The following is a 109308-nucleotide window of genomic DNA, read 5'->3' on the forward strand; positions in this document are numbered from 1 at the left end:
AGCAGCCTGCCGCAGGTGCAGCTGATCGGAACCTATCATTATCGGGTGGAAGGGTGCGACGGGCCTAATTACCGCAGCTGGCTGGTGGTGCGCGCGGGCGACTCCGGCGAACGGCTGGCGGATTTTCGCGGCCGGACGGCGGCGTATAACAGCACCGATTCCCAGTCCGGCTACAACGGCTTGCGCGCGCTGATCGCGCCGCTGGCGCAGGACGGGAAATTCTTCGGTGCGGCTATCGCCTCCGGGGCGCATTACCAGTCGCTGAAACTGATCCGCAGCGGGCAGGCGGATATCGCCGCCATCGATTCCATCAGCATGGAACTGCTGCGCCGCGCGCAGCCGCAGGCGCTGGAGGGGCTGAAAATCATCGGCCGCACGGCGGCGGTGCCGGGTTTGCCGCTGATCACCGCAGCCGGCACGCCGCCGGAACAGGTGGACATCCTGCGCGCCGGCGCCCGAGCGATGCTGGATGAGGCGGTCAGCGACCGCCTGCTGATCGGCGATTTCAGCCTGGTGCCGCGCTCGGCCTACCAGATTATCACCGTGCTGGAGCAGCAGGCAGCCGCACAGGGCGTAACGGCGCTCTAGCCGCCGTTACAGCAGGCCGCCGCCGTCGATGTCGATCACGCTGCCGGTGACGAAACCGTTCTCCATCGCCAGCAGGTAACCCGCTGCGACGTCGGCCGCCTGGCCGATCCGGCCGACCGGTAGACTGACGCTCACGCGCTCGAACAGCGCCTGACGCTGCGCGGCGCCCATGCCGTCGTAGGCTTCGGTAGCGGTGATGCCGGGGCTGACCACGTTCACCCGCCGCGGCGCCAGTTCCTTCGCCAGCTGTTTACCGACCGCTTCCAGCGCGGCATTGATGCCGGTTTTGATCAACTGACCGCCGAGGTATTTGCGCGACAGCTGGCCGGAGGTCAGGGTGATGGAGCCCTGCGGCGCCAGCGTCGGCAGCGCGGCCTGCACCGCGCGCAAGCTGCCCCAGAATTTGACGTTGAAGTCGGCCTGCGCCTGCTCAAAAGCAGTCTCCGCCAGCGGTTTCGCCTGCACCAGCGGCCCGGCGGTGATCACCAGATGGTCGAAAGCGCCGACGGCGGCAAACAGCGCATGCAGCGACGCTTCATCGGTCAGATCGGCCTGCATCAGATGCAGCGCGTCGTTTTTCTCCCCGGAGTGGGGAAGGCGGCGCGAAGCCAGCACCACTTCAGCGCCGCGCGCCGCCGCTGCGTAGGCCACCGCGGCGCCAATGCCGCTGGTGCCGCCCAGGATCACCAGCTTTTGTCGTTTCAGGGGGGAGTCAGGAATTGTCATGTTAAGGCCTCTTTTTAGGTAAGTTTCAACGGGATCTATCTTTCCTGATTGAAAATCACCTAACAATCGGCCTTGCTGACAAACTCTTATTAATATTTTTTAAAGATCATGCGGCGCTAAAGCGGGCGTTTAGCTTCTGATCCACGATGATTTCGAAATCGGTAAACAGCGCTCGGGGTTTCACTGAACGCCCCTGTTTTTCCAGTGCCACCAGGCCGTGCCCGCTCAGCGTTTTCAGCGTGGTGGACAGATTGCTGACCTGGCGCCCCGACAGTTCGGCCAACTGGCTGATGGTCTCGGGGCGGGCAGTGTCGATCAGACGCAGCAGGGCAATATTCTCGTTGCTGAGCACCTGGGCCAGCGCAATCATTGACGTAAACCACACTTTGGGCTCACGTTCCTGTGGCTGGTATTCCCCTTTTGCGATCGCCAGTGTGCGCTTGCGAATCAGTTCTTCAGGCATCACGCCAATCAGTGCTTTCATCATCAACCTCGGTTTTCTCTCTTGCGTATGACTTCGTCTATCCGGGTAAAAAAATCTTCCACCAACTGATAGGCGGAATGAAACTCGTAGGGTGAGCCTTTGTCCGTCGGGGAGTCATGTTGGTGATCGTAAACGACGCGGCCCGAAAATTTACCTTTGCGGGGTGTTTTAATGGCATGCGCGTTATCTATGCCAAAAACCCGGGTATTGTGGTTATCATGCAAGGTCAAATTGTAACGGATGCCGTGAGGGATAAAGGCCGTTTGGGTCACCGTCCAAGCCTCGATTTTCCACCAATAGCCATCCTCACGATTGACCCGCGTGCCATGCAGGCTAAGGATGTAGTCCAGTCCGTTGTGTTCATCCATTGATCAAAGCTCCATTTATTATGATCTAATCATAACAATTGGGCGTTTTATCGTCAATCCGATACGCCGTGAATCCGGCTCTCTAAGAAGGGAAATACATGACCTCATTTGTCGATCTCGAGGTGTTTGTCCGCACGGTGGACGGCGGCAGTTTTTCCGCCGCGGCGCGCGCGCTGGACATGACGCCGGCGGCGGCCAGCATTGCGGTGAAAAGGCTGGAGCAGCAGTTGGGCGCGCGGCTGCTGGTGCGCTCCACCCGCAGCCTGAGGTTAACGGAGGAGGGGGCTCGCTATCTCGACAGCGCGCGCCTGGCACTGGGCGCGTTAGCCGAAGGAGAGCAGGCGATCCGCGAGAAGCATCAGGGGCTGTCCGGGGTGCTGCAGATTTCCGCGCCGTCGGATTTTGGCCGCAATTTGCTGCTCTGCTGGCTGGATGAGTTCCGCCTGCAGCATCCGCATATTCAGCTGCAGCTTCTGATCAACGATCGGCAGGCCGACCTGTTCCGCGAACCGGTAGACGTGGCGTTGCGCTTCGGGCCGCTGGCCGACTCTTCGCTGGTGGCGCTGCCGATCTTGCCGCAGCATCGGCGGTTGATCTGCGCCAGCCCGGATTACCTGCGGCGTCACGGCGCGCCGCAAACGCCGGCCGATCTGGTTCGGCACAGCATTCTGGTGTATCAGCCCAGCGGCAAACGGCAGGTGGAATGGCGGCTGTGGCGCGGTGAGGAGGGGGTCGAAGTGCCGCTGAACGGCAGCTATTTTACCGATGACGGCGAGGTAGCGCGGCGCTGGGCGCTGGCCGGGCACGGCGTGGTGCGCAAGTCGGCGATCGACGTGGCGGCCGACATTCACGCCGGGCGGCTGGTGCAACTGTTGCCGGAATGGCGCAGCGACGCGGTGCCGATCAATCTGGTCTGCCCGCATCGTTCGCAGGTGTCGGAGCGCGTCAGGCAGCTGCAGCGCTTTTTACAGCAGCGCTGCCGGCGCTGGATGGACGATCACTTGGCCTGAAGGGTTTCGGTTTGCGCCGGCGTAGCGGCGGCATCCCCGGCAGGCGCGCTTTCTTCGTGCGGGGTGGTGGAACGGGTGTAGATGTTCAGCCCGGCGAGGAATACGCCGCCCAGAGAACCGAAGGCGCACAGGGCGATGACGATGACGAACGCTTTTTTCAGCATAGGAATAATTTCGCAGGTTGCTTGGAACAGCGGGAATTATAGCCCCTTCGCCGGGTGAAACAAGAATCGTTTTTAACGGCGGCCCGCAGACCGCCCTTTGTGATCATCGCCGTTCGCAGTCGATGGCCTGTACGTTGGCCGGGCGGGCGAACAGGTATTTTCCCAGCGTCACCAGCACCACCGCCGCAACGATGATCACCAGCGCCAGCCACTCGCGCGGCGCCAGCGATTCACCGGCAAAACTGATGCCGAGCAGCACCGCCACCACCGGGTTGACGTAGGCATAGCTGGTGGCGACCGCCGGGCGCACGTTCTTCAACAAGAACATATAGGCGCTGATCGCCAGCATCGAACCGAAGACGATCAGATAGCCCAGCGCCAGAAAGCCGCCGGTGCTCGGCATCTGAACGAGGCGCTCGCCGCTCAGCTGGCTGGCTGCCAATAACACCACGCCGGCGACCAGCATCTCCGCCGCGCCGGCCATCGGCCCGGCCGGCAGCGAGATGCGCGATCCCAACACCGATCCGAAGGCCCAGCTGGCCGACGCCAGCAAAATCAGCAGCGCGCCGGTCGGATTGCCCACCAGGTTGTTGCCGGTATTAAGCAGCACGATGCCCACCAACCCGAGCGCGATGCCGGCCCATTCCAGCTTGGTGTTGCGCATGCCCCACAGCAGGCTGAAGCAGAGGGTAAACAGCGGCACCGTCGCCACCATCACCGCCGCGATGCCGGACGGCACGTGTTGGTGTTCCGCCACCGTCACCAGGCCGTTGCCCACCGCCAGCAGCAGAATGCCGATGGCGCCGGCGGCCAGCCACTGCTTCGGCGTCGGCAGCGCGTGGCCGCGCCAGGCCAGGAAACTGAACAGCACGATGCCGGCTAGCAGAAAGCGAATCCCGGCCATCATCAGCGGCGGCCACTGTTCGACGCCCAGACGAATGACGAAATAGGTGGAACCCCAAACGATATATAACGTGAACAACGCCCCGATCAACGGCAGGACGCTACGGCTTTGTTGGCTAAGCATAGGATTGTATTTTGCGGGAATGATTATTATTAGAATGCTCAGTAAACCCGATCGGGCAACCGATAAGCAATGGCCTGCGGCATTATTTTTCCGGCGGCCGAAAGCCGTTCAATGGCCTTGCTGTTTCCACTGCAGCCAACTGACGGCCGGCAGATAAATCGACCAGCCGATGGCCAGCAGCAGCAGCATGAACTCCGGCGGCACGCCGGGCAGCAGGGCGTCCAGTTTCCAAGACACGGCGTAGGCGAAGGGGCCGAGGGCGGCGCCCAATACCGCCAGCGGCCAGGGCGCCGCTCTGACCACGTCCAATAGCCAATACCACCAGCAGCCGAAGCCGATCCACAGCGCGATGGTCCAGAGCGGCAGGCCGTGTTGCCCGCTGTAATGCAGCACGCCGCTGTAGCTCCACAGACCATCCATGCCGATGCCGCCCAAGGCGGCCAGGGCGGCGCCCTTGCGGCGGGCGGCGGGGGTAAAGATCAGCGCCAGCGCCGCACCGGCCAGCAGTATGCCGTTGAGCCGATCGCGAGTCAGCAGCGCCAGCAGCCAGCAGACGCCCAGCCCCAGCGTCGCCAGCCAGAATCCGGCATGCGGCTTCTTCATCGTTCAACTCCCGTGGGGTTACTCTGCCGCCGTGCGCAGCGCGCCGACGGAGGTGTCAGAACGGGCGCGGGGCCCGTTGTTTGCCTGAATATTCGATAATTCAACCTTAGAAGGGAAGGTGCGGGGTGCACAAGCAGAATAATCTGTACCGGTTGAAAACGCGGGCAAAAACCGGTGTTACAAGAGAGAAATCCGGTAGGCGCAGCGGCGAGAGCCGGCCAGAATGTGTTCGGCGCGCTCCACCTGCGCCTGCAGCACTTCGGTGAAGATGCTCAGCTCAGCGCGGCAGAAGCCCTGGCAGACGGTGGCGGCGGCGCAGATCGGGCAGTGGTTTTCCACCAGCAGATAGGCGCCGTCTTCCTCCTGACGCCATTCGGCCATATACCCTTCGCGGCAGCGGATCTCGGTGAGGCGCGCCACGCGTTCGCGCAGATCGGTGGCGCCGATCATCGCCTGCTTGTAGTTGATGCGGTTTTCCTGCTCACGGGTCTCGATCAGCAGGTCGATCGCCTGTTCACCCAGCTTGTCGCGCACGGTGCGCAGCAGCTGCACCGTCAGATCCGCATGGGTGTCCGGAAAGCGTGCGTTACCGGCGGCAGTCAAATGCCACAGCTGCACCGGGCGGCCCACGCCGCGCGTTTCCGCGATCGCTTCGACCAGCCCCTCTTTCGCCAGCTTGACGAACTGCTGGCGGGCTGCTTCACCGGTGGTGCCGAGCACTTTTCCTGCGTCTGAGGCTTGCTGCGGGCCGCGGGTCTTCAATAGCGTCAGCAAGCGGTCACTGACCGATTGTGCGGTGCTGCCGCCATTTTCCAAGTTTATTCTTGACATATTTCTCCGCCTCGCCCTAACTTATTCCAAGATAACTCTTGTTAAATTTAACGCAATCTCATGACCAACTCAATGCCATTCCTCTGAAAACAGGACAACAACCGTGATAACCCATGATGATAGCCGCTGGAGCGACCTTTTCTCCGGCAAAAATGCGGCCAGTGCGATCGCGCTCTCGCTTGGCGTGGCGCTGCATGCCATCAATATTCTGGTCGCCACCACCATTCTGCCCTCGGTGGTGCAGGATATCGGCGGTCTGGATCTCTATGCCTGGAACACCACGCTGTTCGTGGTGGCGTCGATCCTCGGCTCCGCGCTGTCGGCCCGCTTGCTCAGCGGCTACGGCGCGCGCAACGCCTATCTGGTCGCTTCGCTGTTTTTCATCGCCGGAGCGGGGCTGTGCGCGCTGGCGCCGAGCATGCCGGTGATGTTGATCGGCCGCACGGTGCAGGGGTTCGGCGGCGGGCTGATCTTTGCGCTCTCCTACGCGATGATCAATCTGGTGTTCGAGCAGCGATTGTGGCCGCGCGCCATGGCGCTTATCTCGGCGATGTGGGGCATCGCCACGCTGGTTGGCCCGGCGGTAGGCGGCATTTTCGCCGAGTTGCACGCCTGGCGTTGGGCCTTCGGCATTCTGCTGCCGATCATGGCGCTGTACGCCGCGTTTACCTTCCTGATCCTGCCCAAGGGCCAGGCGCAGCAGGCAGCCGCGCCGCTGCCGACCGCGCAGCTGCTGTTGCTGACCGTGGCGGTGCTGGTGGTGTCCGCCGGCAGCCTGGCGCACAGCGTCTGGATCAACCTGGCGGGCATCGCGCTTTCGCTGGCGCTGATGGCCTGGCTGATGAAGCGCGAGGCGCGCTCGCTCGCGCGCCTGTTGCCGCACGGTGCGCTGCGGCGCGGCTCATCGTTGGCGGCGCTCTATATTACGGTGTCGTTGCTGGTAATCGGCATGACCAGCGAAATCTTCGTGCCCTATTTCCTGCAGTTGCTGCACGGCCAGTCGCCGCTGATCTCCGGCTATATCGCCGCGACCATGGCCGCCGGCTGGACGCTGTCCGAAATCCTCAGCTCCGGCTGGCGCGGGGCGGGCATTCGCCGGGCGATCGTCAGCGGGCCGCTGTTCGTGCTGGTGGGCCTGCTGGCGCTGGCGATCCTGATGCCGACGCCCTCCGGCGGTCACTGGCAGGCGCTGACCCCGATCGTCATCGCGTTATCGCTGGTGGGATTCGGCATCGGCTTCGGCTGGCCGCATCTGCTGACGCGCATTTTGCAGGTGGCGCCTGAAGCGGACAAAGACATCGCCGGCGCCTCGATCACCACGGTGCAGTTGTTCGCCACCGCATTCGGCGCGGCGCTGGCGGGGATGATCGCCAACCTGGCGGGGCTGAACGATCCGGGCGGCGCGGCGGGCGCGGCATCGGCGGCGCGTTGGCTGTTCCTGGCGTTCGCGCTGGCGCCGCTGCTGGCGGTATTCAGCGCCTGGCGCTGCGCCGCGATCGCGCCGCTGGCCGCCGAGACGGGCAATTTTGTACCCAACCCGTCCTCGCGCGAGTGCTAGAACGCTTCTCCTCATTCGGCGATGTTTGCGGTGATCCTGGCGTTATTCCTGCGCGACATTGTTAAAATTCGCTTGCTATATCTCTAATTTGAGATTATTTCTCTTATATGGGATTTTCAAGCGGAGTGTGAACGATGGATAACGGTCTGGACAATGCCGACCTGAGGTTGGCGCAGCGGCTGGCGGATTTGCGCCAGCAACGGGCGTGGTCGCTGGAGGAGCTGGCGCAGCGCACTGGCCTCAGCCGGGCGACGCTCTCGCGGGTGGAGCGCGCCGAGACCAGCCCGACGGCGTCGTTGCTGAACCGGCTGTGCGCCGCCTATGGGTTGACCATGTCGCGCCTGCTGAGCGAGATCGAAGACGAGCCGCCGGAGCTGTTGCGGCCGCAGCAGCAACCGGTGTGGGTCGATCGCGCCAGCGGTTTTCACCGTCGCTCTGTTTCTCCCCCCGCTGCGTTGTATAAGGCTGAATTTATCGAAGCCCGGCTTGATGCCGGCGCGCAGATCGATTACGACCTGCCGTCGATTCCGGCGCTGGAGCACCATCTCTGGCTGCTGTCCGGACAGCTGGAGTTGACGCTGGAAGGGCGTGTTTTCCGGTTATCATCCGGCGACTGCCTGCGCTACCGCCTGTTCGGCGCCTCCCGTTTCCATGTCCCCGGCGATGAGCCGGCCCATTACACCCTCGTTATTTGCAGGCCATAGCCATGATTGAATTGCAACAGTGGGACGCCGGCGCGGCGCAAAGCGCCATTGCCGAATTGGCCGAAATGCTGCACGCCAGCGTGGCGCACGGCGCCAGCATCGGTTTTGTCATGCCTTTCACGCTGACGCAGGCGCAGGCGTTTTGGCAGGGGTTGCTGCCGGCCATCGCGCGGGGAGAGCGTGCGATGCTGGTGGCGCTCGCGAACGGCCGGCCGGTCGGCACCGTGCAGCTGTTACTGGCGATGCCGGACAACGGCCGTCACCGGGCGGAAGTGGTCAAGCTGATGGTGCACCCGCAGGCGCGGCGGCAGGGCGTCGCCCGGCTGTTGATGCAGGAAGTGCAGGCGCTGGCGGCGCGTCATCACCGCAGCCTGTTGGTGCTGGATACCCTGAGCGGCAGCGCGGCGCAGGGGCTGTACCGTCAATTGGGGTTCGAGGCGGCGGGCGACATCCCGCAATACGCCCGCGCCAGCGACGGCGGGGCGTTGGAGGCCACCTGCTATATGTACAAACTGCTGTGAGGGTTAGCGCCCGCGCCAGGCTTTGATCGCCTGCTGGCGCACCTGCAGCTTTTGCTGCGGCGTCAGCTTGTTGTAGTCGCGAGCCAGGCCGCTTTCCCAGTCGCCGTACATCGGGTTGGGCAGCACGATGAATTCGGTGCCGAACTTGGCCTGGTTCTTGCTGACGAACGCCCGGCGCTGCGCATTGTCCTGGTGGTAAGTCGCGGCGCCGAAGTCGTTCAGGTTGTCGCCCGCGTACACCACGATGTCATAGCCGGCTTGTTTGATGGCGTCGAAGCGCGCCTGTTTATTGGCGGTGTCGGTGCTGAGCAGCACGGTTTTTGCCGACAGGCCGGTGAAACCGAGCTTCTGCATGTTGGCCACCGTGGCGGCGTAGTCGCTCTGTTTACGGTTCGACACGTAGAACATGGTCCCCTGATGGGCGTTAACATAGCGGGCGAACGCCACTGCGCCCGGCACCGCGGCGGCCTGTTCGGCCTGCGTCCATTTGGCCCAAGTCGCGCCGTCGTACGGTCGGCCCTGCTGCGCCTGCCAGCCGGAGTAGGCGCTGTTATCCAGCATGGTTTCATCCAGATCGACCACCACCGCCTTTTTACGGCCTGGCGCGGCCCTGGCCTGATCGAAGGCGCGCTGCGCGCTGTTGAACGCCTGATGCGCCAGCGCCTGGTATTCGCCGGACTGTTGGAACCAGTTGAGCGCCAGCACCGATTGATCCGCCAACCGCTGCTGGGCCTGCGCGTCGGCGTGCGGCGGCTGTGCGCAACCGGTCAAGGCCAGCAGCGCGACGCCCATCGCCGCGCCGAGGGTGAGTGTGCGTACCTGTTTTCCTGCCATTGTTATCTCTCTTTTTTATTGTGGACTGTCCAGCAGCATATCCATCTCGAACTGACGCAGGGGATCCTGCCGCCAGCCAAGATGCGTAAAGAAGGGGGCGGCCACCTCGGGCACAAAAACGTTGGCGGTCAGCGGCAAAGGGGCGAACTGCGCTTGCAGAGCGGCCAGCAAGGCGCGGGCATGCCCCTGGCCGCGATGCTGCGGCGGCACGTAGATCAGGCGCAGCCAGCAGTGCTCGGTACCGGGCATCACCACGGCGTAGGCTTGGCGTTCGAGGGTATAAGCGCGCGGTTTGCCCGGCAGTTTGAACAACGACTCGGGGGCGATCAGCCAGGGCAGGTCGGTGGCGCCTTCCGCCGTCAGGCGATGGCTGACGGTCAGCGGATCGACCGCCTGCAGCACCGCCTTGCCTGGCGGCACGGCCGCCGGCGCCTGATGGCCGGTCAGGGTGCGCACGATGCGCAGCCCGGCGCGGTGGTACAGCGCCAGCGCGGCTTCGTTGCCTTCGATCACTTCCAGCGACAGCCGATGATCGCCGCGCTGACGGGCATCCGCTACTACCCGCTGCATCAGCGCCTTACCCAGCCCCTGACCGCGCATCTCGGGGCGTACGGAAAAGGCCGCGATCCGGCTGTGCCGGCCGCGGCGGGCGATCAGCGCCACCGCCACCGGTTCATTGCGATGGGTGACGATCAGGCTGTCGTTCAGGCTGAGATCTTCGGCGCCGAAGCGGGCGGCGAAGGTCGGCCCGTCGAGGACGAAACGCACGATGTAGTTTTCAAAACAGTGGTTGAGGATGTTCGCCAGTTCGTCGCTGCTGTAGCGCACGGCGTTGTGATAGTTAAACCGACCGTCGTTATGCATGGCTGATTCCGCTCGGGGGAAAGCTATACATGTAGACCCGTTTGTTTGGCAAGGCAAGCGGGGGCATTCGCCGGCGGGGAAAATAAAAACAAAAAAGCCGGACGCAGCCGCCCGGCGAAATAAAACTCTGGGTATCAAGTGACGCTAAAGTTTGCAGTGGTGGTTATTCATTCATCACATCAGAACTGATAGGTCAGGGCGACGGCAATCACGTTGTCGTCTTTCAGACCCAGCTTATTATTGCTGTCGAGCTGGTTGATTTTATAATCCACATAGGTCGACATGTTCTTGTTGAAATAGTAGTACGCGCCGACGTCGATATATTTCACCAGGTCGGTATCGCCGATGCCTTCAATATCTTTACCCTTCTGCTGAACGTAGCCCAGCGATGGACGCAGACCGAAGTCGAATTGATATTGCGCAACCAGTTCCAGGCCTTCGGCTTTATTGGCGAAGCCGCTGACGGAAGTGGAGCGGTTATTGATGGTGGCGGTACCGGAAATTGGCGCGATGTTGCGGCTTTCCGAGTAGGTCGCGGCCAGGTAGACATCGTTATTGTCATACTTCAGACCGGCGGCCCAGATATCGGCCTTGTCGCCTTTACCGAAGGTGCCCGCTTTCTGACTGGCGGTGCGGTTGGAAGAGGCATAGGCGGCGCCCACGCTCAGGCCGTCGATGATTTCATAGCTGGAGGAAAGGCCCCAGCCGTCGCCGTTCGCCTTGCTGGCGGAGCGGCCGTCGTTTTCGTTCTTGCCCTGATACTGGACGGCGAATTTCAGGCCGTCGACCAGACCGAAGAAGTTGTTATTGCGGTAGGTGGCGACGCCGTTGGTGCGGCCGTTCATGAAGTTGTCGGTTTTGACGTATGCGTCGTCGCCGAATTCAGGCAGCATATCCGTCCAGGCGCCGACGTCGTAAATAATGCCGTAGTTGCGACCGTAGTCGAAAGAACCGAGGTCTTTATATTTCAGACCGGCGAAGCCCAGACGCGTTTTAGTGTCTTTGGTGCCGTCGGATTCAGAATGGTTAGCGGCGATCTGATATTCCCACTGGCCGTAACCGGTCAGCATATCGTTAATCTGAGTCGCGCCTTTAAAGCCGATACGGACGTAGGTTTTATCGCCATCGTTGCCGGCATCATCGGAGAAATAATGCAGGGCTTTCACACGACCGTAAAAATCGAGCTTGTTGCCGTCTTTATTGTAGATTTCTGCTGCCTGTGCCGCTTGCGCAAGTAAAAGTGCCGGAATAATAACGGCCAGAAGATTACGTTTCATGGGTTACCCTGCTTTATTCGATTAAAAGACGCTATCATCAGTTGCATTGCTGCTTTACTGTGCCGTCCGGTTGTTGGCGGCGGAGAATTTTTACCGTAGTAATGTGATCTATTTATGACAAAAAATTCATTTTCATGTCGAACGATTAAAAAAGTCGCGCAAAGGGTGAATTTTTTCTGCAACCGACGGTCTGCGGCTGGTCTACAGTTACCGATAGCCTGATCGGTTTCCGGAGGAATCATGCACGATACTTATACATTGTTCGGTACGCAGGGGTGTGGCTCGACCATCGTGGCCGCCGCGTTGGTGCTGACCGCGTTCCCCTGGGGCTACGAGGAAGTGGATTACACCCAGGAGGGCCCGGAGCGGGATCGCCTGTTGGCGTTGAACCCGCTCGGCCAGGTCCCCACTCTGGTGCTGCCTGATGACGAAGTGATGACGGAGAGCGCGGCGATTATCCTGCTGCTGCACGATCGCGCGCCGCACGCCGAATTGGCGCCGCCCGGCGGCTCGCCGCTGTTGCCGCGCTTTTTGCGCTGGCTGTTGTTCATCAACGCGGAGATTTATCCCACTTTCACCTACGCCGACCATCCGCAGCGCTGGCAGCCGAAAACGGAAGGGGCGGAACAGCTGAAAAACGCAGTGATGAGCTATCGCGAGCGTTTATTGCGGCAGTTGAACGCCGCCGCCGGACCGTGGTTTCTCGGCAAGAGCTTCAGCGCGCTGGATCTGTACGTGGCGGTGATGTGCAACTGGCGGCCGGGGCGCGCGTGGTTCCGGCAACACTGCCCGCGGCTTTACGCCATCGCCGAACGGGTGGAGCAGCGGCCGGAGCTGAATGCGCTGCTGAGCGCCCATTTCGACGGCGTTGCGCCGCTGGAATCGTGACATCTCCCCGCCGCCGGCGGGGAACCCTCCCGTTTTTCTGAACCGAGACTGCTGAAAATCCCGATTTTCACTCGCCTCGTCGGCGGGTAGCGTAAGGCTATCCGCAACTGACAGGAGAGTGTGATGCAATCAGAATCCCGGGCCGGACAACAGGCGTTCGGCGATATCGCCCCCAAGCTGGCGCAGCTCAGCGACAGCGTCTTGTTTGACGATGTCTGGCAGCGGCCAGAGCTGAGCCCGCGCGAGCGCAGCTTGATCACCGTCGCCGCGCTGGTGGCGCTTAACCGCCTGGAGCAACTGCCGTTTCATCTGCAGCTGGCGCAGCGCAACGGCGTCGATCGCCCGCAATTGGCGGAGCTCATCACCCACCTGGCGTTTTACGCCGGCTGGCCCGCGGCGGCGTCGGCCGTGGCGCGCTTGCGCGAGCTGGAACCGGAGGCGCCCCATGCCGTTTAGCCGCATCGCCCTGCACCAGGGCAAATCTGCCGACTACCTGCAAACCTTGTCCGACAGCCTGCATCAGGCGCTGGTGGAGGCCTTCGAGGTGCCGCCGGCGGACAGGTTTCAGGCGATCGATCAATACCGCCCCGGTGAGCTTATCTACGATCGCGATTATCTCGGCGGGCCGCGCAGCGCGGATTTCGTGCTGTTTTACATCACCGCCGGGCGGCCGCGCGACAGCGACACCAAGCGGCGTTTTTACCGGCGGTTGGCGACGCTGCTGGCGGAGAACCTGCGGCTGAACCCCGAGGATGTGATGGTGGTGATCGCCACCACCCAGTTGGACGAGTGGTCATTCGGCGGTGGTCGCGCCTCGATGATCGATCCGCAGGCGTAACTCGGGCTGACGTCGCCGGCGGTCTGTGGGACAATAGCGCCATCATTTCGTTTAGATAAGAGTTGAATGGCGCTCTCCTCCGCAGTTAAAGATCAGATTGGCCAGTGGTACAAAGCCCTGCAGCAGCAAATACCGGATTTCATTTCCCGCGCGCCCCAGCGTCAGATGATCGCCGAGGTGGCGAAGACGCTGGCCGGCGACTACCCGCGCCATCTGGCGATCGAGGCGCCGACCGGCGTCGGCAAAACGCTGTCTTACCTGATACCGGGCATCGCCGTCGGGCGGGCGGAGAGCAAACCGCTGGTGGTCAGCACCGCCAACGTGGCGCTGCAGGATCAGATCTACAGCAAGGATTTGCCGCTGCTGAAGAAGATTATTCCCGATCTGAAATTTACCGGCGCCTTTGGCCGCGGGCGTTACGTCTGCCCGCGCAATCTGGCGGCGATGAGCACCGACGTTAGCCAACAGGGCGATCTGACGCTGTTTCTCGACGACGAGCTGGCGCCGTCCAGCGGTGAAGAGCAGGCGCTGTGTCAGAAGCTGACCAAGGCGCTGGCCCGCTTTGAGTGGGACGGGCTGCGCGATCACTATCAGCAGAGCATCGACGATCCGCTGTGGGCCAAGCTGAGCACCGACAAGGCCAACTGCCTGGGGCGCAACTGTCACTACATTCGCGAATGCCCGTTCTATATCGCCCGCAAAGAGATCGAGAGCGCCGACGTGGTGGTGGCCAACCACGCGCTGGTGATGGCGGCGCTGGAGACGGAATCGGTGCTGCCGAACCCGAAAGAGCTGCTGCTGGTGCTGGACGAAGGCCACCATTTGCCGGAGGTGGCGCGCGACGCGCTGGAGATCGACGGGGAAATCACCGCGCTGTCGACCAACCTGCAGCTGGACATGATCGTGCGCCAGGTCGAACAGTGCATGACGCAGTACCGGCCGAAGAATCCGCCGGGGCTGGCCAACAGCGAACGGCTGAAAAACCATTGCGAGGAGCTGCGCGAGCTGGTGCAGATCTTCGAGCATCAGGTCAGCGCCTATCTGCCCGGCGACAGCGTGGCGGCCGAGCACCGTTTTGAAATGGGCGAGCTGCCCGCGGAGATGGTGGAGAGCTGCGCGCGGCTGTTCAAACTGACCGATGCGCTGCGCGGGCTGGCGGAGTTCGTGCTTAACGATCTTACCGAACAGACCGGCAAGCACGACATCATGCGTCTGCACCGCTCGATCATTCAGATGAGCCGCACGCTGGGCTATCTGGAGGCGATGAGCAAGCTGTGGCGGCTGGCGGCGCTCGACAAGTCGTCCAACGCGCCGATCTCCAAATGGGTCACGCGCGAACTGCGCGATAACGTCACCCATCTGTATTTGCACTGCGTCGGCATTCGCGTCAGCGATCAGCTGGAAAAGCTGCTGTGGCGCAAGGTGCCGCACGTAGTGGTCACCTCGGCCACGCTGCGTTCACTGAACAGCTTCGCGCGTTTGCAAGAGATGAGCGGGTTGAGCGAGAAGGCCGGCGATCGCTTCGAAACGCTCTCATCGCCGTTCAATCACGTCGAACAGGGCAAGATTGTCATTCCGCAGATGCGCTATGAACCGGCGCTCGCCAATGAGGCGGAGCACCTTGAGGAAATGGCGCGGTTTTTCCGCGCCGAGCAGGCGAGCGGCAAGCACAAAGGCATGCTGATCCTGTTCAGCAGCCACCGGGCGATGCAGACTTTCCTCAGCTACGTGACCGATCTGCGGCTGATGCTGCTGGTGCAGGGCGACCAGCCGCGCTACCGGCTGGTGGAAGAACACCGCAAGCGGGTGGAGAAGGGCGTCGCCAGCGTGCTGGTGGGGCTGCAATCGTTCGCCGAAGGGCTGGATCTGAAAGGCGAACTGCTGACCCAGGTGCATATTCACAAAATCGCGTTCCCGCCGATCGACAGCCCGGTGATCATCACCGAAGGCGAGTGGCTGAAATCGCTGAAGCGTTATCCGTTCGAAGTGCAGAGCCTGCCGAGCGCCTCGTTCAACCTGATCCAGCAGGTCGGCCGCCTGATCCGCAGCAACCAATGTTACGGCGAGATCGTGATCTACGATCGCCGGCTGTTGACCAAAAACTACGGTTCGCGGCTGTTGGCGTCGTTGCCGGTGTTCCCGATTGAGCAGCGCGCGGTGCCGGAGGCCGACAAGGCGCATCTGGCGGCGCTGAAATCCGCCGCCGACGCGGCTAAAAAGGAGAAGAAGCGCGGCAACCCGTTCGCCCGCAAACGGCGGCGTTGATCAGAGCAGCGGCGGCAGGCGGCGCTTGACCGGCGTGGTTTTCACGATCGAGGTGTTGCTCTGCGCGTGTTCGGCCAGCCGATCGAGGGTGTGGTCGAGCTGTTCCATCGAGTGCGCCACCAGCCGCACGATAAAGCAGTCTTCGCCGGTCACCTTATCGCATTCGACCACTTCGGGGATCGCCTGAATCAGCTGTTCGACCTTCTTCAGCATGCCCGGCAGCGGCTTGATGCGCACCAGCGACTGAAAGGCGTAACCCACCGCCTGTAGATTGACGTTCAGGGTATAGCCCTGGATCACGCCGCTTTCCTCCAGCCGCCGCAATCTTTCCGACGTGCTCGGCGACGACAGGCCCACCTGCGCGCTCAGCGTCTTCAACGATGCGCGCGCATCTTCCGCCAGAATGGTCAGGATTTGGCGATCGATATCATCCATAACGCCTCCGTTAGGTGTTTCCTTGATTGTAGCTGCGAGAAAAAGGCAGTTAAGCACATCTGCCTTTTTTATGCTATGGAAAGCCGCCCTGCGAAGCCGCAAGCTATGTCTCTGGGCAAGCTTTGAGGAACGCAGAATGAATGCAGAGATAAAACGCGGCTCGCTGGAGATGGCGGCGGCGATGCTGATTTCCGGCTCCATCGGCTGGTTTGTGCTGATGTCCGGCCAGCCGGTGGTCAACGTGGTGTTTTGGCGCTGCGCGGTGGGGGCGCTGGTGCTGCTGGCGGTGTGCGGCGCGCTGGGCCAGCTGCGCCGCGATGCGCTGACGCGCGCCACGCTGCTGCTGGCGATCGCCGGCGGCGTCGCGCTGGTGATCAACTGGCTGCTGCTGTTCGCCGCCTATTCCTATGCCTCTATTTCCATCGCCACCGCGGTGTACAACACCCAGCCGTTTATGCTGGTGGGGCTGGGAGCGCTGTTTCTGGGGGAACGGCTGACCGCCCGCAAGCTGCTGTGGCTGGGCTTGGCGTTCGGCGGCATGATGCTGGTGGTGCTGGCGCAGCCGCGGCAGGCGGGGGAGCAGAGCCATTATCTGGCGGGCATCGCGCTGGCGCTCGGCGCGGCGTTTTTCTACGCCCTGATGGCGCTGGCGGCCAAGCGGCTGAAGGGCACGCCGCCGCATCTTATTGCGCTGATTCAGGTGACGGTAGGGGCGGTGATGCTGCTGCCGCTGGTGGATTTTCATGCGTCGGCCAGCGTTGGCCAGTGGGGGATGCTGGCGACGCTCGGCGTGTTGCATACCGGCCTGATGTACGTGCTGATGTACGGCGCGTTGCAGAAGCTGCCGACCCACCTGATCGGCTCGCTGTCGTTCATCTACCCGATCGCCGCCATGCTGGTGGATCGCCTGGCGTTTGGCCACCGGCTGTCGGCATGGCAACTGCTGGGGACGGCGATCATCCTGCTGGCGGCGGCGGGTATGAACCTGCTGGGCGATCGGCGAGCGCGACTGCTGCCGGCCTCGGATGGCCGGCGCGCCGGCTGATGCTCAGTGCGGTTTTTTCAGCCGGCGCCATAAAGTGGTGCGGCTGATCCCGAGCAACCGGGCGGCGGCGGCGTGGTCGCCTCCGCACCGCGCCAGGGCTTCGTGGGCGGAGACGGGCGCCGCCGGCGTCTCGGGCGGCGAGACCGCCGCCAGCTCCGGCAGCAGCCACTGCAGGGTCTCGCCGCTCGGCGCGACGCCGGTGCTCAGCATCAGCGCCACCCGCTCCATCATGTTGCGCAGCTCGCGCAGGTTGCCGGGCCAGGCGTAATGACCCAGCGCGGCGTAACACCCGGCCAGGGCGGCGCGCAGCGGCTCCGTCAGCGGCACGTCGAGCGCCGCCAGCGACTGTTTCAGAAAGTGTTCCGCCAGCATCGCGATATCGTCGCCGCGCGCCCGCAGTGGCAGCAGCTGCAGCCGCAGGGCGCTCAGGCGGTAAAACAGATCGGCGCGAAAATCGCCCTGTTGAATCGCCTGCTCCAGGCGGGTGTGGGTGGCGCTGATGACGCGAAAGTCGACCTTTACCGGCTGTTGCCCGCCGACCCGAGTGATGGTTTTTTCTTCCAGCGCCCGCAGCAGCCGGGTTTGCAGGTGCAGCGGCATTTCGCCGATCTCATCCAGAAACAGGGTGCCGCCGTTGGCGGTTTCCAGCAGCCCGCGTCGGCCGCCGCGCCGTGAACCGGTGAAGGCGCCTTCCTCATAGCCGAACAGCTCCGCCTCCAGCAGCGATTCGGCGATGGCGCCGCAGTTGATGGCGACGAACGGCGGTGTCGTGCCCCTGGAGGGCGCGCCGCGCCGGGAAAAGTATTCGCGGTGGATCGCCTGCGCCGCCAGCTCTTTGCCGGTGCCGGTTTCGCCTTCGATCAACACCGCCGCCGGCGAGCGGGCGTACAGCATGATGGTGCGCCGGGTCTGTTCCATCTGCGGGGAATCGCCCTGTAAATCGCTCAGCCCATAGCGCGGCTGCAGGGTATCGCGAGCGGCGTAATCGCCGCCGCGCTTGGCGCCGCCCAGCATCAGGCGCGTTACGTCCAGCGCATCGCTGAAGGCGGCGCGCAGGGTGGCGGCGGAATAGAGAAAAATGGCGGTGAGCCCGGCCTCTTCCGCCAGATCGCTGATGAGGCCGGCGCCGACCACCGCCTGAATGCCGGCAGCTTTCAGCTCGGCGATCTGGCCGCGCGCGTCCTCTTCGGTGACGTAACTGCGCTGCTCCAGCGGCAGATCGAAGGTTTGCTGGAACTCCATCAGCGCGGGCAGGGGCGTTTTATAGGTGATGACGCCGATCCGATCGGCGGTTCTGCGCGCCTGGCTCAGCGCCTGCAGCAGGTCGAAGCCGCCGGGCTTGACCAAAATGACCGGCACCGACAAGCGGCTTTTCAGGTAAGCGCCGTTGGAGCCGGCGGCGATGATGGCGTCGCAAGGCTCGGTAGCCAGGCGAGCGCGGATATGCTGCACCGCCTCCTCGAAGCCGAGACGGATCGGGGTGATGGTCGCCAGGTGGTCGAACTCGAGGCTGATATCCCGGAACAGATCGAACAGGCGGGTGATGGAGACGGTCCAGATCACCGGTTTGTCCGGCGTGCGGGACGGCGTGATGTGATCGCTCATGGTGGGTTACCGCATGAAAGTGGCTGCATTAGGTGTAGCCTTGTTTCAGTCATGTTTCAAATATGCCGAGTGAAACCGCGATTGAAACGTTAACTGAAACGTTTTTTTATCCCTTAGCCTGGCGATTGGCGCAGCAGTTTTTGTAACGTATTTATTTTTATCGCTTTTAATTTTTTCCTCACCAAAGTGCAACCTGGCCCGCCCCTTGCTCTGTCTGTTTCATCTAGCTAATCGGAGAGAACGACATGACGCTGCGCTCACCCGGGCTCGCCTTTCGTCAGGCCCTGAGTAAAGAAAAACCCCTGCAAATCGCCGGCGCGATCAACGCCAACCATGCCCTGCTGGCCCAGCGTGCGGGGTTCCAGGCCATCTATCTTTCCGGCGGCGGCGTGGCGGCCGGTTCGCTGGGGCTGCCGGACCTGGGTATTTCGACGCTGGACGATGTGTTGACCGATATTCGCCGCATCACCGATGTCTGCCCACTGCCGCTGCTGGTGGATGTCGACAGCGGTTTCGGCGCATCGGCGTTCAACGTCGCCCGCACGGTGCGCTCGGTGAGCAAGGCCGGGGCGGCGGCGCTGCATATCGAAGATCAGGTCGGCGCCAAGCGCTGCGGCCATCGGCCCAATAAGGCCATCGTCTCCACCGAAGAGATGGTGGATCGCATCAAGGCGGCGGTAGATGCGCGCAGCGATCCGGACTTCGTGATCATGGCGCGCACCGATGCGCTGGCGGTGGAGGGGCTGGAGGCGGCCATCGAGCGCGCTCAGGCTTACGTGGCGGCCGGGGCCGACATGCTGTTCCCGGAAGCGATTACCGAGCTGGGCATGTACCGCCGCTTCGCCGAAGCGACGCAGGTGCCGATACTCGCCAACATCACCGAATTCGGCGCGACGCCGCTGTTCACTACCGAGGAGCTGCGCAGCGCCCGGGTGGATATGGCGCTGTATCCGCTGTCGGCCTTCCGAGCGATGAATCGGGCGGCGGAGCGGGTGTACCGCGCCCTGCGCGAAGAGGGCACGCAGAAAAACGTCATCGACACCATGCAGACCCGCAACGAGCTGTATGAAAGCATCAACTACTATTTGTTCGAAGAGAAACTCGACGCTCTGTTCGCTCGCCAACGCGACGAATAGGCGCCATTCACGCAGAAGCCAAATGAGGACAGTATGAGCCAAGCGATCCCCCCGCAAAGCCCGACTGGCGTTAAGCCGAAAAAATCCGTGGCGTTATCCGGCGTGCCCGCCGGGAATACCGCGCTGTGTTCCGTAGGGCGCAGCGGCAACGATCTGCACTACCGCGGTTACGACATTCTCGACCTCGCGCGCCACTGCGAGTTTGAAGAGGTCGCCCATCTGCTGATCCACGGCAAGTTGCCCAACCGCGACGAACTTCATGCCTACAAGCAGCGGCTCAAAGCGCTGCGCGGCCTGCCCGCCAGCGTGCGCACGGTGCTGGAGGCGCTGCCGGCGGCGTCTCACCCGATGGACGTGATGCGCACCGGCGTTTCGGCCCTCGGCTGCACGCTGCCGGAAAAAGAGCAGCACGGCGCGGCCGGCGCGCGCGACATCGCCGACCGGCTGCTGGCGTCGTTGGGATCGATGCTGCTCTACTGGTATCACTACAGCCACAACGGCGAGCGCATTCAGCCGGAGACCGACGACGATTCCATCGGCGGCCACTTCCTGCACCTGCTGCACGGCGCAGCGCCTTCCGCCAGCTGGGAGCAGGCGATGCACGCGTCATTGATCCTGTACGCCGAGCATGAATTCAACGCCTCGACCTTCGCCGGCCGGGTGATCGCCGGCACCGGATCCGATGTCTATTCGGCGATCGTCGGCGCCATTGGCGCGCTGCGCGGGCCGAAGCACGGCGGCGCCAACGAGGTGTCGCTGGAGATCCAGCAACGCTATGAAACGCCGGACGAAGCGGAAGCCGACATTCGCCGCCGCATCGACAACAAAGAGGTGGTGATCGGCTTCGGGCACCCGGTGTATACCGTCTCCGATCCGCGCCATCAGGTGATCAAAGAGATCGCGCTGCGCCTGTCGCAGGAAGCGGGCGCGATGAAGCTGTATGACATCGCCGACCGGCTGGAAAGCGTAATGCGCGACACCAAAAACATGTTCCCCAACCTCGACTGGTTCTCGGCGGTGTCTTACCACCAGCTGGGGGTGCCCACCGAAATGTTCACGCCGCTGTTCGTCATGGCGCGCGTCAGCGGCTGGTCGGCGCACATCATCGAGCAACGGCAGGACAACAAAATCATTCGCCCGTCCGCCAACTATACCGGGCCGGAAGCGCGAGCCTTCGTACCGCTGGATCAGCGCTGAGCGCCGGTCGTTATCGTGTCGTTTTCACTCTGGAGCCTTTGGGAATCATGATGCTTGAGTCTGCCAATACCCGCCGTCCGCCGTTCGATCGCGAAATGGTCGATATCGTCGATTATGTGATGAAAGAGGCCGTCGATACCCCGGCGGCGTACCGCACCGCCCATTATTGCCTGCTCGATACCCTCGGCTGCGGGCTGGAGGCGCTGAGCTACCCGGCCTGCAAGAAACTGATGGGGCCGGTGGTGCCGGGCGCCGAGGTGCTGAACGGCAGCCGGGTGCCCGGCACCCGTTTCCAACTGGATCCGGTGCAGGCGGCGTTCAATATCGGCGCCATGATCCGCTGGCTCGACTTTAACGACACCTGGCTGGCGGCGGAGTGGGGCCACCCGTCGGACAACCTGGGCGGGATCCTGGCGGTGGCCGATTGGCTCTCTCGCCAGGCGGTGGCGGCGGGCAAAGCGCCGCTGACCATGCGGCAGGTGCTGATCGCCATGATCAAGGCGCATGAGATCCAGGGCTGCCTGGCGCTGGAAAACGCCTTCAACCGGGTAGGGTTGGATCACGTGCTGCTGGTGAAGGTGGCGTCCACCGCGGTGGTGGCGCAGCTGCTCGGCCTGAGCCGCGAGGCGATCCTGAACGCGGTGTCGCTGGCGTGGGTGGACGGGCAGTCGCTGCGCACCTACCGCCACGCGCCGAACGCCGGCACCCGCAAATCCTGGGCGGCGGGGGATGCGACCGCCCGCGCGGTGCGGCTGGCGCTGATGGCCGCCACCGGTGAGATGGGCTATCCCTCGGCGCTCACGGCGCCGACCTGGGGATTCTACGACGTCTCGTTCAACGGCAAACCTTTCCGCTTCCAGCGGCCATACGGCGCGTATGTGATGGAGAACGTGCTGTTCAAAATTTCGTTCCCGGCGGAGTTCCATGCCCAGACCGCCGTGGAGGCGGCCATGGCGCTGCACCGCCAGATGCAGGCCGCCGGCAAAACCGCCGCCGACATCGCCAGGGTGAGCATCCGCACCCACGAGGCCTGCCTGCGCATTATCGACAAGCAGGGGCCGCTGGATAACCCGGCGGATCGCGATCACTGCATTCAGTATATGGTGGCGATCCCGCTGCTGTTCGGCCGGCTGACGGCGGCGGATTACGAGGACCGGGTGGCCGAAGATCCGCGCATCGACGCATTGCGTAGCAAGATACATTGCCATGAAGATCCCGCCTTCACGCGCGATTATCACGATCCGGAAAAACGCTCGATCGCCAATGCACTGACGGTGGAGTTCGCCGACGGCAGCCGTCTGGATGAGGTGGCGGTGGAGTATCCTATCGGCCATGCGCGGCGGCGCGAAGAGGGCATCCCGCTGCTGATCGAGAAGTTTAAAACCAACCTGGCGCGCCAGTTCCCGGCCCTGCAGCAGCAGCGCATTCTTGAGGTGTCGCTGGACCGGCAGCGGCTGGCGCAGATGCCGGTCAACGAGTATCTCGATTTGTGGGTGATCTGAGGTGAGCGGCGCTGACAAGCCACGTCGGCGTCGCTATGATGGACGCTCCATCCCCGTCCGTCTTCTTATCAGGTGATTCATGATTGATGCTGCAACGCTGTTGTTGTTTTCCGGTGCCTGCGTGGCGCTGGCGCTGACCCCCGGCCCGGATATGCTGCTGATCGCTTCGCGCAGCGTCAGCCAGGGGCCGCGGGCCGGTTTCGCTTCGCTGGCGGGCATTCAACTCGGCACTTACTGCCATGCGCTGGCGGCGGCGCTGGGGTTGTCGCAACTGTTCGTCGCGGTGCCGCTGGCTTACGACGCGGTGAGAATGTTGGGCGCAGCTTATCTGCTCTATCTGGCGTGGAAAACGTTGCGATCCGGCAGCAGTCTGCAGGCTTCCGCCGGGTTGCAGGCGGTGCCGACGGCGCGCATTTTCCGACAGGGGCTGCTGACCAACATCCTCAACCCGAAGATGGCGCTGTTCGTGCTGGCGCTGTTCCCGCAGTTTATCGATCCGCGCGCCGGCTCGGTGGTGGTGCAGATGCTGGCGCTGGCGACGGTGCTGAATCTGGTCGGCTTGCTGATTAACGGCGGGGTGATCCTGGCGGTCAGCGGCATGAAAAGCCGTTTCGCCGGCCGCCGCTTCAGCGCCCGCTGGCCGAACTACCTGCTGAGCGGCGTGTTCGCCGGGCTGGCCTGCAAACTCATTTTCGACAGCCGTCGTTAATCCTCGCGCAGCAGCGCTTCAAACGCCGCGCTGGCCGGTTCGTCCGGCAGCGCGCTGTACATCACCAGCCGCAGATGGTTCTCTTCGTCGACGATGAAAGAGGCATGGTCAAAGGTGACCGGGCCGATCTCCGGGACGACGAAGCTGCGCCGCCCCTGACAGCGTCCGTGAATGTCATGCTGCCGCCAGAGCCGGCGGAACGGCGGCGACACCCGCTCCAGCGCCTGCACCCGTTGGCGCATCACCTCATCCTCCGGCGCGCGGGCATAGTCGCGGCGGAAGCTGGCCAGGATTTGCGGCGCCTGCGCCTGCCACTCCAGCAGGCGCTCATTGAGCTGCGGATCGGCAAACAGCATCCACAACATGTTGCGCTCTTGCGCCGGGCGATCGCCGATGGCGAACAGCCGCTGCGCCGCCGGATTCCAGGCGATGATGTCCCAACTCAGGTTCATGACGTAGGCCGGCCGCAGCGCCAAATCGTCCAGCAGACGCCGCACCAACGGCGAAACCTGGCACCACTGATGCCCAACCGGCACCGGCGGGCGCTGATGCGCCAATAAGAACAGGTGGTAGCGGCCGGCGGCGTCGAGCTGCAGCACCCGCGCCAGATTTTCCAAAAACGTCACCGACGCATTGATTTCCCTGCCTTGCTCCAGCCAGGTGTACCATGTGAGGCCGACGCCGGCCAGCGCCGCCACCTCCTCGCGCCGCAATCCCGGCGTGCGGCGGCGGCTGCCGCTCGGCAAGCCGACCGCCTCTGGCGACAGTTGTTCTCGCTTTTGCCGCAGAAAATCCCCCAGTTCGTGGCGGGTGCGTTCGAGGGTGCGTGGGGGCATGTCGGCCGTCCTGTTGCTGTCAGTAATAGTATAAATGGCTATATAGTAACAGTTTAAACCTTGTTCCATACTGCGGCCATCATAATCTCTGGAGGTGGTATGGAACATTCATTATCTCGTGAGCGGCGAGGGCTGCCCGGCCTGCCGGTGCTGCTGTTGGGCGGTTTTGTCACGGTGTTCGATCTGTTCGTGGTCAACGTGGCGGCGCCGGTGATCCAGCGGCAGTTCGCTGCCGATTTCGCCGGGATAGGTTTGATCGTCGCCGGTTATGAGCTGGCGTTTGGGGTGCTGTTGATCGCCGGTGGGCGCCTGGGCGATCGCTTCGGGCGTCGGCGCTTGTTCAGCCTCGGCATGCTGGGATTCACGTTGAGCTCTCTGCTGTGCGGGCTGGCGGGATCGCTCGGCCTGCTGATCGCCGCGCGTATTCTGCAGGGGGCGACGGCGGCGCTGTTGTTCCCGCAAATTTACGCCTTGATGCGGGTGCTGTACGAGCCGCAACAGCGACGGCGCGCCTTCGCCTGGCTGGGCATGACGTTGGGATTGGCGGCGATCTTCGGCCAGATCCTCGGCGGATTTATCATCGAGGCCAACCTGTTCGGCAGCGGCTGGCGCATGATCTTTTTGATCAATTTGCCGATCGGCGCACTGGCGCTGTGGGCGGTGCGGTGCATTCCCGAATCGCGGGTGGCGCAGGCGCAGCGGCTGGACGGCGTTGGCCTGTGGCTGGCGGCGACCGGCCTGTCGCTGTTGCTGCTGCCGCTGCTGGAGGGGCCGGCGCGCGGCTGGCCGTGGTGGATAGCGCCGATGTTGGCGTTGGCGATGCTGACGCTGTGGGGCTTCCTGCGTTGGGAGCGGCGTCTGGCGCAGCGCGGTGACGATGCGGTGCTCGATCCGGCGCTGTTCCGCCAGGCGGGTTTCGCGCCGGGTATGGCGGTGGTGCTGGCGATTTATGCCACCGCTTCCTCGTTTTTCTTGTGTTTCGCGCTGCTGCTGCAGGCGGGGGCGGGGCTGACGCCTTTTCAGGCGGGCAGCCTGTTCGCCCCGGCCAGCGCGGCCTTTATGTTGGCGTCGATGCTGGCGCCCCGGCTGGCGCAGCGGTGGGGCAACGGCGTGCTGAGCGTGGGCGTGGCGATTTACGCCGCCGGGTTGGCGCTATTGATGGCGCAGGCGCTGTGGGGTGAGGCGCTGGCGCATCCGCTGCGGTTGCTGCCGGGGTTGGTGGTGCTGGGGTTCGGTCAGGCGCTGAGCATGACGCCGCTGCTGAATCTGGTGCTGGGTTTGGCGCAGGAGCGGCAGGCGGGGATGGCGGCGGGTCTGGTCGCCACCGTGCAGCAGGTGGGAGGCGCGTTGGGCATCGTGGTCAGCGGCGTCGGTTTTGTGCCGCTGTTGGCGAGCGGCGGCGCGGCGGAGCGCTATGCCCAAGCCTTTGCCGGCGCCATGGTATTTAATCTGTTGGCGATGGGCGTGGCCCTGCTGTTGTTAAACCGGATCACTCGAAATAGCCAGAAAGCGGATCTTAAGTAGGCCGCCGGCGGGTGCTTTACTGTTGTCATCATGAGAGAGCGATAAGGAGCCGCACTGATGTTTCAACCCGCCGCATTTCGCGAAGACGATCTGGATGCCCAACTGGCGTTGATCCGCGCCCACCCGCTGGGGCTGTTGGTCAGCCACGGCGAGCACGGATTGACGGCCGACCCGCTGCCGTTTGTGGCTGATGTCGAGCAGGGGCAGCTGCGGCTGCGGGCGCACCTGTCGCGCGCCAACGAGCACTGGCGGCGGTTGCGGCACGCCGCGGAATGCCTGGTGATCTTTCAAGGCCTGGAAGGTTATGTGTCGCCAGGCTGGTACCCGAGCAAACGCCAGACCGGCAAGGTGGTGCCGACCTGGAATTACAGCGTGGTGCAACTGTATGGCGTGCCGACGGTGACGGACGATCCGGCCTGGCTGCGCCGCCAACTGATCGCTCTTACCGCGCAGCAGGAAGGGCGACGCCCGGAACCCTGGCGGCTCGATGATGCGCCGGCCAACTACATCGCCGCGCAGCTTAAAGGCATCGTCGGCATCGAGATCGCCGTCACCCGGCGTGAAGGCAAATGGAAGATGAGCCAAAACCGCAGCGCCGACGACGCCGGCGGGGTCATCGCCGGGCTGCGCGATGGCGATGACGCGCAACGGCGGCTGGCGCAGGAGGTTGAGCGGCGGCGCGGATAGGGTATGCTAACTGAAGGGCAGCCAGGGGAACCTTCGGATGGATTACACCAAAATTATCAAAGAAATAGGCCGCGGCAAAAATCATGCGCGCGACCTGGATCAACAGACCGCTTTTCAACTGTATCAGGCGATGCTGGCCGGGGAGGTCCCCGAACTTGAGCTGGGCGGCATTCTGATCGCGCTGCGCATCAAGGGCGAAGCCGAAGAGGAGATGCTGGGGTTCTACCAGGCGATGCAGCAGCAGGTATTGTCGCTGCAGGCGCCGCAAGGGCGCCCGCTGCCGGTAGTGCTGCCGAGCTACAACGGCGCGCGCAAGCAGGCCAACCTGACGCCGCTGCTGGCGCTGCTGCTGGCGAAAGTGGGCCTGCCGGTGGTGGTGCACGGCGTCCTGGACGACAGCACCCGCGTGACCAGCGCCGAGATTTTCCGCGCTCTGGGGCTGCCGTGGTCGGAACAGGCCGCTCACGCCCAGCGGCGTCTCGATAACGGCGAGGCGGTATTCATGCCGGTTTCCACGCTGTCGGCGCCGTTGGCGCGGCAGCTCGGATTGCGTTGGCGCATGGGGGTGCGCAACAGCGCCCATACGCTGGCCAAGCTGGCGACGCCGTTTGGCGAACAGGATGCGTTGCGCCTCGCCAGCGTCTCTCATCCGGAGTATGTTGGCCGGGTGGCGTCGTTTTTCCGCCAGATTGGCGCCCGCGGGTTGCTGATGCACGGCACGGAAGGCGAAGCCTACGCCAACCCGCTGCGCTGCCCGCAAATTCACCACATCGTCGGCGGCGAACAGCGGGTACTGCTGGAGCGCACCTTGCCGGACGAAACGCCGGCATTGCCGGCGGCGAAAGACGCGGAAACCACCGCGCGCTGGACTGAACGCTGTCTGGCGGGCGAGGTGGCGATCCCGCAGGCCATCCAGCGGCAGGTCGCCTGTTGCCTGGTGGCCGCCGGCGAGAGCGAGACGCTGGAGCAGGGGCTGCAGCGCCTGCGTCAGGCCTAAGCGCGACTATACTGGGATATTTCCTCATCGGCTGAGAAGGACGGTTATGCAACAGGCTCTCGAATACTTCAATCAATTGAACCAGGATTACCTCGACGTTCACCGCACCAAAGAAGAGCTGTTCTGGCAAAACTACATGGGCACCGGCGATGAAGACGTCTCGGCGCGCTTTTCCGCCGCGGAAAGCGCCTATAAGCGCTTCGTCGCCGAACCGCGCCGGCTGGCCGAGATCCGCAGTCTGCTTGCCGGGCTGGAAGCGTTGCCGCAGGAGGCGCAGCGCGATGCGCTGATCCATGGCCTGCAAGGTTGGCTGCGCTTTTTCGACTGCAACGCCATTGAAGACTCGCAGGCGCAGGCGCTGTTGGATCAAATCATCCACGCCGAGTCCGATCTCTACTCGCGCCGCAAGGGCTATCAGGTCACGCACCTGAACGCCGACGGGCGGCGGGTGGCGGCCTCGCTCGGCGAGCTGTTGACCAACCAGGCGACCAACCCGAACGAAGACTCTCGCCGCAGCTCGCAGCAGGCGCTGCGCGATCTGGAGCAATGGCTGCTGCATAACGGCCTGCCGGAGCTGATCGGCCTGCGCAACCGCTTTGCGCGCCAGATGGGCTATCGCAACTACTTCGATTACAAGGTGAACAAAACCGAGCGCATGACGCCGGAGCAGCTGTTCGCCATTCTGGATCGCTTCGAGCGGGAAACCCGCGAGGCCAACGCGCGTAGCCTGCGGCAGCTGGCGGCCGACAAGGGCGACCAGGCGCTGGAGCCGTGGAACGTACGCTTCGCCAGCGCCGGCGACGTTACCCGTCAACTGGATCCTTACTTCCCGTTTTCTCGTTCGCTGGAACGCTGGGTCGACAGCTTCAAACGCCTGCACATCGGTTTTGGCGGCGCCGAGATGAATCTCGATCTGCTGGTGCGCAAAGGCAAGTTTGAGAACGGCTTCATGCACGGCCCGGTGCCGCCGTTTGTGCGCCAGGAGGAATGGGTGCCGGCGCGCATCAACTTCACCAGCCTGGCGCAGCCGGGGCAGGTGGGCAGCGGCGCTTACGGGCTCAACACCCTGTTCCACGAGGGCGGCCACGCGGCGCACTTCGCCAACATCCGCCAGAATGCGCCGTGCTTCTCGCAGGAGTTCCCGCCGACCTCGATGGCCTATGCCGAAACCCAATCGATGTTTTGCGACAGCCTGCTGGACGACGCCGACTGGTTGAAGCGCTATGCGAAAAACGCCGCCGGCGAAGCGGTGCCCGATGCGCTGATTGAGGCCGGCATCGCGGCGCGCCAGCCGATGCGCGCGTTCAACGAACGCCATATCCTGCTGGTGCCGTACTTCGAGTGGGCGTTGTATCAGTGGGATGACGAGCAGCGCACGCCGGAAGCCATCACCGCGCTGGCGCGCGAGGTCGAGCAAAAGATCCTCGGCATCAGCGGCAGCCCGCGCCCGACGTTGGCGATCCCGCACCTGCTGTCGCTGGAGTCCGCCTGTTCCTATCAGGGTTATCTGCTGGCGATGATGGCGGTGGAGCAAACCCGTCACTTCTTCCTGCAGCGCGACGGTTACCTGACGGACAACCCGGCCATCGGCCCGGATCTGGCGCAACACTACTGGTTGCCGGGCAACAGCGTCAGCCATGACGACACGCTGCGCAGCCTGACCGGCGAAGGGTTCAATCCGGACTATCTGGCGCAGGCCTGCAACCAGACGGTGGCGCAGGCGTGGCACGAGGCGCAGCAGACGATGGCCGCCGCGGCCAAGCGCCCGCAGCCGCCGGCAGATTTCGATTTGCAGGCGCACATCCGGGTGGTGGATGGCGAGACGGTATTGGCGGACAACGCTGAGGGTGACGACCGGATGTGCCGCGACTTCGCTGCGGCGATAGAGGCGCGCTTGGCTTAAGGCGGATAATAAAATCCACGCCGCGGCGTGGATTTTATTTAATGGCTAAACCGGGCGCTATTTTATTCGAAATAGACGTCGGGATTATCGGCCAAAGACACGAAGCTCTTGGTGTTTCTATCCAGCGTGCGAATTTCGCCGCTTTCGATGTCGTACACCCAGCCGTGCAGGCGCAGCCCGCTGTTGCGCAGACCCACTGCCACAGAAGGGTGGGTTTTGATATTATTTAGCTGAGCAATAACGTTCTCTTCGACCATAGCGTTAACTTTGTCTGTTTCGCTATTCCACGTTTTCTTCTCGACCACCGCTTTGGCCGCATCCGCGTAGTGCAGCCAGTGAGCTACCGCAGGCATGGGGTCGAGGCACTGGCAGGACGCGATAGCCTTCATGGCGCCACAGTTCGAGTGGCCACAAATCACGATATCGGTAACCCCCAACGCCACCACTGCATACTCGATGGTGGCAGAGACGCCGCCCGGCTCCGGGCCGAAGGAAGGGACGATGTTGCCGGCGTTACGGATAACGAAAAGCTGCCCAGGTTCTTGCTGTGTGACCAGCTCGGGCACTAAACGGCTGTCAGAGCATGAGATAAACAGCGCTTTGGGATTTTGGCTGGAGGCAAGGCTGCGGAACAGTTCCTTGCGCTGCGGGAAAATCTCTTTCTGGAAACTGAGGAAACCTTCAATGATATGTTGCATACAACGCTCTCTGCATCTGTAGTCTGCGTAACATGATAATCATCCTCTCCCGTTAGTCCAGCTATGGGCAGGTAAAAAAATGTGTGTGCAAACCCCATTGAATACAGGGTTTCTGCCTGTTGGCGACAGAATTTTCCGGCTCGTTTACGCGTGGGGGCTGACGAAGCGGACGATAGGAAAATAGCTGTCGTATCTATTTAAAACTCGCTATGAAACCGTGTTACGGTTGTTCCTTCGAGAGCCGCGTAATCCTAAGGCAATGAAATGAAAAAACTGACTTTTTTATTGGCGCTGGCATTGCTGAGCGGCTGTGTGCAGGAACGTCCCTGGTTCTATCCGGCAAACGTCAGCGTTAAAAACAATCGCGTATGCATTAGCGTGCCGGACGATATTGACGGAAAACGCGAGCTGGTGGGCATCGGAATTTATCAACCGGGGGCCGGAGGGAAGGCGGAATGGTCCACGTCGGTTGCGCCGGGCCAGCAACCGATAGCGGTCATGCCTGGCGAATGCCTGACGGAGGCTTTCGACGGGTTCAAGATTGGGCATAGCTATTCGGTTGAGATTGCGACGGTCGGCAACGCGTCAAATGAGGCACCGCGCAAATATTGGACTGAATTTACATTGGTTGCTGACAAAGCGGACGGCAAAAAACTCGCTGTCGTACCCATCCAGCGCTAATGCACTTGAACATAAAAAAAGCCCGCCGGGGTGATAGCCGGCGGGCTTTTTGACGTCTGGGGCGGCGATTATTTGTAGATAACCGCGGTGGCGTGCATCAGGTTATTGCCGCTGGTGGAGGTGATGGTGAAAGCTTTGGCGCCCGCCGCATCGGCTTTGGCGGCCAACTGGGATTTCAGGCTGCTCAGGTCGGTCGCGCCGCTGGCGACGATCACGCCGGCTTTTTCGAATTGGGCGGCATCCTGCGCGCTGACGTGTTCAGCGGCGAAAGTGGTGAAAGAAACGGTAGCCAGAGCAATAGCAGCAGCAAAAGTTTTGATGGTTTTCATGTTCGTCATTCCTGTCAAAGCGGATTAGGGAGAAAGGGAGTGCCTTTCGATGGGAAGATTATTGCGCAGGAGAAGACGTGATGAAATCGGAGAGTGTTGATAGTTTTGTTCAGATTTTTTGATTGTTAATCCCCCCGTTTACATCCGAGATAAACGGGGGGAGGCGATCAGCGCGTCGGGCGCGTCAGATCGAAACGGTGCTGCTCGGAAATGCCGTAGTAGGCGCTCGGGCCGCCGGCGCGCAGGATCGGTTCGGCGGCGGCGGTCTGGTAAACGCCGTGTTCATCCAGCAGCGCCGGATCGAGATGCACCGCCACCACTTCGCCCAACACCAGCCAGGTCTCCACCTGTTCCCCGGCGGCGGTTTGCAACTGAATGCATTGGGTCAGGCGGCATTCGAAGTTCACCGGGCTTTCGGCCACGCGCTCGGCTTTGACCCGGCGCCCGGGCAGCGGCGTGACGCCGGCGAAGGCGAATTCGTCCTCACCGCGCGGCAGGGTGATGGAACTGTTGTTCATCGCTTCCGCCAACGGTCGCGTCGCCAGGTTCCAGACGAACTCGCCGGTTTCCACGATATTCGCCACGCTGTCTTTCCAGCCGGTGCTGGCGAAACCGATGATTGGCGGGCGGTAGTTGAAGCAGTTGAAAAAGCTGTAGGGCGCCAGATTACGCAAGCCGGCGGCGCTGCGGGAAGAGATCCAGCCGATGGGGCGCGGGCCGACGATGGCGTTCAGCGGATCGTGCGGCAGGCCGTGGCCGGCGGCGGGTTCATAATAATAACGAGATTCACGGCTCATGGGGGCCCCTGTGGCAATCGATGAAGCTTTCATTGTGCCGGGTTTCCCGCCGCTGCGCCATTCCGGGCCGGATGTGTTATCTTACGCGCCGGAAATACCTTCAAGAGAGCCCGTCACGGTGGAAAAAAAGAAAACCTTCCCGCAGCAGAAAAGCGGCCTGCATCCGCGCAACCGTCATCGTTCGCGCTACGACTTCCCGGCGCTGATCGCCAGCTGCCCGGCGCTGGCGCCGTTCGTAAAACCGAACGCCTGGGGCGATGTCTCGGTGGACTTCGCCGATCCGGCGGCGGTGAAAATGCTCAACCGTGCGTTGCTGCAACACTTTTACGGCATCGAACACTGGGATATTCCGGCTGATTACCTGTGCCCGCCGATCCCCGGCCGCGCCGACTATCTGCACCACCTGGCGGATCTGCTGGCGACCAGCAACGGCGGCGAGATCCCGCGCGGCAAGGGCGTGGCGATCCTCGACGTCGGCGTCGGCGCCAACTGCATTTACCCGATCGTCGGCCTGCGCGAATACGGCTGGCGTTTCACCGGCTCCGAAATCGATCCGGTGTCGCTGAACGCAGCCAAAATGATCGTCGAAATGAACCCGACGCTGCGCAACAGCGTGCGTCTGCGGCTGCAAAAACAGCCTGAGCTGATTTTTAGCGGCATCATCGGCGCGGCCGAGAAATTCGACGCCACCCTGTGCAACCCGCCGTTCCACGCGTCCGAGCAGGAAGCGCGTGCCAGCACCCGCCGCAAGCTGCATAAATTGGGCAAAGGGGAAGTGGCCGACAAGCCGGTGCAAAACTTCGGCGGCAAGAACAACGAGCTGTGGTGCGAAGGCGGCGAAGAAGCCTTTGTGCGCAAGATGGTGGAAGAGAGCGTCAGCAAGGCCAACAACTGCCTGTGGTTCACCTCGCTTATCTCGAAAAACACCACGTTGCCGGCCATCTACCATGCGCTGAAAGTGGCGGGGGCGGCCGAGGTGCGCACCATCGAGATGGCGCAAGGGCAGAAGATCAGCCGCTTCGTCGCCTGGACTTTCCATGACGCCGAGCAACAGGCCGCCTGGGCAGCCGAACGCTGGCGTTAATCTTCCCGGCGCCGGTTATCCTGCCGGCGCCGACAAAAATCCGCATTTTACCTTTCAATTTTCATCACTTACGTTATTCTCAATAAAGTTATTCATAATAAAAATCTTAGGTTGCTGGTTTATTTAAATTCGAATAATTACTTTACTGAATAAATAAATTTAATCCGGTTAAGAGCAATAACCAGAAGGATCGGCGCTGCCCGCTCCTTCCGCGATGGCACGTCTGCGTGTGGGCGCGGCATGTGGCCAGACAAAATAAGAAAAGCGCCATCATCTGCCACAAGGACTACACCCTATGCTTTTACGATTCAGTCAGTTAACTACCCACAAAGGCGCCGAACTGAGCGCGATAGAACACGCCGTTCCCATGATTGTATTCTCGCCCGACGGTACGGTATTGCGCGCCAACGATCTCTTTCTCAGCACGCTCGGATTTCAACGCGATGATGTGATAGGCCGGCATCACCGTATTTTCTGCGATCCCAACTATGTCGCCAGCCCGTTATATCGCAAGCATTGGGAGACGCTGAATAAAGGGCAACCCATCACGGACACGATAAAGCGCATCGCGAAAAACGGCGAGGCGGTGTGGCTGCAGGGCACCTATGCGCCGGTGCTGAATAAACAGGGTAAGGTGGTGGAAATCGTCAAGATCGCCAGCGAAGTGACCGAGCGAGTGACCCAGGCGCAGGAACACCGCAGCCTGCTGGCGGCGCTGAATCGCTCGATGGCGATGATTTCTTTCACGCCGCAGGGCGACATTGTCAGCGCCAATGACAATATGCTGGCGCTGATGGGCTATCGGCTGGATGAGGCGTGCGGGCAGTCGCATGCGGTGCTGTGCCCACCGGCGTTCGCCGCTTCCGACGACTATCGGCGGCACTGGCAGCGCCTGGCGCGCGGCGAGTTCATCACCGGGCGTTTTGAGCGCGTCAACCGGCGCGGCGAACGGGTATGGCTGGAGGCCAGCTATAACCCGATCCTCGACAACGACGGCCAGGTGGTGAAAGTGGTGAAGATCGCCCAGGACATCACCCGGCTGATGCAACAGCAGCAGCACGAAGAAGAGATGGTGCGCAACGCGCATCATCTGTCGCTCGATACCGACCGGCAGGCGGCGCAGGGCGCGGTCATCGTGCAGCAGGCGGTGAAGGGCATGCAGCAGGTCGAAGCGGCGGCGCGCGAAACGTCGGACGTGGTCACCGAGCTTGGCAAGTGCTCTCAGCAGATCGGCACCATCGTCGAAGCCATTCGTAAAATCGCCTCGCAAACCAATCTGCTGGCGATTAACGCCTCCATCGAAGCCGCCCACGCCGGTGAGCACGGGCGCGGTTTTGCGGTGGTGGCCAATGAGGTGCGCACGCTGGCGGAACAGTCGCGCAAGGCGGCGACCGAGATCGAACGCATGACCAAGTCTATCCAGCAAGGCGTGGCGGCGGCGATCGCCGGCATGGCGACCTGCGTGGAACAGGCTGGCGGCGGTGTGGCATTGACCCATGACGCCGGAGAAGTGATCAACCAGGTCAACATCGGCATGCATGACGTCGTGAAACTGATGCAGGCGTTTACGTCGGTGAAGCAGGGCGACGCGCTGCACTGAGTTTGCCGGGCGCCGCCCCTGAAAGTGGGGCGGCGTTTGTCTCTTCCCACCGATCTCTGCCCCGTTGAGCCGTAGTTCAATTTTACCGGTCTATGCTAGACTTGAAAATGAACGAACGTTCGTTCATTTGTTTGTATCAATTTACGGCGCCCAGCGCCCTCATTGCTTCGGGAGCTGCCGATGGGAAACCGAGAAAAGATTGTCGACGCTGCGCTGCACAGCTTTACCCATAAGGGATTTCACCAGACCAGCATGCGGGATATCGCCCAGGCGGCGGGCGTCAGCGTGGGCAACCTCTATAACCATTTTTCCGGCAAGGAGGCGCTGATCGGCGAGATCGCGCTGCTGGAAAACGGCGTATTCGCCGAGTTCGCCGTCGCATTGCGGGCCGAGAAAAAGCGGCCGAAACAGGCGCTGTCGGCCTTTTTCACCGCCTATCACGCTTTTGTCGCCGAACCGGACAATGTGCAACTGTCGGCGGAGATTGTGGCTGAAGTGGCGCGTAACCCGGCATTGGCCGAGCCGTTCAGCGCTAACCAGCGGCAGTTGATTGAGGCGCTGGCGACGACGATCGCCGAGGCTCAGCAAATCGGCGAGATCGCGCCGGCGATAGCGCCCTTGCCGCTCGCGCAGCTGGTGCTGGACGTGATCGAAAGCCAGGCCTGGCGGCAGGCGATCTTCGCGTCGCCTTCGCCGGAGGCGATCACGCCGGTGCGGCTGTTGGAGCAACTGCTCTACCGCCAACCCTAGTCGAGGTTGATATGTTGCACATTGAGCCTTATCGCAACGCTGACCGCCTGCAAACGGCGGCGTTGATCTACGCCGCGTTCTGCGACAAATTCCAGCGCGCGCGCCGTCTGAGCGCCCACCTTCAGTGGCGTCTGTTCTATCGGCTGTGGCGTTGGCGGCAAAGCGGCAGCCGGGAGCGCAGCTTCGTGGTGAAACAGGATGAACAGGTGGTGGCGGCCTTTGCCCTGAATGCCATCGATGGCGAGAACCGCGCCGGGCTGCGTCCGCACGCCTTGCCGATTTGGCGGCTGTGTCGCCGCTATGGCTGGCTGAACGTTTGGCGCATGTATCTGCAAATGGCTGTGTTGCAGCATGCCCCGGCGGCCGATGAGCTGTATCTCTCTTACCTGGCGGTGGCGGAGAATCAGCGCGGCAAAGGGGTGGGCAGGCGGCTGCTGCAGTGGATGAACGGCTACGCTGCCGAACAAGGCGCAGGCCGACGTCTGAGCCTGCACGTCAGCCGGCGCAACGTGGATGCGCAGCGTCTGTACCGGCGCTGCGGTTTTCAGGTGCGGCGCGAAGAACATTACGCCTTGCTGGGGCTGCTGTTCGGCCAGGCCGATTGGATATTGATGGAGAAACGCAACGGGGAGGCGACGTGCGCAGAATAGGGCTGTGTCTCGTGGCGCTGCTCCTGCCGGTGCTCGGCTGGGTGATTTACGTCAACGACTTTCGCTTTGTCACCGAACCGGTCGTGGTGACCGCCGGTGGCAATCGGCTGACCGGCACGCTGGTGCTGCCGGAGCATGCGCCGGTGAAGCCCGGCGTGGTGGTGTTCGTGCACGGCGATGGGCCGGCCAACGCCAGCCGCGACGAAGGCTATTACGGCATTTGGGAGACGATGGCGCAGCAGGGCTATGCGGTTTTATCCTTCGATAAGCCGGGCGTGGGCGGCTCCGGCGGCAACTGGCTGCATCAGACCATGGCGGATCGCGCGCGGGAAACCGTCGATATCATCGACTGGGCCCGGCGGGACGGGCGCTTCGATGCGCGCTGCGTGGGGCTGTGGGGCACCAGTCAGGCGGGGTGGGTGATGCCGGAGGTGGCGCGTTTGCGCCCCGACATCGCGTTTACGCTCGCGGTGGCGCCGGCGATCAACTGGCTGCGGCAGGGGCGCTACAACACCCGGGCGGCGATGGCGGCGGCAGGGGACGATGAAGCGTCGATCGCCGCGCGCGAGGCGCACTGGCGCCACATCCAAACGCTGCTCGAACAGCCGGACGGCTACGAACAGTACCGCCGTGAGTCTGGCGCCGCCGCTGCATTGAGCGCCGGCCGCTGGCGCTTTATTCGCGCCAACATGGCCAGCGACGCGACGGCGGGATTGCGGCATTTCGCCACGCCGGTGCACCTGATCCTGGGCGGGCGCGACGTCAACGTGGACGCGGACGAAACCGAGCGCGTGTATCGGCAAACGATCCCGGCCTCGCTGCTGACGGTGACGCGCATCGACGAGGCCGATCATGTGATGGTCAAGCCGCTGTTCGCGCGCCATCCGTGGCTGATCAACGTGGTGGGCCTGTTTGCCCCGCGCTCGGTGCAATACGACGCCTACCGGCAGGACGTGGCGGCCTTCCTGGCCGCTCAGCCCTGCGGGCGCGGGCGCTAACCTCAGATCGCCGCGGGCGGCGCCTGCTCGTCATGCGGCTGCGGCGCGCGGGAAATCTGCATCGCCTGCTGCGGCATGCCGATGCCGGCCCGATCGAAATGGATTTTCACCAGCCGGTCGAGGGCGTATTGCACCACCCACTGTTTCAGCGCCTGCGTGCGCACCGTCACGCGGGTGGTGAACGAGCGATCGCCCAGCGCTACCACGCCGTTGAAGACCGGCTCGCCAATCAGGAAATGCTTCACCTGCTCATCCTGCTTCAGCGCCTCGATGGCCTGATGCAGCACCGCATTGACCCGATCGATGTCCTCGTCGCGGCTGACGGTATAATTGGCGCGGTATACCCCGAACTCACGCGCGTAGTTGGCCAGCGTGGTGATCGAAGAGTACGGCACGATGTGATAGACGCCGTAGTCGTCGCGCAGGCCGATCGAGCGGATGGTCATGCGCTCCACGGTGCCGGTGATGCCGCTGACGGTCACGTATTCGCCGGTGTTCATGCCGTTTTCAAACTGGATGAACACGCCGGTGATCACGTCTTTCACCAGCGTCTGGGCGCCGAAGCTGATGGCCAGCCCCAGCGCGCCGGCGCCCGCCAGCAGCGGCGCGATGTTCAGTCCGACCTGCGACAGCACGATCATCACGGTGATGGTACTGATAACGATAGCCAACACGTTGCGAAACAGCGTCAGCAGCGTGCGTTCGCGCGCGCTCGGCCGCACGCCGTTGCTCAGCTCCAGCGCCAGGCGGTGCTCGATGATGCTGGCCATCAGCGTCCAGCTGAACACGGCGATCAACAGGATCAGCAGAATATGCACCAGCCCGCCGAGCGTCCGCTGGCCATTTTCGCTGCCCGCCCATTGATACAGGTTGATCAGATGCCAGGCATCGAGCAGAAACAGCGTCACTGCCAGCACCACCATCACCCGCAGTATCTTCAACCCGTTGGGGATGTAAGAGTTGATGCGCCGCTCGAGCATCGGATAGCGCAAATTGACGTCGGTCGGCAGCGAAATGCGGCGGAAAATCCAGCGGGTCAGCATGCCGGACAGCAGGGCGCCGACGCCGACCACCAGCAGGCTTTTTACCGTGGCGCTCATCATAAAGCGCAGGCTGTTGCCGATGTCGAACTGGGACAGCACGAACAGCACCAGAAAATAGGCGATCGCCAGCAGGTGCCAGACATGCCCCAGCCCGCGCAGGATCACGCTGAAAAACGCCATCGACCGTTCGGCCAGCAGGTTGATCTGTTGCTGTATCGGTTTGCGGTTGTGCAGGCTCAGCCAAATGGCGTATAGCGTCAGCGCCAGCATTACCACCAGGTTGACGGCGGCGGCGGCCGAATAGCTGATCTGCACCGCCACCACCGGCACCACCACCATCAGGCCATAGCCGATCAGGCCGCTGAGCCAGGCGAGGCGGGTGTTCCAATAGCGTGCGCTCCGATCGCTGAAGGGGAACGGGCGCAGATAGTCGAAGCTGGGGGCGAAAATCAGCCGCAGCACCGCCTTGAAAAATTCAATCACCGCGAAGGCGCTGAGAAACAGGGTCTGCAGCCGCAGAATGGTGGCGCTGTCGGCGTGGACGTGGCGGGCAAACAGGTTGCCTGCCGCCAGCGCCAGCAGCAGCACCAGCAGATCGATGGCGAAAGCGCCGAGAATGGCGGCGGGGCGCTTATACCACGGGCCGCGCTGCAGCCTGGCGTTGTGCCCCCAACTGCCCATGCGCTTGTACAGCGGCGCGATCAGCCGGCGGATCAGGTGGAACAGCGCAAAGGTGACCGCCACCGTCAGCAGAAAGTAGCCCAGCGCGCGGAAAAAGCCGGCGGGATTGAAAACGCGCTTCGGGCCGGAATCGATCAGCTTTTGCAGCGCGCCGAGCTTCTGGTTAAAGGTGCCGATGCCTTCCTGCGCCAGCGAGTTCAGGCTGTCGCTCAGCGTAACGGGCGTCGATTCCTCCGGCGTTGTCGGCGCGGCGGCCGCAGCGTCGCCGGCGGTCTGTTTCAGGTGGTCAATGAGTTCCGCGCGCGCTTGGTCGTCTTGCAGCAGATCGGCCAGCGCGGCGTAGGCGGCTTTCTGCTGCTCGCTCTTGTCGGCGGGCGCAGGCGGCGCATTTTGCGCCAGCGCCGGTGCTGCGAAGACGCTCAGGGTCAACAGCAGCAGCAGGAAAAGCAGGTGTTCTCGCAGATGAGAACCTCGTCGGGAGTCTGCGTTTGGCGGCATGGTTCCTCTCTTTGGCGTTCTGTGATCGGCGGATGTCAGAGCAATACGATGAAAAACAATCAATATAGTAGGAAAGGAAGCGCGATGGGGCGTGGGAGAGCGTGCGGAATGAAAGCGGCGGGCGCGTGCAACGCCCGCCGTTAAATCGCCAGGATCAGGACACGTGCTGCAGAAACTCCTGCAGACGCGGGCTCGGCGGATGGTTGATCAGATCGTGCGGGTTGCCGTCTTCGGCAATCCGGCCCTTGTCGATAAAGATCAGGCGCGACGCCACTTTTTCGGCAAAGCCGACTTCGTGGGTGACGATGACCATCGTCATGCCTTCCTCGGCCAGGTCTTGCATCACCTTAAGCACTTCGTGGCGCAGCTCCGGATCGAGCGCGGAGGTCGGCTCGTCGAACAGCATCATTTTCGGCTTCACCGCCAGCGCGCGCGCGATCGCCACGCGCTGCTGCTGGCCGCCCGACAGTTCGGACGGGTAGTGATGGGCGCGCTCCGCCAGACCGACCTTGGCCAGCAGCTCGCGCGCCAGCTTTTCCGCATCGGACTTCTTCGCGCCGCGCACGCGGATCGGGCCGAAGGCGACGTTTTCCAGCGCCGTCAGGTGCGGGAACAGGTAGAACTGCTGGAATACCATGCCGGCTTCCTGGCGGATCAACCGATCGTCTACTTTCGGATCGTTGGCTTTCAGGCCATCGACGATCAGATCGCCGCTGGTCACTTCTTCCAGCTTGTTGATGCAGCGCAGCAGGGTGGACTTGCCGGAGCCGGACGGTCCGATGATCACCACCACTTCGCCTTTGTCGATCTTCAAATCGATGTTGTGCAGCACCTGGGTTTGGCCAAAATGCTTGGAGACGTTTTTAAATTCAATCACAGGATTTTCATCCTTCTTTCCAGACGACGCAGCACGAAGCTCAGCACCAGAGTAATAATCAGGTAGATAACCGCCACGGCGCTCCAGATTTCCAGCGCGCGGAAGTTACCGGCAATAATTTCCTGACCCTGACGGGTCAGCTCCGCCACGCCGATCACGATGAACAGCGAGGTGTCTTTGATGCTGATGATCCACTGGTTGCCCAGCGGCGGCAGCATGCGGCGCAGCGCCAGCGGCATAATGACGTAGCGGATGGTTTCGCGGCGCGACAGGCCGAGCGCCAGCCCGGCTTCGCGGAAACCGTTATGGATAGACAGCACCGCGCCGCGGGTGATTTCCGCGATGTAGGCGCCGGAGTTGATCATGATGGTCACCACCGCCGCGGTGAACGGATCGATGCGCAAATCGGTGAACGCCATCGGCAGGGCGAAGTAGATGAACATCACCTGCACCACGATCGGCGTGCCGCGGATCACTTCGATAAACACCAACGCGATGTGGTTGGCGATCCATCCGCCGTAGGTGCGGGCAAAGCCGGCGACGAGGCCGATGATCAGGCCGCCAATCAGACCGAGGACCGAAATCCACAGGGTCATTTTGGCGCCCTCTAACAAGATAGGAATGGCGGGCCAGATGGCGCTCCAGTCGAACTGCATGATATTTCTCCCGGTGATCCCAAACGTGGGTATCAGATACAACGAAGCGCAGGGGGTTAAGCGACCCCCTGTGCTTAAGTTAATAGCGTGCCAAGTTCACCGCTTACTTAGGTTCGGTGCCGAACCACTTCTTGTAGATTTCGTTATAGGTGCCGTTCTCGCGCAGGGTTTTCAGCGCGCCGTTCACCTTCTCGCGCAGCGCATCGCTGCCTTTAGGGAAGGCGATGCCATACTGCTGCGCTTCCAGCGAATCGCCGACGGTTTTGAACTTGCCGGCGCCGGCCGTCTTGATGAAGTATAAGATGTTTGGCGTGTCGTGCAGCACCGCGTCGGCGCGCTTGGTGCCCAGTTCCATATAGGCGTTGTCAATGTTCGGGAACTGACGCAGATCCTTGGTTTTGATGTGCTGCTTGGCGTAATCCACCGAGCCGGTGCCGCTCTTCACCGCCACCACTTTACCGTTCAGATCGTCGATGCCTTTCACGCTGTTGTTGTCGGCATTGACCATGACCAGCAGGCCGCTTTTGTAGTAACCGTCTGAGAAGTCGATGGCTTTCTTGCGCTCATCGGTGATGGTGATGCCGGCCAGCGCCAGATCGACGTTTTTGGTCTGCAGCGCCGGAATGATGCCGCCGAAGTCCATCGGTTTCAGGGTGTAGTCCAGCTTCAGCTCTTTGGCGACGGCGGCCCACAGGTCGATGTCGAAGCCGACGTATTTGTCGCCTTGCTTGAACTCAAAAGGAACGAAAGCGGTGTCGGTGGCGACCACCAGTTTGTCTGCTGCGTGGGAACTTACGGCAAAGGCCAGGGAGAGTGCGGCCAGGGAGACTTTAAAAATCGACTTCATGAGAGGAATTCCTGTACAGGTTGCGGATTACCCATTTTTTATATTGCAGTTGGTGCCATGAAAAAATCGTGCCATGTTTTCAACTAATATAAAAACAAAGAGTTACTGCGTGACGTTGTGCCGTGACGGCGAATAGTTATGGTTATGCACCACAATGAGGCACCGAAATGGTGCGTAAGAATTATCTTGGTGCACGGGGCTATCATTAACCAAATTTTGGCTGTGAAACAACCGTTCTTTAACGTTTTTGCTTCAATATTGATAACTAACTCTAACTTTCATGATCCATTGACGGTGCAAGCGTGACTGCGAGAGGGGGAAAAAGGGGAGCAGGTAATGCTAGCGCAACTGGCTGTCTTTGCTGCCGCGCCGGTTGTACAGGCTGCTGGCCGCGTGTTTTTTGTCTTGTTCGGCCTGGCAGGTGACACAAAAACGCACCCCCTTCAGCGCCTTGCGGCGCGCCTCGGGGATCGGTTCTCTACATTCCTGGCAATAGCGCTCGCTCTCGCCATGCCCGAGCGCATCACGCGCACGCTGCACCGCATCGTCGACGGTAGAATCAATTTGATCTTGTACGGCGCCGTCCGCCGCCCAGCCGCTGGCCATCATGACCTCCTGACAAGGGAAACCTACCGTTTAATATGGGCCGTTTTTTGCACAATTCAACGGCCGCGCAAAAGAAAACAGGCCGGGCGAAGCCCAGCCTGTTCTGCCCGGCACAACGGGCGGTCTGCAACGCGCTGCGGCGTTATTCGATGTTGGATTCGATGAACCACAGGAACTTGTCCAGATCGCGCGAGGCGGCGGTGAACATGTCGGCGGTGTCTTCGTCTTCCACTTCGGTAATGGCCTTACGGATGTCATTCGCCACCGCGCCGTAGCGATCGGCCAGCGCTTTCAGGTGTTCTTGCACGCTGTGGATATTGGTCGGATAGCTTTTCAGCGGCGTGCGATCGTTCACCACCTGTACGGTGCCCAGCGCCACGCCGCCCAGCTGCACCACGCGCTCGGCGAAGGTGTCCTGGTGCTCGATGATGGCGGTGCGGAAGCCGTCCAGCATTTCATGAACCGCGATAAAGTTCGCGCCACGCATGTTCCAGTGCGCCTGTTTGGTGATCAACGAAAGATCGATGAATTGCACGACCTGATGGTTCAGCGCCTTGATGGCGGCCAGTTTGATTTTTTCGTCCAGATCGTTACGGGTATACAGCAGATCAGAAGATTTCGTTTTCACCAGTTTAGCGGTACTCATATCAGATATCCTCTTGATTAGTCGTTGTCCTATTTCGTTACGGGATCAATTATAGCAGGGCTGTTTATTTTTGCCGGACGAAAATGGCTATTGCACAAATAGGGTTAGCCTACGAATAATGGATCTGGTTGAATTTTTAATTAATGCAACACCATGAAAAATATAGTTATTTATCATTCGCTGATTTATTGTTTATGGCTGTGAAAATTTACCTTGGTTATTTTATTTTTTCGCCTGCGGGCTTCGGCTAAATATCCGCTTTGTTATCGTGGTGTTAATTTCTCATCCATTCATATTGATAGCGGTAATTGATGCCGCTACAGTAGGGCAATTATCCTCTCTCTTTATAGGCGAATAATGAAAATTAACGTCGTCGGCACCAGCGGCAGCGGTAAAAGTACCCTGGCGCGTCAACTGGCGGAACGGCTTGGTGTGCCCTATATCGAGATGGACAGGCTGTATTGGCGGCCCGAATGGCAGGGAACGCCCGATGACGCGTTCCTGGCGCGGCTTGAACAGACGCTGGCCGAAGCGGGGGAGGGCTGGGTGCTGGACGGCAATTACAGCCGCACGCAGCCGATCAAGTGGCGCGAGGTCGATTATATTCTGTGGCTGGACTACGGTTTCGGCCGCACGCTGTGGCAGGCCGTGCGCCGCGCGTGCCGACGCGCGGCTGGCAAAAGCGAGCTGTGGCCGGGCACCGGCAATCGGGAAAGCTTCCGCCGTTCTTTCTTCAGCCGCGAGTCGATCGTGCTCTGGACGATCCGCACTTACTCGAAGAACCGGCGAAAATACCTGGCGGAGATGGCTCGTCCCGACGCCGGACGCCGTTTCGTGCGCCTGCGTTCTCCCCGCCAGGCCGCCGATTTTCTACGGGCGCTGCCGCAGGTTCACAGCAGCAGACGGTGATGGATCCTCACCACCGCTTTCTTGATTTGCTGTGGCCGCTGCCACACGCAGCCGGTCTTGTGCGGCTCCATCTGGAAAAAGAGGGCGAACATGCCGTGCGTCATGTGCAGCGTTTGCGGGTGGCGTTTGATGTCCAGCAGCAGCAGATCGCTATTTTCCGCGTGGGGTTGTTCGCGATGTCCGTTGCCCGCCAGACCGTATTCGATGCGCTCTTCACCGCTGATCAGCAGATGCAGCGCAATGTATTCCTGATGCATTTCGGCGCGCTTTTCCGCCGCCGGCGCGGTGGTCAGCGTCATCACGTCCATAAAGATGTTGTCGCCGTCGATCGGGTGATGCCCCAGCGCCAGTTCTGGCAGGTCGCATCGGCGCAATTCGGTCAGGGTTGAAACCAGCGCCGGCGCGAGTCCGCGGCCGAAGCGTGGGTTGAACAGGCTGTTGTGAATCACTGTTATTCTCCATGTGAGCGAAAGTCCAAAGAGCCTGCGATACAGGCTAAGGGGAAGTATGCCGACTTGTCACGAGGAAAACAGTTAACCCGCCTGCATTCCGACGTTGCGGTCTGCAGGCGAGTCGGGTCATCAGGAAAGGCTTTCGAGGCGAGGTTTGGGGCGAATGGTGAGGGCGGAGCCCATGGAGGCGGCGATGATCGCCGCCAGCGCCAGCCATTGCACGCCGCTCAGGTGTTCGCCGAGGAACAGCATGCCGGATAACGCCGCCATCGCCGGTTCCAGGCTCATCAAGGTGCCGAAGGTGCGCGCCGGAATTTTGGGCAGCGCGATGATCTCCAGCGAATAAGGCAGCGCGGTGGAGAGGATCGCCACCGCCAGCGCTATCGGCAGAATCTCAACGTTGAACAGCACGCTGCCGGTTTGCCAGGCGCCGATCGGGCAGAACACCAACGCGGCGATCAGCGAGCCGAGCGCCACCGTGCCGGGGCCGTGATCGCCGCCGGCCTTCTGGCCGAAGATGATATAGACCGCCCAGCAGGCGCCGGCGCCGAGCGCGCAGGCGGCACCGAACGGGTCGATTCCGCCTACGCCGTGACCAAGCGGCAGCAGGAACCACAGCCCGGCGATCGCCAACGCCACCCAAAGGAAGTCAATCGGCCGCCGCGACGAGAACATGGCCACCGCCAGCGGGCCGGTAAACTCCAGCGCCACGGCGATGCCGAGCGGCACGGTGCGCAACGACAGGTAGAACAGGTAGTTCATCGCGCCGAGCGACAGGCCGTAAATCAACAGCGGCAAGCGGCTGCCGGCGGCGATGCGCATGCGCCACGGGCGGAAGATGATGAACAGAATCAGGGTGCCAATGAAAAGACGCAGCGTCGTGATGCCTTCCGCGCCCACGATCGGGAACAGGCTTTTGGCCAACGAAGCGCCGCTCTGGATCGACACCATGGCGATGATTAACAGACAAATGGGCAGCAGCGCGGAGGGCGCTCTGCCGGCAGTAGATAACGACATCCTTAACGGGCCTTTTATGCGCCGTTCCTCAGCCTTGAGAAAACGGTCGAAACGGGGATGCGAGCAGTGTAAATGAAATGGCGAAAATCTGTCTGAGAAAAGCGCGCATCGCGGTGAAATCCGCCGATCCTCGGATGAGATGTGGCGGATTTGGTCAAAAAATGCGCTTTTTCTTAAGAATTATCTGGATATTAAATAGGTGATTTTTGTCACAGAAAGTCGTAGAATACGGCCGAAAATAGAGCGAAAAGAAGAAGATACACTGTTCTTGAAATCTTCTGTTACACGATATAAAGCATTAGACACTCATTTCAAGGCAGAGTTTCACGCTAATTTTTGTTATATTTTCAAAGCATGAACAAATGGATGTACTTAATAATAAAACGCGTTTGAGGTGGTTATGAAAAAAATTGCATGTCTTTCCGCAGTAGCAGCTTGCGTATTAGCAGTTAGCGCAGGTACCGCATTCGCTGGTCAGAGCACCGTATCCGCTGGCTATGCGCAGGGTGATTTCCAAGGCGTTGCTAACAAAGCCGACGGTTTCAACCTGAAATACCGTTACGAGTTCGACAACAACCCACTGGGCGTAATCGGTTCCTTTACCCACCTGGAAAAGGACGGTTCTCAGGACGGTTTCTATAACAAAGCTCAGTACAACTCTATCTCTGCCGGTCCAGCATACCGCATCAATGACTGGGCGAGCATCTACGGTCTGGTTGGCCTGGGTTACGGTAAATTCACTACCAACGCTCAGAACGGCACTTCTCGTCACGACACCGCTGACTACGGCTTCACCTACGGCGCCGGTCTGCAGTTCAACCCAATCGAGAACGTTGCCCTGGATGTCGGTTACGAGCAGAACCGCATTCGCAGCGTTGACGTTGGCACCTGGAACGTTGGCGTAGGCTACCGCTTCTAAGTGTGTTCGTGCCTGCGGGCATGAACCTGCGGCCTTGTTTGCCGCACCCATAAAAAATCCGCCTCCGGGCGGATTTTTTTTATCTGTCATTCACCGCCGCGCCCCGTCGGCTGCGTCGAAAAGCGCGCGCTGCGGGCATCGCGCTCGTAGCCTTGCGGCTCGGTCAACAACCCGTACAGCTCGGGGCGCCGCCCGTAGATCCAGCGGCGACCGGTGCTGAGCGGGATCAGCGTCAGATCGAGCTCGGCGCTGACCATCCGGTCTTCCGCCACCCAGGTCTCCGCCACGATCCGGCCGTAAGGATCGAGGATCATCGCGTTGCCGGTGCGTATTTCATCGTCATCTCGGCCCACGCCGTTGCTGAACAGCAAGAACAGCCCGTTGTCGTGAGCGCGCGACGGCAGCCAGCGCATCAGCCAGCCGCGGCCGTGTTCGCCGCGAAAGGCGGCTTCTATCGCCTGCGGATCTTCCACGCGCCGCTGCCACAGCGCCTGCGGGATCGGCTTCATGCCGTGCGGGCTGCGCGAATGGGTGCCGCCGGTCTGGTGCGGGGCGATCAGCACCTCCGCGCCCAGCAGCGCCGTTGCGCGCACATTCTCCACCAGATTATTGTCCCAGCAGATCAATACGCCCACGCGTACGCCCCAGGGGGTATCGAACACCGTATAGCGGTCGCCGCTGGCGATAGCCGGGTGCTCGAAGGCGTGCAGTTTGCGGTGCACATGCAGTTCGCCGTCCGGCAGACAAACGGCATAGGCGTTGTAACACCGGCCGTCATCGCCCAGCTCGATCAGCCCGACGCCAATCGCCATGTTGTAACGCTCAGCCAGCGGGCGAATGCGCGCCAGCGAAGGGCTGCTCACGATCGGCTCCGCCAGCGCCCGCACTTCGGCGTCGGACAGATGGCGCACGTGCCAATAGCCGGTGACGCACATTTCCGGGAAGGCCAACAGTTGTATCTGTTGTTCGGCCGCTTCCGCGATAAAGCGTTCCATGGTCGACAGGTTGTAATTCTTGTCATTGGCATGATGCTGGAATTGCACCGTGGCGGCGCGTAATGAGGTGGTCATGGGATCTCTCCGGTTGGGGTCTGCATTGATTACAGCAGGCGAATTGATTACTGTATAATCAATTAAATTCCTTATTTGATAACCTAATGGAATGGATATAAAACAACTGCGCGCCCTGGTGGCGCTGGCGGAGCAGGGCAACTATCGGCAGGCGGCGAGCCTGCTGTGCATCAGCCAACCGGCGCTGAGCAAGCAAATTCAGGCGCTGGAAGCCCAGCTTGACGTTCGGCTGTTCGAGCGCGGCCGACAAGGGGCGGTGCTTACTGCCGGCGGGCGGCGGCTTTACCCGGAGGCGCAGGCGCTGGTAGAGCAGTATCAGCAGTTTCAGCGGCGCGCGCGGCGGGTGGCGCTCGGGGAAGCGGGGCGGTTGGCGCTGGGGTTTGGCCTGTCCAGTTTTCATCTGGCGCCGCAGCTGGTGGCCGCCTTTCGCCAACGGTTTCCCGAGGTGGCGATTGGCCTCGAAGATCTGCCGTCGGAGCGGCAGTATCAGCTGTTGCTGCAGGGAGAGTTGCAGGCGGGGTTCGTGCGCTTGCCGGTCAATACGCCGCTGTGCGGCGTCGCGTTGTTGAGCGATAGGTTGGTGCTGGCCGCGCCGGGCGCGCTGGCGCTGCGCGCCGACGATCTGATGGCGCGTTTCAATCAGCTGCCGCTGCTGCAATTGACCCCTAAACGCGGGCGCGGGCTGAGCGATCAGTCGCTGCGGTTTATCGCCGCTCACCGGTTGACGCCGAACGTGGTGCAGCAGGCCGGTGATATCCAGACGCTGTTGGCGTTGGTTGCCGCCGGCGTCGGCGTCGCGCTGCTGCCGCACAGCATCACGCATATCGCGCCGGCCGGCATCGACATTTTACCGCTGAGCGGCGAGGAGACGGAGTGGCAGGTCGGTATCGCCTGGGATCCGCAGCGCACCGACGCGTTGCGGGACAACTTCATTCAGACGGCGTTGGCGGTACAACGCGCTTAGGCATTCAAAGCGGGCAGTGCATCACCACGATCGGGTTTTGATGGTACTCGCTGCGGTGACTTTCGCTGAAGCCGACCTTTTTCGCCAACGCCAGCGAAGCCTGGTTTTCAGGCGAGATGATGCAGACGGTTTTTTCCCCCGGCAGGTGCGTTTTCCCCCAGGCCAGCGCCGCCCGCAGCGCCTCGGTGGCATAGCCTTTGCCGTGCGCCGAACTCACCAGCGTCCAGCCCATCTCCGGCGCATCGAGCGCCGGGGTGATGTCGCGCAGGAAGTTGGAGAAGCCGATGCTGCCGAGGTACTCGCCGCTCTGCTTGTCACGCACCGCCCAATACCCGTATCCCAACAGCGCCCAGTGGCCAACGTAGCGCATCAGGCGCCCCCAGGAGTCTTCCCGGTCGCGCGGGGTGCCGCCGATATAGCGCACCACCAGCGGGTCGGCCCACAGCGCGGCCAGCGAGTCGAAGTCGTCCAGCGTGTGCGCGTCCAGCCGCAGGCGTTCGGTGATAAGCGTTGGCGCGGTGTTGATTACGGTCATGTTGCTGCTCCTGCACAGGATGAAAGGCGATGAAAAACAACGGCGTTCAGTATGCCAGAGAAATCACGCCGCCAGCCACAACAGCCAGGTGAACAGGAAGCCGCTCAGGCCGAGCAGGGTGGTCAACACCGTCCAGGTCTTCAGGCCATCGGCCACCGACAGCCCCAGATAGCGGGTGACGATCCAAAAACCGGAGTCGTTGACGTGCGAAAGCCCGAGCCCGCCGAAACAGGTCGCCAGCGTTACCAGCACCAGCTGCAGCTGATTCAAGCCGCTGACCGCTTCCGACAACAGGCCGCCGGTGGTCAGGATCGCCACGGTGGCGGAACCCTGCGAGGCGCGTAGCGCCAGCGAAATGATAAAGGCGGCGGGCACCAGCGGCAGGCCGATGGCCGTCAGCACTTCCGCCAGCGCCTTGCCGACGCCGGACTCCACCAGCACCTTGCCGAACACGCCGCCCGCGCCGGTTACCAGGATCACCACTGCGGCGGTCGGCAGCGCGGCCCCCATCACGTCGCCGGCGTGTTGCAGGCTCCAGCCGCGGCGCAGCGCCAGGAAATAGAAGGCCAGCAGCAGGGCGATCATCAGCGCCACCGCCGGCGAGCCCAGCAGCGACAGCGCGTCGCGCAGCGCCGAGCCGGCCGGCAGCAGGGTGGCGGAGACGGTGCCGAGCATGATGATGGCGATCGGGATGACGATCAGCGCCGCTACCAGGCCGGCGCCGGGCGGGTTGATGCGATCGCTGAGCGGCGCGTGATCTTCCGGACGCGGCTCCGGCGCCGCCAGCTGCAGCTGTTCCAGCACCTCTATCGATAACGGATAGGTTTTGCGGTTGAGGTAGTTGGCGGCGAAATAGCCGATAACGCCGACCGGAATACAGATCGCGAGGCCGATAATGGTTAGCCAGCCGATGTCGGCGTTGAGCAAGCCGGCGGCGGCGACCGGGCCGGGGTGCGGCGGCAGCGCGACGTGTACCGTCAACATCACGCCGGCCATCGGCAGGCCGAACTTGAGCGGCGACACTTTGGCGACCTTGGCGAAGCCATAGATAATCGGCGCCAGAATGATAAAGCCGACGTCGAAGAACACCGGAATGCCGAGAATAAACGCGGCGAGGGTCAGCGCCGCGACGGTATGATTCGGCCCCAGACCCTGGCTGAAACGCTGCGCCAGCGACTCGGCGCCGCCCGATTGTTCGATCATGCGGCCGAGCATCGCCCCCAGACCGATGATGATGGTCACCGAGCCGAGCACGCCGCCCATTCCGGCGGTCATCACTTTCATCACTTCGCCGGTCGGAATGCCGCTGGCCAGCGCCACCAGCAAACTGACCACCAACAGCGCGACAAAGGGTTGCACCTTCGCCTTAATCACCATCAATAACAGCAGCACCACGCCGAGTACGGCAATCAGCAACAGCAGAGAGGTAGACATGAAAAAAGCCTTTCGTTGGGTAAGCGTTGGGCACCGCGATCGCCGCGTGGCGATACGGGTGCGTTTCATTGTTATAAAATCGATTTCCTGGTGTCGGCGTGCGGCTTTAGCGGTAAGGCTTCAGCCAGCCGAGCCCGGCGGCGGTGTCGCCGCGCGGGCGGTATTCGCAACCGATCCAGCCCTGATAGCCGAGCGCATCCAGCTTGTCGAACAGCCACGGGTAATTCAGTTCGCCTTCGTCGGGCTCATGGCGATCCGGCACCGAGGCTATCTGAATATGCGCGTAGCGCCCGGCCAGCGTCTCCAGCAGCCCGCTGATATTGCCGTCCACCAACTGCGCGTGGAAAAAATCGAACTGGATGAACACGTTCGGTCTTTCGATCGCCGCCACCGCTTCCGCCGCCTGATGCTGACTGGCGAACAGGTAGTCGGGCTTGACCGGCGGGCTGAGCGCCTCGATCAGCACCTTGACGCCGTGCGGCGAAAAAGCGTCGGCGGCATAGCGCGCATTAGCGATAAAGGTGTCGAGATAACGCCGCCGATCCGCGCTCGCGGGCACCACGCCGGCCATCAGGTGCACGCAGGGGCAGGAAAGGGCGATGGCGTAGGCCAGCGCGCGATCGATATCGGCGCGCGCATCCCGTTCGCGGCCCGGCAGCGCCGCCAGCCCCCATTCGCCGGCGGCGGCATCGCCGGGCGCGGTGTTGAACAGCACCTGTTGCAGGCCGTGTTCGCGCAGTTTCTCGGCCAACAGATCGGCGGGATGCTCGTAAGGGAACAGGAATTCCACCGCGCTGAAGCCCTGTGCGGCAGCGGCGGCAAAGCGATCGAGGAACGGCACCTCGGTAAACATCATCGACAAATTGGCGGCAAATTTAGGCATGGTTCAGCTCCGTAATTCGGCAATTTCATCAGCGGTCAAATAGCGGATCGGACGATCGCCGAGGGTGAAGATCAGCCGAGCCGCATCTTCCATCTCTTCGGTATTGTCCGCCGCCGCTCGCAGGTCTTTACCCGTCACCACCGGCCCGTGGTTAGCCAGCAAAAAGGCGCGGTGGGTCGGCGCCAGGCGGGCCAGATCCTGTGCCAGCCTTTCGTCGCCGGGCCGGTAGTAAGGCACCACCGGCACCTTGCCGACGCGCATCACCACATAGGGGGTGAACGGTTTGATGGCGTTGTCGGCGTCCAGCCCCTGCAGGCAAGAGAGCGCCGTGAGGTAGGTGCAATGCAAGTGCACGACCGCTTTGCATTCGGGGTTGTTCAGATAGAGCGCCCGATGAAAGCTGATCTCTTTCGACGGTTTGTCGCCGGAGAGCCAGTCGCCGTTCAGGCTCACTTTAGACAGGCGATCGGCCTGCAGCTCGCCGAGACAGGAGCCGGTCGGCGTCGCCAGCAGCGCGCCGTCCGGCAGCAACAGCGAGAGGTTGCCGGCGGAGCCGGTGGCGTAGCCGCGTTGGAAAAACGAGGCGCCCAGGCGCACCATCTCTTCACGCGCCTGCTGTTCAATCGTCATGCTCATACCGGGAACTCCGTTTGCGCGCGCGCGAAGAAGGCTTCATCGCCAAAATTACCCGATTTCAGCGCCAGGGAAATCGCCCGATCGCTGGCACGCACCCAGGGAACGCCGGGGGAAATGCTGGGGCCGATATGGAAGCCGCGAATACCCAGCGCCTGCGTGACCACGCCGGAGGTTTCGCCGCCGGCGACGATAAAGCGGCTGAATCCCAACTGGCGCAGTTGCACCACCAGCTCGGCGAACAAGGCTTCCACCGCCTCGCTGGCGGCGGCGCCATGCCGTTGTTGCGTTTGCTGCAGCGACTCCGGCGATGCAGTGGCGTAGATCAGCGGGGCAAGCGCTTCTCCGGCATGGCGCTGCGCCCAGTGCGCCAACTCGACGGCGTAGGCGGCGCGCGTCTGGGGATCGAAGCAACGGTCGATATCGATGGCCTGCGCCGCCGCGCGTTCGCGATAGTGCGCCACCTGCCGGTTAGTCATGACGGAGCAGGAGCCAGACAGTACCGCCGCCTTTTCCCCCAGCGGCGCGCCGGCCGCTTCTGCCGCGCGATCGCCGTTCTGCGCCCATTGCCGCGCCAAACCGATCGCCAGGCCCGAACCGCCGGTCACCAGCTTCATCGTTTTCAACGCTTCACCCTGGGTAAGCAGATGCCGTTCGTTGAGCGTGTCCAGCACCGCGTAGCGCACGCCTTCCTGCGCCAGTTGCTGCAGCTTCTCGCTGACTGCCTCGGCGCCGCGATCCATTTCCGCCGCCGTCACCAGCCCACAGCGTCCGGCGGCCTGGGATTCCATCAGGCGAAGCAGGTTGCTGTCGGTCATCGGCGTGACCGGGTGATGACGCATGCCGGACTCAGACAGCATCTGTTCCCCGACGAACAGGTAGCCCTGATAGACCGTGCGGCCGTTTACCGGCAGCGCCGGGGAAACAACCGTGAAATTTTCCCCCAGCGCGGCGAGCAGGGCGTCGGTCACCGGGCCGATATTGCCCTGTGCGGTGCTGTCGAAGGTGGAGCAGTATTTGAAGTAGAACTGGCGGCAGCCCTGTTTTTGCAGCCAGGCCAGCGCTTGCAATGCCTGTTCGATCGCCTGCTCTGCCGGGCAGGAGCGCGATTTCAGGCTGATGACGACCGCCTGAGCGTCGACCGGCGTTTCGTCCTGCGGCACGCCGTTCAACTGCACCGTCGGCAGGCCGTTTTGCACCAGAAAGCTGGCGATGTCGGTCGCGCCGGTAAAATCATCCGCGATTACGCCGAGTTGCATCAGAGCGTCTCCTTTTTCTGCGGCAGATCGATGCCGGCAAAGATTTTGATCACCGCGCTGTCATCTTCTTTACCGTAGCCGGCGTTGCTGGCGGCGGTAAACATGGTGAAGGCGGTGGAGGCCAGCGGCAGCGGGAAATGCAGCGCCTTGGCGGTATCCGCCACCAGCCCCAGATCCTTGACGAAGATATCCACCGCCGATTTGGGCGTATAGTCGCCGTCGACCACGTGGCGCATGCGATTTTCGAACATCCAGGAGTTGCCGGCGGCGTGGGTGACGACGTCATACATGACGTCCAGCGGGATGTTGGCGCGGGCGGCCAGCGCCATGGCTTCCGCTCCGGCGGCGATGTGCACGCCGGCCAACAGCTGGTGGATGATTTTTACCGTCGCGCCCAGGCCGATGGTTTCGCCGATGCGGTAAACCTTGCCGGCGATGGCGTCCAGCACGGGTTGCAGGCGCGCGAAGGTGGCGTCGGCGCCGGCGGCCATCACCGTCATCTGGCCTTCTTCCGCCTTGGCCGCCCCGCCGGAAACCGGCGCGTCCAGCATCGCCAGGCCGTAGTCCAGCAGCCGTTGCTCGATCTGTTTGGCGTCATCGGCGGAAATGGTCGAAGACACCATCACCGCCGTGCCCGGCTTGAGCTGCGGCGCCAGGCCTTGCTCGCCGAACAGGATTTGCTTCACCTGCGCGGCGTTCACCACCAGCAGCAACACGGCGTCCAGCTCGGCCGCGAAGTCGCAGGCGCTGGTAGACGCTTGTTTCGCGCCGGCCTGTTGCAGCGCCGCCAGCGCCTGCGGATTGAGATCGGCGCCGTAGGTGGTCAATCCGGCGCGGAGGCATGAACGCGCGGCGCCCATGCCCATCGCCCCCAGCCCGATGACGCAAACGGCATAATTCCCTGGGTGTGTCATACTGCACTCCTGTTAATTTTAGTGATAATTTGTTTTGTTGTGTTAAATGTAAGCGCTTGTCGGCCGATTATCCGCGATCGCTATCACAATAATTAACAATGCGTGAAACGGATTTTTCGTGCGATTTCTGGCCTAAATCAACATTATTATTATGTTTTTAAATAAGTTTATGTTTGGCTGGCCTAACTGCGCTCGCCGTCACGCTGCGAGAAATAAGGGCTATCGGCGAACGAAAATTGACGTAAAATCACAATTATTATCACCGCAGCAACGAGAGGGAACCGTGATACCTGTAGAACGCCATCAACAAATTCTTGCGCTGGTATCCGAACGCGGCGTCGTCAGCATCGCCGAGCTGACCGAACGGCTGGGGGTGTCGCATATGACGATCCGCCGTGACGTGCAAAAGCTGGAAGAGCAGGGGGCAGTGCAGTCGGTCTCGGGCGGCGTGCAGGCGCCGGAACGGGTGGCGAGCGAACCTTCTCACCAGACCAAAGAGGGGATGTTCGGCCGGCAGAAAATCGCCATCGGCCGGCTGGCGGCGCGGCAAATTCCCGCCAATAGCTGTATCTATCTGGATGCCGGCACCACCACGCTGGCGCTGGCGAAACAGATCGGAGAACGTGACGATTTGACGGTGGTGACCAACGACTTTGTCATCGCCGGGTTCCTGATAGAGCATAGCCAGTGCCGAATCATCCACACCGGCGGCACCGTGTGCCGGGAAAACCGCTCCTGCGTCGGCGAGGCGGCGGCGCAGGCGCTGCGCGGTCTGTTTATCGATCTGGCGTTCATCTCCGCCTCTTCGTGGAGCATGCGCGGCCTGTCGACGCCGAACGAAGATAAGGTGATGGTGAAGAAGGCCATCGTCGAGGCCAGCCGCCGCCGCATTCTGCTCAGCGATACGTCCAAATACGGCAAAGTCGCCACCTATCTGGCGCTGCCGATCGCTGCCTTTGACGCCGTCATTACCGACGAAGGGTTGCCCGCCGCCGCGCGGGAGGCCATTGAGCAAGCGGGGATTGCATTGCTGACGGCGGAAGAATAAGAACGAACCGGAATCAGGATGAAAGTTCGGTATCGATGCTACGTGCGGGCGGTTCACTGGCTTCAACGCCGCCGCGTTCACGCCATTCGCGGCGCCTTTGTTCCCACCACTCTTCGTGGAAGGCTTGCATCTCTTTCAGGCGCTGTTCCTTAACGTGCTGTTGGCAAGTATGGGATGCTATGGGGGCTACGTGGGATTTCGATGACATAGAGGCCGTCCTTTATAAACTCTATTTTGTATAAATAATGCCCTTTGTGCGCGTATTTTTTCAACAAAAAATCATAAATTTTAGCTAATGCTGGCCTTAACGGTGCACTTAAGATGATCCTGGCATGATACTGATAGGCAAACTTGAGAAGAGTTTCCCCGATGCCAACAACGAATAAGCGTTCGCGTTGGAGAAGGGTATAATGCATTGCAGTATAGGTATCGAAAGCTGAGCGCCGATACCTGTTTACGTCGCTCAACGCCTTAACATCATAAAACTCCAGAGAGAAAGCATTATTGAGGAGAGCAGTGTCCACATACACTGGGGCAAACCAATGGTGCATGTTTTGCCCAATTCTCTTGAAATCCAAATGATAGATGGCCGATTTACCATCACCTTTTCTGACGGCAATCTGATATCTGTATGTGTCTGCTATTCCAGTGTGTGACTCCCTCACATCAATATCCATGATAAAATCCTTTTTACTATTATTTTTCCTATAGTTATCCCTTTTGTGACGAACAGATTATTAACCGCGGCGGAGACGATCCTCCAGCCGCCGATGAAGGTTGTGCGCAGCGCCGCGCAAAACTAAATGCCGCTGAACCAGTTGTAGCCCTGATCCTCCCAATAGCCGCCCGGATTGACGTCGCTGACGAAGATCGCGGCGATATGTTTGGCGTTTTTGAACCCCAGCTTGGTCGGCACGCGCAGCCGCAGCGGGTAGCCGTAGTCCGCCGGCAGCGCCTTGCCGCCGAAATCCAACGCCAGGATGGTCTGCGGGTGCAGCGCGGTGGCCATGTCGAGGCTGGCGTAGTAACGATCGGCGCATTTGAAGCCGACGTAACCGGCATTCAGATCCGCGCCGACGTGCTGCAGAAAGGTGCGCAGCGGCACGCCGCCCCATTGGCCAATGGCGCTCCAGCCCTCAATGCAGATCAGACGCGTGATCTGGCTTTGCTGCGGCAGCCGCTGCAGCTGTTCCAGCGTCCAGGGCGCTTTTTTCTCCACTTTCCCCGCGACCTCAAGCCGGTAGCCGGCGAGATCGATCTCGGGGACGTTGTATTCCGGGTAAAATGCGTTAAAGGGGAAGGGGTGAGTGATCTGGTCCGGCCGGTAAGTTTGCGCCAACCGCTGGCCGCTGAACAGCCAGGCCTGCACCCGGTCGTTCCAGCGCGACATAGCCCACAGCACCTTATCCACCCGATCGCCGTCTTGCAGATTACACCCGGTCAGCATGGCGATGCCGCCCAGCGTCAGCCCGGAGCGCAACATCAGCCGGCGTTGCAGATTGACCAGCTGCTTTTTTTGGTCCGGTTCCAGCGTCGGCGCGGTTGCCCGCTGTTTTTTCTCATTCATGTTTGCCACCCGTTATCATCGCCCACAGGGTTTTGGGCACGACAGCCACCATAAAGACGTGGATCGCCACAAACAGGCCGATGCCGGCCATGGCGAAGAAATGCACGTAGCGCGCGAAGTCGAAGCCGCCAAACAGCGCGACCAATCCCTGCAGCTGAACCGGTTTCCAAATCGCCAGGCCGGACAGCACCAGTAATAGGCCGAGCGCCAGTACGCCGAGGTACATCAGTTTCTGAATGGCGTTGTAGCGGCCATGCCGGTGGCGCAGGCGCAGCGTCATCGCCAGCCAGATATCCTGCCGCAGCGCGTCGGCGCGAAGCGGCAACAGATCGCGGCGAAAATGGCCGCTGAACAGGCTCCACAGCAGATAGCAGACGGCGTTGAGCGCCAATAGCCACATCACCGCCAAATGCCAACCAATCGCGCCGCCCAGCCAACCGCCCAGCGTCATCTGCGGCGGAAAGCGGAAATCGAACAGCGGTGAGGCGTTGTAGATTTCCCAACCGCTCATGAACATGCACACCATGGCGAACAGGTTGATCCAATGAGTGATTCGAACCGGCCAGCGATGCACCGGCGGCGACGCGTTGGTCTTCATGGCATTCCTCCGGTTACATCGGCGGCACGGTGCCGTCTTTGCCGGCGGAAATGCGCGTGGCGACGCGCTGGCCCTTATCGTCGGCGGCGGAGAACAGCACGATGTGCACGCCCGGTTTCAGCAGGCTCAGATCGCCCGGATCCAGCGTCACGATCGGCACGTCTTCCGGCACGACGACGGTTTTCTGCTGGTTGCCATAGGTGACGGTGAGGGTGCGGCCGTTAGATTTCACCAGTTTGCCGACGGTGCCGTTGGTCATGGTGTCTACTTTGCCGTCGGCGGATTCCCAGGCCGAATGCCCTTCGCCGGTGCCGCGCAGGCTGGCGGCGAACACGTGCACTTCCAGTGCCTTGAGCGTGCCGTCCGGCTGCGGCACGGCGGCGGTGCCGATAAAGCTGTCCGGCTTGATATCGTCCAGCGTGGCTTTGGAAACGCTGAGCACTTTAGTTTGATCGTTCAGCTTGACGCTGAGTGTCTCGCCCTTGCGGTCGGTCAGCTGCAGATTACCGTCGGCAACTTGCGTGATGGTGCCGCGCAGCGGCGCAATCACCTTGCCCGGCGTTTGGGCGGCGGCGGACAATCCGCTGGAAAGCAGTAACGTGGACAACAGTAAACCGGCTATACGATGACGGGTAATCATAACGTTCTCCTGAAATGAGTTTGCCGGCTAAGCATGGTTGACCTACTGGGTCAGCGCCATGGCCGTTTGATGACATTAATGTCATCAAGTTTGTCCGCCGAAGCTGCTAGTATTTTTGCAGACGTAACGAGGTGGCGAGCATGCGAATACTGGTAGTTGAAGACGATATCGGCACAGGGGATTACCTGAAGAAAGGGCTGGGGGAAGCGGGCTACAGCGTCGATTTGGCGCGCAACGGCACCGATGGGCTGTTTCGCGCGTTGGAGCAGGACTACGATGCGATCGTGCTCGATGTCATGCTGCCGGGGCTGGATGGCTGGCAGATCATCGAGGTATTGCGCAAGAAAAGCGACGTGCCGATCCTGTTTCTTACCGCCCGCGATGGCGTGCAGGATCGCATCCACGGTCTGGAGCTGGGCGCGGACGACTATCTTATCAAACCGTTTTCCTTTACCGAGCTGGTGCTGCGTTTGCGCACCTTGCTGCGCCGCGGGCCGGCGCGCGAAGCCGATCATTACGCCATCGCCGATCTGCAGTTGGACGTATTGCGCCGCCGGGCGGTGCGCCAGGATCAGGTGATCCCGTTGACCAATAAAGAATTCATGCTGCTGCATCTGCTGGTGCGGCGCGAAGGCGAAGTGCTGTCGCGCACGCAGATCGCCTCTCAGGTGTGGGACATGAATTTCGACAGCGACACCAATGTGGTTGACGTGGCCATCAAACGCCTGCGCGCCAAAATCGACCGGCCGTTCGACGTCAAGCTGATCCACAGCGTGCGCGGCATCGGCTATGTTTGCGAGCCGCGCTCGTGAACGCCCGCGCTTCACGTCGGCCGGTGTCGCTGACGCTGCGTACCGCCATGCTGTTCGCGCTGGTGGCCGCCTGCGTGGTGAGCGGGGCGGGCTGGTATCTGTTCGGCGCGATGCGCCAGGAAATGACGCTCCGCAGCGATCTGCAGGTGACCGGGCGCGTAGAGTATTTCCGCCATTTACTGGGGCAGCGCTTTCCTTTGGCGCGCCTGACCGCCAATAACGGCCTGTTCGAAAATATGCTGGGCAATGAACAGGACGTGCTGATTTTCCAAATCCCGGGGCAAAAACCGCTCATCAATGTGAATCCGGCCAGGGTGGCCCTGCCGCCGATGGCGCCGACACCGCCCGAACAGGCGCAGACGCTGGCCGCCGTGCGCGGCGGGGAGACGGCGCAGGGGGTGGCGCTGCGCGCGGCATCGGCGATGGTGCGTCTGGAAGACGGCAGTTTGCTGCAGATCTCCGCCGCGCACGTCATGGTCAACGAGCAGAAGATGCTGGCGCGTTACCTGTGGCGCATTGTCGCGGCGGTCATTGTGGCTTTCCTGCTGATTGCGCTGCTGGGCTATGGGGTCATGCGCCGGGGATTGAAGCCGCTATGGCGCATGGCGGCGCAGGCGTCGCAGATCGCGCCCAATACATTGTCCACTCGCCTCAGCGAACAGGGGGCGCCGAAGGAGTTGCAGCAATTGACCCGGTCGTTCAATGCGATGCTCGATCGGTTGAATGAAGGCTATCAGCGGCTGACGCAGTTTTCCGCCGATCTGGCCCATGAGATCCGCACGCCGGTGGGCGCGTTGATGGGCCAGTGTCAGGTGGCGCTGTATCAACCCCGCAGCGTGGAGGAGTACGAAACCCTATTGTCGAACAATATGGACGAGCTGGAGCGTATTTCGCGCATGGTGGAAAACATCCTGTTTCTGGCGCGCGCCGGTGAGGCGCAGTCCGCGCTGAACTACAGTCGTCTGGAGGTGGCGGCCGAGCTGCGGCGGGTGGCGGATTACTTCGAAGGGCTGGCGGAAGAACGCGGCATCGCGCTGAGCTGCGAAGGGGAAGGAGAGCTGAAGGCGGACGCGATGTTGTTCCAGCGGGCGCTGAGCAACCTGGTGGCCAACGCGGTGCGCTATGCCGATGAAAACAGCTTGATCGTGTTGCGGGCTGAACGGCGTGCCGATGCCTGGTGGGTGCAGGTCATCAATCAGGGGCCGCCGATCGCGCCGGCGCATCTGGAAAAGCTGTTCGATCGTTTCTACCGCGCCGATCCCGCGCGCAGCGCCGGCAGCCACGCCAGCGGCCTCGGGCTGTCCATCGTGCGCGCCATCATGACGCTGCACGGCGGTGAGGTGCGCGCCGAATGTATCGAGCGCGCGCCTGTCGCCAGCCTCATTTTCAGCCTGCGGTTCCCGCTAGCGCAATAACCGATATGCCGGATTAACGCGGCGGAATGGCAAAGCGGAAGCAGGCGCCGCTTTGTGGTTGTTCTATCAGCTGAATGTCGCTGTCGTGCAGTTGCAGAATGCGCCGCACGATCATTAACCCCAGCCCGCCGGCGGGGCGTCGGGCGCCGCTCAGGACAGACGGCCGCACGAACAGATCGGCGCGCAGCGTCTGCGGAATGCCGGGGCCGCTGTCGCTGACCTGCACCATCACCTGGTCTTCCTGCCGCCACAGCCGCACGCCGATGTCGCCGCCGGGCGGCGTATGGCGAATGGCGTTGTCCAACAGGTTGGTCAGCACCCGCTCAATCATGCTGAGATCGGCGAACACCGGCGGCACGCCGGGGGCGATGTCGGCGTGCAGCCGCTGGTTGCGCGCCTCCGCCGCCAGCTCGAACTTCTGGAACACGTCCTGCAGCAGTTCGCTGAGGGAGAAGGGCTCTTTCTGCGGTTTCACCACGCCATATTCCAGCCGCGCCAGCTCGAACAGCTCCTGCGCCAGCTTGCCCACCTTGCGGCTCTGCGCCAGCGCGATCTCCAGATAGCGCCGCCGATCGGTGTCGCTCAGGGTGGCGGCCTTGACCGACAGCGTTTCCAGATAGCCGTGCAGCGAGGTGAGCGGGGTGCGCAGATCGTGCGAGACGTTGGCGATGAATTCGCGCCGCAGCCGATCCTGCTGCGCCAGCGTTTGCCACTGTTCGGCGAGGCGCTGCGCCATGCGGTGGAAGGCCTGTTGCAGCTGGCTCACCTCGTCGCGCCCGGCCGGCACCGCCGGCAGCGCCGCGTAGGCCTGCACCGCCTCAATGCCGCCGCTGTCCAGCGCATTGACCTGACGGGTCAGGTGCCGGATGGGGCGAGTGACCCAGTAGAACGCGAAACCGCCGGCCAGCAGGCTGAACAGCACCATCACCCCGGAGGTCCACAGCGCCATCCTGGCCGCTGAGTTGAACTGGGCGTTGCTGGCCAACGCCGTGTACTCTTCACCGAGCAAGACCACATACAGATAGCCCTCGACCCGGCCGTCGACCTTCAGCGGCGCAACGCTGAACACCTTGCGCCCGTCCGCGCTGCGCGGATCGTCGCCGTACACCGGCATCTGCGCGCCATCGAGCAGCGCCTGCAGCGGCGCCAGCGCGACCCGCTGCCGCTTCAGATGCCCGGCCGGCGCGGCGTTGCCGATGATTGCGCCCTGGTTGTCGAGCAGATAAACCTCAACGCTGGGGTTCACCGCCATCAGCTGATCGAACAGGGTATGCACCGCCTGTGGATCCGGCCCGTTCACCCCCAGCAGCGGATTGCTGTCGGCGATATGCTGCGCCAGGTTGCCGGACAGGCGCTGGATCACCGCCTGGCTGTACTGGGTATTGCTGCGCACCTGCATCCAGCCGGAAAAGGCGCAGCCGATGACGATCAGCAGCGCGAAGATAATCGTGAGGCGTTGCGCTAACGTAAGGTTTTTCATGGCTCACTCTTGCGGCGCGGCCGCGAATTTATAGCCCATGCCCCACACCGTGAGGATGCGCTCGGGTTCCGCCGGGTTGCGCTCGATCTTGATGCGCAGCCGGTTGATATGGGTGTTGACGGTGTGCTCATACCCCTCGTGCTGATAGCCCCAGACCTGATTCAACAGGCTGAGGCGCGAGAACACCTGGCCCGGGTGGCGGGCGAAAAAGTACAGCAGGTCGAATTCGCGCGGCGTCAGCTCGATCGGCTGTTGGTGCAGGCGCACTTCGCGGGCGATGGGATCGATGGTCAGATCGTTGAAGCTGAGCGCGCCGGCGTCCATGCGCAGGTTGCGGCTCATCGCCTCCTGGCGGCGAAACAGCGCCTTGACCCGCGCCACCAGCTCCAGCATGGAAAAGGGTTTGGCCAGATAGTCGTCGGCGCCCAGCTCCAGCCCCAGCACGCGGTGCACCTCGCTGGAGCGCGCGCTGGTGATGATGATCGGCGTGTAGCGCGTCATGGTGCGCGCCCGGCGGCAAATCTCCAATCCGTCAACGCCCGGCAGCATCAGATCGAGGATCAAGGCGTCCCAGCCGCCCTGTTCCAGCATCGCCATGCCCTGATTGCCGTCGGCGGCGTGGCTGATGGCGTAACCCTCGTCACGCAGATGCAGCTGCAGCAGCTCGGCGATGTCGCCGTCGTCCTCGACGATCAAAATTCGTTTTGGCTTGTCCATTCTCATTACCGCTGATTAGCCCGATTCTCTCTGAAGTCTACACAACCGCCACCGGCGGAGTTATCACATTTTATTTAACTTTGCGTGAGGTCTTGGGGAACAAATCCGGGGAATACTCGGTGCATCGCATCGTTAGCTGGCAGGAAGCGTTATGAGCCTCACTCTCACCCCGGAACAACGACAGACCGTACATCCGCTGTGGCTGCGGTTAACGCATTGGCTGAATGCGCTGGCGATGCTGATCATGGTGACCAGCGGTTGGCGCATCTACAACGCTTCGCCGCTGTTCAACTTCAGTTTTTTCAACGAGCTGACGCTCGGCGGCTGGCTGGGCGGCGCGCTGCAGTGGCACTTCGCCGGCATGTGGCTGTTTGGCGTCAACGGGCTGTGTTACCTGCTGCTGAACCTCGCCAGCGGGCGCTTCAAACGCAAATATTGGCCGCTCAGCCCGAAGCAGTTTCTCGCCGATGTCGGCGCGGCGCTGCGCGGCAGGCTGCAGCACGCCGACCTGCGCCACTACAACATGGTGCAGCGCGTGGCCTATCTGTCGGTGATGGTTCTCGGCGTGCTGAGCGCGCTGTCCGGACTGGTGCTGTGGAAATCGGTGCAGTTCCCGCTGCTGCGCACGCTGCTCGGCGGCTATGAGGCGGCGCGCTATATCCACTTTTTCGCCATGTCGGCGCTGGTGGCCTTCGTCGCGATCCATTTGGTGATGGTGGCGCTGGTGCCCCGCACGCTGCTGGCCATGCTGCGCGGACGTTAAGGAGTTCACGATGAAAAAGGATAAACAGATCATGACGATCGTTGAAGGGCAGGCGATCGTCAAAGAAGCGCAGCGCTTGTTGACCGCGTCGTCCCGCCGCCGCTTTCTGCGCAACGGCCTGACACTGGGCGGTATCGCGATGCTTACCGGCTGCGATCTCAGCGGCAACGCCAACGTCGAGCAGGCGCTGAGCCGCATTTCGCGCCTCAACGATCGGGTGCAGGGCTGGCTGTTCAACGGCGATCGTTTGGCGCCGGTCTACCCGGAGTCGATGATCACCCGGCCATTCCCGTTCAACGCCTTTTACGCCGAGGAGGAGGCGCCCGACATCAACGGCGACGACTATCGGCTGGAAGTGGCGGGATTAGTGCAGGACAAGCGCGCCTGGAGCCTGCCGCAGCTGCATCGGATGGCGCAGGTTAGCCAGGTGACGCGTCATATTTGCGTCGAGGGTTGGAGCGCCATCGGCAAGTGGGGCGGCGTGCCGTTCGCCAACTTTCTTAAGGTAATCGGCGCGGATCTGAGCGCGCGCTACGTCAGCTTTAAATGCGCCGACGACTACTACACCAGTATCGACATGGCCACCGCGCTGCATCCGCAGACGATTATCGCGCTGACCTACGACGGCCAGATCTTGCCGCGCAAGTACGGCTATCCGATGAAGCTGCGCATGCCGACCAAGCTGGGCTACAAGAATCCGAAGCACATTCAGGTGATCGAGGTCACCAACCGCTTCCCGGGCGGTTACTGGGAAGACCAGGGTTACAACTGGTTTGGCGGCAGCTGAGGCGGCCGCCGGCCATTCTCCGGCACTCCGGTGCCTTTGACATGACGGAAGGAAATACCATGAAAAAGTTATTCGCAATGATGATGTGCAGCGCGCTGATGCTGGGCGTGGCCGGCGCCAACGCCGCGGACGGCATGAGTAAAGACGCGATGAAAAAGGACGGCATGAGCCAGATGTCGCACGACGGCATGGCGAAAGATGGGATGAAGAAAGAGTGCATGGGCAAGGACTGCATGAAGAAAGACAAAATGGGCAAAGACGCCATGAAAAAAGAGGGCATGGCGCAAGACGGTATGGCCAAAGACGGCATGAAGAAAGACGAGATGAAAAAGGATGCGATGGGGCACTAAGCCGCCTCACCCCGCGGCCGCAAGCGGCAAACCGCGGCGGCTGCGGGCAACATAAGGAGAGAGGATGATGTTGGCGACATGGCTGCGGCGCTTTCGGCGCTCGAACGGGGACGTTATTTTTATGCGCGCGGCGCTGGTGGTGATCTTCGCCGCCTTCGGCTACGCCAAATGGTTTGATTACGAGGCGCAGGGGCTGGTGCCGCTGATCGGCAACAGCCCGCTGCTGAGCTGGATGCATCAGGCGTTCGGCATTCGCGGCGCCAGTTATGCATTGGGCGTCGCTGAATGGAGCTTCGGTTTGCTGCTGCTGGCGGGGTTCTGGTCGCGGCGTCTGGGTTTGCTGGGGGCGATCGGATCGACGGTGACCTACCTGACCACGCTGACGCTGATCTTTTCCACGCCGGGCGCCTGGGAGCCCTCCGCCGGCGGTTTTCCCGCCATGGCCGGGGCCACCAGCTTTTTAATCAAGGATCTGGTGTTGCTGGCCGGCTCCCTGGTGCTGCTGAAGGCCGATTTGCCGGCCGAGCAGGCATAAAAAAGGGCGTAGCCTGGCTACGCCCTCTGGTTATTTCTCGGCCGTCACATATCCGGGAAGGTCAGGGTGCCCCCCGGCGCTTCGCGATGAATGTGCAGGAAGTTCAGGTGCTTCTCGTACTGGTCGAGAATATCGCCAATCACCTGTTCCTTGCTGTAGTCCATCAGGTCGTTGCCCTGGGTGCCTTCCATCAGGAAGGTTTCCAGCCGGTAGTAGTGCGACTTGCCGGAGCGGGCGCGGTAGGTGAAGCCCGGCACCGAGTAGCGCATCGGCCAGATCTGATAGATGAAGTTCTGTTCCTCGCCCAGGTGCACCAGCAGCTCCAGGTGGTTCAGGCGTTCGTCCTCGGTCGGCGGCACTTCGCTGAACTCCACCTTCGCGCCGCGCAACTCCAGCTCGCGCGCCACGTCCTGCATCGCCGGGCGGCAAACCTTATCCAACATTTTCTGCGTGTACTGCGTGCCCGGGTAGTTCATCACCCGCGACAGACGCTGTTTCCAGTTGAGCACGTCGTGGCTGGAGACCGGCACCGGCGCCAGGGTGCTGAGCGCGCTGGCCTTGCGGTAGTCCTCCACCCGCAGCGATTTGTACAGCCCGGCCATCACGAAGAAGATCACGAAGCTGAACGGCAGGCCCATGATCACCGTGGTTTTCTGCAGCGCCGGCACGCCGTCGGTCATCAGCATGCCGATGGTCAGCAGGCCGATGGCCACCGACCAGAAAATCCGCAGCCAGTTCGGCGCATCATTATTGATGTCGGCCAGGCGCGAGGTGAAGTTGCCCAACACCAGCGAGCCGGAGTCCGCCGAGGTGACGTAGAACAGCAGGCCGGTGATGGTGGCCACCGAGGCGCTGAAGGTGAAGCCGGGGTATTGCGCCAGCAGGCTGTAGAAGCCGCGCTCCGGGAACTGCATCACTTCCTGCGCGAACTCGGCGTTGCCGTGGATGATCTGGTACAGCGCGCTGTTGCCGAAGATAGACAGCCACAGCAGGGTAAACACGAACGGTATGATCAGCGTGCCGACCACGAACTGACGAATGGTGCGCCCGCGCGAGATGCGCGCCAGGAACAGGCCGACGAACGGCGACCACGCCACCCACCAGGCCCAGAAGAACAGCGTCCAGTTGTTCATCCATTCCACCGGCCGATCGAAGGCGAAGCTGTTGAGCGTCATGCCCATAAAGCGGTTGACGTAATCGCCGACGTTAAGCACCAGCGCGTTGAGCAGGAACTCGGTGTCGCCGAAGAACAACACGAACAGGATCAGACCCAGCGCCAGCAGCACGTTCAGCTCGGACAGGATGCGGATGCCCTTGTTGACGCCGGAAGTCACCGAGATGGTGGCCATGATCACCGACAGCAGGATCAGCGAGCCCTGCACCGTCAGATTTTCCGGGATCTCGAACAATACCTTGAGGCCGTAGTTGAGCTGCACCACGCCGATGCCCAGCGTGGTGGCGATGCCGAAGATGGTGCCGAGCACCGCGGCGATGTCCACGCTGTGGCCGATCGGGCCGTTGATGCGTTTACCGAAGATCGGGTACAACGCCGAGCGGATGGTCAGCGGCAGATTGTAGCGATAGCTGAAGTAGCCGAGGGCGATGCCCATCAGCGCATACATCGACCAGCCGGTCAGGCCGTAGTGGAACAGCGTCCAGACCATCGCCTGGCGCGCGGCCTCCAGCGTTTGCGCGTCGCCTTCCGGCGGCATCATGTACTGGGTCACCGGCTCGGCGACCGAGAAGAACATCAGGTCGATGCCGATGCCGGCGGCGAACAGCATCGCCGCCCAACTCATCAGGCTGAACTCCGGCTTGGACTGCTCGGGCCCGAGCTTGATGGAACCGAAGCGCGAGGCGGCGATAAACACCACGAACACGATGTACAGCGTCGCCGCCAGCAGGTAGTACCAACCGAAGGTGGTCGACACCCAATTCAGCGTACGGGTGATCCACTGCCCGGAGAAGTCGGTGAAAAAGATGGTCATCAGCGAGAAGGCCAGGATCAGCCCCGCCGAGGTGAAGAAAACCACAGGGTTGAGGCGGTCCTGCTGCGGTTTGGAGGAGGTTTCGCGTGTTGTCATCGTCATCCTCTGAACTGAGTAAAATCGTGCCGCTCCGCATTTCGGGGCGCGTTGGCGCCGCCGAAAAACGGGCGAATGAAGGCGGCGACCATCCCCATGGGAATGGCCTGAGTAACGCCGCTTTCGCCTGTTGCCGAAGCACCGGAGCGCTTCGCGGTGGGAACCGCTTACAGCCACTGATTTTGGTCAGATTCGTTAATTACCTCACAAAAATCAGCCAGTTCCACAACCAGAAAATACATTTTTTTAACCAGGCGGCAATAAAATATATGCAATTTTTATTGAACGTTCAATCAAAAAAAAGTTTAATAGTCCTCATGATGACCTGAATCACGGGCGAAACGGCAGTGAAATTTGCCCGCTGAGATAAGGCCGAAGTCGGTTTTGTGAGAGTCGAAATATGCCAAAGGTAGGAATGCAGCCAATCAGAAGGCAGCAGTTGATTGATGCCACGCTCGCCGCGGTAAACGAAGTGGGAATGCATGACGCCACCATCGCGCAGATCGCGCGGCGGGCCGGCGTTTCCAACGGCATCATCAGCCATTATTTCAAGGATAAGAACGGCCTGCTGGAAGCCACGATGCGCTATCTGATCAGCCATCTGGGCGAGGCGGTGAAGCTGCGGCTGCAGGCGCTGGCTGACAACAGCCCGGCGGCGCGGCTGCAGGCGATCGTCGCCGGCAACTTCGACGACAGCCAGATCAACAGCGCGGCGATGAAGACCTGGCTGGCCTTTTGGGCCAGCAGTCTCTACCAGCCGCAGCTCAACCGCTTGCAACAGGTGAACGGCCGTCGGCTCTATTCCAACCTGTGCGCCGAGTTTCGCCGCGTTATGCCGCAGCCGCAGGCGCGGTTGGCGGCCAAGGGGCTGGCGGCGCTGATCGATGGGCTGTGGCTGCGCAGCGCGCTGCGCGGCTCCGCGTTCAATCAGGCGCAGGCGCTGGCGCTCACGACCGAATACATCACGTTCCAACTCCGGGGGCAAACGCCGCCCGGAGGATAACTCAAGGAGATCCTATGTCCCGTTTTGGCTTGCAGAAGCTCTATATTCATGGCGCCTATGTAGACAGCACCGCTGGAAAAACCTTCAACGCCATTAACCCGGCGAACGGCGAAGTTCTGGCTGAAGTCCAGTCCGCCGGCGCTGAAGACGTCGATCGTGCGGTGGCCAGCGCGGCCAGCGGGCAGAAGGTGTGGGCGGCGATGACGGCGATGGCGCGTTCGCGCATCCTGCGTCGCGCGGTGGATATTCTGCGCGAGCGCAACGATGAACTGGCGGCGCTGGAAACGCTGGATACCGGCAAAGCGATGTCGGAAACCACCGCGGTGGATATCGTCACTGGCGCTGACGTGCTGGAGTACTACGCCGGCCTGATCCCGGCCATTGAAGGCGAGCAGATCCCGCTGCGCGATACCTCGTTCGTCTACACCCGCCGCGAGCCGCTGGGCGTGGTGGCCGGCATCGGCGCCTGGAACTACCCGATTCAAATCGCGCTGTGGAAGTCCGCGCCGGCGCTGGCGGCGGGCAACGCGATGATCTTCAAGCCGAGTGAAGTCACGTCATTGACGGCGCTGAAGCTGGCGGAAATCTACACCGAAGCCGGCCTGCCGGACGGCGTGTTCAACGTGGTGACTGGCAGCGGGGCGGAAGTGGGGCAGTACCTGACCGACCATCCGGGCATCGCCAAAGTGTCCTTCACCGGCGGGGTGAAAACCGGCAAGAAGGTGATGGCCAACGCGTCGGGTTCGACGCTGAAGGAAGTCACCATGGAGTTGGGCGGCAAGTCGCCGCTGATTATCTTCGACGACGCCGATCTGGATCGCGCCGCCGATATCGCCATGATGGCCAACTTCTACAGTTCCGGCCAGGTGTGCACCAACGGCACCCGCGTCTTCGTGCCGGCGGCGCTGCAGGCGCAGTTTGAGGCGAAAATCCTCGAACGCGTGAAGCGCATTCGCCTCGGTGACCCGACCGATCCGCAAACCAACTTCGGGCCGCTGGTCAGCTTCGCGCACATGGAATCGGTGCTGCGCTTTATCGAGAGCGGCAAAAACAGCGGCGCGCGCCTGCTGTGCGGCGGCGAACGCGTCACCCACGGCGAATTCGGCAAGGGCGCTTATGTGGCGCCGACGGTGTTCAGCGACTGCCGCGACGATATGGAAATCGTGCGCGAGGAGATCTTCGGGCCGGTGATGAGCATCCTCAGCTACCAGAGCGAAGAGGAAGTGGTGCGCCGCGCCAACGACACCACCTTCGGCCTGGCCGCGGGTGTGGTGACCCACGATCTGGCCCGCGCGCACCGCGTGATCCACCAGCTGGAAGCCGGCATTTGCTGGATCAACACCTGGGGCGAGTCGGCGGCGGAAATGCCGGTCGGCGGTTACAAGCAGTCCGGCGTCGGCCGTGAAAACGGCCTGACCACGCTGGAGCACTACACCCAGATCAAATCGGTGCAGGTCGAGCTGGGCGAATACGCCTCGGTATTCTGATCTTCCCGTCGTCTTTCGAGCCGCAGCCGCGTTGGCTGCGGCCGACAATCTCTAGAGCGCCCAAATACACAGCCTGTTGCCGAGCCGCGCTTCGCGTCTTTGCCTGACCAGGCCTCTATAAAGTAAGGAGATAATGAATGGAATTTGACTACATCATTATCGGTGCCGGTTCAGCCGGCAACGTGTTAGCCACCCGATTGACCGAGGACGCCGACGTCAGCGTCCTGCTGCTGGAAGCCGGCGGCCCGGATTACCGGATGGATTTCCGTACCCAGATGCCGGCCGCGCTGGCGTTTCCGCTGCAGGGCCGCCGCTATAACTGGGCGTATGAAACCGATCCTGAGCCGCACATGAACAACCGCCGGATGGAATGCGGCCGCGGCAAAGGGCTGGGCGGTTCATCCCTGATCAACGGCATGTGTTACATTCGCGGCAACGCGATGGACTTCGACAACTGGGCCAAGGCGCCGGGTCTGGAAGACTGGACCTATCTGGACTGCCTGCCGTATTTCCGCAAGGCGGAAACGCGTGATATCGGCCCGAACGATTACCACGGCGGCGATGGCCCGGTGAGCGTCACCACGCCGAAGGCCGGTAACAACGAACTGTTCCACGCCATGGTGGAAGCCGGCGTGCAGGCGGGCTATCCGCGCACCGACGATCTGAACGGTTACCAGCAGGAAGGCTTCGGCCCGATGGACCGCACCGTGACGCCGAAAGGGCGCCGCGCCAGCACCGCCCGCGGTTATCTGGATCAGGCCCGTTCACGGCCGAACCTGAAGATCGTTACCCATGCGCTGACCGACCACATCGTGTTCGACGGCAAGCGCGCGGTGGGCGTCAACTATCTGCAGGGCGACAGCAATCAGCTGACCCATGCCAAAGCGCGCCGCGAAGTGCTGCTGTGCGCCGGCGCCATCGCCTCGCCGCAAATTCTGCAGCGTTCGGGCGTCGGCCCGGCGGCGCTGCTGAAAAGTCTGGACATCAACGTGGTGCACGATCTGCCGGGCGTCGGAGAGAACCTGCAGGACCACCTGGAGATGTATCTGCAGTACGCCTGTAAGAAACCGGTGTCGCTGTACCCGGCGTTGCAATGGTTCAATCAGCCGAAAATCGGCGCGGAATGGCTGTTCAACGGCACCGGCGTCGGCGCCAGCAACCAGTTCGAGGCCGGCGGTTTCATCCGCAGCCGCGCAGAGTTCGCCTGGCCGAACATTCAGTATCACTTCCTGCCGGTGGCGATTAACTATAACGGCAGCAACGCGGTGAAAGAGCATGGCTTCCAGGCCCACGTCGGTTCGATGCGTTCGCCGAGCCGCGGCCGGGTGCAGGTGAAGTCGAAGGATCCGCGCCAGCACCCGAGCATTCTGTTCAACTACATGTCGACCGAACAGGATTGGCAGGAGTTCCGCGACGCTATCCGCATCACGCGCGAGATCATGGCGCAGCCGGCCCTGGACGAATACCGCGGCCGCGAGATCAGCCCAGGGCCGGAGGTGCAGACCGACGAGCAGCTGGACGCCTTCGTGCGCGAGCACGCCGAAACCGCCTTCCACCCGTCCTGCTCGTGCAAGATGGGCGAAGACGAGATGGCGGTGGTCGACGGCCAGGGCCGGGTGCACGGCATGGAAGGATTGCGGGTGGTGGATGCGTCGATTATGCCGCTGATCATTACCGGCAACCTGAACGCCACCACCATCATGATCGCCGAAAAGATCGCCGACCGCATTCGCCAGCGCGCGCCGCTGCCGCGCAGCACCGCCGACTACTACGTCGCCGGCGATGCGCCGGTGCGCAAGCAGTAACCGACACGCCCTCTCGCCGTTGAGGGGGAGGGCCGCCGTAGCAAGCAACCCCTCTCCATATGCTCTTCCCCAAGGCGAGGGGGCAACTCTCTTTTATCCCTTATCCCATCATGCCGCCGGCAGCGAGATCGCCTGATCGAAACTGGTGGGCGTCGCCATGCGCCACATGCGGGCGTAGAACTCGCTTTTGATCTCCGGCTGCAGCAGCGCGCCCGGCTCCAGGTAGTAATAGATATCGGCGTATACCTTGATCTCGGTCGGCGTGATGCGGCGCAGCATATGGTGCGAGGTCAGCTGCTCCGGGCGGCTGACGCCGGCCGCCGCCAGCATGTCCGCCAGCGCTTTCACTGTATTTTGATGGAAGTGGTAGACGCGTTCCGCCTTGTTCGGCACCACCAACGCCTTCTGACGCAGCGGATCTTGCGTCGCGACGCCGGTCGGGCAGTGGTTGGTGTGGCAGCTTTGCGACTGGATGCAGCCGACGGCGAACATAAAGCCGCGCGCCGAATTCACCCAGTCGGCGCCGAGCACCAGCACGCTGGCGATGTCAAAGGCGCTGATGATCTTACCGCTGGCGCCAATCTTGATTTGGTCGCGCAGGCCGCAGCCCACCAGCGTGTTATGCACGAACAGCAGCCCTTCGCGCAGCGGCATGCCCATATAGTTGGAGAGTTCGAGCGGGGCGGCGCCGGTGCCGCCTTCCTTGCCGTCCACCACGATGAAGTCCGGCAGAATGCGGGTGTGCAGCATCGCCTTGACGATGGCGACGAACTCCCACGGGTGGCCGATGCACAGCTTGAAACCGACCGGTTTGCCGCCTGACAGCTCGCGCAGCTGCTGGATGAACTGCATCATTTCCAGCGGGGTGGTGAAGGCGCTGTGCGAGGCCGGCGAGATGCAATCCACGCCTTCCGGCACACCGCGGGTGGCGGCGATTTCCGCATCCACCTTCTTCGCCGGCAGAATGCCGCCGTGGCCCGGTTTGGCGCCCTGGCTGAGCTTGATTTCAATCATTTTCACCTGCGGGCTTTGCGCCTGTTCGGCAAAGCGGCGCGGATCGAAATGGCCGTCGGCGGTGCGGCAGCCGAAATAGCCGCTGCCCAGCTCCCACACCAGATCGCCGTTGTTTTCGCGGTGATAGCGGCTGATGCTGCCCTCACCGGTGTCGTGGTAGAAATTGCCTTTGGCCGCGCCGAGGTTGAGTGCGCGAATGGCGTTGGCGGAGAGCGCGCCGAAGCTCATCGCCGAAATGTTGAAGATTGACGCGGAGTAGGGCTGGCGGCAGTCGGCGCCGCCGATGGTGATGCGAAAACTGGTGGGATCGGCGGCTTCCACCGGCCGCATCGAGTGGCCGATGCATTCATAACCGGTTTGGTACACGTCCAGCAGGGTGCCGAACGGCTTGTCGCCCATCTCGTTTTTCGCCCGGCGATACACCAGCGTGCGCTGGGTGCGGGAGAACGGGATCTCTTCATTATCCTGCTCGAGGAAATACTGGCGCAGTTCCGGGCGGATGAACTCGAAGAAGAAGCGCAGGCGGCCGATGATCGGGTAGTTGCGGCAAATGGCGTGGCGCTGCTGCGTGAGATCGTAGATACCCAGCACCATCAGGCAACCGCAGGCCAGGGCCGGCAGCCAGAACCACGGATGGTTGTGCATCATGATCAAGAAAACCAGGGTGAGCAAGATGCTCAGCACAAAGCAGGTATAGCGGCTGAATAAGGACGACTTCATAACATCTCCTGATGTTTATTTTTAATCCACACGACATGACTCACGGATAATCCGTGTGCAAATCGTAGCCAACAGGAGAGGATGTTGTGTGTCTGTTGCTGCTTTGTCGCCGGTTGTTACATTAATTTAACTCGGCGAGGGGGCGGGTTGCCGCGCGGCGTACCGCGCAACAAACCAGGGCGTGTTATTTGCCGGCGACGAAGATGGTGCTCATGCTACGCAGCCGCAGCTTTTTCATCGCGCTGTATTTCTGCGAGAAGATGGTTTTCGGGTGCGTGCCGCGTTTTTCCGCGATATGCAGCAGGCTGTCGCCGCGCAGCAGATTGAAGATCACGTCGCTTTCCGCCGGGCTGAGCTCGCGGGTTTTCTGCACCCGGATACCGCCCGGCTCTTTGCTTTCCAGCAGCCGCTGGATTTTTTCCTGCAGCGAATAAAGCGGAATGCGGGTGGAGACCAACTCGACGGAAATCCCCAGGATCGACAGCAGTTTCACCACGCGCTCGTCGTCATAGAACACCAACAGGCGCGTTTTGCTGTTGTACTGCTGGTGCAGGGACACCAGGCTTTCGATCACGTTGACGCTCTGCTCCAGGTTTTGCGAGGTGAAAATCAGCGCGATATCGTGCTTGGTGATCTTTTCCGCTTTGGCGCCGCCGTGCATGAAATCGGAAAACAGGCGGATATCGTACGCGCCGTAGTGTTTCTTCAGCAGCACCGACAGGCCAACATAGCTGTACTTACACTCACTAATCACAAGAACGTTGTTTTTAGACATAGGGCAAACACCAATACCGAGTTAAAAGTATTCAGCTGTAAGAAGCGAGTTCAAATCCTTGATGCTGGATTCCTTCCACAGCTTTCCCTGCAGTGCGTAATATGGCATTTCATCCAGCCATTTCTTGTGTTCGGGAGTTTCAACTCCTTCGATAATTACCTTGTAATGATTAAGGTAAAAGAAGCGCAGTAACGCGCGCATCAAGCCCTCGCCGCCGGACTTTTTCATAAAGTCCCAAAGCAGAAAACGATCGAGCTTAACGAAGCGGAACTGGCTGTTGTACAACGCGGAAAAACCCGCATAGCCAGAACCAAAATCATCGAGCCAAAATGAATAACTATTCAATGACGGATCGCCGTGCACGCGATCTTTCACCAGCCGGGTTGAATTCTCGCTGATCTCAAAATGAATACAGCGCAGGGCATTAATTCTTTCGGCAAAGTGAGTATTCGCCAGCGATTGCAGGGAATAATCGTCAACATTCAAAGTGGCTATCACTTGGTTTTCATGAAACCAGTGTTTGTATTTATCGATCAGATTGATCTGATCCATCAAAATCTCAATCCGGGTAGCGCTGTCGGCATGGCGAAAGAACTGTTCAGGAGAAAAATGGGCATATTCGCTATTAAACGTAAAGCGAGACAGGCATTCAACGGCCAGCAATTGTCCCGATTTCGCGAACATTGGCTGGAAAACATAATTAATGCCGTTATTTTTCTCTCTGAAAGAACCGCTCATTTCCCAATCCTTGGATTGATATTTAACTTGTTGATTTTAAATGGTTAAAAAGAAAGTTACTCCGTATTTTTTGGTAAATTTCTTATTTAAAGCGTCAGGATGGCCGAAACGTGTCGACAGACCATTTAACGCGGAATTCGTGCCAAAGTCCAAACGTCGCAATCTGTTACTAAATGTAAATATTCGGGATAATATTCTGATTTTCAGGCCTTAACGCAAAATGTTGAACTCTGCAGCTTTCCCAAACACAGATTATTCCTATTCATATGAATCGTCAACATCGATCGATAGGTATCCGCCGATAGTTTATTCCTATCAAGAGGGGGCTTATGAATGTTTTAAACGATTTAACATTAAGAATATGCTTAGTCTATATTTCGTCCGGCAATGAGTTCATCGAGGCAACGCTCCTTTTCAGCAAGGGAGTGCTATCGCTGAGTGTATGCTCAGTGGCGGCAATATATATATAAGCCCGCCACTGAATCGATTATTTTATTGTTCTATGGAGCTGGAAATGAAAAAAGTATTATTGCCTTTGGCTGCCCTGGTATTGTCTGCAACTGCTTCCAACGCAATGGCAGCAAACGGCAACGTTAAATTCACCGGTGAAATTGTACAGTCCACCTGTAAAGTTGTTGATAAAGACCAGAATAAAGAAGTTTACCTGGGTAAATATCCTACCACCGCTTTCCCAACTGCCGGTTCTACCAGCGGTGCTAAAGCTTTCGATATTAGCCTGGAGAAATGTGAAGCGGGTAACTACACCCTGCGTTTCGACGGTAACACTCCAGCTGGCCACCCAGAGCTGTTGGCTGTAACTGGCGGCGCAACTGGCGTTGGCGTTGAAATTCTGGATAACAACGGTTCTACTCTGCCAATCTCTCAGGAAGTGGCTACCCCAGCTACCGTAACTGTTGCTGCTGATGGCGATAACCCAGGCGCTGCGACTTTCAACCTGCGCGCTCGTTACAAATCCTTCCAGGATCTGGTAACTGCCGGTCAGGCAAACTCTAACGCTACCTTCACCATCGAATACAAATAATTCGCTGGCAGGATAGATAGAGTTATTGGCCAAGGATGGCTAAATTTTGAGAGTTGAGACATTCCGATGAAAAAAATTCTGACTGGTATTTTATTCGCATTCTCTGTTAATGCCTTTGCCGGCATTCAGGTTGATGCGACGCGTGTCATCTATAACAGTGCAAGTAAATCCGCATCGCTCTCAATCAGCAATGACAGCGACGATACCTACATGGTGCAGACCTGGCTGGATACTGGCGACGCAAGCCAGATGCCTAAGAATTTGCCGATCGTGGTGACACCACCCATTTTGAAGCTGGCTGCCAAGAAAGACGCCATTTTGCGTTTTATTTATTCCGGCAGCGGTTTGCCGCAGGACAGAGAATCTCTGCTCTGGGTTAACGTACAGGAAATTCCGCCAACGCCTAAGCAAGATAACGTGCTGCAGGTGGCGATCCGTACCCGTATCAAGCTGTTCTACCGCCCGGATTCGTTGAAAACCAACCTGCAGCAGCAGGCAGAAGCGCTGAAATGGACGCGCCAGGGCGGCAACTTGGTCGTGACCAACGATGGCCCGCTGTTCGTCACGCTGGGCGTATTGAACCTCAAGAGCGGCGGTAAAAGCTGGAAAGTGAACGCCGACATGGTCAAGCCACACGACAGTCTGCGTATTTCCCTGCCTCAGGGGGCGCAATCAGCCAGCAATATGTCGTTTACCTATATCAACGACTATGGCGGTCACACCGAGATTAAAAACGTCGCACTGAATTGATTTGAAGCACTTCAAGGAATGAAAGAAATGGCACACAAAAGAATAACAACCCTCGCGCCAAAACGTTTGGTGAAGCTGATTAATGGTGTAATTTATTTTTCTGCTGTGCCTTTTTCATTCTCACATATGGCCATGGCGGAGGAGCAGTTCAACACTTCCTTCATCCATGGCGATGACAATATCGCCCAGGTGGCGTCGTTGGCCAGCGGGGATGATATTCTGCCGGGTAAATATCCGTTTGATATCTATCTCAACGGGCAGCGTATCGATCACCGTGAAATCGAGTTCAAGAAAGAATCCAAGGACTCTCCTGTCGCACCGTGCCTGACGGCGGCGGACTATCAGGATTACGGCGTAAAGCTGCCTGGCGATCTGACCACCGCAGGTGCCGAGCAATGCTACGCATTGCCGCAGCAGATCTCCGGCGCCAAGCTGAACTATGACGCCGCCGTACAGCGTATGGATCTGGAAGTGCCGCAGGTGTTTCTGATCCCGCGTCCGCAAGGCGCCATTTCACCGAAAGTTTACGATCGTGGCATCAACGCCGGCTTTGTAAACTATAACTTTAGCGGTACCCATAACCGCTACGGTAATAATCAGAACGACAAGACCTCAGACTATTACTTTTTGAGTCTCAACAACGGCCTCAATATCGGCGATTGGCGCCTGCGCAACAACTCGACGTTGAACCAACAGTCGGGCGCCGGTACGCATTGGAAGAACATTTCCAGCTGGGCGGAAACGGACATCGTTTCTCTGCGCAGCCGTCTGGTGATCGGCCAGACCAACACTAATAACAATGTTTTCGACAGCATTCAGTTCCGCGGTGTGCAGATGTCCAGCGCCGACGACATGCTGCCGGAGAGCCAGCGCGGCTATGCGCCGGTGGTGCGCGGTGTGGCGACGACCAACGCGCGCGTTGAAGTGCGTCAGAACGGCTATACCATTTACAGTACCAACGTGCCGCCAGGGCCGTTTGCGCTGACGGACATTTTCCCAAGCACCTTGAGCGGTAACCTGGATGTGACGGTCATCGAAGCCAACGGTTCGAGAACCTCATTCGTCGTGCCATTCTCCTCGGTGCCGAACATGCTGCGCGAAGGGATTTGGAACTATCAGCTGACCGCCGGTAAATACCACGACGGCACCAGCCGCTATCAACCCAAGTTTGTACAAGGTACCTTGTCGCACGGCATGTCGTATGACATCACGCCTTACGGCGGCGTGCTGGTGGCGGAAAACTACCGTTCAGCGGTTGTGGGCCTGGGTAAAAACCTGGGGAACTGGGGGGCCGTTTCCTTTGATATGTCCTATTCCGACACCAACCTGGTGAACGGCGATGACAAGCAAGGGGAAAGTTTCCGTTTCTTGTATTCCAAGTCGCTCAACGATTGGGGGACGGAATTCCGCATTGCCGGTTACCGTTACTCGACCTCCGGCTATTATGATTTCTCCGATGCGGTTGCCGAGCGCGAACGCTATGAGAACGGCTATTACCGTAACGATTACTACGATCAAAACGATCGCAACCTGGGCGTGCCGGACTGGGCGGAATCTCGCCGTCGCAGCTATTACACCAGCCGTTTCAACAACAAACGCCAGCGCGTTGAGCTGTCTGTCAACCAGCGCATCGCCGGTAATTCGACGCTGTACGCCAACCTCAGCAACCAGTCTTACTGGGGCGGGTCCGGCGAAGATCGCACCGTTCAGACCGGTTTCAACAGCAGCTATAAAAATATCAGCTATGGCGTCTTCTATCAGGACAGCCGCAGCAACTACGGCTATAAAGATCGCAGCGTCAACCTGACCGTATCGATTCCGTTCAGCTTCTTCAGCAAGGATTCGTCGGACATGACCGCCAGCTTCAACGCCGGCCACAGCAAGCAGAGCGGCAATACCTACAGCGCCGGCCTGAGCGGTACCGCGCTGGATGACAACCGCTTGAACTATGCGGTGCAAAGCGGCCATGATCGTTATTCGGGCCAAACCAGCTCGGCCAACGTCGGTTACCAGGGCAGCATGGGGAACATCAATGCCGGTTACAGCTACAGCAAAGATTATCAACAATCTTCGTTGGGCGTGGCGGGTGGCATCGTCGCACACTCCGGCGGCGTGACGTTGACCCAGCCGCTGCAGAACACCTTTGTGCTGGTGGAAGCCAAAGACGCCAAAGGCGTTCGCATCGAAAACCAACCGGGCGTCGCCATCGACCGCTTCGGTTACGCGGTAATGACCTCGGCGTCGCCATACCGTCATAACCGCGTGGCGCTGCGCACCGAAGATATCGGCAACGGCCTGGATATCCCGATGGCGGCGCGAGACGTGGTGCCGACTTACGGCGCAATCACCCGCGTGAAGTTTGAAACGCACACGGGCCAAAGCCTGTTGGTGCACAGCAAGATGGCCGACGGCAGCGTACCGCCGATTGGCGCCAACGTCTTCAGTGCGGACGGCAAGAACAACGGGACTGTCGGTACCAACGGCGATATTTATATTTCAGGGGCTTCCGCAGGGGATCGCCTGCTGGTGAAATGGGGCAACGACGCGGGCGAAAGCTGCTCACTGGTGGTGCCGGAATTGAAAGCGGCGACCGAACAGCTGATGGGTTATCAGGAACTTTCGCTGACCTGCGGAAAACCGTAAAAGGAAAGGATATGTCTTCTTTGTTAAAGCACAAGAATCTCGGGTTGGCGGCTGGGCTGCTGGTCACGCTGGGCGCGTTTTCTCAGAGCAGCTATGCGCTGTCTTGTAAGCAGAATGGCAGCATTCGCCAGGATATCGTGCTGGATAAAGCCATCAAGGTGTCGACCGCCAACACCGCGCCGGGCGCGTTGCTGTGGCGTTCGCAGACTTTTACTTCGACCTTCCAATGTACGGATGACTGGAACAACCCGAAAGGGGAGAACGCCTACCTGTACTGGGATCCGCAGTCCCGGATGAGTCAGATCCATAATTCGATCGAAGTGGGTGTCACTTATCAGGGGATTGATGTCAAACCGACTAAAGGCGCACGTCAGGACGTCGGTCCCGGCACGGAATGTCGCCGTTCGGGCAGCCGTTGTTTGTCTCCGGCCAGATCGCTGACGGTAACCGTGTCTTACGCCATCTACATTAAAGCAACCGGCAAGGCGCCGCCGGCCGGCGGCAAGATCAACGACAACAACTCGTACTCGGTATTTCAGGTTGATGGCGTCGGCGGCTTGAACGGCACGCCGAACAGTAACTTTAACGCCTACATTTCCGGGCTGGGCAACATTCAGTTTATTTCCTGCAACCCAAAAATTACTGTGGTGGCCAACAACGGTTCGACGGTCAATTTCGGCACTATCCCGCGTCAGAATGCGGTGGTGGGTAAAATCGAGAAACAGGTACCGTTCTCGGTGGCCGCCAATATGTCCGATCCGACGACCGGACAGGACTGCCAGGGGGAGACGCTGCAGGCCAGCTTCAGCACCACCTATCCACTGCAGGATAACAGCGTGATCCTGCCGACCAGCGACAGCGGTTTCGGGATTTTGATCTCGCAGGCGGCGACGCCGAATACGCCGATCATGATGAACAGTCCGGTCGATCTGGGCCTGGTCAACGGCACCATCGTTGAAAAGAACTTTATGGCCAGCCTGAAATGGTTGAGCACCAACCCGAAAGTGGGGCCGTTCAGCGCATCGGCGAATATTGACGTCACCTTCAAATAATTCGGTGTCTCGTCAATAAAGAAAGGGTTCAGTTCTCGCGAACTGAACCCTTTTTTGTGCCTTTACCATGAGGATTAACGCAGCCCCATCCAGCTGGTGCATACGCCTTCCGGCAGTTTGCCAGCAAACCAGTGCGGTAAGGCGGGGGCGTCGCGGTGTTGCTCAGTCTGCGTCTGCGCCGGCTGCGCCGGCCACTCCGCGACGTCCCAGCGGGTGGTGCGGCGATACACCGCCGGGGTCTTGCCGAACTGTTTCTTGAAGGCGCGCGAGAACGACGGCTGAGAATCGAAGTGGTATTGCAGGGCGATATCCAGGATCGGGCGTGGGGTGGAGCGCAGCGCCTGCGCCGCCTGCGACAGGCGCCGCTCGCGGATATAGCTGCCGAGTGCGTGGCCGGTGGTGCTGCGGAACATGCGCTGCAGGTGCCATTTGGAGTAGCCTGACTTGGCGGCGACGTTATCCAGCAGCAGCGGTTGGTCCAGATGAGTTTCAATCCAGTCTAGTAAATCGTGAATGATATTGACGCGATCCATGGTTTTAGTTCTCCCGCAAAAACGACATTCAGGTCACAGTGACTTAGCTTAATTATCCAAGAATATACTTTGATAATAGGCGTGACTACGCCGTTACGCAAGGGTAAACCGGGGGTAAATAGGTGGCCAAAAATGCTCTTTGAGCGGCAGGGGTATAGAAAAAAGGCCGCATAAAGCGGCCTTGTCAGCAGGAAACCACGGGGAATCAGTTAGTTTCCGGTTTCACTTCAATGTAGTTCAGACCCAGCACGCTGCTGGTGTAACCGCGGATCTTGTTGGTCATCTCGATATCGCCGTTCAGCTTGTGGCCGTAAGACGGGATGATCTCTTTCAGCTTGCTCTGCCATTCCGGCGTCGCCACTTTGTCTTTGAACACGGTTTCCATCAGATGCAGCATGATTGGCGCAGCGGTAGAAGCGCCCGGCGAAGCGCCCAGCAGAGCGGCGATGCTGCCGTCTTCAGAACTGACGACTTCGGTGCCGAACTGCAGCACGCCGCCTTTATCCGCGTCTTTCTTGATGATCTGCACGCGTTGGCCTGCGGTCCACAGCTTCCAGTCTGCCTGCTTGGCGTCCGGGAAGTACTCTTTCAGCGCGGCGAAGCGATCGTCGTCGTTCATCATCAGCTGGCCGACCAGGTATTTCACCAGATCGAAGTTATCCAGACCGACGTGGGTCATCGGCATCAGGTTCGAGGTGCTCAGCGAGTGCATCAGATCGAACAGCGAACCGTTCTTCAGGAACTTGCTGGAGAAGGTGGCGAACGGCCCGAACAGCAGCACGCGCTTGCCGTCCAGCATGCGGGTATCCAGGTGAGGCACGGACATCGGCGGTGAACCTACGCTGGCCAGGCCATACACTTTGGCCAGGTGCTGGTTGGCGATCTCCGGGTTGGTGGTGACCAGGAACTGGCCGCCGACCGGGAAGCCGCCGTAGCCGTCGGCTTCTGGGATGCCGGATTTCTGCAGCAGGGTCAGGGACGCGCCGCCTGCGCCGATGAACACGAACTTGGCGTTAACGGTGGTTTCTTTGCCGTCGCGGTTCAGATCGGCAACGGTCACGCTCCAGGTCTGGTCGGCGTTGCGCTTGATGTCGCGCACTTCGTGGCTCAGGTTCAGCTTGAACTTGTCGCTGGCACTCAGCGCGTCAACCAGCTGGTGGGTGATCACGCCGAAGTTGACGTCGGTACCCAGCGGCATGCGGGTCGCGGCGATTTTCTGCGCCGGATCGCGGCCGTTCATCACCAGTGGCGCCCACTGCTTGATCTGCGCAGGATCTTCGGAGTATTCCATGCCGCGGAACAGGGTGCTGTGCTGCAGCGCCGCATAGCGTTTACGCAGGAAGTTGACGTTGTCGTCGCCCCACACGAAGCTCATGTGCGGCACGCTGTTAATGAAAGATTTCGGATCTTTCAGGACATTGTTTTTCACCTGATAAGACCAGAACTGGCGAGAGATTTCGAAAGACTCGTTGACCTTCACCGCCTTGCTGATGTCGATGGTGCCATCGGCTTTTTCCGGCGTGTAGTTCATTTCGCTGAAGGCGGAGTGCCCGGTACCGGCGTTGTTCCAGCCGTTGGAACTCTCTTCCGCTACGCCGTTCATGCGCTCGTACATGTCGATGGTCCAGGTCGGCTCCAGCTCATGCAGATAGGTACCCAAGGTGGCGCTCATGATGCCGCCGCCGATCAGAACCACGTCGACGGTTTTATTCTTCTCTTCAGCCGCCGCCTGTTGCGTAACGCCAAACAGGCTGAGACTGAAAATCAGGACGAGTAATTTTCTCATTGAATTAAATCTCTTGTGTGTAAATTCTACTCATTGCAGGTGAAAGAATTTAGCGGGAGTTACCCTGGAAATAATGAAGCCGACCGCCCGGCGAAAGCCGATAGGCAGCAATAATGCCTTTTTGTTAATAGGGTTTTTAACGAAAAGTGAACTATTGCAGGCCGTCCGGATGCAAATTGATCGGTTCACGTTACTGGCGGGGTATTATTGTTTGCGAGAATGTTAAAAACTACTTTTGTAACTAAAAAAAATGAATATAAGCAAAAAACGGCCGGTTGCTGTCGCAGGAATAAACAGAGAGGGAAGAAAGGCCGTATAACCGCGTTATTTTCAGGGGCTAATTGTCGCGTAATTAGACGTTATTTCGTTATCACACAATAATTGCGGTTAAATTGCAAATACCTAGCAGTAACCAATAATAAATGGCCGCCGTGGCGGGCGGCCATCGTTCAGGGGGCGGTTACTTGATGCCCATCGCATCGCGCATGGTGAAGAACAGATCGGTCTGATCGGTCAGGCCCACTACGTTGGCGGCGTGCGGGCCGTAGGCCGCGACGCGCAGCTGGGTGCCGGTGTGCCCCTGCGATTCCTCTTCCGAGTTGCCGTAGCTTAGGGTCATCGGCGCGCCGTCCTTGGTGGTCAGCTTTTGGGTCAGGCCCGGCGCTTTGGCGTCGGCGGAGACGATCTGGCTGGCGTGCGCGTGGTCGGCGGTGACGATCACCAGCGTGTTGCCGTCGGCGCGGGCGAAGGCCAGCGCTTTTTGTACCGCTTCGTCCAGATCGACGGTTTCGCCAATCTGCCCGCACGGGTTGGCGGCGTGATCCTGCTTATCGATCGACGCGCCCTCGACCTGCAGGAAGAAGCCGTTCGGGTTGTCTTTCAACAGCGCGATCGCTTTTTCGGTCATCGCCGCCAGCGTTGGCGTGGCGGCGGTGCGCGCCGGGTTTTTTTCGCAGGTCACTGCCGGTTTGTCGAGGTTGCCGTGGTAGCTGGCTTTCGGCCCCAGCCAACGCACCGGCATATTGCCGTCGGCGAACAGCCCCAGCAGCGGTTTTTGCTGGTTGGCGAGGGTAACGGCCTGCAGTTCGTCGGCGTTGCTCACCCACTGATAACCCTGCGCCGCCGCCTGGTCCTTCAGCGATTTTCCTTGCCATTCGCCGCTTTTCGCCAGCTGGTTGAACGATTTCGCGCCGCCGCCCAGCGTGACGTCGGCGCGGGTTTTCAGCAGTTGTTCGGTGATGGAGCCGCGGCCGCCGTTTTCCAGTGCGTTAGCGGCGCATTTCTCGCTGGTTTCCTCCGGGCCGTAGCACTTGCGTGAGATGACGTGCGAGACCAGCGCCGCCGGCGTGGCGTCTTGCAACTCGGCGGTGGAGACGTTGCCGGTGGCCTTGCCGGCCGCCTTGGCGATCTCCAGCAGCGTCGGTTGATCCTTGCCGTTCACGTCCACGCCGAGCGCGCCGTTATAGGTTTTCACCCCGGTGGCCCAGGCGGTGGCGGAGGCGGCGGAGTCGGTCACGTAGTCCGGCTTGTGGGTTTTCCTGTCCAGCGAGTAATGGGTGTATTGTCCTGTCAGCGGCAGGGCGTCGATGCCCTTGAAGTAACCGCCTGCGCCTTCGGCGTAGTTGCGCGCGGCGGTGATCTCGGAATCCCCCATGCCGTCGCCGATCAGCAGGATCACGTTTTTCGCCGTTTTGTCCGACAGCGACGCCTTCAGCGCGGCGGTCTGATCGCCGGCCAGACGGCGGGCGCCGCCCGGTTCGACGAGGTTGCCGCGCGCGGCGCGATCGGTCAGGCCATCGGCATTGGCCGAGGTTTCCGCCGCGATGGCGGAGGAACAGAGCAGGGCGGACAGTACGGCGCCGGCGATCAGGGATACAGCAGGTTGCATGGGGTAAGCTCCTTGTCGTAATACAACAATGTAAATAACATCAAATTGTTACGAAAGGAGAGTAGAGCAGAGGGATGACAATTTTATGACAGCGGAAGGCGGGACGGCCCGGCGGCCATCCCGTTTGACGATCAGGCCGCGCGCGCCGGGATAGCCAGCCCGCGCTGCACCGCCGGGCGCGCCAGACCGCGCTCCAGCCACTGCGCGACGCGAGGGAAACTGTCGAACTCCACCAGTTCGCGCGCCTCATAGAAGCCGATCAGGTTGCGCACCCAACCCAGCAGCGAGATATCGGCGATGGTGTACTCCGCGCCCATGATCCAGTCGCGGCCTTCAAGTCGCTTTTCCAGCACGCCGAGCAGGCGTTTCGATTCGTTTTTGTAGCGCTCCAGCGGCCGCTTGTCTTCATATTCGCGCCCGGCGAATTTATGGAAGAAACCGAGCTGGCCGAACATCGGGCCGACGGCGGCCATCTGGAAGAACACCCATTGAATGGTTTCGTAACGCTGCGCCGGGTCCTGCGGCAGGAAACGGCCGCTCTTTTCCGCCAGGTAGAGCAGAATGGCGCCGGATTCGAACAGCGGCAGCGGCCGGCCGCCAGGGCCGTCGGGATCGATGATCGCCGGGATCTTGCCGTTCGGGTTCAGCGCCAGGAATTCCGGCGTCCAGGTTTCGTTGTTGCCGATGTCGATCAGGTGCGCTTCATAAGGCAGGCCGATCTCCTCCAGCATGATGGAGACTTTGACGCCGTTCGGCGTCGGCAGAGAGTAGAGCTGCAGCCGTTCTGGATGCTGAGCCGGCCAGCGTTTGACGATCGGGAATTGGGTAGAATCGAGCATGGAAACTCCTCGGGTTGGCGGGGGCGCTTAAGCGTACCCCTAGAGTATTGCAGTAAAACTACCCTGTCGCCGGGTTACACCGTGAGGTCAAAATGTGCGGCCAGCGCTTTTTTACCGGCGGGGGTCAGCTGCAGCTCGCGGCTGTCGAGACGGCGAAGGATCCAGCCGCGTTGGATAAAGGCGGCCAACAGCGCGGCGCCCAGCGCGCCGCCGAGATGACAGCGGCGTTCGCTCCAGTCCAGGCAGCCGCAGGCGAAGCGGCGGCGGGTGGGAGCGGGGGAGCAATCGACGCCCAGCCGCGCCAGCGCGGCCTGCCCGGCGTCGCTTAACCGGTAGTCTGCTTCGCCGGTCAGCCAGTTCAGCGCATGCAGCCGATCGTGCAGCTTCACCGCCACCTCGCCCGCCATATGGTCGTAGCAGGTGCGAGCATATTGCAGCGAGGTGGGCGTGCGGCTTTTCACCGACGGGCGCGGCACGCCCGCCAGTGCCATCAGGCCTTCCAGCGCTGCGGCCACCGGTTGCCCGGCCAGCCGAAAATAGCGATAGCGCCCCTGTTTGACGCAGGCAATCAACTGCTGCTCCAGCAGTTTCGCCAGATGCGCGCTGGCGGTGGACGGGGCGACCTCGACCGCCGCGCTGAGCTCGGTGGCGGTGTAGGCGCGCCCGTCCATCAACAGGCACAGCATGCGCGCCCGGGTGCGGTCGGCGATGGCGGCGCTCAGCGCCGCTAAACGATCTTCTATCTCGATGTTATGCATACTTCGAGGTTAGACGAAGTATGGCTGTGCGTCCATTGCTAGCCTGTGGTCATCGCACTTTGGTGCTGTGCGGCCGTATTCGCTGGATATTGATGAGCGGGCGTTGAAACCGGTGCAGTGGCGCCATTCTTACCCTGCGCGCGTACCGGAATTTTACCGTTGAGAGGAGAAGATAATGATCGCCGTGATTTTTGAACTGCAGGCCGCCGATGGGCAGCGCGATACCTATCTGGCGCTGGCGGCGGAGCTGAAGCCGCTGCTGGCGCAGATCGACGGATTCATTTCCATCGAGCGCTTTCAAAGCCTGGCCGATCCTGCGCGCCTGCTGTCGCTCTCTTTTTGGCGCGACGAAGCGGCGGTGCAACAGTGGCGCAATCTCGAACAGCACCGGGCGGCGCAGGCGCGCGGCCGTGGCGAGGTGTTGGCGCAGTATCGGCTGCGGGTGGCGGAAGTGGTGCGGGACTACGGGCTGGAGAGCCGCGAGCAGGCGCCACAGGATAGCCGTTGTTATCACGCCAATGGCAAGCCTGTGTCGGAAGCGAATTGACAACGCTGCACGGTTGTCATATTCATTAGCTATGAAAAAATCCTACCGCCCATTCGCGCAAATTATTATCACCCTTCTCCAGAGGGTGGGATAGCGCGTGTGTCGCCAATAAAAACCCGCCGGCAGGCGGGTTTTTTTATCCCCTTCCGGCAACGACCGGAGAACGTCATGAAAACCTACCCTGCAGTTTTACACCTGATGTGCGGCAAGGCCGGCGCAGGCAAATCGACGTTGGCCAGCGTTTGGCCCAGCAGCCGCAAACGCTGTTGCTGAGCGAAGATGCGTGGCTGGCGACGCTGTATGAACAGGAGATGGCCAGCCTGCAAGACTACGCGCGCTGTTCCGACCGGTTGCGGCGGGCGTTGGGCGGGCACCTCGTTCAGCTGCTGCGCGGCGGTTGGTCCGTGGCGCTCGATTTCCCGATGAATACGCCGGACAGGCGGCGCTGGGCCAAAGCCTTGGCGGAAGAGGCCGGCGTCGCGCACTGCCTGCACTTTCTCGACGTCAGCCATGCGCAGTGCCTGAACCGGATAACGCTGAGAAATGCGCGCGGCGAGCACCCGTTTACACTGAGCGAGGCGGAGTTTGAGCATCTGGCGCAGTATTTTGTTCCCCCGGCAGAAGAGGAAGGGATGAGCGTCTTGCGTTATGGCGAACGGGACTGAAAACCGGCGCCATGACGGCGCCGGCAACAGGGTTAGGCTTCGGCGTTAAACGCGTTGTGGAAGGTGACCTCCGCGCACGGCAGCGCGCCCTGGAAGGCGATGGCGCGGAAGTAGTCTTGCGGCACGCCCGGCAGGGTCAGCGCGCACTGCGCCTGGAAGCCAAAGCGGCCGTAATAGTTCGGATCGCCCAGCACCACGCAGCCTGCGGCGCCGCGTTCCTGCAGCTCGGCCAGCAACTGGCGGATAAGCCGGCTGCCGATCCCCTGGCCCTGACAGGCCGGCAGCACCGACACCGGCGCCAGCCCGTACCACCCGGCGGCGCCGTTGCTGAGTGTGACCGGCGAGACGGACGCGTGCCCGATCGGTGTGCCATTGCGTTCGGCGACCAGCGACAGGGTGAGGGCTCCCGCCGCGCGCAGCGCATTGACGATAAACTGCTCGGTGTGGCTGCTGTGTTCGGCATGCAAGAATGCGGCGGCGGTCAGGGTGGCGATGGCGCCGACGTCGGCCGGCGTTTCGTGGCGTAACGTGATGTTCATGGTTATATCCTGATTAAATAAGGCTATGCCGACCGGGCTGCCTGCCCGGCCGGTATCGATGATTAACGGTTGTCCAGCTGCGCCCGCACGGTCTTGAGCCCGGCGAAGGTGACGCGATAAGGGCGCCCCTGGCGAGAGAGGATCAGGCGTTTGGTTTTGAGCTTGGTGAAAACGGCCAGCGAGCAGTCGGCCAGGCCGAGCCCTTCGCGGGTATAGCATTCGACGTGGGTGACGCGACCGGCGTCGTTGCGGGTGAAGGCGATATAGCCGCCTTTGGCCAACACGTGCAGCACGCGTTGTTCCGCTTTGGAAATGTTCATGTTGGGAGATCCTGTAATAACCCCAGATACGCGCATCCCCGCGCAAACGCGCGTCGGATACGTCAGAGTCCCTCGCCATGCGGCAAGGAAGCGACTATCGGGTGGTTACAATCTCCAACATACAGGCCTCGGGCAGTGAAATACGCCAGGGCGGCGTTTCAGCGCAGTTAATGTAGCCAATGGCCGGTTGGCTGTCAATTTGCCGGCGACGCGGGCCGCCGGCGCAAGGCCAATCAGAAAGGTTTGGTCGGCAGGTATTTGCCGTCCAGGGTGATCACCGCGCGTTCGCCGCCGTCCGGATCGGGCACCTTCTTGATATCCAGCTTGAAGTTGATGGCGCTGATGATGCCGTCGCCAAACTGCTCGTGCACCAGCGCTTTCAGCGTGGAACCGTAGACCTGCAGCATTTCATAGAAACGATAAATGGTCGGGTCGGTCGGCACGCCGCCGGGAATGCTGCCGCGCAGCGGGATGGTTTGCAGCAGCTGCACCGCTTCTTCATCCAGCCCCAGCTTGGCCGCCACCGTGCGCGCCGCCGGTTCCGGCAGCGTATGCTGCCCCAGCAGGGCGGCGGTGACGAACGCCAGGCTGAGACCGGTGCCCTCGGCCAGCGCTTCGAACGTCAGGTTATGGCGGATCTTGGCGGCCATGATGGTGTCGGTGAGCGCTTCGCGCGGGGCGGCGTTGTGCAGAGAGTGTGTCATGTTGGCTCCTTTTGTGGGCTTAAAAACGGGCGTTCGCCGGCGTGGCGGTCACCTCGGGATGGGTGGCGAGCGGCACGAAGCGGCGGGTTTCGCCGTCCAGCGCCTCGATAGCGCCGCTGGCGATGTCATAGACCCAGCCGTGCAACGCCAGGCGGCCCTGATCCAGCGCCAGGGCGACGGAAGGGTGCGTTTTGATGTTGTTGAGCTGGGCGATGACGTTCTCGCGCACCATAGACGCGACCCGCGCTTCGTCGCAGGCGTGCGGATAAGCCTGATTGACCGCCTTGGCGGAATCGGCGTAACGCAGCCAGCCGGCGACCGTCGGCAGGTGATCCAGACACTGGCAGGTGGCGATGGCGGTCATCGCGCCGCAGTCGGAATGGCCGCAGATCACGATATCTTCCACGCCCAGCGCGGCGACGGCGTACTCGACCGAGGCGGTCACCCCACCGGGTTCGGGGCCGAAAGACGGCACGATGTTACCGGCGTTGCGGATAACGAACAGATCGCCCGGCTCGCGCTGGGTGACCAGCTCCGGCACCAGGCGGCTGTCGGAACACGAGATAAACAGCGTGCGCGGGTTTTGGCGGGTCGCCAGCCGCTGAAACAGCGCCGTGCGTTCAACAAAGGCTTCGCGCTGAAACTTCAGGAAGCCTTCAATCACCTCTTTCATTGTCTTTCTCCCTGGGGGGTAAGCGATGACGGCATGATGAACGCTTCTGGCTATAGGGTCTAAGACCCATTTATAATACTGGCTATAGGTTTTACTAATAGCTGGGGCGCTATGCTGCTGCGACATATCCGATATTTTCTGGCCGTTGCCGAACAGGGCAATTTCACCCGCGCCGCCGAAGCGCTGCACGTCTCGCAACCGACGCTCTCCCAACAGATCAAACAGTTGGAGGATACGCTGGGAGCGCCGCTGTTCGATCGCAGCGGCAGAAGGGTGCAGCTGACCGACGCCGGTGAGGCCTGGATGCGCTATGCGCGGCTGGCGCTGCAGGATCTGGACGCCGGCGCGCGGGCGATCCATGACGTGGCGACGCTGGCGCGCGGCCATTTGCGGCTGGCGATGACTCCGACGTTCACTGCCTATCTGGTGGGGCCGACGATCGATGCGTTCTATCGCCGTTACCCGGGGATTACGCTGAGCATTGAGGAGATGGCGCAAGAACGAATCGAGGCGCTGCTGGCGCAGGATCGGCTGGATCTGGGGATTGCCTTTGAGATGGCGCAGTCGGCGGAGGTGGAAGCCTCGGTGTTGTTCAGCGAGACGCTGGAGCTGATGGTCGGCGCTGAACATCCCCTGGCGGCGCGGTGTCGGCCGCTGACGCTGGCGGAATGGCAGCATCTGCCGCTGGCTTTGCTGAGCGGCGACTTCGCCACGCGTCAGTTTATCGATCGCTACTGCACGCAGTTGGGGTTTCGGCCACAGGTGGCGGTGGAGGCCAATGTGCTGGGCGCCATCGTCGAGATCGTGCGGCGCGGGCAGCTCGCCACGCTGTTGCCGGCCGCGATTGCGCGCGAGAACCGGCAGTTGAAAAAGGTGGCGCTGGCCAACGCCATGCCGGCCCGTCAGGCGGTATTGCTGCAGCGCCAAGGCGCTTACCGCAGCGCCGCCGCGCAGGCGTTTATCGCCGTCTTGCAGGAACAGGGCGTTACGCCAACGCACTCCAGCGCTGCGTCATCCCCAGCAGATGCACCAGCCCGAAGCCGAGGCAAATCAGCGAGCTGACGACGATGAAGCGTTGGCTGCGGCCGGTATCGCGCAGGGCGAAAGGGCCGGCGACGCCGCGTAGCAGGTAGATAAAGGTGATGATAAACAGCGCGGGCCGCAGCAGCGGCAGCGGCGCGATCAGGCCCGCGCCGGACAGCGCATACAGCGCCCAAATAAACAGCACCAGCGCGATGCCGGCGGTGACGACGGCCGGGAACTTTTTACCCGCTTCCGCCGCCTTAATGAAGCGATCGCCAGCGCCGCACAGTCGATAGCCGCGCGGCCCGGCGGCGATCACCCAAATATGCAGCAGGGCGGCGATGGCGCTCAGCGCGGCGCCGATCAGCAGCGCGGTGTTATAGAGGTGTGGCATGGTTCAGCATCCTTGTCCTAAATCAGTCTGGTATCAAGCGTAGACCAGAATGGGTAAGTCAGGCCGGGGGGAGCTCAACGGCCGACATTTGCAGCGCGTCTTCAGGCACCACGTGCGCCTGCGCATCGATAAATGCCAGCTGCACCGGCAGCCCGCTGCGTTTATCCACCAGTTGAACGTGGGGGCTGTCATGCAGAATATGCCGGTGGCCCCACGCCATCAGCGCAACCAGGATGGGCCCCAGGCTGCGCCCCTTGTCCGTCAAGACATATTCATGTCGTTCGCGCTCGCCCGGCTCCCGGTAAGCGCGTTTGGCCAACAGTTCTTGTTCTACCATGGCATTCAGACGGTTGCTCAACGCCTGGCGTGAAGCGCCGATATTCTCGCGCAGCTCTTCAAAACGGCGGACGCCGTAGAATGACTCGCGCAGGATCAGTAACGTCCAGCGATCGCCAAGCAGATCCGCGGCCTGCGCCAGCCCGCACAGGGCAAGAGAAACGGTAGGGAGATCGGGAGATTTTGACATGGGCATTTTCCTTCGCTAATCTAAGTCTTGTTTTTAGACTTATCTATATTCAAGGAGAGTATAATGCCATTTGTTAATGTGCAAACGGTGAAAGGCATGCTGGATGAACGGCAAAAAAGCGAATTGCTGTCCCGCATTACCGAACTGTTGGTGGAGATAGAAGGGCGAGGCGATCCGGCGTTCAGGCAGTCGGTTTGGGTCCGAATCGATGAACATGCGCCCGAACAATGGAGCCTGGGCGGCGTGCAGCCGACGGCGGCGATGATTGCCGCGAAGTTCCCGCCGCGTTAATTCAGCTATGCCGCCTGCGAAAAGGATCGGATGCCGCAGGCGCTCAAAATGTCACCGAAACTTCCCGCGATCTCTGCACCCCGTTGTGGCATAATGCGCGCCAAATCACATTCCCTATGTATAAAGAGCGAGCGCTGTGTTAAGCACTAACAACATCACCATGCAGTTCGGCAGCAAGCCGTTGTTTGAAAACATCTCTGTCAAATTCGGCGGCGGTAACCGTTACGGCCTGATCGGCGCCAACGGCTGCGGCAAGTCCACCTTTATGAAAATCCTCGGCGGCGATCTGGCGCCGAGCGGCGGCAACGTGTTCCTCGATCCGAACGAGCGCCTGGGTAAACTGCGTCAGGATCAGTTCGCCTTTGAGCAGTACAGCGTGCTGGATACCGTGATCATGGGCCACACCGAACTGTGGGCGGTGAAGGAAGAGCGCGACCGCATCTACGCATTGGCGGAGATGAGCGAAGAAGACGGCTATAAAGTGGCCGATCTGGAAGTGGCCTACGGCGAAATGGACGGCTACAGCGCCGAAGCGCGCGCCGGCGAACTGTTGCTCGGCGTGGGTATTCCGGTTGAGCAGCACTATGGCCCGATGAGCGAAATCGCGCCGGGCTGGAAGCTGCGCGTGTTGCTGGCGCAGGCGCTGTTCTCCGATCCGGAAATCCTGCTGCTCGACGAACCGACCAACAACCTGGACATCGACACCATTCGCTGGCTGGAAAACGTGCTCAACGAGCGCAACAGCACCATGATCATCATCTCGCACGACCGTCACTTCCTGAACATGGTCTGCACCCACATGGCGGATCTGGACTACGGCGAACTGCGCGTTTACCCGGGCAACTACGACGAATACATGACCGCCGCCACCCAGGCGCGCGAGCGTCTGCTGGCGGACAACGCCAAGAAGAAGGCGCAGATCAATGAGCTGCAATCGTTCGTCAGCCGCTTTAGCGCCAACGCCTCCAAATCCAAGCAGGCCACCTCGCGCGCTCGCCAGATCGACAAGATCCAGCTGGAAGAGGTGAAAGCCTCCAGCCGCCAGAACCCGTTCATCCGCTTCGAGCAGGACAAGAAGCTGTTCCGTAATGCGCTGGAAGTGGAAGCGCTCACCAAGGGCTTCGATGAAGGCCCGTTGTTCAGCAAGCTGAACCTGATGGTGGAAGTGGGCGAGAAGGTCGCGGTGCTGGGCGCCAACGGCATCGGTAAAACCACCCTGCTGAAAACGCTGGTGGGCGACGCGCAGCCGGACAGCGGCACCGTGAAATGGTCGGAAAACGCCCGTATCGGTTACTACGCGCAGGATCACGAATACGAGTTCGACGACACCCTGACCGTGTTCGACTGGATGAGCCAGTGGAAGCAGGAAAAAGACGACGAGCAGGCGGTGCGCAGCGTGCTGGGCCGTCTGCTGTTCAGCCAGGACGACATCAAGAAGAAAGTGAAGGTGCTGTCCGGTGGCGAGAAGGGCCGCATGCTGTTCGGCAAGCTGATGATGCAGCGCCCGAATATTCTGGTGATGGACGAACCAACCAACCACCTGGATATGGAATCCATCGAATCGCTGAACATGGCGCTGGAGATGTACGAAGGCACGCTGATCTTCGTCTCCCACGACCGTGAGTTCGTCAGCTCGCTGGCGACGCGTATTCTGGAAATCACCCCGAACAAGGTGATCGACTTTACCGGCAACTACGAAGACTATCTGCGCAGCCAGGGCATCGTATAACCCTCGCGGCAACGCATCAGGGCGGGAATTACCCCGCCCTTTTTTTATCCGTCATTCTCCGCCGCACACCTCGCAGTGCGGATCCTTCGGCAGTTTCATCTCGCGGAACTGCATGCTCATCGCATCGAACATCAACAGCTTGCCGCGCAGCGGCTGACCGTACTCGGCCAACAGCTTGATGGCTTCCATCGCCTGCAGGGTGCCGATAGTGCCGACCAGCGGCGCCATCACGCCCGCTTCGACGCAGGTGAGGGCGCTGTCGCCGAACAGCCGGCTCAGGCAGCGGTAGCAGGGCTCGCCCGGCTGATAGGTGAACACGCTGAGCTGGCCCTCCATGCGGATCGCCGCGCCGGAAACCAGCGGTTTGCGCTGCGCGTGGCACAGGCGGTTCAGCGCGTCGCGCGCCGCCACGTTATCGGTGCAGTCCAGCACCAGATCGCAGGCGGCGATCTCTGCCGCAACCGCATCGTCTTCCAGACGACCGTCGATGGCGTCGATGCGGATATGCGGATTGATGGCGCTCAGTTCCTGCCTGGCGGAGGCGACTTTGCTCTGGCCGATGCGATCGTCGCGGTGCAGGATCTGGCGCTGCAGATTGGAGAGCGAGACGGTGTCGAAATCCACCAGCACCAGATGGCCGACCCCGGCTGCCGCCAGATAAGGCGCGGCGGCGCAGCCCAGCCCGCCCAGCCCGGCGATCAGCACGCGGGCGGCCTTCAGCTTCTCCTGGCCGTCGAAGTCAAAGCCGCGCAGCACGATCTGGCGGTTGTAGCGCAGCGCTTCGGCGTCGGTCAATTCCGGCAACATGTTCAGCTCCTCAGCAGGGCGTTGAACGGCTCAATCTCCACCGTTTCACCCGCCGCCACCGAACCGCGTTCGCGCTCCAGCACGATGAAACAGTTGCCCTGGCTGTAGGAGCTGAAGACGTGCGAGCCCTGGTGGCCGGTGGTGCTCACCTCCAGTTCGCCCGCGGCGTTGCTGCTGAACACGCCGCGCTGAAAATCGAGGCGGCCCGGCGATTTCTTCAGCGGCGTCAGCGCCCGCGCGCGCAGGCGCGGCGGCAGGCGCCAGTCGCTGTGGCCGGCCAGCTTCGCCAGCAGCGGTTGCACCAGTTGGTAGAAGGTCAGGGCGGCGGAAACCGGGTTGCCCGGCAGGCCGCAGAACCAGGCGTGGCCCAGTTTGCCGAAGGCGAACGGTTTGCCGGGTTTGATAGCCAGCTTCCAGAAGCTGACCTGGCCCAGCTCGTCGAGCATCTGTTTGGTGTAGTCGGCTTCGCCGACCGAGACGCCGCCGCTGCTGATCACCACATCGGCCTGGCTGTCCGCTTGTTCGAAGGCGGCGCGCAGCGCATCGCGATCGTCGCGGATAATGCCGAGATCGAGCACGTCGCAGCCCAGCTGCTCCAGCATCAGGCGTACCGCGAAGCGGTTGGTATCATAGATCTGGCCCGCCTGTAGCGGCTGGCCGACCGGCTGCAGTTCGTCGCCGGTGGAAAACACCGCCACCTTCAGCTTACGCATCACCTGCACTTCGGCGACCCCGAGCGAGGCCAGCAGCGGCAGCTGCGCGGCGCCCAGCTTCACGCCGGCCGGCAACACGCTGGCGCCTTGGCGAATGTCTTCACCCGCCAGACGAATATTCTGGCCGGCTTCTACCGGGGCGGTAAAACGCACGCTCTGGTCGCTCACTTCGGCCTGCTCTTGCATGATCACGGCGTCCGCCCCGGCCGGGATCGGCGCGCCGGTCATGATGCGCACGCAGCTGTTGGCCGGCCATTGGCCGTCGAACGGCGCGCCGGCGAAGGCTTTCCCGGCGACCGGCAACGGCGCATTGGCCGCCAGATCGGCGAGGCGCACCGCATAGCCGTCCATCGCCGAGTTGGCGAACGGCGGCACGTCGAGCGGTGAGACCACCGGCGCGGCGGTGATGCGGCCGGCGGCGGCGGTCAGCGCGACGGATTCGGTCTGTTGCAGCGGGGCGATCTGCCCGAGCATTTTTTCCAGCGCTTGCTCCAGGGAGATGAGATCGGAAGTATGGCAATGATCCATAAGGGGAACTCCGTAATCAGGGTGCGCATTGATAGCGACAAAGTGCGGGTATTATGGCAGAGAACGCCGGGGGGGAGAACGGGTTATGCCCGCCATCTTTCGCACTGCGGCGCTGGGGCGATCGGGTATAAACTGCGTAAAACAGAGGAGAGTCATGATGCATAAACAGGTTATCGAGTTCTGGTTCGACGAGATCGAACCGGTGATGTGGTTTAAAAAGGACGATGATTTCGATCGTCTGCTGCACAGCCGCTTCGGCGAAATCTGGCGGGCGGCGGCGGCGGGAGAGCTGGCTCACTGGCGCGACACCATCGAAGGGCGGCTGGCGGAGGTGATCGTGCTCGATCAGTTCAGCCGCAACCTGTTCCGCGGCACGCCGCAGTCGTTCGCCTGCGACGGCATGGCGTTGATTCTGGCGCAGGAGGCGATCCGCAGCGGCGAGTGCGAACGGCTGAGCCGCGAGCAGCGCGGCTTCCTTTATCTGCCGTTCATGCATTCGGAATCGCCGCTGATTCACCAACAGGCGCTGGTGTTGTATACCGAGCTCAATAACGGCGATCAGCTGGAATTCGAACTGCGTCATAAGGCGATCATCGATCGTTTCGGCCGTTACCCGCATCGCAATGCGATATTGGGGCGCATCAGCACGCCGGAAGAAGAGGCCTTTTTACAGCAACCCGGTTCCGGTTTTTAATCGCGGAGTATCTTCGCCCGGCCGGGAAAAAAACGGCAGGCCGGGCGTCGAAATAATGATTATTCAGCGTGAACGTTTATTTCATGACCCCATGCCGCTATTTCCTCTCGCGAAATTACCAATAATCCCAGCCTCACTCTCAGCGGTTTGCTGCTTTTTATAACCTGCTGTTTTTATTCCAATAAGCTATTTCAAGGTGCGAAACGGTCTAAGCGGACTACGCTAAAAGTGGGGCGTGGACGTTATGCTGTACTTCCACAGTCGGGCTAAATAGCATCGAAAAAAGACTGAATAATTAATAATGATACCGCGCTCAGCTTATTCGCTGTGCTACGGCGGGATTAACACAGGGTGTCAGGCAAATGAGCAAACCAGTGATTGCCATTCATGGCGGCGCGGGCGCAATTACCCGGGCGGCGCTGAGTGCGGAAAAGGAACGGCAGTATATTCAGGCGCTGTCCGAGATCGTGGCCGCCGGGCAGGCGATATTGGCACAGGGCGGCAGCGCGCTGGACGCGGTGACCGAAGCGGTGCGGCTGCTCGAAGAGTGCCCGCTGTTCAACGCCGGTAAAGGCTCGGTGTTTACCCATCAGGGCACCCACGAGCTGGATGCCTGCGTGATGGACGGCCGCACCTGTGATGCCGGCGCCGTCGCCGGCGTCAGCCGTGTCCGCAACCCGGTGCTGGCGGCGCGCGCGGTGCTGGAAAACAGCGAACACGTGCTGTTTGCCGCCGAAGGCGCCGAGAAGTTTGCCGCCGCCCACGGCCTGGAAATGGTCGCCCCCGACTTCTTCTTTACTCAGGAACGTTTTGATCAGCTGCACCGCGCCCAGGCGGAGCAGGGGCGGGTATTGCTCGATCACGACGGCGCGGCGCAGGCCGGCGAGCCGCTCGATCCCGATCGCAAATTCGGCACCGTCGGCGCGGTGGCGCTGGATGCGCTGGGCAACCTCGCCGCCGCCACTTCCACCGGCGGCATGACCAACAAGCAGGCCGGGCGGGTGGGCGACACGCCGATCATCGGCGCCGGTTGCTATGCCAACAATGCCACCGTGGCGGTCTCCAGCACCGGCACCGGCGAAATCTTCATGCGCGGCGTGGCGGCCTATGACGTCTCCGCCCTGATCGAATACGGCGGGCTCAGCCTGCAAGAGGCCAGCGATCGGGTGGTGATGGAGAAGCTGCCGGCGCTGGGCGGCAGCGGCGGCATGATCGCCGTCGATCGCCACGGCAATATCGCGCTGCCGTTCAACAGCGAGGGTATGTACCGCGGTTTTGGCTATGTCGGCGATGCGCCGTCCGTCGGGATTTATCGCTAAGCGTTCACCGGGAGGGTGTATGACCGACGTTTCATTCCGGCCCGCCGGCGACGGGCTGTCATTGCCGCCGCAGCGGGTGCTGACGGTGCGCGATCTGAGCATCAGCTTTCCTCAAGCGGACGGCGCCGTAGACGCGGTGCGCAACCTGTCGTTCGATCTCGATCGCGGCGAGACGCTGGCGATCGTCGGCGAGTCCGGCTCCGGCAAATCGGTCACTTCGCTGGGGCTGATGCGTCTGGTGGAGCAGGGCGGCGGGCGCATCGTCGGCGGCGCCATGACGCTGCGCCGGCGCGACGGCGCGTTGCTCGATTTGGCGCGCGCCTCGCAGCGCACGCTGCGCACGGTGCGCGGCGCCGACATGGCGATGATCTTCCAGGAGCCGATGACCTCGCTCAACCCGGTATTTCCGGTCGGCGAGCAGATCGCCGAATCGCTGCGTTTGCATCAGGGCATGGACCACCGCAGCGCGCGCCAGGAGGCGCTGCGCATGCTCGATCTGGTGCGTATTCCGGAGGCTAAAGAGGTGTTGGGGCGCTACCCGCATCAGCTTTCCGGCGGCATGCGCCAGCGGGTGATGATCGCCATGGCGCTCTCCTGCAAGCCGGCGCTGTTGATTGCCGATGAGCCCACCACCGCCCTCGACGTCACCATTCAGGCGCAGATCCTGCAGCTGATCCGCGTGCTGCAACAGGAGATGCAGATGGGGGTGATCTTCATCACTCACGACATGGGCGTGGTGGCGGAGATCGCTGACCGGGTGCTGGTGATGCGCCGCGGTGAGCAGGTGGAACAAAATCGGGTGCGCGAGCTGTTCGCCGCGCCGCAACAGGCCTATACCCGGGCGCTGCTGGCGGCGGTGCCGAAGCTGGGGGCGATGGCCGAGCGGCCGCTGCCGGCGAAGTTTCCGCTGCCGGATGGCGAGGGCGATGCCGCGCCGCAGGATACCGTGCCGCCAGACGCTGCGCCGATCCTGCGGGTGGAGCATCTGGTCACGCGTTTTGATCTGCGCGGCGGGCTGTTCAATCGGGTCACTCGCCGGGTACATGCGGTGGAAAACGTCAGCTTCGATCTTTACCCCGGCGAGACGCTGGGGCTGGTGGGCGAGTCCGGCTGCGGCAAGTCCACCACCGGGCGTTCTTTGCTGAAGCTGGTGGACAGCCAGAGCGGCACCATCACCTTCGCCGGGCGGCGAATCGATCGGTTGAAGGGGCCGGCGCTGCAGCACCTGCGGCGCGATATTCAGTTCATTTTTCAAGATCCTTACGCCTCGCTCGATCCGCGCCTGACGGTCGGTTTCTCCATCATGGAGCCGCTGTTGGTGTACAACGTGATGCGCGGCCGTGAGGCGGAACGGCGGGTAGCCTGGCTGCTGGAACGCGTCGGTCTGCAGCCGGAGCATGCGCGCCGCTATCCGCACGAATTTTCCGGTGGTCAACGCCAACGCATCTGCATCGCGCGCGCGTTGGCGCTGAATCCGAAAGTGGTGATCGCCGACGAGGCGGTCTCGGCGCTGGACGTGTCGATTCAGGCGCAGATCGTCAATCTGCTGCTCGATCTGCAGCGCGAGTTCGGCATCGCTTTTCTGTTTATTTCACACGACATGGCGGTAGTGGAGCGCATCAGCCACCGGGTGGCGGTGATGTACCTCGGGCAGATCGTCGAGATCGGCCCGCGGCAGGCGGTGTTCGACAAACCGCAGCACCCCTATACCCGCAAGCTGATGGCGGCGGTGCCGGTGGCCGATCCCGCTCACGCCCACAAACGGCAGCCGCTGCCGGCCGATGAGATCCCGAGCCCAGTGCGCGCGCTGGGCGATGAACCCGTTACCGCACCGCTGGTGCAGGTTGGCGCCGGGCACTTTGTCGCCCGCCACCCGATCGCCGGTGCTTTTTAAAGACCTCAGGAGAGACAAGCGACATGAAGCACACATTCAAACGCAATGCGCTGTTGGCCGCCGTACTGCTGGCGGCGGGAACCGGCCCGGTCTGGGCGGCGAAGGACGCGGTGATCGCCGTGGCCTCCAACTTCACCACCCTCGATCCTTATGACGCCAACGACACGCTGTCGCAGGCGGTGGCCAAGTCTTTCTATCAGGGGCTGTTCGGCTTCGACAAGGACATGAAGCTGGTGAACGTGCTGGCGGACAGCTATGAGGTCAGCAAAGACGGCTTGACCTATACCGTCAAACTGCGCCAGGGCATCAAATTCCACGACGGCACCGCGTTCAACGCCGAAGCGGTGAAGATCAACCTCGATCGTGCCAGCAACCCGGACAGCCACCTCAAGCGTTACAACCTGTTCAAGATGATCGACAAAACCGAGGCGGTGGACGCCAATACGGTGAAGATCGTGCTGAAGGCGCCGTTCTCGGCGTTCGTCAACAATCTGGCGCACCCGGCGGCGGCGATTATCTCCCCGGCGGCGCTGAAGCAATACGGCAAGGAGATCGGTTTCCATCCGGTCGGCACCGGGCCCTATCAGTTCGTGACCTGGAACCAGACCGATTTCGTCAAGGTGAAGAAGTTCGACGGCTACTGGCAGCCGGGGCTGCCGAAGCTCGACAGCATCACCTGGCGCCCGGTGGTGGATAACAACACCCGCGCGGCGATGCTGCAGACCGGCGAGGCGACCTTCGCCTTCCCGATCCCTTACGAGCAGGCCAAGGTGCTGGAGGGCAACGCCAAGCTGAACGTGGTGGCTGCGCCGTCGATCCTGCAGCGTTACATCAGCATGAACGTCACTCAAAAGCCGTTCGACAACCCGAAGGTGCGCCAGGCGCTGAACTACGCGATTAACAAGGACGCGCTGATCAAGGTGGCGTTCGCCGGTTATGCGGTGCCGGCGGAAGGGCCGGTGCCGCCGGCCATCGATTTCGCCGCCCGCTACAAGCCGTGGCCGTACGATCCGGCCAAGGCGCGCGAGCTGTTGAAAGAGGCCGGCTACCCGAACGGCTTCACCACCACGCTGTGGTCGTCCCACAACCACAGCACCGCGCAGAAAGTGCTGCAGTTCACCCAACAGCAGCTGGCGCAGGTGGGGGTGAAAGTGACGGTGACGGCGATGGATGCCGGGCAGCGCGCGGCGCAGGTGGAGAGCGTCGGGGTGAAAGACACCGGCGTGCGGCTGTTCTACACCGGCTGGTCGGCCTCGACCGGGGAAGCGGACTGGGCGCTGTCGCCGCTGTTCTCCACCCAGGCGGCGCCGCCGAAGCAGTTCAACACCGCGTTCTACAGCAACCCGCAGGTGGACAAGGATCTGACCGACGCGCTGGCGACCACCGATCGCGCCGAGAAGCAGAAATTGTATCAGGACGCGCAGGATCGCATCTGGGCCGACGCGCCCTGGATCTTCCTGGCGACCGAACGTCTGTTGTCGGCCAACAGCAAACAGCTGAGCGGTTTCTACGTGATGCCGGATACCTCGTTCAACTTTGATAACGCCGATCTGAAATAAGGCGCCCATCCCCGCCTGCGGCCCGACGGCGGCGGGCGGGGGAAGGAATGAGATGCTCAATTATTTTCTGAAACGACTGCTGGGTCTGATCCCGACGCTGCTGATCGTGGCGGTGCTGGTGTTCCTGTTCGTCCACCTGCTGCCGGGCGATCCGGCGCGGCTGGCGGCGGGGCCGGAAGCCGACGAGGCGGTGGTGCAGCTGGTGCGCAAGGATTTGGGGCTGGATAAGCCGCTGCCGCAGCAGTTCGCGCACTTTTTCGTCAACGCGCTGCGGGGCGACTTCGGCATCTCGATGGTGTCCAAGCGCCCGGTGAGCGAAGAGATCGCCTCGCGCTTTATGCCGACCTTCTGGCTGACCGTGGCCAGCATGCTGTGGGCGGTGGCGTTCGGTCTGGCGATCGGCGTGGTGTCGGCGGTGTGGCGTAACCGTTGGCCGGATCGCCTCGGCATGACGCTGGCGGTATCGGGGATCTCGTTCCCGGCCTTTGCGCTCGGCATGCTGCTGATGCAGGTGTTCTCGGTCGAGCTGGGGTGGCTGCCGACGGTGGGCGCCGACAGCTGGCGGCACTACATTCTGCCTTCTATCACCTTGGGGGCGGCGGTGGCGGCGGTGATGGCGCGTTTCACCCGCGCTTCGTTCGTCGAGGTGTTGCAGGAGGACTACATGCGCACCGCGCGCGCCAAGGGCGTACGGGAAAGCGTGGTGGTGATGAAACACGGCCTGCGCAACGCGATGATCCCGGTAGTGACCATGATGGGGCTGCAGTTCGGCTTCCTGCTCGGCGGTTCGATCGTGGTGGAGAAGGTGTTCAACTGGCCGGGGCTGGGGCGCTTGCTGGTGGACTCGGTGGAAATGCGCGATTACCCGGTGATCCAGGCCGAGGTGCTGCTGTTCTCGCTGGAGTTCATCCTGATCAACCTGCTGGTGGATATGCTGTACGCGGCGATCAACCCGGCGATTCGTTACCAATGAGGATGCGGCATGATTAAGCATTGGCGGCGCAGCGCCGCATTGAAGGCGATGCCGCTTATCGATCCCAACGCGGTACGCACGCCGTGGGGCGAGTTTTGGCGGCGTTTTCGCCGCCAGCGGGCGGCGCTGGTCGCCGGCCTGTTGGTGCTGCTGCTGATTGCGGCGGCGCTGCTGGCGCCTTATCTGGCGCCGTTCGATGCGGAAAATTACTTCGATTACGACCGGCTGAATGAGGGGCCTTCGCTGGTGCACTGGCTGGGCGTAGATTCCCTCGGGCGCGATATCTTTAGCCGCATCCTGATGGGCACGCGCATTTCGCTGGCGGCCGGGGTGTTCTCGGTGCTGGCGGGTGGGGCGATCGGCACCCTGCTGGGGCTGCTGGCCGGTTACTATGAAGGCTGGTGGGATCGCCTCACCATGCGCGTCTGCGACGTGCTGTTCGCGTTTCCCGGCATTTTGCTGGCGATCGGCGTGGTGGCGATCATGGGCAGCGGCATGGCCAACGTGATCGTCGCGGTGGCGATCTTCAGCATTCCGGCCTTCGCCCGCCTGGTGCGCGGCAATACGCTGGTGCTGAAGCACCTGACCTATATCGAGTCGGCGCGCAGCATCGGCGCCTCGGACTGGACCATCATCCTGCGGCACATCCTGCCGGGCACCCTGTCTTCGATCGTGGTCTATTTCACCCTGCGCATCGGCACCTCGATCATCACCGCCGCCAGCCTGTCGTTTTTGGGGCTGGGCGCCCAGCCGCCGACGCCGGAGTGGGGGGCGATGCTCAACGAAGCGCGCGCCGATATGGTGATCGCGCCGCACGTGGCGATCTTCCCCAGCCTGGCGATATTCATCACCGTGCTGGCGTTCAACCTGTTGGGCGACGGATTGCGCGACGCGCTCGATCCGAAACTGAAGGGGTGAGGGCATCGCTGAATTGGCATACCCCTGTTTTACGAGTATAATTGATGAAAATTTAACCCGTGTATATTACAGGGATGGGGAATGGATATGGCAAATAACAATGTGACGAAAAAGACAGTCAACGTAACCATCGATCGCGATCTTTTCCAGCGCGCAAAATCCCTGGGCGTCAATGTGTCATCCGTATTGACGGACGCATTGAGCGTCCGCGTCAGGGATATTGAGATTCAACAGTGGCGCGAGCAAAATCGCGCGGCGTTAGAAGAACTTAATCGTATCACTGAAGAAAATGGTTTGTTGTCTGATGAATATCGGACATTTTAAATATGCAATTTACCGTATATGATAATACGTATCCGGCATCAGCCTATCCCTACTTACTGGACGTTCAAAGCGATCTTATTGATGTCCTCTCGACCCGGTTAATGATCCCTCTTTATGCTTTGGATAACGTCAGGGTTAAAATTTCTGCACGTTTATGCCCGGAGATTGAGGTCAACGGCGAAAAGTTTCTTGTTATGACGCATGAGATGGCTGCCGTACGTATTTCGCAGATTGGGAAGGCCGTTGGTAATGTCAATGAGCACAGGAATCAAATTAAAGCCGCTATCGATTTTCTGATTGATGGCTTTTGAAGAAATCCGGGCGGTTAAATCGCCCGGATTTTTTTATCAGCGGAACAGGTGCTCGGCGTGGAAGCGCAGGTGATCTTCCACGAAGGTGGCGATGGTGAAGTAGCTGTGATCGTACCCCGGCTGAATGCGCAGCGTCAGCGGCCAGTCGCGCTGGCGCGCCAGTTCGGCCAGCCGCGCCGGTTGCAGCTGATCGGCCAGGAACTGGTCGTCGTCGCCCTGGTCGATAAGAACCGGCATTTTCTCCGCGCCGCTGGCCAGCAGATGGCAGCTGTCGTACTGCAGCCACTGGCTCTCGTCGCTGCCCAGATAGGCGGTGAACGCTTTGCGGCCCCACGGCACCTGGCACGGGTTGACGATCGGCGCGAAGGCCGATACCGAGCGGAAGCGCTGCGGGTTGCGAAACGCCATCATCAACGCGCCGTGGCCGCCCATCGAGTGGCCGAAGATCGACTGACGATCGCTGACGCTGAAGTGCTGTTCGATCAGCGCCGGCAGTTCGGCGCTGATGTAGTCGTACATGCGGAAGTGACGATCCCACGGCGCCTGGGTGGCGTTCAGATAGAACCCGGCGCCCTGGCCCAAGTCGTAGCCTTCGTCGTTCGGCACCGCGTCGCCGCGCGGGCTGGTGTCCGGCATCACCAGCACCAGGCCCAGCTCGGCGGCGATGCGCTGCGCGCCGGCTTTCAACGTGAAGTTCTCGTCGTTGCAGGTCAGCCCCGACAGCCAGTACAGCACCGGCGGCGGGTTGTCATCGCGCGGCGGCGGCAGGTAGATGCTGAATGTCATGTTGCAATTCAGGCTCTGCGCCGCGTGGCGATAACGCTGTTGCCAGCCGCCGAACATGCGGTGCTCTTCGAGAAGTTCCAATGACAACGTCATCTCTGCCTCCTGGCTTATTTGTCGAAGTGGATGACGGAACGGATCGATTTGCCTTCGTGCATCAAATCGAACGCTTCGTTGATCTGCTCCAGCCCCATGGTGTGGGTGATAAAGTCGTTCAGTGCGAATTCGCCGTCCAGATAGCGCTCGACGATGCCCGGCAGCTGTGAACGGCCCTTGACGCCGCCGAATGCCGAACCGCGCCAGACGCGGCCGGTGACCAGCTGGAACGGCCGGGTCGAGATCTCTTCGCCGGCGCCCGCGACGCCGATGATCACCGATTCCCCCCAACCTTTGTGGCAGCATTCCAGCGCGGAACGCATCACGTTGACGTTGCCGATGCACTCGAAGGAGAAGTCGACGCCGCCGTCGGTCAGCTCGACGATCACTTCCTGAATCGGTTTGTCATAGTCTTTCGGGTTGATCAGATCGGTAGCGCCCAGCTTGCGCGCCAGATCGAACTTGCTGGTGTTGATGTCGATGCCGATGATGCGGCCCGCGCCGGCCATCTGCGCGCCGATGATCGCCGACAGGCCGATGCCGCCCAGGCCGAAGATCGCCACGGTGTCGCCCGGTTGCACTTTGGCGGTGTTCATCACCGCGCCCATGCCGGTAGTGACGCCACAGCCCAGCAGGCACACTTCCTCCAGCGGCGCTTCCTTGTTGATTTTCGCCAGTGAAATTTCCGGCACCACGGTGTATTCGGAGAAGGTGGAGGTGCCCATGTAGTGGAAGATCGGTTTGCCGTCCTTGAAGAAGCGGGTGGTGCCGTCCGGCATCAGGCCTTTGCCCTGAGTGGCGCGGATCGCCTGGCACAGGTTGGTCTTGCCGGATTTACAGAATTTGCACTCGCCGCACTCCGGGGTGTAGAGCGGGATCACGTGGTCGCCGACCGCCACGCTGGTGACGCCTTCACCGACCGCTTCCACCACGCCGCCGCCCTCGTGGCCGAGGATCGCCGGGAACACGCCTTCCGGATCTTTGCCGGACAGGGTGTAGGCGTCGGTGTGACAAACGCCGGTGGCGACGATCCGCACCAGCACTTCGCCTTTTTGCGGTGGCATCAGCTCGACTTCTTCGATCTTCAGCGGCTGGTTCGGGCCCCAGGCAACGGCGGCGCGGGTTTTGATCATCTCCATCATAGTCTCCTCAGTGGTTTTCTTTTTAAATCAGGCGATATCGACAACGTCTGATAAATCGTTGGGGGTGCTTTCATCAACAGCGGCGGTTTCCGTCTGTTCAATAATCAATTCTTTCAGCGCGCGCACGTTCGGCCCGAACGCGTCGCGGCGCCACAGCAGCCAGGTGGCGGTGTCGGCCACGTCCGGCGGCAGGGTGTGAACCCGAACCCGCTCATGGCCCGGCAGCAGGCTGAGCACCGAATGCGGGATCATCGCCAGCCCGGCGCCGCTGGCGACGCAGGCCAGCATGGCGTGATAGGACTGGATCTCCATGATCTGCCCCGGCCGTGCGCCTTCGCGCTTGAACCAGGCCTCCAGCCGCAGGCGGTAGGAACAGCTGGCGCGAAAGGCGAACAGCGTTTCGCCGTTGGCGTCTTTGGCGCTGTGGATCGGCGCGTGATCGAGACAGGAGATCACCACCATATGTTCAGGATAGGCGATGCAGCCGTTCAGCTCGTCATAGGGCACCGGGCCGTCGACCAGCGCTGCCGCCAGCGTGCCGGCGCGCACCCGATCGGCGATTTCGCCGGAGGTGCCGGTAGTCAGCGACAGAGACACCTGCGAGAAACGCTGGTGGTAAGCCGCCAGCAGCGAGGGCAGGCGGGTGGCGGCGGTGCTCTCCATCGAGCCGAGAGCGAAGTTGCCCGCCGGTTCGCCGGCATGGGTGATGCTCATCGCCTCGTCGCTCAGCGCCAGGATGCGATTGGCGTAGCACAGAAAGTTATGGCCCATCGGCGACAGGCGCAGGCGCTGTTTTTCGCGGATAAACAGATCGGCGCCCAGCTCCTGCTCGAGCTGGCGCAGCCGGGTGGTCAGATTCGACGGCACGCGGTGCAGCTGCTCGGCGGCGCGGGCGACCGAGCCGGTTTCCGCTACGCAGCAGAACATGCGAAGCTGAGTCAGATCCATAATATTCTCGTTTCGTGATGAACTTGATGACTATTATTCAGTTTTTGTGAGTTTAATACTGCGGCATGATACTGGCAACTTTCTTTTAACCTTTTGGATACCGGTATGGCTTTACGTATTGCCTTGAGCGGGTTTGCCGCGCTGATCGTGGCGATGGGCATTGGCCGCTTCGCTTTCACCCCTCAGGTGCCGCTGATGATCGCTGACCACCAGTTCAGCCTGACCGGCGCCGGGCTGGTGGCGGCGATCAACTATTTGGGCTATTTGTGCGGCGCCTACGACGCGATGCGCGCCACGCGCCACGTCGAGCGGCGCCTGTGGCTGGGCGTATGGGGCGCGATGGCGCTGACGCTGCTGTCGGCGTTGGCGCAGGATGAATGGACCCACGGCGCGCTGCGCTTCGTCATCGGCTGGGCCAGCGGCTGGGCGATGGTGCTGGTGGCGGCCTGGACCAACGAGCGGTTGGCGCACTACGGCCGGCCGGCGCTGAGCGCGGCGGTGTTCGCCGGGCCGGGCGCCGGCATCTTCCTCAGCGGCATGCTGGCGGTGGGCATCAACGCGCTGGGGCTGACGGCGGCGCAGGCCTGGCTGGTGTATGGCGGGCTGGCGCTGGTGCTGGTCGGGGGGATTAGCGCCTTTCTGCCGCGCAGCGGCGAGCTGCATCGCCCGGACGTGGCCCCGGAGCCGCTGCTGCTGACGCCGGCGCTCAAGCGTCTGGTGTGGAGCTACAGCCTGGCCGGCTTCGGCTATATCCTGCCGGCGACCTTCTTGTCGCAGATGGCGGCGGCGCGTTTTCCCGACAGCCTGTTCGCACAGTTCGTCTGGCCGGTGTTCGGCGGCGCGGCGGTGCTGGGGATCGTTATCGGCATTGTGACCCGCCATCGGCTGACCACCCAAACCCGGTTGGCGATCACGCTGTGGGTACAGGCGCTCGGCGTACTGAGCGCCGAAGTGGTGCCGGGCGTGGCCGGCCTGGCGCTCGGGGCGTTGCTGACCGGCGGCGGTTTCCTCTGTGTGGTGCAGCTCGCCCTTCAGCACGGCCGTGAACTGGCGCCGCGCCATGCGCGTTACATGGCCGGATTGCTGACCACCGGTTATGCGATCGGCCAGCTGGTCGGGCCGATGCTGTCGGCGCTGTCGACCGGCTTGACCCATCGGCTGGAACCGGCGCTGTATGTGGCGGTGATAGCGCTGTTGGTGGCCGGGGGGCTGGCGGTGAATACCCCGGCGCGGCGGTTGGCGCAAAAAACGGCGACTCGGTGATTAAAATCCATACAAAAAGCGTGGAGACCCGCAGCCGGCCTGATTGTGCTAAATGCGAAGATTTCACCTCTGGATGAAGCACTATCACTGGATAATCGCCGCGCTCTCATCTACAGTGGGGGCAAAATCTTGACCGGGTTCACGTTATCCACCACGAAAACTCTGCCGTCACGAGAGCAAGCAATTCGCCGGCCGCACGCCCTATCAGGCCGCCGGCGGGTTCCGTCCGCAGGAGAACAAATACATGACATCATTAAGTAAAGAAGCCGCGCTGGTGCATGCGGCACTGGAAGAGCGTGGTCTGGAGACACCGCTGCGCGGGGAAGTGCTGGATCGCGAAACGCGCAAGCGTCGCATCAAAGAGCACATGACCGAAATCATGCAGCTGCTGAATCTCGATCTGTCTGACGACAGCCTGGCGGAAACGCCGCATCGCATCGCCAAAATGTATGTCGACGAGATCTTCTCCGGTCTGGACTACGCCAACTTCCCGAAAATCACCGTCATTGAGAACAAAATGAAGGTGGATGAGATGGTGACGGTGCGCGATATCACGCTGACCAGCACCTGTGAACACCACTTCGTCACCATCGACGGCAAGGCCACCGTGGCCTATATCCCGAAAGACTCGGTGATCGGTCTGTCGAAGATCAACCGCATTGTGCAGTTCTTCTCCCAGCGCCCGCAGGTGCAAGAGCGCCTGACCCAGCAGATCCTGGTGGCGCTGCAGACCCTGCTCGGCACCAATAACGTGGCGGTATCGATCGATGCGGTCCATTATTGTGTCAAAGCGCGCGGCATTCGCGACGCGACCAGCGCCACCACCACCACCTCGTTGGGGGGGCTGTTCAAGTCCAGCCAAAATACCCGCCAGGAGTTCCTGCGCGCGGTGCGCCATCACCAGGGGTGATGGCGTTGCGGGGTGACTCGCAAAACGACAACAGGCGCCTGCGGGCGCCTTTTTCATGAGCGGAAGACAGCGATAAAAAATGAACAGTCATCCTCTGCCGCGCATCGCCACGCTGGACTGCGTGCGCGGCATCGCCATCCTCGGCATTTTATTGCTGAACATCAGCGCCTTCGGCTTGCCGAAGGCCGCCTACCTCAATCCGGCCTATCTGGGGATGCCGTCATCGCGCGACGCCTGGACCTGGGCGCTGCTGGATCTCTTCGCCCAGGCCAAGTTCCTGGCGATGTTCGCACTGCTGTTCGGCGCCGGGCTGCAAATGCTGCTGCGACGCGGCAAAAGCTGGATCCGCGCGCGGCTGTCGTGGCTGGTGCTGTTCGGCCTCGCGCACGCCATCTTCCTGTGGGACGGCGACATTCTGCTGGCCTACGGGCTGATCGGCCTGGTGTGCTGGCGCATGATCCGCGAAGCCAAAGACACATTCCAACTGCTGAAAACCGGCGTGGTGCTCTACCTGATCGGCGTGGCGGTGCTGCTGCTGCTCGGTTTTGTCTCGCACGGTGAACCGGGCAGCTTCTGGCAGCCGGGCGTGGCGGAGTTGCAGTACGAGAAGTTCTGGAAGCTGCAGGGCGGTTTCGAAGCCTGGCGCAGCCGCGCCGATCTGCTCTCGTCCAGCCTGCTGGCCATCGGCGCGCAGTATGGTTGGGAGCTGGCGGGGCTGATGCTGTTCGGCGCCGGGCTAATGCGCAGCGGCTGGCTGCGCGGCAGCTATTCCTCCGGCTATTACCTGCGGCAGGCGGCGTGGCTGTTGCCGCTGTCCGTGCTGATCCAACTGCCGGCGGTGGCGCTGCAATGGCAGGTGCACTGGGACTATCGCTGGAGCGGTTTCCTGCTGCAGGTGCCGCGCGAGCTGGGCGCGCCGCTGCAGGCGCTGGGCTATCTGGCGCTGTGTTACGGTTTCTGGCCCGCGCTGTCGCGCCTGCGCATCGCCCACTGGCTGAGCCAGGTGGGGCGCATGGCGCTGAGCAACTACCTGTTGCAAACGCTGATCTGCACTACGCTGTTTTATCGCTTTGGCCTCTATGAGCAGTTCGACCGGCTTCAGCTGTTGGCGTTTGTGCCTCTGGTCTGGTTGGTCAACCTGGTCTTTTCCGCGCTGTGGCTGCGTTACTTCGAACAGGGGCCGATGGAATGGCTGTGGCGCAAATTGACGCAGATGGCCGCCGGTGAAACGGAATCCAAAGCGCTGAAGTGAGCGCCCATCGGCAGGTTAAAAAAATGTATGTAAACGTTTTCTTTCCTGTGACGTAATTCACGCAGAGCTGCGGGTCAATCGGGGTAGGATAGCGCCACCGGCCACTACCCCGATTTCAGGATCCCGCATGCCTCCAGTTCATCCGATCACTATTCGCGACGTGGCGAAACGCGCCGGCGTCTCCGTGGCGACCGTGTCTCGCGTGCTCAATCACAGCGCGCTGACCAGCAAAGAGACGCGCGAACAGGTGCTGCAGGCGGTGGCGGAACTGGGCTACC

General features: G+C 61.4%; 115 protein-coding genes and 1 pseudogene (2 of these 116 running past the window's edge). 59 read left to right on the forward strand and 57 right to left on the reverse strand.

The genetic code is table 11. The features are described from left to right. Positions 1-588: the 3' portion of a phosphate/phosphite/phosphonate ABC transporter substrate-binding protein gene (locus ACSBQS_RS02845; protein ID WP_089191356.1), read on the forward strand. Its footprint begins 174 nt before the window's first position; only the last 588 of its 762 coding nucleotides appear in the window; the start codon falls outside the window, past its left edge; it ends in the stop codon at positions 586-588. Positions 589-594: 6 nt separating this feature from the next. On the opposite strand, the gene ACSBQS_RS02850 is transcribed toward ACSBQS_RS02845, so the two are convergent. From ACSBQS_RS02850 to ACSBQS_RS02860, 3 genes are all read right to left on the reverse strand, one after another. Next, complete coding sequence (locus ACSBQS_RS02850; RefSeq protein ID WP_197666277.1) at positions 595-1314, reverse strand: SDR family oxidoreductase; 720 nt, start codon at positions 1312-1314, stop codon at positions 595-597. 106 nt (positions 1315-1420) lie between these two features. Next, positions 1421-1801, reverse strand: a complete 381-nt coding sequence (locus tag ACSBQS_RS02855) for a MarR family transcriptional regulator (protein WP_004939357.1) — start codon at positions 1799-1801, stop codon at positions 1421-1423. After that, entirely contained in the window at positions 1801-2166 is a 366-nt protein-coding gene (locus ACSBQS_RS02860) for a DUF6516 family protein (RefSeq protein ID WP_004939355.1), read from the reverse strand. Before ACSBQS_RS02860 ends, ACSBQS_RS02855 begins: the two co-directional genes overlap by 1 nt. A 98-nt stretch (positions 2167-2264) precedes the next feature. On the opposite strand from ACSBQS_RS02860, the gene ACSBQS_RS02865 reads away from it, so the two are divergent. Then, positions 2265-3176 (forward strand): LysR family transcriptional regulator, encoded by a 912-nt coding sequence (locus ACSBQS_RS02865; protein WP_198808992.1) that lies wholly within the window; start codon positions 2265-2267, stop codon positions 3174-3176. Here the strand turns inward: ACSBQS_RS02865 and ACSBQS_RS02870 are convergent. The 4 genes from ACSBQS_RS02870 to ACSBQS_RS02885 form a co-directional block, all read right to left on the reverse strand. Continuing rightward, a complete protein-coding gene (locus tag ACSBQS_RS02870; RefSeq protein WP_016928550.1) occupies positions 3164-3340 on the reverse strand; it encodes a hypothetical protein in 177 nt (58 codons plus the stop codon). The genes ACSBQS_RS02865 and ACSBQS_RS02870 overlap by 13 nt on opposite strands. 103 nt (positions 3341-3443) lie before the next feature. After that, complete coding sequence (yedA, locus tag ACSBQS_RS02875) at positions 3444-4367, reverse strand: drug/metabolite exporter YedA (protein WP_197666279.1); 924 nt, start codon at positions 4365-4367, stop codon at positions 3444-3446. 108 nt (positions 4368-4475) lie between these two features. Further along, positions 4476-4970, reverse strand: a complete 495-nt coding sequence (locus ACSBQS_RS02880) for a DUF2878 domain-containing protein (RefSeq protein ID WP_046896911.1) — start codon at positions 4968-4970, stop codon at positions 4476-4478. A gap of 177 nt (positions 4971-5147) precedes the next feature. Next, positions 5148-5801, reverse strand: a complete 654-nt coding sequence (locus tag ACSBQS_RS02885; protein WP_033642364.1) for a helix-turn-helix transcriptional regulator — start codon at positions 5799-5801, stop codon at positions 5148-5150. A gap of 103 nt (positions 5802-5904) precedes the next feature. Here ACSBQS_RS02885 and ACSBQS_RS02890 point away from each other — a divergent pair, with 103 nt between their 5' ends. The 3 genes from ACSBQS_RS02890 to ACSBQS_RS02900 all read left to right on the forward strand — a co-directional run bounded on the left by ACSBQS_RS02890 (position 5905) and on the right by ACSBQS_RS02900 (position 8584). Then, positions 5905-7359, forward strand: a complete 1455-nt coding sequence (locus ACSBQS_RS02890) for an MFS transporter (RefSeq protein ID WP_197666280.1) — start codon at positions 5905-5907, stop codon at positions 7357-7359. Positions 7360-7493: 134 nt separating this feature from the next. Further along, on the forward strand, positions 7494-8063 hold the full coding sequence (locus ACSBQS_RS02895; protein WP_033642366.1) for a helix-turn-helix domain-containing protein: 570 nt from the start codon (positions 7494-7496) through the stop codon (positions 8061-8063). A gap of 2 nt (positions 8064-8065) precedes the next feature. Next, positions 8066-8584 (forward strand): GNAT family N-acetyltransferase, encoded by a 519-nt coding sequence (locus ACSBQS_RS02900; protein WP_172756124.1) that lies wholly within the window; start codon positions 8066-8068, stop codon positions 8582-8584. Positions 8585-8587: 3 nt separating this feature from the next. Here ACSBQS_RS02900 and ACSBQS_RS02905 read toward each other — a convergent pair whose 3' ends face one another. From ACSBQS_RS02905 to ompC, 3 genes are all read right to left on the reverse strand, one after another. Next, complete coding sequence (locus ACSBQS_RS02905) at positions 8588-9418, reverse strand: 5'-nucleotidase, lipoprotein e(P4) family (RefSeq protein WP_197666281.1); 831 nt, start codon at positions 9416-9418, stop codon at positions 8588-8590. A 15-nt stretch (positions 9419-9433) separates the two neighbouring features. Next, on the reverse strand, positions 9434-10282 hold the full coding sequence (locus ACSBQS_RS02910) for a GNAT family N-acetyltransferase (protein WP_042783961.1): 849 nt from the start codon (positions 10280-10282) through the stop codon (positions 9434-9436). Between the two features lie 179 nt (positions 10283-10461). Then, positions 10462-11559, reverse strand: coding sequence for a porin OmpC (ompC, locus tag ACSBQS_RS02915; protein WP_033637639.1), 1098 nt, complete (start codon positions 11557-11559; stop codon positions 10462-10464). 240 nt (positions 11560-11799) lie between these two features. Here ompC and ACSBQS_RS02920 point away from each other — a divergent pair, with 240 nt between their 5' ends. The 4 genes from ACSBQS_RS02920 to dinG all read left to right on the forward strand — a co-directional run bounded on the left by ACSBQS_RS02920 (position 11800) and on the right by dinG (position 15550). After that, positions 11800-12447 carry a glutathione S-transferase family protein gene (locus tag ACSBQS_RS02920; RefSeq protein ID WP_196018906.1) on the forward strand — a complete coding sequence of 216 codons (648 nt, stop codon included), beginning with the start codon at positions 11800-11802 and terminating at the stop codon, positions 12445-12447. Positions 12448-12570: 123 nt separating this feature from the next. Continuing rightward, positions 12571-12903 carry a carboxymuconolactone decarboxylase family protein gene (locus ACSBQS_RS02925; RefSeq protein WP_089194442.1) on the forward strand — a complete coding sequence of 111 codons (333 nt, stop codon included), beginning with the start codon at positions 12571-12573 and terminating at the stop codon, positions 12901-12903. After that, positions 12893-13285: a tautomerase family protein gene (locus ACSBQS_RS02930; protein ID WP_099785195.1), complete on the forward strand. Its 393-nt coding sequence runs from the start codon at positions 12893-12895 to the stop codon at positions 13283-13285. Before ACSBQS_RS02925 ends, ACSBQS_RS02930 begins: the two co-directional genes overlap by 11 nt. Positions 13286-13351: 66 nt before the next feature. Continuing rightward, positions 13352-15550: an ATP-dependent DNA helicase DinG gene (gene dinG, locus ACSBQS_RS02935; protein WP_033642371.1), complete on the forward strand. Its 2199-nt coding sequence runs from the start codon at positions 13352-13354 to the stop codon at positions 15548-15550. On the opposite strand, the gene ACSBQS_RS02940 is transcribed toward dinG, so the two are convergent. After that, a complete protein-coding gene (locus tag ACSBQS_RS02940) occupies positions 15551-15985 on the reverse strand; it encodes an Lrp/AsnC family transcriptional regulator (protein WP_042783967.1) in 435 nt (144 codons plus the stop codon). A gap of 136 nt (positions 15986-16121) precedes the next feature. Between ACSBQS_RS02940 and ACSBQS_RS02945 the strand changes: the two genes are divergently transcribed. Further along, positions 16122-17030, forward strand: coding sequence for a DMT family transporter (locus tag ACSBQS_RS02945; protein WP_108680337.1), 909 nt, complete (start codon positions 16122-16124; stop codon positions 17028-17030). 3 nt (positions 17031-17033) lie between these two features. On the opposite strand, the gene prpR is transcribed toward ACSBQS_RS02945, so the two are convergent. After that, positions 17034-18635, reverse strand: coding sequence for a propionate catabolism operon regulatory protein PrpR (prpR, locus tag ACSBQS_RS02950; RefSeq protein WP_342163121.1), 1602 nt, complete (start codon positions 18633-18635; stop codon positions 17034-17036). Between the two features lie 245 nt (positions 18636-18880). On the opposite strand from prpR, the gene prpB reads away from it, so the two are divergent. The 4 genes from prpB (at position 18881) to ACSBQS_RS02970 (ending at position 23179) form a co-directional block, all read left to right on the forward strand. Beyond that, entirely contained in the window at positions 18881-19771 is an 891-nt protein-coding gene (gene prpB, locus ACSBQS_RS02955; RefSeq protein WP_043137053.1) for a methylisocitrate lyase, read from the forward strand. A 33-nt stretch (positions 19772-19804) separates the two neighbouring features. After that, positions 19805-20968, forward strand: coding sequence for a bifunctional 2-methylcitrate synthase/citrate synthase (prpC, locus tag ACSBQS_RS02960; RefSeq protein ID WP_015377141.1), 1164 nt, complete (start codon positions 19805-19807; stop codon positions 20966-20968). A 50-nt stretch (positions 20969-21018) separates the two neighbouring features. Continuing rightward, positions 21019-22470 carry a bifunctional 2-methylcitrate dehydratase/aconitate hydratase gene (locus ACSBQS_RS02965; protein ID WP_342163249.1) on the forward strand — a complete coding sequence of 484 codons (1452 nt, stop codon included), beginning with the start codon at positions 21019-21021 and terminating at the stop codon, positions 22468-22470. A gap of 79 nt (positions 22471-22549) precedes the next feature. Continuing rightward, a complete protein-coding gene (locus ACSBQS_RS02970; protein ID WP_033650543.1) occupies positions 22550-23179 on the forward strand; it encodes a LysE family translocator in 630 nt (209 codons plus the stop codon). On the opposite strand, the gene ACSBQS_RS02975 is transcribed toward ACSBQS_RS02970, so the two are convergent. Further along, positions 23176-24015: a helix-turn-helix transcriptional regulator gene (locus ACSBQS_RS02975; protein ID WP_033650544.1), complete on the reverse strand. Its 840-nt coding sequence runs from the start codon at positions 24013-24015 to the stop codon at positions 23176-23178. The genes ACSBQS_RS02970 and ACSBQS_RS02975 overlap by 4 nt on opposite strands. Positions 24016-24114: 99 nt before the next feature. Here ACSBQS_RS02975 and ACSBQS_RS02980 point away from each other — a divergent pair, with 99 nt between their 5' ends. Genes ACSBQS_RS02980 through ACSBQS_RS02995 form a run of 4 tightly spaced genes read left to right on the forward strand, consistent with a single transcriptional unit; the run spans position 24115 to position 29126 of the window. Then, entirely contained in the window at positions 24115-25539 is a 1425-nt protein-coding gene (locus ACSBQS_RS02980; RefSeq protein ID WP_197749643.1) for an MFS transporter, read from the forward strand. 57 nt (positions 25540-25596) lie between these two features. Continuing rightward, positions 25597-26226 carry an FMN-binding negative transcriptional regulator gene (locus ACSBQS_RS02985; protein WP_149542589.1) on the forward strand — a complete coding sequence of 210 codons (630 nt, stop codon included), beginning with the start codon at positions 25597-25599 and terminating at the stop codon, positions 26224-26226. A 37-nt stretch (positions 26227-26263) separates the two neighbouring features. Then, on the forward strand, positions 26264-27223 hold the full coding sequence (ybiB, locus tag ACSBQS_RS02990) for a DNA-binding protein YbiB (protein WP_089191369.1): 960 nt from the start codon (positions 26264-26266) through the stop codon (positions 27221-27223). 46 nt (positions 27224-27269) lie between these two features. Then, complete coding sequence (locus tag ACSBQS_RS02995) at positions 27270-29126, forward strand: M3 family metallopeptidase (RefSeq protein ID WP_342163113.1); 1857 nt, start codon at positions 27270-27272, stop codon at positions 29124-29126. Between the two features lie 62 nt (positions 29127-29188). Here the strand turns inward: ACSBQS_RS02995 and ACSBQS_RS03000 are convergent, their stop codons facing one another. Further along, positions 29189-29824, reverse strand: coding sequence for a carbonic anhydrase (locus tag ACSBQS_RS03000; RefSeq protein ID WP_004939270.1), 636 nt, complete (start codon positions 29822-29824; stop codon positions 29189-29191). Positions 29825-30088: 264 nt separating this feature from the next. Between ACSBQS_RS03000 and ACSBQS_RS03005 the strand changes: the two genes are divergently transcribed. Continuing rightward, the gene (locus tag ACSBQS_RS03005; RefSeq protein ID WP_197666287.1) at positions 30089-30505 is read left to right on the forward strand and encodes a putative T6SS immunity periplasmic lipoprotein; all 417 of its coding nucleotides are present in this window, start codon (positions 30089-30091) and stop codon (positions 30503-30505) included. A 68-nt stretch (positions 30506-30573) separates the two neighbouring features. Here ACSBQS_RS03005 and bhsA read toward each other — a convergent pair whose 3' ends face one another. Together bhsA and ACSBQS_RS03015 are read right to left on the reverse strand one after the other, a co-directional pair. Continuing rightward, complete coding sequence (gene bhsA / locus ACSBQS_RS03010) at positions 30574-30834, reverse strand: multiple stress resistance protein BhsA (RefSeq protein WP_015377148.1); 261 nt, start codon at positions 30832-30834, stop codon at positions 30574-30576. Positions 30835-31001: 167 nt separating this feature from the next. Continuing rightward, positions 31002-31631 (reverse strand): flavin reductase family protein, encoded by a 630-nt coding sequence (locus ACSBQS_RS03015; RefSeq protein WP_047025039.1) that lies wholly within the window; start codon positions 31629-31631, stop codon positions 31002-31004. 118 nt (positions 31632-31749) lie between these two features. Between ACSBQS_RS03015 and rlmF the strand changes: the two genes are divergently transcribed. The 5 genes from rlmF to ACSBQS_RS03040 all read left to right on the forward strand — a co-directional run bounded on the left by rlmF (position 31750) and on the right by ACSBQS_RS03040 (position 36713). Then, positions 31750-32715: a 23S rRNA (adenine(1618)-N(6))-methyltransferase RlmF gene (gene rlmF / locus ACSBQS_RS03020; RefSeq protein WP_167325058.1), complete on the forward strand. Its 966-nt coding sequence runs from the start codon at positions 31750-31752 to the stop codon at positions 32713-32715. 295 nt (positions 32716-33010) lie between these two features. After that, positions 33011-34315, forward strand: a complete 1305-nt coding sequence (locus ACSBQS_RS03025; RefSeq protein WP_042783980.1) for a methyl-accepting chemotaxis protein — start codon at positions 33011-33013, stop codon at positions 34313-34315. A gap of 180 nt (positions 34316-34495) precedes the next feature. Continuing rightward, on the forward strand, positions 34496-35065 hold the full coding sequence (locus tag ACSBQS_RS03030; RefSeq protein WP_342163107.1) for a TetR/AcrR family transcriptional regulator: 570 nt from the start codon (positions 34496-34498) through the stop codon (positions 35063-35065). Between the two features lie 11 nt (positions 35066-35076). Next, on the forward strand, positions 35077-35715 hold the full coding sequence (locus tag ACSBQS_RS03035) for a GNAT family N-acetyltransferase (RefSeq protein WP_342163105.1): 639 nt from the start codon (positions 35077-35079) through the stop codon (positions 35713-35715). Continuing rightward, complete coding sequence (locus ACSBQS_RS03040) at positions 35703-36713, forward strand: alpha/beta hydrolase family protein (RefSeq protein ID WP_103101886.1); 1011 nt, start codon at positions 35703-35705, stop codon at positions 36711-36713. The genes ACSBQS_RS03035 and ACSBQS_RS03040 overlap by 13 nt, the downstream gene beginning before the upstream one ends. 2 nt (positions 36714-36715) lie before the next feature. On the opposite strand, the gene ybiO is transcribed toward ACSBQS_RS03040, so the two are convergent. The 6 genes from ybiO to dps form a co-directional block, all read right to left on the reverse strand. Next, positions 36716-38935 (reverse strand): mechanosensitive channel protein, encoded by a 2220-nt coding sequence (ybiO, locus tag ACSBQS_RS03045; RefSeq protein ID WP_342163101.1) that lies wholly within the window; start codon positions 38933-38935, stop codon positions 36716-36718. A 154-nt stretch (positions 38936-39089) separates the two neighbouring features. After that, the gene (gene glnQ, locus ACSBQS_RS03050; RefSeq protein WP_004939230.1) at positions 39090-39812 is read right to left on the reverse strand and encodes a glutamine ABC transporter ATP-binding protein GlnQ; all 723 of its coding nucleotides are present in this window, start codon (positions 39810-39812) and stop codon (positions 39090-39092) included. Continuing rightward, positions 39809-40468 carry a glutamine ABC transporter permease GlnP gene (gene glnP, locus ACSBQS_RS03055; RefSeq protein ID WP_004939229.1) on the reverse strand — a complete coding sequence of 220 codons (660 nt, stop codon included), beginning with the start codon at positions 40466-40468 and terminating at the stop codon, positions 39809-39811. The genes glnQ and glnP overlap by 4 nt, the downstream gene beginning before the upstream one ends. 103 nt (positions 40469-40571) lie before the next feature. Continuing rightward, entirely contained in the window at positions 40572-41315 is a 744-nt protein-coding gene (gene glnH / locus ACSBQS_RS03060; RefSeq protein WP_016928516.1) for a glutamine ABC transporter substrate-binding protein GlnH, read from the reverse strand. A gap of 339 nt (positions 41316-41654) precedes the next feature. Further along, the gene (locus ACSBQS_RS03065; protein ID WP_434990854.1) at positions 41655-41921 is read right to left on the reverse strand and encodes a DksA/TraR family C4-type zinc finger protein; all 267 of its coding nucleotides are present in this window, start codon (positions 41919-41921) and stop codon (positions 41655-41657) included. Between the two features lie 142 nt (positions 41922-42063). Next, a complete protein-coding gene (gene dps / locus ACSBQS_RS03070; protein WP_016928514.1) occupies positions 42064-42567 on the reverse strand; it encodes a DNA starvation/stationary phase protection protein Dps in 504 nt (167 codons plus the stop codon). Positions 42568-42924: 357 nt separating this feature from the next. Here dps and ACSBQS_RS03075 point away from each other — a divergent pair, with 357 nt between their 5' ends. Beyond that, positions 42925-43476, forward strand: coding sequence for a shikimate kinase (locus ACSBQS_RS03075; protein WP_047025035.1), 552 nt, complete (start codon positions 42925-42927; stop codon positions 43474-43476). Here the strand turns inward: ACSBQS_RS03075 and nanQ are convergent. Together nanQ and rhtA are read right to left on the reverse strand one after the other, a co-directional pair. Next, the gene (gene nanQ, locus ACSBQS_RS03080) at positions 43458-43925 is read right to left on the reverse strand and encodes an N-acetylneuraminate anomerase (RefSeq protein ID WP_033642391.1); all 468 of its coding nucleotides are present in this window, start codon (positions 43923-43925) and stop codon (positions 43458-43460) included. The genes ACSBQS_RS03075 and nanQ overlap by 19 nt on opposite strands. A 132-nt stretch (positions 43926-44057) precedes the next feature. After that, on the reverse strand, positions 44058-44945 hold the full coding sequence (gene rhtA / locus ACSBQS_RS03085) for a threonine/homoserine exporter RhtA (RefSeq protein ID WP_033650558.1): 888 nt from the start codon (positions 44943-44945) through the stop codon (positions 44058-44060). Positions 44946-45345: 400 nt separating this feature from the next. Here rhtA and ompX point away from each other — a divergent pair, with 400 nt between their 5' ends. Next, entirely contained in the window at positions 45346-45864 is a 519-nt protein-coding gene (gene ompX, locus ACSBQS_RS03090) for an outer membrane protein OmpX (protein ID WP_019454480.1), read from the forward strand. An 86-nt stretch (positions 45865-45950) separates the two neighbouring features. On the opposite strand, the gene ACSBQS_RS03095 is transcribed toward ompX, so the two are convergent. After that, positions 45951-46934: a nitrilase family protein gene (locus ACSBQS_RS03095; protein WP_047025034.1), complete on the reverse strand. Its 984-nt coding sequence runs from the start codon at positions 46932-46934 to the stop codon at positions 45951-45953. A gap of 91 nt (positions 46935-47025) precedes the next feature. Between ACSBQS_RS03095 and ACSBQS_RS03100 the strand changes: the two genes are divergently transcribed. After that, a complete protein-coding gene (locus ACSBQS_RS03100; RefSeq protein WP_047025033.1) occupies positions 47026-47898 on the forward strand; it encodes a LysR family transcriptional regulator in 873 nt (290 codons plus the stop codon). Positions 47899-47902: 4 nt separating this feature from the next. On the opposite strand, the gene ACSBQS_RS03105 is transcribed toward ACSBQS_RS03100, so the two are convergent. From ACSBQS_RS03105 to ltnD, 6 genes are all read right to left on the reverse strand, one after another. Beyond that, positions 47903-48433 carry a GNAT family N-acetyltransferase gene (locus tag ACSBQS_RS03105; protein ID WP_033650561.1) on the reverse strand — a complete coding sequence of 177 codons (531 nt, stop codon included), beginning with the start codon at positions 48431-48433 and terminating at the stop codon, positions 47903-47905. A 63-nt stretch (positions 48434-48496) separates the two neighbouring features. Further along, positions 48497-49867, reverse strand: coding sequence for a GntP family transporter (locus ACSBQS_RS03110; protein ID WP_353440085.1), 1371 nt, complete (start codon positions 49865-49867; stop codon positions 48497-48499). A gap of 106 nt (positions 49868-49973) precedes the next feature. Then, a complete protein-coding gene (gene otnI, locus ACSBQS_RS03115) occupies positions 49974-50750 on the reverse strand; it encodes a 2-oxo-tetronate isomerase (RefSeq protein WP_033650563.1) in 777 nt (258 codons plus the stop codon). Between the two features lie 3 nt (positions 50751-50753). Then, positions 50754-51386: a 3-oxo-tetronate 4-phosphate decarboxylase gene (gene otnC, locus ACSBQS_RS03120; RefSeq protein WP_089191378.1), complete on the reverse strand. Its 633-nt coding sequence runs from the start codon at positions 51384-51386 to the stop codon at positions 50754-50756. Further along, positions 51383-52642 (reverse strand): 3-oxo-tetronate kinase, encoded by a 1260-nt coding sequence (otnK, locus tag ACSBQS_RS03125; RefSeq protein WP_089191379.1) that lies wholly within the window; start codon positions 52640-52642, stop codon positions 51383-51385. Before otnK ends, otnC begins: the two co-directional genes overlap by 4 nt. Next, entirely contained in the window at positions 52642-53556 is a 915-nt protein-coding gene (ltnD, locus tag ACSBQS_RS03130) for an L-threonate dehydrogenase (RefSeq protein WP_042783993.1), read from the reverse strand. The genes otnK and ltnD overlap by 1 nt, the downstream gene beginning before the upstream one ends. A gap of 283 nt (positions 53557-53839) precedes the next feature. On the opposite strand from ltnD, the gene ygbI reads away from it, so the two are divergent. Beyond that, positions 53840-54604: a DNA-binding transcriptional repressor YgbI gene (ygbI, locus tag ACSBQS_RS03135; protein WP_197666292.1), complete on the forward strand. Its 765-nt coding sequence runs from the start codon at positions 53840-53842 to the stop codon at positions 54602-54604. Positions 54605-54753: 149 nt separating this feature from the next. Here ygbI and ACSBQS_RS03140 read toward each other — a convergent pair whose 3' ends face one another. The 4 genes from ACSBQS_RS03140 to ACSBQS_RS03155 form a co-directional block, all read right to left on the reverse strand. After that, positions 54754-55281 (reverse strand): hypothetical protein, encoded by a 528-nt coding sequence (locus ACSBQS_RS03140; RefSeq protein ID WP_197666293.1) that lies wholly within the window; start codon positions 55279-55281, stop codon positions 54754-54756. A 122-nt stretch (positions 55282-55403) separates the two neighbouring features. Continuing rightward, positions 55404-56171, reverse strand: coding sequence for a molybdopterin-dependent oxidoreductase (locus ACSBQS_RS03145; protein ID WP_033650565.1), 768 nt, complete (start codon positions 56169-56171; stop codon positions 55404-55406). Then, entirely contained in the window at positions 56164-56769 is a 606-nt protein-coding gene (locus ACSBQS_RS03150; protein WP_033650566.1) for a cytochrome b/b6 domain-containing protein, read from the reverse strand. The genes ACSBQS_RS03145 and ACSBQS_RS03150 overlap by 8 nt, the downstream gene beginning before the upstream one ends. A gap of 13 nt (positions 56770-56782) precedes the next feature. Then, a complete protein-coding gene (locus ACSBQS_RS03155; RefSeq protein WP_033650567.1) occupies positions 56783-57409 on the reverse strand; it encodes a hypothetical protein in 627 nt (208 codons plus the stop codon). A 140-nt stretch (positions 57410-57549) separates the two neighbouring features. Here ACSBQS_RS03155 and ACSBQS_RS03160 point away from each other — a divergent pair, with 140 nt between their 5' ends. Both ACSBQS_RS03160 and ACSBQS_RS03165 read left to right on the forward strand, forming a co-directional pair. Further along, positions 57550-58221, forward strand: a complete 672-nt coding sequence (locus ACSBQS_RS03160) for a heavy metal response regulator transcription factor (protein ID WP_047025026.1) — start codon at positions 57550-57552, stop codon at positions 58219-58221. Further along, positions 58218-59636 (forward strand): heavy metal sensor histidine kinase, encoded by a 1419-nt coding sequence (locus tag ACSBQS_RS03165; protein WP_434989635.1) that lies wholly within the window; start codon positions 58218-58220, stop codon positions 59634-59636. The genes ACSBQS_RS03160 and ACSBQS_RS03165 overlap by 4 nt, the downstream gene beginning before the upstream one ends. A gap of 13 nt (positions 59637-59649) precedes the next feature. Here ACSBQS_RS03165 and ACSBQS_RS03170 read toward each other — a convergent pair whose 3' ends face one another. Together ACSBQS_RS03170 and ACSBQS_RS03175 are read right to left on the reverse strand one after the other, a co-directional pair. Beyond that, complete coding sequence (locus ACSBQS_RS03170; protein WP_197666295.1) at positions 59650-61116, reverse strand: sensor histidine kinase; 1467 nt, start codon at positions 61114-61116, stop codon at positions 59650-59652. A 3-nt stretch (positions 61117-61119) separates the two neighbouring features. After that, complete coding sequence (locus ACSBQS_RS03175) at positions 61120-61833, reverse strand: response regulator transcription factor (RefSeq protein ID WP_016928494.1); 714 nt, start codon at positions 61831-61833, stop codon at positions 61120-61122. 151 nt (positions 61834-61984) lie between these two features. Here ACSBQS_RS03175 and ACSBQS_RS03180 point away from each other — a divergent pair, with 151 nt between their 5' ends. The 4 genes from ACSBQS_RS03180 (at position 61985) to ACSBQS_RS03195 (ending at position 64268) form a co-directional block, all read left to right on the forward strand. Next, positions 61985-62596 carry a cytochrome b/b6 domain-containing protein gene (locus tag ACSBQS_RS03180; RefSeq protein ID WP_047572162.1) on the forward strand — a complete coding sequence of 204 codons (612 nt, stop codon included), beginning with the start codon at positions 61985-61987 and terminating at the stop codon, positions 62594-62596. 10 nt (positions 62597-62606) lie between these two features. Continuing rightward, a complete protein-coding gene (locus tag ACSBQS_RS03185; RefSeq protein WP_089191385.1) occupies positions 62607-63383 on the forward strand; it encodes a molybdopterin-dependent oxidoreductase in 777 nt (258 codons plus the stop codon). Between the two features lie 59 nt (positions 63384-63442). After that, positions 63443-63733 carry a pentapeptide MXKDX repeat protein gene (locus ACSBQS_RS03190; protein WP_089191386.1) on the forward strand — a complete coding sequence of 97 codons (291 nt, stop codon included), beginning with the start codon at positions 63443-63445 and terminating at the stop codon, positions 63731-63733. Between the two features lie 64 nt (positions 63734-63797). Next, on the forward strand, positions 63798-64268 hold the full coding sequence (locus tag ACSBQS_RS03195) for a YkgB family protein (RefSeq protein ID WP_004939115.1): 471 nt from the start codon (positions 63798-63800) through the stop codon (positions 64266-64268). 44 nt (positions 64269-64312) lie between these two features. Here the strand turns inward: ACSBQS_RS03195 and ACSBQS_RS03200 are convergent, their stop codons facing one another. After that, positions 64313-66352, reverse strand: coding sequence for a choline transporter (locus tag ACSBQS_RS03200; RefSeq protein ID WP_004939112.1), 2040 nt, complete (start codon positions 66350-66352; stop codon positions 64313-64315). Between ACSBQS_RS03200 and ACSBQS_RS03205 the strand changes: the two genes are divergently transcribed. The 4 genes from ACSBQS_RS03205 (at position 66343) to betA (ending at position 70647) form a co-directional block, all read left to right on the forward strand. After that, positions 66343-66681, forward strand: a complete 339-nt coding sequence (locus tag ACSBQS_RS03205) for a hypothetical protein (RefSeq protein WP_342163080.1) — start codon at positions 66343-66345, stop codon at positions 66679-66681. The two genes, ACSBQS_RS03200 and ACSBQS_RS03205, sit on opposite strands and share 10 nt — an antisense overlap. A gap of 71 nt (positions 66682-66752) precedes the next feature. Continuing rightward, on the forward strand, positions 66753-67355 hold the full coding sequence (gene betI / locus ACSBQS_RS03210; protein WP_434989639.1) for a transcriptional regulator BetI: 603 nt from the start codon (positions 66753-66755) through the stop codon (positions 67353-67355). 14 nt (positions 67356-67369) lie between these two features. Further along, on the forward strand, positions 67370-68842 hold the full coding sequence (gene betB, locus ACSBQS_RS03215; RefSeq protein ID WP_016928486.1) for a betaine-aldehyde dehydrogenase: 1473 nt from the start codon (positions 67370-67372) through the stop codon (positions 68840-68842). 137 nt (positions 68843-68979) lie between these two features. Further along, complete coding sequence (gene betA / locus ACSBQS_RS03220; protein WP_004939099.1) at positions 68980-70647, forward strand: choline dehydrogenase; 1668 nt, start codon at positions 68980-68982, stop codon at positions 70645-70647. Between the two features lie 108 nt (positions 70648-70755). Here the strand turns inward: betA and ACSBQS_RS03225 are convergent, their stop codons facing one another. The 3 genes from ACSBQS_RS03225 to ACSBQS_RS03235 form a co-directional block, all read right to left on the reverse strand. Then, a complete protein-coding gene (locus ACSBQS_RS03225) occupies positions 70756-72381 on the reverse strand; it encodes an FMN-binding glutamate synthase family protein (protein ID WP_015377182.1) in 1626 nt (541 codons plus the stop codon). A gap of 184 nt (positions 72382-72565) precedes the next feature. Beyond that, entirely contained in the window at positions 72566-73156 is a 591-nt protein-coding gene (locus ACSBQS_RS03230; RefSeq protein WP_004939094.1) for a LuxR family transcriptional regulator, read from the reverse strand. Between the two features lie 21 nt (positions 73157-73177). Beyond that, the gene (locus ACSBQS_RS03235) at positions 73178-73894 is read right to left on the reverse strand and encodes an EAL domain-containing protein (protein WP_016928483.1); all 717 of its coding nucleotides are present in this window, start codon (positions 73892-73894) and stop codon (positions 73178-73180) included. A 514-nt stretch (positions 73895-74408) separates the two neighbouring features. Here ACSBQS_RS03235 and ACSBQS_RS03240 point away from each other — a divergent pair. The 4 genes from ACSBQS_RS03240 (at position 74409) to ACSBQS_RS03255 (ending at position 79381) form a co-directional block, all read left to right on the forward strand. Beyond that, a complete protein-coding gene (locus tag ACSBQS_RS03240) occupies positions 74409-74936 on the forward strand; it encodes a fimbrial protein (protein WP_004939088.1) in 528 nt (175 codons plus the stop codon). 66 nt (positions 74937-75002) lie between these two features. Beyond that, positions 75003-75686 (forward strand): fimbrial biogenesis chaperone, encoded by a 684-nt coding sequence (locus tag ACSBQS_RS03245; RefSeq protein WP_033642410.1) that lies wholly within the window; start codon positions 75003-75005, stop codon positions 75684-75686. Between the two features lie 27 nt (positions 75687-75713). After that, positions 75714-78329, forward strand: a complete 2616-nt coding sequence (locus tag ACSBQS_RS03250; RefSeq protein ID WP_033642411.1) for a fimbria/pilus outer membrane usher protein — start codon at positions 75714-75716, stop codon at positions 78327-78329. 11 nt (positions 78330-78340) lie between these two features. Beyond that, positions 78341-79381 carry a fimbrial protein gene (locus tag ACSBQS_RS03255; protein WP_033642412.1) on the forward strand — a complete coding sequence of 347 codons (1041 nt, stop codon included), beginning with the start codon at positions 78341-78343 and terminating at the stop codon, positions 79379-79381. A 74-nt stretch (positions 79382-79455) separates the two neighbouring features. Here the strand turns inward: ACSBQS_RS03255 and ACSBQS_RS03260 are convergent, their stop codons facing one another. The 5 genes from ACSBQS_RS03260 to ACSBQS_RS03280 form a co-directional block, all read right to left on the reverse strand. Beyond that, positions 79456-79914, reverse strand: a complete 459-nt coding sequence (locus ACSBQS_RS03260) for a helix-turn-helix domain-containing protein (protein ID WP_033642413.1) — start codon at positions 79912-79914, stop codon at positions 79456-79458. A gap of 205 nt (positions 79915-80119) precedes the next feature. Next, the gene (gene mqo, locus ACSBQS_RS03265; protein WP_047025021.1) at positions 80120-81700 is read right to left on the reverse strand and encodes a malate dehydrogenase (quinone); all 1581 of its coding nucleotides are present in this window, start codon (positions 81698-81700) and stop codon (positions 80120-80122) included. 460 nt (positions 81701-82160) lie between these two features. Next, complete coding sequence (phoA, locus tag ACSBQS_RS03270) at positions 82161-83588, reverse strand: alkaline phosphatase (RefSeq protein WP_197749635.1); 1428 nt, start codon at positions 83586-83588, stop codon at positions 82161-82163. Between the two features lie 131 nt (positions 83589-83719). Continuing rightward, positions 83720-84427, reverse strand: a complete 708-nt coding sequence (locus tag ACSBQS_RS03275) for a glutathione S-transferase N-terminal domain-containing protein (RefSeq protein ID WP_197666298.1) — start codon at positions 84425-84427, stop codon at positions 83720-83722. Between the two features lie 74 nt (positions 84428-84501). After that, positions 84502-85185 (reverse strand): ArsR/SmtB family transcription factor, encoded by a 684-nt coding sequence (locus tag ACSBQS_RS03280; protein ID WP_434989645.1) that lies wholly within the window; start codon positions 85183-85185, stop codon positions 84502-84504. Between the two features lie 175 nt (positions 85186-85360). On the opposite strand from ACSBQS_RS03280, the gene ACSBQS_RS03285 reads away from it, so the two are divergent. Further along, entirely contained in the window at positions 85361-85732 is a 372-nt protein-coding gene (locus tag ACSBQS_RS03285) for an antibiotic biosynthesis monooxygenase family protein (RefSeq protein ID WP_149542603.1), read from the forward strand. A 168-nt stretch (positions 85733-85900) separates the two neighbouring features. Further along, positions 85901-86397: pseudogene (locus ACSBQS_RS03290) on the forward strand (AAA family ATPase). A gap of 32 nt (positions 86398-86429) precedes the next feature. Here the strand turns inward: ACSBQS_RS03290 and ACSBQS_RS03295 are convergent. From ACSBQS_RS03295 to ACSBQS_RS03310, 4 genes are all read right to left on the reverse strand, one after another. Then, the gene (locus ACSBQS_RS03295; protein WP_342163067.1) at positions 86430-86936 is read right to left on the reverse strand and encodes a GNAT family N-acetyltransferase; all 507 of its coding nucleotides are present in this window, start codon (positions 86934-86936) and stop codon (positions 86430-86432) included. A gap of 62 nt (positions 86937-86998) precedes the next feature. Next, positions 86999-87256 carry a YjhX family toxin gene (locus tag ACSBQS_RS03300; protein WP_342163065.1) on the reverse strand — a complete coding sequence of 86 codons (258 nt, stop codon included), beginning with the start codon at positions 87254-87256 and terminating at the stop codon, positions 86999-87001. A gap of 233 nt (positions 87257-87489) precedes the next feature. After that, positions 87490-87960, reverse strand: coding sequence for a cyanase (gene cynS / locus ACSBQS_RS03305; protein ID WP_434989648.1), 471 nt, complete (start codon positions 87958-87960; stop codon positions 87490-87492). A 19-nt stretch (positions 87961-87979) separates the two neighbouring features. Then, the gene (locus ACSBQS_RS03310) at positions 87980-88633 is read right to left on the reverse strand and encodes a carbonic anhydrase (protein ID WP_164107260.1); all 654 of its coding nucleotides are present in this window, start codon (positions 88631-88633) and stop codon (positions 87980-87982) included. A gap of 111 nt (positions 88634-88744) precedes the next feature. On the opposite strand from ACSBQS_RS03310, the gene cynR reads away from it, so the two are divergent. Further along, positions 88745-89695: a transcriptional regulator CynR gene (gene cynR, locus ACSBQS_RS03315; protein ID WP_197666300.1), complete on the forward strand. Its 951-nt coding sequence runs from the start codon at positions 88745-88747 to the stop codon at positions 89693-89695. Here the strand turns inward: cynR and ACSBQS_RS03320 are convergent. Together ACSBQS_RS03320 and ACSBQS_RS03325 are read right to left on the reverse strand one after the other, a co-directional pair. Further along, complete coding sequence (locus ACSBQS_RS03320) at positions 89619-90050, reverse strand: hypothetical protein (RefSeq protein WP_019454439.1); 432 nt, start codon at positions 90048-90050, stop codon at positions 89619-89621. The two genes, cynR and ACSBQS_RS03320, sit on opposite strands and share 77 nt — an antisense overlap. A 58-nt stretch (positions 90051-90108) precedes the next feature. Then, positions 90109-90576 carry a winged helix-turn-helix transcriptional regulator gene (locus ACSBQS_RS03325; RefSeq protein ID WP_033642428.1) on the reverse strand — a complete coding sequence of 156 codons (468 nt, stop codon included), beginning with the start codon at positions 90574-90576 and terminating at the stop codon, positions 90109-90111. 63 nt (positions 90577-90639) lie between these two features. Between ACSBQS_RS03325 and ACSBQS_RS03330 the strand changes: the two genes are divergently transcribed. Next, a complete protein-coding gene (locus ACSBQS_RS03330) occupies positions 90640-90867 on the forward strand; it encodes a tautomerase family protein (RefSeq protein ID WP_033650586.1) in 228 nt (75 codons plus the stop codon). A 136-nt stretch (positions 90868-91003) separates the two neighbouring features. Further along, a complete protein-coding gene (locus ACSBQS_RS03335) occupies positions 91004-92596 on the forward strand; it encodes an ABC-F family ATPase (protein ID WP_033642430.1) in 1593 nt (530 codons plus the stop codon). 51 nt (positions 92597-92647) lie between these two features. Here the strand turns inward: ACSBQS_RS03335 and moeB are convergent, their stop codons facing one another. Together moeB and moeA are read right to left on the reverse strand one after the other, a co-directional pair. Next, positions 92648-93403, reverse strand: a complete 756-nt coding sequence (gene moeB / locus ACSBQS_RS03340) for a molybdopterin-synthase adenylyltransferase MoeB (RefSeq protein ID WP_117189155.1) — start codon at positions 93401-93403, stop codon at positions 92648-92650. Positions 93404-93405: 2 nt separating this feature from the next. Further along, positions 93406-94644, reverse strand: coding sequence for a molybdopterin molybdotransferase MoeA (moeA, locus tag ACSBQS_RS03345; protein WP_072628028.1), 1239 nt, complete (start codon positions 94642-94644; stop codon positions 93406-93408). Positions 94645-94801: 157 nt separating this feature from the next. Between moeA and ACSBQS_RS03350 the strand changes: the two genes are divergently transcribed. The 8 genes from ACSBQS_RS03350 to ACSBQS_RS03385 all read left to right on the forward strand — a co-directional run bounded on the left by ACSBQS_RS03350 (position 94802) and on the right by ACSBQS_RS03385 (position 102636). After that, on the forward strand, positions 94802-95338 hold the full coding sequence (locus tag ACSBQS_RS03350; RefSeq protein ID WP_033650589.1) for a DUF924 family protein: 537 nt from the start codon (positions 94802-94804) through the stop codon (positions 95336-95338). A gap of 362 nt (positions 95339-95700) precedes the next feature. Continuing rightward, positions 95701-96657, forward strand: a complete 957-nt coding sequence (locus tag ACSBQS_RS03355; RefSeq protein ID WP_033650590.1) for an isoaspartyl peptidase/L-asparaginase family protein — start codon at positions 95701-95703, stop codon at positions 96655-96657. Between the two features lie 19 nt (positions 96658-96676). Further along, positions 96677-98551: a dipeptide ABC transporter ATP-binding protein gene (locus ACSBQS_RS03360; protein WP_434989653.1), complete on the forward strand. Its 1875-nt coding sequence runs from the start codon at positions 96677-96679 to the stop codon at positions 98549-98551. Positions 98552-98574: 23 nt separating this feature from the next. After that, on the forward strand, positions 98575-100110 hold the full coding sequence (gene gsiB / locus ACSBQS_RS03365) for a glutathione ABC transporter substrate-binding protein GsiB (RefSeq protein WP_164107263.1): 1536 nt from the start codon (positions 98575-98577) through the stop codon (positions 100108-100110). A gap of 52 nt (positions 100111-100162) precedes the next feature. Next, a complete protein-coding gene (gene gsiC / locus ACSBQS_RS03370) occupies positions 100163-101083 on the forward strand; it encodes a glutathione ABC transporter permease GsiC (RefSeq protein ID WP_025302141.1) in 921 nt (306 codons plus the stop codon). Between the two features lie 9 nt (positions 101084-101092). Beyond that, positions 101093-102001, forward strand: coding sequence for a glutathione ABC transporter permease GsiD (gene gsiD, locus ACSBQS_RS03375; RefSeq protein ID WP_171403307.1), 909 nt, complete (start codon positions 101093-101095; stop codon positions 101999-102001). Between the two features lie 81 nt (positions 102002-102082). Next, entirely contained in the window at positions 102083-102325 is a 243-nt protein-coding gene (locus ACSBQS_RS03380) for a type II toxin-antitoxin system CcdA family antitoxin (RefSeq protein WP_078061989.1), read from the forward strand. A 2-nt stretch (positions 102326-102327) separates the two neighbouring features. Further along, positions 102328-102636: a CcdB family protein gene (locus ACSBQS_RS03385; protein WP_025302144.1), complete on the forward strand. Its 309-nt coding sequence runs from the start codon at positions 102328-102330 to the stop codon at positions 102634-102636. A 36-nt stretch (positions 102637-102672) separates the two neighbouring features. On the opposite strand, the gene fghA is transcribed toward ACSBQS_RS03385, so the two are convergent. Genes fghA through ptrR form a run of 3 tightly spaced genes read right to left on the reverse strand, consistent with a single transcriptional unit; the run spans position 102673 to position 105605 of the window. Beyond that, positions 102673-103515 (reverse strand): S-formylglutathione hydrolase, encoded by an 843-nt coding sequence (gene fghA / locus ACSBQS_RS03390; protein WP_187048756.1) that lies wholly within the window; start codon positions 103513-103515, stop codon positions 102673-102675. Positions 103516-103529: 14 nt separating this feature from the next. Next, the gene (locus ACSBQS_RS03395) at positions 103530-104654 is read right to left on the reverse strand and encodes an S-(hydroxymethyl)glutathione dehydrogenase/class III alcohol dehydrogenase (RefSeq protein WP_016928454.1); all 1125 of its coding nucleotides are present in this window, start codon (positions 104652-104654) and stop codon (positions 103530-103532) included. A gap of 30 nt (positions 104655-104684) precedes the next feature. Continuing rightward, positions 104685-105605, reverse strand: a complete 921-nt coding sequence (gene ptrR / locus ACSBQS_RS03400) for a putrescine utilization regulator PtrR (RefSeq protein WP_016928453.1) — start codon at positions 105603-105605, stop codon at positions 104685-104687. A gap of 105 nt (positions 105606-105710) precedes the next feature. On the opposite strand from ptrR, the gene ACSBQS_RS03405 reads away from it, so the two are divergent. The 4 genes from ACSBQS_RS03405 to galS all read left to right on the forward strand — a co-directional run. Further along, positions 105711-106868: a YbfB/YjiJ family MFS transporter gene (locus ACSBQS_RS03405; RefSeq protein ID WP_042784036.1), complete on the forward strand. Its 1158-nt coding sequence runs from the start codon at positions 105711-105713 to the stop codon at positions 106866-106868. A 244-nt stretch (positions 106869-107112) separates the two neighbouring features. Next, positions 107113-107778 (forward strand): GTP cyclohydrolase I FolE, encoded by a 666-nt coding sequence (gene folE / locus ACSBQS_RS03410; protein WP_004938969.1) that lies wholly within the window; start codon positions 107113-107115, stop codon positions 107776-107778. A 79-nt stretch (positions 107779-107857) separates the two neighbouring features. After that, on the forward strand, positions 107858-109030 hold the full coding sequence (gene yeiB / locus ACSBQS_RS03415) for a DUF418 domain-containing protein YeiB (protein WP_042784037.1): 1173 nt from the start codon (positions 107858-107860) through the stop codon (positions 109028-109030). 127 nt (positions 109031-109157) lie between these two features. After that, a protein-coding gene (galS, locus tag ACSBQS_RS03420) for an HTH-type transcriptional regulator GalS (RefSeq protein WP_042784038.1) crosses the window boundary here: on the forward strand, positions 109158-109308 show its 5' end (the start). Its footprint extends 887 nt past the window's final position; 151 of the gene's 1038 nt are visible here — the first part of the coding sequence; the start codon lies at positions 109158-109160; its stop codon lies off the right edge, out of view.

Source organism: Serratia sp. H402Y, assembly GCF_051172415.1.
GTDB lineage: Bacteria > Pseudomonadota > Gammaproteobacteria > Enterobacterales > Enterobacteriaceae > Serratia > Serratia ureilytica.

What these genes read in the sequence shown, in the direction of transcription:
- ACSBQS_RS03310 (WP_164107260.1), bottom strand. Translation starts at nt 88,633, where the DNA reads ATGAAAGAGGTGATTGAAGGCTTCCTGAAGTTTCAGCGCGAAGCCTTT.
- ACSBQS_RS03160 (WP_047025026.1), top strand. Translation starts at nt 57,550, where the DNA reads ATGCGAATACTGGTAGTTGAAGACGATATCGGCACAGGGGATTACCTG.
- ACSBQS_RS03105 (WP_033650561.1), bottom strand. Translation starts at nt 48,433, where the DNA reads ATGACCGTAATCAACACCGCGCCAACGCTTATCACCGAACGCCTGCGG.
- ltnD (WP_042783993.1), bottom strand. Translation starts at nt 53,556, where the DNA reads ATGACACACCCAGGGAATTATGCCGTTTGCGTCATCGGGCTGGGGGCG.
- cynS (WP_434989648.1), bottom strand. Translation starts at nt 87,960, where the DNA reads ATGACACACTCTCTGCACAACGCCGCCCCGCGCGAAGCGCTCACCGAC.
- ACSBQS_RS03350 (WP_033650589.1), top strand. Translation starts at nt 94,802, where the DNA reads ATGCATAAACAGGTTATCGAGTTCTGGTTCGACGAGATCGAACCGGTG.
- ACSBQS_RS02930 (WP_099785195.1), top strand. Translation starts at nt 12,893, where the DNA reads ATGCCGTTTAGCCGCATCGCCCTGCACCAGGGCAAATCTGCCGACTAC.
- ACSBQS_RS03405 (WP_042784036.1), top strand. Translation starts at nt 105,711, where the DNA reads ATGGCTTTACGTATTGCCTTGAGCGGGTTTGCCGCGCTGATCGTGGCG.
- ACSBQS_RS03195 (WP_004939115.1), top strand. Translation starts at nt 63,798, where the DNA reads ATGATGTTGGCGACATGGCTGCGGCGCTTTCGGCGCTCGAACGGGGAC.
- ACSBQS_RS03260 (WP_033642413.1), bottom strand. Translation starts at nt 79,914, where the DNA reads ATGGATCGCGTCAATATCATTCACGATTTACTAGACTGGATTGAAACT.
- ACSBQS_RS03275 (WP_197666298.1), bottom strand. Translation starts at nt 84,427, where the DNA reads ATGCTCGATTCTACCCAATTCCCGATCGTCAAACGCTGGCCGGCTCAG.
- prpC (WP_015377141.1), top strand. Translation starts at nt 19,805, where the DNA reads ATGAGCCAAGCGATCCCCCCGCAAAGCCCGACTGGCGTTAAGCCGAAA.
- ACSBQS_RS02850 (WP_197666277.1), bottom strand. Translation starts at nt 1,314, where the DNA reads ATGACAATTCCTGACTCCCCCCTGAAACGACAAAAGCTGGTGATCCTG.
- ACSBQS_RS02880 (WP_046896911.1), bottom strand. Translation starts at nt 4,970, where the DNA reads ATGAAGAAGCCGCATGCCGGATTCTGGCTGGCGACGCTGGGGCTGGGC.
- ACSBQS_RS03150 (WP_033650566.1), bottom strand. Translation starts at nt 56,769, where the DNA reads ATGAAGACCAACGCGTCGCCGCCGGTGCATCGCTGGCCGGTTCGAATC.
- ACSBQS_RS03200 (WP_004939112.1), bottom strand. Translation starts at nt 66,352, where the DNA reads ATGACAACACGCGAAACCTCCTCCAAACCGCAGCAGGACCGCCTCAAC.
- ACSBQS_RS03175 (WP_016928494.1), bottom strand. Translation starts at nt 61,833, where the DNA reads ATGGACAAGCCAAAACGAATTTTGATCGTCGAGGACGACGGCGACATC.
- betB (WP_016928486.1), top strand. Translation starts at nt 67,370, where the DNA reads ATGTCCCGTTTTGGCTTGCAGAAGCTCTATATTCATGGCGCCTATGTA.
- ACSBQS_RS03140 (WP_197666293.1), bottom strand. Translation starts at nt 55,281, where the DNA reads ATGGATATTGATGTGAGGGAGTCACACACTGGAATAGCAGACACATAC.
- ACSBQS_RS02905 (WP_197666281.1), bottom strand. Translation starts at nt 9,418, where the DNA reads ATGGCAGGAAAACAGGTACGCACACTCACCCTCGGCGCGGCGATGGGC.
- ACSBQS_RS03110 (WP_353440085.1), bottom strand. Translation starts at nt 49,867, where the DNA reads ATGTCTACCTCTCTGCTGTTGCTGATTGCCGTACTCGGCGTGGTGCTG.
- betI (WP_434989639.1), top strand. Translation starts at nt 66,753, where the DNA reads ATGCCAAAGGTAGGAATGCAGCCAATCAGAAGGCAGCAGTTGATTGAT.
- ACSBQS_RS03075 (WP_047025035.1), top strand. Translation starts at nt 42,925, where the DNA reads ATGAAAATTAACGTCGTCGGCACCAGCGGCAGCGGTAAAAGTACCCTG.
- ACSBQS_RS03095 (WP_047025034.1), bottom strand. Translation starts at nt 46,934, where the DNA reads ATGACCACCTCATTACGCGCCGCCACGGTGCAATTCCAGCATCATGCC.
- ACSBQS_RS03235 (WP_016928483.1), bottom strand. Translation starts at nt 73,894, where the DNA reads ATGAGCGGTTCTTTCAGAGAGAAAAATAACGGCATTAATTATGTTTTC.
- ompC (WP_033637639.1), bottom strand. Translation starts at nt 11,559, where the DNA reads ATGAAACGTAATCTTCTGGCCGTTATTATTCCGGCACTTTTACTTGCG.
- ACSBQS_RS03385 (WP_025302144.1), top strand. Translation starts at nt 102,328, where the DNA reads ATGCAATTTACCGTATATGATAATACGTATCCGGCATCAGCCTATCCC.
- ACSBQS_RS03380 (WP_078061989.1), top strand. Translation starts at nt 102,083, where the DNA reads ATGGATATGGCAAATAACAATGTGACGAAAAAGACAGTCAACGTAACC.
- ACSBQS_RS03015 (WP_047025039.1), bottom strand. Translation starts at nt 31,631, where the DNA reads ATGAGCCGTGAATCTCGTTATTATTATGAACCCGCCGCCGGCCACGGC.
- ACSBQS_RS03065 (WP_434990854.1), bottom strand. Translation starts at nt 41,921, where the DNA reads ATGGCCAGCGGCTGGGCGGCGGACGGCGCCGTACAAGATCAAATTGAT.
- ACSBQS_RS03025 (WP_042783980.1), top strand. Translation starts at nt 33,011, where the DNA reads ATGCTTTTACGATTCAGTCAGTTAACTACCCACAAAGGCGCCGAACTG.
- ACSBQS_RS02855 (WP_004939357.1), bottom strand. Translation starts at nt 1,801, where the DNA reads ATGATGAAAGCACTGATTGGCGTGATGCCTGAAGAACTGATTCGCAAG.
- moeB (WP_117189155.1), bottom strand. Translation starts at nt 93,403, where the DNA reads ATGTTGCCGGAATTGACCGACGCCGAAGCGCTGCGCTACAACCGCCAG.
- prpR (WP_342163121.1), bottom strand. Translation starts at nt 18,635, where the DNA reads ATGAGCGATCACATCACGCCGTCCCGCACGCCGGACAAACCGGTGATC.
- gsiB (WP_164107263.1), top strand. Translation starts at nt 98,575, where the DNA reads ATGAAGCACACATTCAAACGCAATGCGCTGTTGGCCGCCGTACTGCTG.
- ACSBQS_RS03255 (WP_033642412.1), top strand. Translation starts at nt 78,341, where the DNA reads ATGTCTTCTTTGTTAAAGCACAAGAATCTCGGGTTGGCGGCTGGGCTG.
- ACSBQS_RS03030 (WP_342163107.1), top strand. Translation starts at nt 34,496, where the DNA reads ATGGGAAACCGAGAAAAGATTGTCGACGCTGCGCTGCACAGCTTTACC.
- ACSBQS_RS03145 (WP_033650565.1), bottom strand. Translation starts at nt 56,171, where the DNA reads ATGAATGAGAAAAAACAGCGGGCAACCGCGCCGACGCTGGAACCGGAC.
- betA (WP_004939099.1), top strand. Translation starts at nt 68,980, where the DNA reads ATGGAATTTGACTACATCATTATCGGTGCCGGTTCAGCCGGCAACGTG.
- ACSBQS_RS03285 (WP_149542603.1), top strand. Translation starts at nt 85,361, where the DNA reads ATGATCGCCGTGATTTTTGAACTGCAGGCCGCCGATGGGCAGCGCGAT.
- yeiB (WP_042784037.1), top strand. Translation starts at nt 107,858, where the DNA reads ATGAACAGTCATCCTCTGCCGCGCATCGCCACGCTGGACTGCGTGCGC.
- rhtA (WP_033650558.1), bottom strand. Translation starts at nt 44,945, where the DNA reads ATGTCGTTATCTACTGCCGGCAGAGCGCCCTCCGCGCTGCTGCCCATT.
- ACSBQS_RS03360 (WP_434989653.1), top strand. Translation starts at nt 96,677, where the DNA reads ATGACCGACGTTTCATTCCGGCCCGCCGGCGACGGGCTGTCATTGCCG.
- ACSBQS_RS03000 (WP_004939270.1), bottom strand. Translation starts at nt 29,824, where the DNA reads ATGCAACATATCATTGAAGGTTTCCTCAGTTTCCAGAAAGAGATTTTC.
- ACSBQS_RS02985 (WP_149542589.1), top strand. Translation starts at nt 25,597, where the DNA reads ATGTTTCAACCCGCCGCATTTCGCGAAGACGATCTGGATGCCCAACTG.
- fghA (WP_187048756.1), bottom strand. Translation starts at nt 103,515, where the DNA reads ATGACGTTGTCATTGGAACTTCTCGAAGAGCACCGCATGTTCGGCGGC.
- ACSBQS_RS02945 (WP_108680337.1), top strand. Translation starts at nt 16,122, where the DNA reads ATGAATGCAGAGATAAAACGCGGCTCGCTGGAGATGGCGGCGGCGATG.
- ACSBQS_RS03225 (WP_015377182.1), bottom strand. Translation starts at nt 72,381, where the DNA reads ATGAAGTCGTCCTTATTCAGCCGCTATACCTGCTTTGTGCTGAGCATC.
- ACSBQS_RS02920 (WP_196018906.1), top strand. Translation starts at nt 11,800, where the DNA reads ATGCACGATACTTATACATTGTTCGGTACGCAGGGGTGTGGCTCGACC.
- cynR (WP_197666300.1), top strand. Translation starts at nt 88,745, where the DNA reads ATGCTGCTGCGACATATCCGATATTTTCTGGCCGTTGCCGAACAGGGC.
- ACSBQS_RS02980 (WP_197749643.1), top strand. Translation starts at nt 24,115, where the DNA reads ATGGAACATTCATTATCTCGTGAGCGGCGAGGGCTGCCCGGCCTGCCG.
- gsiD (WP_171403307.1), top strand. Translation starts at nt 101,093, where the DNA reads ATGATTAAGCATTGGCGGCGCAGCGCCGCATTGAAGGCGATGCCGCTT.
- otnC (WP_089191378.1), bottom strand. Translation starts at nt 51,386, where the DNA reads ATGAGCATGACGATTGAACAGCAGGCGCGTGAAGAGATGGTGCGCCTG.
- moeA (WP_072628028.1), bottom strand. Translation starts at nt 94,644, where the DNA reads ATGGATCATTGCCATACTTCCGATCTCATCTCCCTGGAGCAAGCGCTG.
- ACSBQS_RS03320 (WP_019454439.1), bottom strand. Translation starts at nt 90,050, where the DNA reads ATGCCACACCTCTATAACACCGCGCTGCTGATCGGCGCCGCGCTGAGC.
- yedA (WP_197666279.1), bottom strand. Translation starts at nt 4,367, where the DNA reads ATGCTTAGCCAACAAAGCCGTAGCGTCCTGCCGTTGATCGGGGCGTTG.
- ACSBQS_RS02965 (WP_342163249.1), top strand. Translation starts at nt 21,019, where the DNA reads ATGCTTGAGTCTGCCAATACCCGCCGTCCGCCGTTCGATCGCGAAATG.
- ACSBQS_RS03280 (WP_434989645.1), bottom strand. Translation starts at nt 85,185, where the DNA reads ATGCATAACATCGAGATAGAAGATCGTTTAGCGGCGCTGAGCGCCGCC.
- ACSBQS_RS03190 (WP_089191386.1), top strand. Translation starts at nt 63,443, where the DNA reads ATGAAAAAGTTATTCGCAATGATGATGTGCAGCGCGCTGATGCTGGGC.
- ACSBQS_RS03180 (WP_047572162.1), top strand. Translation starts at nt 61,985, where the DNA reads ATGAGCCTCACTCTCACCCCGGAACAACGACAGACCGTACATCCGCTG.
- ACSBQS_RS03170 (WP_197666295.1), bottom strand. Translation starts at nt 61,116, where the DNA reads ATGAAAAACCTTACGTTAGCGCAACGCCTCACGATTATCTTCGCGCTG.
- ybiO (WP_342163101.1), bottom strand. Translation starts at nt 38,935, where the DNA reads ATGCCGCCAAACGCAGACTCCCGACGAGGTTCTCATCTGCGAGAACAC.
- ptrR (WP_016928453.1), bottom strand. Translation starts at nt 105,605, where the DNA reads ATGGATCTGACTCAGCTTCGCATGTTCTGCTGCGTAGCGGAAACCGGC.
- prpB (WP_043137053.1), top strand. Translation starts at nt 18,881, where the DNA reads ATGACGCTGCGCTCACCCGGGCTCGCCTTTCGTCAGGCCCTGAGTAAA.
- ACSBQS_RS03395 (WP_016928454.1), bottom strand. Translation starts at nt 104,654, where the DNA reads ATGGAGATGATCAAAACCCGCGCCGCCGTTGCCTGGGGCCCGAACCAG.
- mqo (WP_047025021.1), bottom strand. Translation starts at nt 81,700, where the DNA reads ATGAGAAAATTACTCGTCCTGATTTTCAGTCTCAGCCTGTTTGGCGTT.
- dps (WP_016928514.1), bottom strand. Translation starts at nt 42,567, where the DNA reads ATGAGTACCGCTAAACTGGTGAAAACGAAATCTTCTGATCTGCTGTAT.
- gsiC (WP_025302141.1), top strand. Translation starts at nt 100,163, where the DNA reads ATGCTCAATTATTTTCTGAAACGACTGCTGGGTCTGATCCCGACGCTG.
- ACSBQS_RS02885 (WP_033642364.1), bottom strand. Translation starts at nt 5,801, where the DNA reads ATGTCAAGAATAAACTTGGAAAATGGCGGCAGCACCGCACAATCGGTC.
- bhsA (WP_015377148.1), bottom strand. Translation starts at nt 30,834, where the DNA reads ATGAAAACCATCAAAACTTTTGCTGCTGCTATTGCTCTGGCTACCGTT.
- ompX (WP_019454480.1), top strand. Translation starts at nt 45,346, where the DNA reads ATGAAAAAAATTGCATGTCTTTCCGCAGTAGCAGCTTGCGTATTAGCA.
- ACSBQS_RS02970 (WP_033650543.1), top strand. Translation starts at nt 22,550, where the DNA reads ATGATTGATGCTGCAACGCTGTTGTTGTTTTCCGGTGCCTGCGTGGCG.
- ACSBQS_RS02865 (WP_198808992.1), top strand. Translation starts at nt 2,265, where the DNA reads ATGACCTCATTTGTCGATCTCGAGGTGTTTGTCCGCACGGTGGACGGC.
- ACSBQS_RS03185 (WP_089191385.1), top strand. Translation starts at nt 62,607, where the DNA reads ATGAAAAAGGATAAACAGATCATGACGATCGTTGAAGGGCAGGCGATC.
- ybiB (WP_089191369.1), top strand. Translation starts at nt 26,264, where the DNA reads ATGGATTACACCAAAATTATCAAAGAAATAGGCCGCGGCAAAAATCAT.
- ACSBQS_RS03005 (WP_197666287.1), top strand. Translation starts at nt 30,089, where the DNA reads ATGAAAAAACTGACTTTTTTATTGGCGCTGGCATTGCTGAGCGGCTGT.
- glnH (WP_016928516.1), bottom strand. Translation starts at nt 41,315, where the DNA reads ATGAAGTCGATTTTTAAAGTCTCCCTGGCCGCACTCTCCCTGGCCTTT.
- ACSBQS_RS03100 (WP_047025033.1), top strand. Translation starts at nt 47,026, where the DNA reads ATGGATATAAAACAACTGCGCGCCCTGGTGGCGCTGGCGGAGCAGGGC.
- ACSBQS_RS03330 (WP_033650586.1), top strand. Translation starts at nt 90,640, where the DNA reads ATGCCATTTGTTAATGTGCAAACGGTGAAAGGCATGCTGGATGAACGG.
- glnP (WP_004939229.1), bottom strand. Translation starts at nt 40,468, where the DNA reads ATGCAGTTCGACTGGAGCGCCATCTGGCCCGCCATTCCTATCTTGTTA.
- ACSBQS_RS03240 (WP_004939088.1), top strand. Translation starts at nt 74,409, where the DNA reads ATGAAAAAAGTATTATTGCCTTTGGCTGCCCTGGTATTGTCTGCAACT.
- ACSBQS_RS02975 (WP_033650544.1), bottom strand. Translation starts at nt 24,015, where the DNA reads ATGCCCCCACGCACCCTCGAACGCACCCGCCACGAACTGGGGGATTTT.
- ACSBQS_RS03300 (WP_342163065.1), bottom strand. Translation starts at nt 87,256, where the DNA reads ATGAACATTTCCAAAGCGGAACAACGCGTGCTGCACGTGTTGGCCAAA.
- ACSBQS_RS03325 (WP_033642428.1), bottom strand. Translation starts at nt 90,576, where the DNA reads ATGTCAAAATCTCCCGATCTCCCTACCGTTTCTCTTGCCCTGTGCGGG.
- ACSBQS_RS02900 (WP_172756124.1), top strand. Translation starts at nt 8,066, where the DNA reads ATGATTGAATTGCAACAGTGGGACGCCGGCGCGGCGCAAAGCGCCATT.
- ACSBQS_RS02870 (WP_016928550.1), bottom strand. Translation starts at nt 3,340, where the DNA reads ATGCTGAAAAAAGCGTTCGTCATCGTCATCGCCCTGTGCGCCTTCGGT.
- ACSBQS_RS03230 (WP_004939094.1), bottom strand. Translation starts at nt 73,156, where the DNA reads ATGTCTAAAAACAACGTTCTTGTGATTAGTGAGTGTAAGTACAGCTAT.
- ACSBQS_RS03245 (WP_033642410.1), top strand. Translation starts at nt 75,003, where the DNA reads ATGAAAAAAATTCTGACTGGTATTTTATTCGCATTCTCTGTTAATGCC.
- ACSBQS_RS03155 (WP_033650567.1), bottom strand. Translation starts at nt 57,409, where the DNA reads ATGATTACCCGTCATCGTATAGCCGGTTTACTGTTGTCCACGTTACTG.
- otnI (WP_033650563.1), bottom strand. Translation starts at nt 50,750, where the DNA reads ATGCCTAAATTTGCCGCCAATTTGTCGATGATGTTTACCGAGGTGCCG.
- ACSBQS_RS02925 (WP_089194442.1), top strand. Translation starts at nt 12,571, where the DNA reads ATGCAATCAGAATCCCGGGCCGGACAACAGGCGTTCGGCGATATCGCC.
- ACSBQS_RS03295 (WP_342163067.1), bottom strand. Translation starts at nt 86,936, where the DNA reads ATGAACATCACGTTACGCCACGAAACGCCGGCCGACGTCGGCGCCATC.
- ACSBQS_RS02910 (WP_042783961.1), bottom strand. Translation starts at nt 10,282, where the DNA reads ATGCATAACGACGGTCGGTTTAACTATCACAACGCCGTGCGCTACAGC.
- phoA (WP_197749635.1), bottom strand. Translation starts at nt 83,588, where the DNA reads ATGCAACCTGCTGTATCCCTGATCGCCGGCGCCGTACTGTCCGCCCTG.
- folE (WP_004938969.1), top strand. Translation starts at nt 107,113, where the DNA reads ATGACATCATTAAGTAAAGAAGCCGCGCTGGTGCATGCGGCACTGGAA.
- dinG (WP_033642371.1), top strand. Translation starts at nt 13,352, where the DNA reads ATGGCGCTCTCCTCCGCAGTTAAAGATCAGATTGGCCAGTGGTACAAA.
- ACSBQS_RS03355 (WP_033650590.1), top strand. Translation starts at nt 95,701, where the DNA reads ATGAGCAAACCAGTGATTGCCATTCATGGCGGCGCGGGCGCAATTACC.
- ACSBQS_RS02995 (WP_342163113.1), top strand. Translation starts at nt 27,270, where the DNA reads ATGCAACAGGCTCTCGAATACTTCAATCAATTGAACCAGGATTACCTC.
- ACSBQS_RS03035 (WP_342163105.1), top strand. Translation starts at nt 35,077, where the DNA reads ATGTTGCACATTGAGCCTTATCGCAACGCTGACCGCCTGCAAACGGCG.
- ACSBQS_RS02860 (WP_004939355.1), bottom strand. Translation starts at nt 2,166, where the DNA reads ATGGATGAACACAACGGACTGGACTACATCCTTAGCCTGCATGGCACG.
- ACSBQS_RS02940 (WP_042783967.1), bottom strand. Translation starts at nt 15,985, where the DNA reads ATGGATGATATCGATCGCCAAATCCTGACCATTCTGGCGGAAGATGCG.
- ACSBQS_RS02895 (WP_033642366.1), top strand. Translation starts at nt 7,494, where the DNA reads ATGGATAACGGTCTGGACAATGCCGACCTGAGGTTGGCGCAGCGGCTG.
- otnK (WP_089191379.1), bottom strand. Translation starts at nt 52,642, where the DNA reads ATGCAACTCGGCGTAATCGCGGATGATTTTACCGGCGCGACCGACATC.
- ACSBQS_RS03250 (WP_033642411.1), top strand. Translation starts at nt 75,714, where the DNA reads ATGGCACACAAAAGAATAACAACCCTCGCGCCAAAACGTTTGGTGAAG.